Below are 113,749 nucleotides of genomic sequence, written 5' to 3'. Positions count from 1 at the left end.
CGCCTGCTCCTTCGGCTCGGAAGAACCGCTGCCGAGCAGCGGTACGAAGCTCAGCGCACGCTGATAGAAGGAGGGTTGCGAGGGTTCGGCTGAAGCCGTCTGGATCGGGGCGGGCGTCGCGGCGCCCGGCGTCGCCTTGGCGACCTGAGTCGCCGCCGCATCGCTCTTCGGCTTGGCGGCGGGCTGAGCAGCCGCAGGCTTGGCCGGCGCAGCGGCAACCACGGGCTTGGCTTCCTCCGCCTGCTGCGCGCTGCTGACCGCAGCGAGCACGGCCTCGTTGTCAGCCGATTCGGCGCGGACAGTCGCCTTGGTCCGCCCCTTGTCATCGAACACGACGACACGGGGGCCGATCAGCGAATCGACGCGACTGATGCCGACATCGCGCGAGCCCCAGGCGACCGACCTGTTCAGCGAATCGGCACCGGACTGGGCCAGCTGGCGCTTGAAGGAGGAATGCTGGTCGCCGTCATCATAGATCAGCTTGACCGCGGGCGTGCCCTTCGACACCAGCGCCGCGACCTGGATCTCGTCCTGCTGGCGCTTCTCGGAGAGCGCCTGCGTCAGCGACGGGTCGACCTGGGTGCCATCACGGTTGAAGGCATAGCGTCCGCCCGCCACGGAAACCGACGGTTCGTCCTTGGCCACCTCGAAGAAGTCCGAGCCTTCCTTCAGATTCTTCCAAAAGGCGATATTCGGGTCGAGCCGGTGCTTGGCGAGGTTCTCCGGCGTCATCCGGAACGGATAAGCCTGCATCTGCACGGCCCGCTGCCCACCATTCTGGGCCTCGCGCACCAGCGCGTAGATCTCGCCGATCTGGTCGTCCGTCATCGAATAGCAGCCGGCCGAGGAGCAGGCGCCGTGTACCATCAGATGCGCGCCGGTGCGGCCATGCGCGCGGTCATAAGCGTTCGGATAGCCCATGTTGAACGAGACGTAGAACGACGAATTCGGGTTCATCTGCGCCGGGGCGATAGCGTAGAAGCCCTCCGGCGCCATGCGGTCGCCCTCGCGGACCTTCGGGCCGAGTTGGCCCGACCAGCGGCACATCGGGAAGGTCTTGAGCAGCGCATACTTGCCGTCGGCGCGCTTCTTCCAGACCTCGAGCTCTGACTCCTTCTTGTAGGAGCGAATCACGATCGGCTGGCTCTTGCTCATGCCCTTCTCGGACATCAGCGTGTAGGTCGCAGACGGAATCGGAATGTTATGGCGCGCAGAGCCGCGATAACGCTCCTCTTCGCAGGCTGCCAAAGTGAGGCCAAGGAGCGCCGCCAGCGCGAAATGTCTCACAGCCACGTCGTCAATCCCATCTCGCGCGGACGCGTCAGACCCGACAATGCCTCATACAACGCGGCCAAATTATGCCCGTTGCTCGGTTGTAGGACCGTTAGCCTTGACCGTTCCTTACCACGGCGAGCGTGCAGATGGCCATATGGTGAAGCTGCGGTAAAGCCCCTACCAAGCCATCTGCGCGGTTCCGCACGGCCACTCCCGGCTATAGCGTCCGGCCGATCGCCAGATACTTCTGCGCCCGCCGGTCGACGATCTCGTCGGCGCTCAGTCCGGCGAGATCGGACAAGGCCGCCTCGATCGCCGCACCGGCCCGCTCGATCGCTGCCTGCGGGTCACGATGGGCGCCGCCGGTCGGCTCGGTGACGATCTTGTCGATCACGCCGAAGCGCAGCAGGTCCTGGGCCGTGATCTTCATGCCGGTTGCGGCGTCCTGGGCGCGGGCCGTGTCGCGCCAGAGGATCGAGGCCGCGCCTTCCGGCGAGATCACCGAATAGATCGCGTGCTCCAGCATCAGCACCTTGCTGGCGGCAGCGATGGCGATCGCCCCGCCGGAGCCACCCTCGCCGATCACCAGCGCGACGCTCGGCGTGCGCAGCGCAAGGCAGGTCTCGGTTGAGCGCGCGATCGCCTCGGCCTGGCCGCGCTCCTCGGCCTCGATGCCGGGATAGGCACCGGCGGTATCGATGAAGCTCAGCACCGGCAGGCCGAAACGGTCGGCCAGCTCCATCAGGCGCACCGCCTTGCGGTAGCCCTCCGGCTTCGGCATGCCGAAATTGTGCTTGATGCGGGTCTCGGTCGAGTTGCCCTTCTCCTGGCCCATGACGCAGACCGGCTCGCCACGAAAGCGGCCGAAGCCGCCGACGATCGCCTCGTCTTCGCCAAAGACGCGGTCGCCCGCGAGCGGCGTGAACTCGTCGATCAGCGCCGAGCAATAGTCGAGGAAATGCGGGCGCTGCGGATGGCGCGCCACCAGCGTCTTCTGCCAGGGCGTGAGGGTGCCGTAGAGGTCCTTCAGCGCCTGCGAGGCCTTGGCCTCGAGCTTGCCGATCTCCTCGGCGAGCGAGTAGCCGTCGCCCTTGCCGTCGAGTGTACGCAGTTCATCCGCCTTCGCCTCGAGCTCGGCGACCGGCTTTTCGAAATCGAGATAGCTTCGCATCGACATCCAGATCTGGTCCCGCTTCCCAGGGGAAAACACGCCGGCTTGAGGCCGCGGTGACGGAACGGTCAAAAAAGGCGGCGGACCTTGGCCGCGCCCCGGCGAAATTGTCAACCCGCAGACCCGCCCCCATCATCCTGCCGCGGCAGGTGCGAAGAGGAGCGAGCCTGCGGCAGCAGCACCGGCCGGAAGGCGATGCTGCGTCGCGTCGCGCGCAGGGGCGCGCGTCGGTAGAACTGCTTGGTCGCGTCGATGACGTAGACGCCGGCGAAGGGCAGCGACAGCCCGGCGCCGACCTTCTCCCAGGCCATCGCCGAGCGCATGAACAGGCGTCGGCGTAGCGGCGGCACATAAAGCGCCTCCACCCAGTGCTCGGGCGAGAACATCGCGCGGCGCATCAGCGCCTCGATCTGCGAACGGCTGAAAGGCCGGCCATGGCCGAACGGCGTCGTGTCCATCCGCGCCCACAGGCCGCGCCGGTTCGGGACGACGACGATCAAGCGCCCGCCTGGGCTCAGCACCCGCGAGATCTCTTCGAGCAGGTCCTCGGGGCTCTCTGTTTCCTCGAGCGCATGCACCATCAGCACGCGATCGATGGAGGCGGTCGGCAGCGGCAGCAGGGTCGGCTCGACCAGTGCCGAAGCAGAAAGTCCGGGCGAAGGCCAGTTCACCACGCCCTGCGCCGCCGGCATGAAGGCTATCACCCGCTCTGCCTCGCCGCCGAGAAGCGGCAGATAGGGCGTCGCGAACCCCAGGCCCAGCAGGCGCTGGCGCCGGCAATCGGGCCAGAGCTTCACCATGACCTTGCCGACGACCCTGCGCGCCACATGCCCGAGCGGGCTGGCATAGAAGGTGCGCAGGTCGACGACGTCCAAGGCCATGCCAACGGAGATGGCGCAGCGGCATCGGGAGCGCAAGGGCAGTGTTCGGCAACACACCCGTCTTGATACCGGCGCGCGCTTGCTTCAAGCAGGCGTCTCGACTGCCGATTGCCGGAGCTTCCCATGCCGCTCGACATCCATGTCTTCCGCACGCTCAGCGACAATGCCGGCGCGCTGTTGCGCGACCCCGGCACCGGCGCCTGCGCCACCGTCGACGTTCCCGATGCCGACGAGGTCCTCGCCGCGGCCAAGGCCAAGGGCTGGACGATCAGCCAGGTCCTGGTGACGCACGAGCATGCCGACCACGTCCAGGGCATCGCTGCGCTGAAGCAGGCGACCGGCGCCAAGGTGTTCGCACCCGAAGCCGCACGCGCCGGCGCGCCGGTCGATGTCGTGCTTGGCGAGGGCGACCGCGTCGCTGTCGGTGGCTACGACTTCGAGGCCTGGGCGACGCCCGGCCATGCCGAGGGCCATGTCAGCCTCGTCAGCCAGAAAGCCAAGCTCGCGCTGGTCGGCGATGTCGTCTTCGTCATGGGCTGCGGCCGCGTCATGCCTGGCCGGATGGAGGCGATGTGGACCTCGCTGTCGCGCATCATGGCGCTGCCGGACTCAACCACGCTGATCGGCGGCCACGATTACACCCTGTCGAATGCCCGCTTCGCCGCGGCCATGGACCCGAGTAACCCGGCCGTCGCTGCCCGCCTCGCCGAGGCCGAGGCTGCCAAGGCCGAAGGCCGCTTCTGGGCTGTGACCACCGTCGGCGAGGAGAAGGCGACCAACCCGTTCTTCCGCGCCGGTGAGCCGGCACTCGCCGCGACGCTCGGCATCGTCGGCAAGCCGGCCGGCGAGGTCTTTACGGCGCTGCGCGAGGCCAAGAACAGGTTCTGATCCGCGATGAGCACGTTGAACGGCCTCAGTTCCGCCGAGGTGATCCGCCTGCTCGAACTGACGCCCCATCCCGAGGGCGGGCATTATCGCGAGACCTTCCGCGATCCCGCCGGTCCGGAGGGGCGTGGCTTCTCGACCGCGATCTATTATCTGCTCGATGTCGGCGAGACCTCGGAATGGCATCGCGTCGACGCCGCCGAGATCTGGCACCATTATGCCGGCGCGCCGCTGGTGATCACGCTTTCGCCGAATGGCCACGACGCCTCGGCGCATCATCTTGGCAAGGATCTTTCTGCCGGGCAGCGGCCGCAGATCGTCGTGCCGGCCGGGCATTGGCAGAGCGCGACCTCGCTCGGCGCCTGGACACTGGTCGGCTGCACGGTCGCGCCGGGCTTTGCCTTCTCCGGCTTCGAGATGGCGCCGCCAGACTGGCGGCCGACGCCGCGTCCGGCGGGAGGCTAGCGATGGACAAGCCCGTCATCGACATGGCGCTGGCCAGCGCCTGCGAGACCCGTATCGTCAACGCCTGGCCGGCGCCGACCACGCTCATCGTCGACCAATGGGTCGTGCGCTTCGCCAATGGCTATTCCGGCCGCGCCAATTCGGCCTCCTCGTTGCGCGAAGGTGGCGACATGGACGAAGCGACTCTTGCCTTCGTCAAGGATCTCTATCGTCAGGCCGGCCTGCCGCCTCGCATCCGTTTCACGCCATTGGTGTCCGAAGGCGCCCGCCAACGCTTCGCCGAGCGCGGCTACCGGGTCGAGACCGCTTCCTTCGGCATGGTCGCCGAACTCGACCCCGGCCTGCATCCGCCCATTTCCGGCATGATCGCGACCGCCCAGGCGGACGACGCCTGGATCGATGGCGTCTGCGCTCACCAGACCGGCAACAAGCGCAACCGCGAGCATCTTGCTGCGATCGTCTGCGGTGTACGCGTCCCCGCCGCCTTCGCCACGCTGATGCATGAGGGGCGCCCGGCGGCCTACGCCATGAGCGTCACCGAGCGTGGCATGGCCGAGATCGGCGCCGTCATCGTCGACAAAGCCCTGCGCGGCAGGGGTCTCGGCAAACAGCTGATGCTGGGGCTGATGGGCTGGGCGGCGGCACAGGGCTGTGCCCAAGCCTATCTCCAGGTCGATCAGAGCAATGGCCTCGCGCTGGAAATGTACCGCCGGCTCGGCTTCCGCACGGTCTACGCCTACGAGACCCGTATTCTCGACATCTGAATCCTAGCCTCCGGCGGCCTTCGGCACAGCGGCTTTCGCCGCCGGTCCGAAGCTGGCTACCAGCGCGCCGACGACGATCAGTACGCAGGAAATCGCCAACAGCCAGCTCGCCGGCGCATAGCCGGCGATGACCAGGACCACGGTCGAGAGCACCGGCGCGGCATAGGAGGCGACGCCGAGGAAGGCGACGTCGCCCTTCTTCATGCCGACATCCCAGCAGATGAAGGCGAGCCCGATCGAGCCCAGGCCCAGACCGAGGATGCCACCCCACTCGACAAAGCTCGGCGCCCACAAGGTCGTCTCGAAGGCGAGATGGCAGGCGAAGGCGGGGACGGCGCAGCCGAGCATGGTGATGGCGAGGCTCTCCGACGGCACGCCGGCGAAGCGCCGCGACAGCACCGAATAGCTCGCCCAGACGAAGGCGCCGAGCGCCGCCAGGACATGGCCGAGCTGGATGCCTGCGCCGCCCGAGCCGAGGCTGCCTGAGATCAGCATCGCCGTGGCAACGAGCCCGATCAGCGCCCCGACTAGATGACGAGCTTTGAGCCCGCCGCCCGGGAGGAGCGCCGCGAACAGCACGATCAGCAGCGGCCAGAGATAATGGATCAGATTGGCCTCTGCCGCCGGCGCCGTTTTCACTGCGGCGTAATAGAGCGCCGTATCGCCGAACGGGCCATAGAGCCCGAGCAGGAAGGAGGCCGGCGTCGGCCGCGCCAGATGCAGGCGCCCCCGCGCCGCTGCGATCGCCAGCACGAGGACGCCGCCGATGACGAAGGTCATGCCGACGAGCTGGAAAGGCGGCACCCGGCCGGACATGGCGGTAAACAGTGCCAGCGTCGACCAGAGCAGGATGGCGACGAAGCCGGTCGCGGTGGCGGTGCGGGAGGTCATCGGGCGAACTTCGGAATGGCGACCCGAAACCCGTTAAGCGCTATGCCGTGTCATCGCCAGCCCATTCGCCGCTTGCCTTCGGCATACCGCCCGCGTCCCACACAAAAAACTGCCGGCACGCCGCCGCAACGGCCGTGCCGGCAGTCCGATCGGGATGCGCGGAGGCTGATGAGCTCAGCCTCCGCATCGCGTCAGCCCTTGATGAAGGCGAGCAGGTCGGCGTTGATCACGTCCGGATGGGTGGTGCACATGCCGTGCGGGAAGCCGGCATAGGTCTTCAGCGTGCCGTTCTTGAGCAGCTTGGCCGAGAGCGGGGCGGAGTCGGCATAGGGGACGATCTGGTCGTCGTCGCCATGCATCACCAGTACCGGCACCTCGATTGCCTTGAGATCCTCGGTGAAGTCGGTCTCCGAGAAGGCCTTGATGCAGTCATAGTGCGCCTTGGCGCCGCCCATCATGCCCTGCCGCCACCAATTGTCGATGATACCCTGCGAGACCTTCGCGCCCTCGCGGTTGAAGCCGTAGAACGGGCCGGCGGGGACATCGATGTAGAACTGCGCGCGGTTGGCGACGAGCGCTGCGCGGAAGCCGTCGAAGACCTCGATCGGCAGGCCACCCGGATTCTTGTCGGACTTGACCATGACCGGCGGCACCGCGCCGATCAGCACCGCCTTGGCGACGCGGCCAGGCTCGGCGCGAGCGACATAGTGAGCGACCTCGCCGCCGCCGGTGGAATGGCCGATATGGATGGCGTTCCGCAGATCGAGATGGGCGGCGAGTTCGGCGACATCGGCAGCGTAGGTGTCCATCTCGTTACCGGTCGCGGTCTGGCTGGAGCGACCATGACCGCGGCGGTCATGCGCGATCACCCGGAAGCCCTGATGCAGGAAGAACAGCATCTGGTTGTCCCAATCGTCGGCGCTAAGCGGCCAGCCATGATGGAAGACGATCGGCTGCGCGTCCTTCGAGCCCCAGTCCTTGTAGAAGATCTCGGTGCCGTCCCTGGTGGTGATCGTGCTCATCTGTCGCTTCCTTCGGCTTTTCGGGCGCAGGATCGTCGCCCTTCGATGTGGACGGTTATAGGCGCAGCGTTGCATGGTGCCGCTTGGCGGAACCGACATTCAGCGAGGCAAAACTGACAACATGACGACAGGGAAGCAGACGATCGCAGAAATCGGGCTTTTGCTCTACCCGGATGTGCAGCTCGCGGCCGTCTACGGCCTGACCGACCTGTTCCGGATCGCCGGCGAGATGAGCCGGGATCGCGGCGGACCGGAGGCGCCCGCGATCCGCGTCAGCCATTGGCGCCAGGGAGTGGACGGCGCGAGAGTGGACTGTGTGTTCGACAGCTATCCCGGCCCTGAGCACAATCCGAGCCATCTGATCGCGCCGCCGAGCCTGATCATGCCGGCGAAGATGCAGCCGATGAGCGGCTTCGCGACCTGGCTGGCCGAGCGCCATGGCGAAGGCACGACGCTGTGCTCGGTCTGCGCCGGCGCCTTCCTGCTCGGCGAAGCCGGGCTGCTCGAGGGCCGCGAAGCGACGACGCATTGGGCCTTCGCCGGGGAATTGGCGGCGCGCTTTCCGGCCGCGAGGGTCGATACCGACCGCATGGTGATCGATGATGGCGACATCATCACCGCCGGCGGCATCCTGGCCTGGACCGATCTCGGCCTGACGCTGGTCGAGCGCCTGCTCGGACCGAGCGTGATGCTGGAGACCGCGCGCTTCCTGCTGGTCGATCCGCCCGGACGCAGCCAGCAGCCCTACAGCCATTTCGTGCCGCGGCTCGACCATGGCGACGCGGCGATCCTGAAGGTGCAGCACTGGCTGCAGGCGAGCGGCGCCCGTGATCACGACGTGCCGGCACTGGCCAAGCGGGCAGGGCTGGAGGAACGCACCTTCCTGCGCCGCTTCCGCAAGGCGACGGGCCTGCGGCCGACCGAATACGCCCAGCAGATCCGCATCGCCAAGGCACGCGAGGCGCTGGAGCTGAGTCGCCGCCCGGTCGCACAGATCGCCCGGGATGTCGGCTACGAGGACGCCTCGGCCTTCCGCAAGCTGTTCCAGCGCATCACCGGGCTCGCTCCCGCCGATTATCGCCGCCGCTTCGGAGTTGCCCTCGCCTGACGAGCCTGCGGCTCGAGCGGCCGCGGCGTTCTGCCATGCTCGCGAATGCCTCCACTGTGCGCTGCATCACAGCTTCCACGCGATGGCGGCCATGCACGACGCGCTTCGCCAAGTGATTGACCACGCCCGCGCGCGCGGGCAAGCGTCGCGGCATGACCACGATCTCCATGCCCAGCGCCGCCCGCCCGCTGATGCCGGTCCTGGCGGCCCTCAGCGTCGCCCATCTCCTCAACGACCTGATCCAGTCGATGATCCCGGCGGTCTACCCGCTGCTCAAGGAGACCTATCAGCTCGACTTCGTGCAGATCGGCCTGATCACGCTTGCCTTCCAGGTGACGTCCTCGCTGCTGCAGCCGGTCCTGGGTTACCTGACCGACAAGAAGCCCTGGCCCTATGCGATGGTCGCCGGCATGGGCGCGACATTGGCCGGCCTGCTCTCGCTCGCCTTCGCCCACAGCTATCCGATGGTGCTGATCGCGGCGGCGCTGGTGGGCACCGGCTCGGCCGTCTTCCATCCCGAGGCGACCCGCATGGCCCGCCACGCCGCGGCTGGTAGGCAGGGGCTGGCCCAGGGCGTCTTCCAGGTCGGCGGCCATGCCGGCTATGCGATCGGCCCGCTGCTCGCTGCCGCCGTCGTCGTGCCGAACGGCCAGCAGAGCCTGTCCTGGTTCTCGGGCATCGTGCTCGTCGCTATGCTGCTGATGGCCTGGATCGGCTCGCGCTATTCCGCCTTCCGCCGCGAGCAGGTTGCATCGAAGGTCCACACAGACGATGTCGCCTCGCATGGCATGCCGCGCAGCCGCGTCCTGCTGGCCATGGCAGTGCTGATCGTCATCCTGTTCTCGAAGAACGCCTATACGGCCTCCTTCACCTCCTACTACACCTTCTACCTGATCGAGCGCTTCCAGGTGCCGCTGCAGCTCTCGCAGATCCTGCTCTTCCTCTACCTCGTCGTCGGCGCCGTCGGCGTGATCATCGGCGGCATGATCGGCGACCGGATCGGCCGCCACCGCGTGATCTGGCTGTCGATCCTGGGCTGCCTGCCCTTCGCGCTTGCCCTGCCCTATGCCGACCTGACCTGGACCGTGATCCTGAGCGTCGTGATCAGCTTCGTCATGGCGAGCGCCTTCTCGGCGATCCTGATTTACGCCATCGACCTGGTGCCGCATCGGGTCGGGCTTGTCGGCGGACTGTTCTATGGACTCGCCTTCGGCCTCGGCGGCGTGGCCGCAGCCGGTCTCGGCGCGCTCGCCGACAAGATCGGCATCGTCCAGGTCTTCGCGCTCTGCGCCTGGCTGCCGGCCTTCGGCCTCCTGACCTTCCTGTTGCCGCGCGCTGCGCGAAGCTGAGCGCCATCGGCTGCAATGAAAAAGGGCGGAGCCGATCGGCTCCGCCCTTTTCATATCGGCTGATGGTTGCTCAGGCCATGTACTGGCCGCCATTGACCGCAAAGGTCGCGCCGGTCGCGAAAGCGCCGTTGTCTGAAGCGAGGAAGACCACCGTCTGGGCGATCTCCTCCGGCTTGCCGAGGCGCCCGACCGGGATGCCGGCGACGACGCGCGCCAGTGCCTCCTCCGGCATGGCGGCGACCATGTCGGTGCCGATATAGCCGGGCGTGATCGCGTTCACAGTGATGCCCTTGTTGGCGTTCTCCTGGGCCAGCGCCTTGACGAAGCCGATATCGCCCGCCTTGGCCGCCGAGTAGTTGACCTGTCCCATCTGGCCCTTCTGGCCGTTGATCGAGGAGATCACGATGATGCGGCCGAAGCCGCGCCCCCGCATGCCCTCGATCACCGGCCGCGTCATGTTGAACAGCGAGTCGAGATTGGTGCGGATGACGGCCGACCACTGCTCCTTCGTCATCTTGTGGAAGAAACCGTCCTTGGTGATGCCCGCGTTATTGACGAGAATATCGACCGGCCCGATCTCGGCCTCGACCTTGGCGATGCCTGCGGCGCAGGCGTCGTAGTCGCCGACATCCCATTTATAGACCGGTATGCCGGTCTCGGCCTTGAACTTGGCCGCAGCCTCGTCATTGCCGGCATAGCTCGCGGCGACCTTGTAGCCCGCTTCATGCAGAGCCCTGCAGATCGCCGCGCCAATGCCGCGCGTCCCCCCCGTAACCAATGCAACCTTAGCCATAGTCGTCTTCTCCCTCTTAGACGCGGCTACGAGGCCGCGTTATTCTTTGCTGAGATCGAGACCGGGCTCGTAAGTCCGGTCGACGTCCTTGATGATCGCCTGGCCGCAGATCACCCGCCCCATCTTCTCGTCATAGGTCAGGGTCGGGTGCCCGTAGAGCACCCAGCCCTGGCTCAAGGCCGCCGAGACCCGATGACAGAACGAGGCGTCATCGGGACCGGTGAGATAGCGGTAGAGCGTGGTCTGCTTCGGCATAGCGAGGCGCTGCTAGCGCTCCACCGCCAGGGCGATGCCCATGCCGCCGCCGATGCAGAGCGTCGCGAGCCCCTTCTTGGCGTCGCGCTTGGCCATTTCGTGCAGCAGCGTCACCAGCACGCGCGCGCCGGAGGCGCCGATCGGATGGCCGATCGCGATCGCGCCGCCATTGACATTGACGATGTCGGGATCCCAGCCGAGATCCTTGTTCACCGCCAGCGCCTGCGCCGCGAAGGCCTCGTTGGCCTCGACGAGATCGAGATCGCCGACCTTCCAGCCGGCCTTCTCCAGAGCCTTGCGGGTCGCCGGGATCGGACCCGAGCCCATGATCGCCGGATCGACGCCAGCCGTCGCCCAGGATGCGATGCGGGCGAGCGGGGTGAGGCCGCGCTTGCTCGCTTCCTTCGCCGTCATCAGGACGAGCGCGGCGGCGCCGTCATTGATGCCCGAGGCGTTGCCGGCCGTCACGGTGCCGTCCTTCGAGAAGGCGGGCCTGAGCTTGGCCATCGCCTCGAGCGTCGCGCCATCGCGGATATACTCGTCGGCGTCGACGACGATGTCGCCCTTGCGGGTCGAAACCGTCACGGGCGCGATCTCGTCCTTGAACCGGCCGGCCTTCCTGGCGGCCTCGGCCTTGTTCTGCGAGCCGACGGCGAAACGATCCTGCTCCTCGCGGCTGATCTGCCATTTGGTCGCAACGTTCTCGGCCGTGGTGCCCATGTGATAGCCGTGGAAGATATCCCAGAGGCCGTCCTTGATCATGGTGTCGATGAACTTGACGTCGCCCATCTTGGTGCCGGCGCGCATATGGGCGGCATGGGCCGAGAGCGACATCGATTCCTGGCCGCCGGCGACGATGATGTTGGCGTCGCCATTGGCGATCTGCTGCATGCCGATCGCCACCGCGCGCAGGCCCGAACCGCAGACCTGATTGAGGCCCCAGGCGGTCGCACCCTGCGGCACGCCGGCATCGAAGGCCGCCTTGCGGGCCGGATTCTGGCCCTGCGCCGCCGTCAGCACCTGCCCGAGGATGACCTCGTCGACCTCGCCGGCCTCGACCTTGGCGCGCTTCAGCACGTCCTTGATCACCGCTGAGCCGAGATCATGAGCCGGCGTGTTGGCAAAGGCGCCGCTGAAAGAGCCCACGGCAGTGCGCGCCGCGCCGACGATCACGATGTCATTCTCAGCCATGGGGCTCATCCTCCGGTTTTCTCCCGCCGGCCATCCGGCCGTACGGCTTCTCCCCCTCACCTTCGAAGCGGCGGACGACGCCGTCAAGACGGCGAGACGGCTAAGCCCATCTTCGAGGCAAACTCGGCGCAGCCCCGCCCCGCGCTCAAAAAACTTGCAGCAGGCGGCCGAAGAGCTATCGTCGCATTCGGGACCGATTTCCGGCCTTGCCCGATCCCCGGGTTATGGCCGCAACAGCCGCGTGGGTGTCGATGGCCAGCGACAAAGAACCGACTGTCATCAAGAAATACGCCAATCGCCGGCTATACCACACGGGTACGAGCTCCTACGTCACATTGGAGGATCTGGCCGGCCTGGTGCGCAATGGTGAGGATTTCGTCGTCTACGACGCCAAGAGCGGCGACGACATCACCCGCTCGGTGCTGGCCCAGATCATCTTCGAGGAAGAGAGCAAGGACGGGCAGAACCTGCTGCCGATCGCCTTTCTGCGTCAGCTGATCCGTTTCTACGGCGACAGCATGCAGGCACTGGTGCCGCGCTATCTCGAATTCTCGATGGACAATCTGACCCAGGATCAGAACAAGATCCGCGAGCAGATGAGCAAGGCCTTCGGCACCGGCGCCATCGACGCGCTCCAGGCCCAGACCCGCGCCAACATGGCGATGTTCACCGAGGCGTTCAGGCTGTTCAATCCGTTCGCGGCGGCAGCCGCTGCTAAAAGCCGCGGCGAGGCGACCGCCAAGGGAGGCGAGAACGGCGAGCTCGGCGACCTGAAGCGTGAGCTCACCGAAATGCGTGAGCGGCTGGACCGGCTCGCCAAGGAGAAATGAGACACCTCTGGCCGTCACGTCCGCTCGGCTGAACCGCCGAGCGGAAAGAGGCTCAGCCCACAGCCTGCATTAGCGGCTTGTCGGGCGCGCCCTCCGAGAGCCAAAGCTCGGCCTTGCCGACCAGGTGGCCCTGCAGATAAGTGACGCCCCAATCGCACAGCATTGAGGCCTGCAGTTCGTCGTCGACCCATTCGGCGACCGTCTCGACGCCGAGGTGATGGGCGAGTTCGAGCAGGGTGCGTACGAAGAAGCGATCGTCGGTCGAGCGGCGCAGATTCTGCGTGAAGGCGCCGTCGAGCTTGAGGATGTCGATCGGAAAAGCACGCAGGTGCTTGAGCGAGGTGTGGCCCGCTCCGAAATCATCGATCGCGATGCGGGCGCCACACTGCTTGATCCGGCTGAGCAGCTTCGCCATCCGCGCCGGATCCTCGATCGTCGCGGTCTCGGTGACCTCGACGATCAGACGCTTCGCAGCGGCCGGGTTCGCCCCGACCCCAGCTTCGAAGCCCTCGATCCAATCCGGATCGGCAAGCGAACGCGGCGAGACGTTGATCGACAGCATCGCCTCCGGCCGCTCCACCAGAAGCGACATGGCAAGCTCGAACACACGATGGTCGAACAAGCCGACCAGCCCACGTCGCTCAAGCAGCGGCACCAGCTCGGCCGCGGCAAGGAAACCGCCGACCTGCGGGCGCTCGACCCGCAGCAGCGCCTCGCTGAAGGCGAGGGCACGGCCTTTGGCCGTCACCACCGGCTGGAGCGCCAGCCTCACCTTGCGTTCGTTGAGCGCCGCGACAGCCTCGAGGTCGAGGCGCGGTGCGGCGTCGCAGGCCTCGGCGGCGACCGGGCGCCGCGCGATCATGGCAGCGTCGCGGGCGCCCGCCTCGGCGCCGGCGAGCGCGTTCTCGGCGGCCTCGACCAGAACCGAGCCGTGGCGGGATAGATCGGGGGCAATCGCGGCCCCGACATGCAGCCGCGCCAACGCGATCCCGCGCGATGTCTCGACCGCCGAGCGCGCCACCGCCTTGATGAAGCGCTGCGCTGCTGCCTCGATCTGATTGGCCGGGCAAGCACCGAGAAGAATGGCGAAACGGTTGCCGGCATAGTGCATTAGCTGGTCGCGCCGGCGCATCACCGAATGCAGGCGCTGCCTGACCTCTTCGATGATCTCCTCGGTCCCCTCATGGCCGAAATCGTGATTGAGCTTCGCAAGATCGCCGATCGACGCGACCAGCACGACAACCGGGCGCTCGGCCGGGAGGTGCTCCGCCAGAGCCTCGTCGACACGTTCGACCAGGGCGTCGCGATCGCAGAGATCGCTGCCTGCCATGGCGAGTTCCTCAGGCCGCACCGCGCGCTCCAGCCTGAGCACGCCGCGCGCGCTTGCCGGGCGGCCATCGATGCCGGCGAACCAACGCCCGGCATCCTCGATCCACATCTTGCGGCCGGCGAGATCGGCGGCGTAGCGCGTGCGATAGATCGCCCCATCGCCGAGATCCTGTCCGCCCGAGGAGAAGATCGCGTCATAGCGGCTGCGGCCGCTGCCGGGCTCGACCAGCCCGGCGAAGGCCAGGCCGCGCCCCAGCACCGCCGCCGGCACCGGGCCAAGCACCTCCACCGCGTTCGGACCCCAAGTCAAGGTGTCACTGCCGATGTCCCAGCTGTAGGCGACTTCGCCGATCGAGGACAGCAGGCTGCGCGGCTCGACGATCCTCTCGTCGCGGGAACCGAACAGGGACGGCGCAGGCATGGTGCGGCTGCCTCGGGCGATAGGAAAGAAACCGCCCCGTTCTGGGTGTGGGAAGGTAGAGAACTGTGCCGAAACGATGCACGCACCTGCGTTAACGCAGGGTTAAGCTTGGCGCCCGGATTGCAAGGATTCGCTCCCGAACCCTCGAATGTTCCGGAGCGGTACAATGATCGAGGCAGAACGCCCCGAGGCAGCCTTCGTCTACGAAGAGGAGCGCACTCCGTGCGTCTCCGCCGTCTTCCTCGTCCAGCTTGCCGCCAGTCACGCCGGAATCGGCCCGTTCGCCCGTCGCGACCGCGAAACCCCATTCATTGGCGCCCGCCGCTATTATGAAGGGATCGCGAGCCGCGGCCTGCCCCGCAGGCTCCTTCGCTCAGCCTGAAGCCCAAACGAAAAAGGCCGGCCTCACGGCCGGCGCTCTTCGATCTTGCTGACAGGGACCCGGACGGGCCCCGTCGCATCAGGCCTCGGTCTTGGCCTTCAGCACCTGGCGGCCACGGTACATGCCGGACTTCAGGTCGATATGGTGCGGACGGCGCAGCTCGCCCGAGTTCTTGTCTTCGATATAGGTGGGCTGCTTCAGCGCGTCGGCCGAGCGGCGCATGCCGCGCTTCGACGGCGAGGTCTTTCTCTTCGGAACGGCCATCGGTACTCTCCATCATGCCTTCGCGCGAGGCGGGGCTTCTCACCCGCACCACTGTCGCGACGACGTCACATCCGTGATGAGGGCTGGCCTTTACACGCTCGCGCGCGGCCTGGCTAGACCATGCTGCGGAAAAAGTGGTGCCAACATGCGCCTCAGTCCGGGAGCGCACAATTGCCGAGCGGCCCGAGCTGGTTCATCCGCCGCTGCACCCGCCCGGCCGCCGCCTGCAGCGCGCGGCTGGGCCGCGACGGATTGCGCAGGATCGGGTTCGGCAGCGCCCCGGCGAGCTTCGCCGCCTCGGCGGGCGTCAATCGGGAGGCCGACTTGCCGAAATGGCGCTGCGCCGCGGCCTCCGCCCCGAAAAGGCCTGGCCCCCATTCGGCGATGTTGAGATAGACCTCGATCACCCGCCGCTTCGGCCAGGCGAGATCGATCGCCATGGCCATCGGCAATTCCAGCCCCTTGCGCAGATAGGACCGGCCCGGCCACAGGAACAGGTTCTTGGCCGTCTGCATGGTCAGCGTCGATGCGCCGCGACTCGGCCCGTCCTCGTCCTGGAGCACAGCGTTGAGCTCACCCCAGTCGACGCCGGCATGCGAGCAGAAGCGCTGATCCTCCGAGGCGATCACGGCACGGACCAGATGCGGCGAAATCTGCGCCAGCGGCACCCAGTCGCGCTCCACCGCACGGAAGGTCAGCCAGCGGCCGAGCATCAGGGTCGAAGGCGCCGGCACGAAGCGATAGAGCAGCAGCAAGGCGACGAAGACGATCACCAGCGCCATCACCAGCCGGACCAGGGCGCGGATGATCCGGCCCGCGAGGCTCCCGCGTCGCGGAGCCGGAGTGTCAGCCATGCGCGTCATTCCCCCACGCTTGACGATTGCGACCGCCTCCGGCAAGCCCCGCGCGCCAAACTCCGCCAGCCAACGCGAGAAGTGATCATGAGTTCCGTGGAACGGACCGCCCCCGCCGCGGCTTTGGCAAGCGCCCTGTCGGAAACGGCGGTGGCGATCGAGGCGCTGCTCGAAGCACTGCTGCAGGACAAGCCTGAGGCCGGCGAAATTCATCGCCCGGCCCGGCTGCTCGCGGCGATGCGCCATGGCGCGCTAGCCGGCGGCAAGCGCCTTCGGCCCTTTCTCGTCACCGAGACGGCGAAGCTGTTCGACGTGCCGGTCGAGCAGGCGCTGCGCGCTGGCGCCGCCGTCGAGCTCGCGCATTGCTATTCGCTGGTCCATGACGACCTGCCGGCCATGGACGACGACGACACCCGCCGCGGCCGCCCGACTGTGCATAAGGCCTTCGACGAGGCGACCGCGATCCTCGCCGGTGACGGCCTGCTGACGCTCGCCTTCGATGTCATCGCCGATGAAAGGACGCATCCGGACGGGGAGACGCGCGCCGCGATCATCCTGCAGCTCGCACGGTCACTCGGGCTCGGCGGCATGGTCGGCGGCCAGATGCTCGACCTCGCGGCCGAAGGGCGTTTCTCCGGCGACGGCGCTCCGGGCAAGCTCGACAAGGCCGAAATCCGGCGAATGCAGGCGATGAAGACCGGCGCTCTGCTCGCCGGCAGCGTCCTGATCGGCGCCCGCCTCGGCCAGGCCGATGCGACGCGAATGGCCGCGCTGGAGCGCTATGGCAAGGCGCTCGGCGCTGCCTTCCAGGTCGCCGATGACATTCTCGACATCGAGGCGAGCCCCGAGCAGATGGGCAAGGCGACCGCCAAGGATGACGCGAAGGGCAAGGCCACCCTCGTCGCGGCGCTCGGCCTCGACCACGCCAAGCGCGAGCGCGACCGGCTCAGCGAGGAGGCGATCGCAGCACTGTCCGAGTTCGGGCCGGAGGCGGCAATGCTGCGCGCGGCGGCGGAGTTCACCGCGCAGCGGAAGAGCTGAGCGTCAGACCGTCACCTGCGTGCCGACCTCGACAACCCGGCCGGTCGGGATCTGGAAGAAGTTGGTGGCGTCGGTCGCGCTCTTGGTCAGGCCGATATAGAGATTGTCCTGCCAGATCGGCATGCCCGATTGCGGCGAAGCCTTGATCGAGCGGCGCGACAGGAAGAACGAGGTCGACATGATGTCGAACTTGAAGCCCTGCTTGCGCAGGATGGCGAGCCCCTTCGGCACGTTCGGGCTCTCCATGTAGCCGTAGATCATCTCGACCCGCCAGAAATCGTCGGTGATGCGCGAGAGCCTGACACGCTCGCTCTCGGCGACCCGCGGGGTATCCGCCGAGCGCACGGTCAGGATCACGTTGCGCTCGTGCAGCACCTTGTTGTGCTTGAGATTGTGAAGCAGCGAGGCCGGCGCCGTCTCCGGATCGCTGGTCAGGAACACCGCCATGCCCTTGACCCGGTAGGGCGGGCTCTTGGTCAGCATGCCGACCAGCTCGAGCAGCGGCACGTCGGTCTTGCGGGTCTTGTCGAACAGGATCTTGGTGCCGCGCACCCAGGTCCACATCAGGAGGACGAGCGCCATGGCGAACAGCACCGGCACATAGCCGCCGCTGAGCAGCTTCAACAGGTTCGCCGAGAAGAAGGCGACGTCGATGATGAGGAAGGGCAGGATCACCGCCACGGCAGCCGTAAGCCCCCAGCGCCAGCCACGCCAGATCACGATGAAAGCGAGCAGCGAGTCGACCAGCATCGCGCCGAACACCGAGATGCCGTAGGCGTGCGAGAGGTTGGACGAGGTCTTGAAGGTCCAGACCAGCAGCAGCACCGTGAACAGCAGCAGCACGTTGATGCGCGGGATGTAGATCTGCCCGGAGGTGTGCTCGGAGGTGTGGCGGATCTCGAGGCGCGGCAGCAAGCCGAGCTGGATCGCCTGCCGAGTCAGCGAGTAGGCGCCGGTGATCACCGCCTGGCTCGCGATGATGGTCGCGAGCGTCGCCATGATCACCAGCGGCAGGATCAACGCTGGCGGCGCGAGCTTGTAGAACGGATTGTCGATCGCGCTCGGGTCGGACAGGATCAGCGCACCCTGGCCGAGATAGTTGAGCCAGAGCGCCGGGAAGACCAGGTAGATCCAGGCGCTGCGGATCGGCCCGCGGCCGAAATGGCCCATATCGGCATAGAGCGCCTCCGCTCCCGTAACCGCCAGACAGACGCTGCCGAGCACGGCCAGCGACAGGCCTGGATGGTCGATGAAGAAGCGCACGCCCCAATAGGGATTGATCGAGGCAAAGACACCGAGATCGTCCGAGATGTGATAGATGCCGAGGCCGGCCAGGGTCAAAAACCAGATCGTCATGACCGGGCCGAAGAAATTGGCGACCTTGCCGGTGCCGCGGCTCTGCACCAGGAACAGGGCGATCAGGATCACCGATGCGATGGTGATGACGTAGTCGTTCAGGACGGGCGTGACCAGCTTCAGGCCTTCGACCGCCGAGAGTACCGAGATCGCCGGCGTGATCACCGCGTCGCCATAGAACAGCGCCGCGCCGGCCATGCCGAGGAAGAGCACGATGCCGCCGCGGGTGCGCCCGAGCGCGCGTTGCGCCAGCGCCACCAGGGTCAGGGTGCCGCCCTCGCCATTATTGTCGGCCCGCAGCAGCAGCACGACATATTTCAGCGTCACCACGATGACCAGCGACCACAGGATCAGCGACAGCACGCCGATCACCACCTCGCGCGGCAAGGGGGCAGCCAGTGTAACCGCCGCGCCGCCGCCATGTCCGCCCGAGGCTGCGCCGGTCGCGGCCAGGAGCGTCTCGCGCAGCGCATAGAGCGGGCTGGTGCCGATATCGCCGTAGACAACGCCGAGCGCACCCAGGGCCAATGCGGCATAGCTCTGCGTGGAGTGGCCGTTGCCGGCCGGCTCGTCGAGCCCGAAGCGATCACCGTCCGGTTTGGAGGCCGGCGGGTGCTGCTGGTCATGACCCATCAGGGCACTCCGCGGGTGCTGCGATGCAGCGAAAAGGCCGGGGCCTCTAGCACGGCATGTCTCACAGGCAAAGACGCTAGAGCATATGCCGCAGTGGTGGGAGCCACTTTCGGTTAGCGATGACCTTGAATCGATTAGATTGCTGGAAGCGCCTATTCGGCCGCCGCAGCCCGAGTGCCGTAGCGCCGTTCGACGTAAGTCTCGACCATGGTCTTGAACTCGGCGGCGATGGCAGGCCCCCGCAAGGTCGCGACCTTCTTGCCGTCGACAAAGACCGGCGCGGTCGGCACCTCGCCCGTGCCCGGCAGCGATATCCCGATATCGGCATGCTTCGATTCACCGGGCCCGTTGACGATGCAGCCCATCACCGCGACGTTGAGCGCCTCGATGCCGGGATAGCGTGTCTTCCACTCCGGCATGGAGGTCGAGATCCAGCTCTGGATGTCCATTGCCAGCTCCTGGAACACCGTCGACGTGGTGCGCCCACAGCCCGGGCAGGCCGCGACCAGCGGCACGAAGGCGCGAAAACCCATGGTCTGCAGCAATTCCTGCGAGGCTTTCACCTCGAGCGTGCGGTCGCCGCCGGGTTCCGGCGTCAGCGAGAAACGGATGGTGTCGCCGATCCCGTCCTGCAGGAGCACGCCGAGTGCCGCCGAGGAGGCGACGAGGCCCTTCGAGCCCATACCGGCCTCGGTCAGGCCGAGATGGATGGCATAGTCGCCGCGCTGGGCGAGCATGCGGTAGACCGCGATCAGGTCCTGCACGCCCGAGACCTTGGCCGAGAGGATGATCTTGTCCTTAGCCAGTCCGATCTCCTCGGCGCGCTCGGCCGAGAACAGAGCCGACTGCACCATCGCCTCGCGCATCACCGCGCGCGCATCGAGCGGTTTGCGTGCGGCAGCGTTGATGTCCATCAGCGATGTCAGCAGTTCCTGGTCGAGCGAGCCCCAGTTCGCGCCGATCCGCACGCTCTTGCCGTGCCTGATGGCGAGCTCGACGATCTGGCCGAACTGCCGGTCCTTCTTGTCCTTGAAACCGACATTGCCGGGATTGATCCGGTATTTCGCCAAGGCCTGGGCGCAGGCCGGATGGTCGGTCAGCAGCTTGTGGCCGATATAGTGGAAATCGCCGATCAGCGGCACGTCGATGCCGAGGATGTCGAGCCGCTCTCGGATATGCGGCACGGCCGCTGCAGCCTCGTCGCGATCGACGGTGATGCGCACCAGTTCCGACCCTGCCCGCGCCAGCGCCGCGACCTGCCCGACCGTCGCCGGAATATCGGCGGTGTCGGTATTGGTCATCGATTGCACGACGATCGGCGCACCGCCACCGACCTGCACATGGCCGATCATGACCGGCACGGTACGCTTGCGCGGGGCCGGCGCGGCTTCAGGCCCCTCGGGCAAGCAGGTCAGAAATTGTTCGCTCATGAAATGATCCGGATTCTTGGCCGGGAACGCATCGCCGCTGAACTGCGCCCTTGCCGCAAGGGCGTCAAGCCACAGCAGCGTCGCGGCAGTGCTCGCAGCGCCCGACGATTTCGACCACCTGGTAGGAGGTCTGGAAGCGCCGGCCCTCGGCCATGCCTTTGATCGCGGCGCGCATCGCCGGCGAGGCATCCTCGTCGACGCCGCCGCAAACCTCGCAGATCAGGAAGGCGACCGTCTCGTTGGCGCCATGGCCATGCGGACAGGCAATGAAGGCATTGCGCGAGCTCAGGCGATGCACGAAGCCCTGCTCGACCAGGAAGTCGAGCGCCCGGTAGATCGAGATCGGCGCCAGCCTGCGCCCGCCCGGCGGCGAGATCCGGTCGGCGAGGTCGTAGGCTCCGACCGGCTTGTGGTCGCCATAGAGTGCCTCCAGCGCCTTGCGACGGATCGGCGTCAGTCGCAGGCCACGCTCGCGGCAGACCGCCTCGGCGCGCGCCAGGCCGGTGGCGGCGTGGCGCGAATGGTCGTGGGCGTGCTGGCATTGGCCATGCGCGTGGTCGTGATGGTCGCTTGCAGGCTGCATTTTCGTCATGTTGCGTTGCAATAGCTCATCGGGCACCGTCCTGGTGACCGACGCCCCCTCGCTGGCGCAATGCCAGCCTTCGCCGGTAAGTTAAGCGTTCTCAGGCCAAATGTCAGGAGCCGCCCCATGTTCCTCAAGGATCGTACCGCCCTCATCACCGGCTCCACCTCCGGCATCGGCCTCGCCTATGCCCGCGCACTCGCCGCCGAGGGTGCCAATGTCGTGATCAACGGCTTCGGCGACGCGGACGCGATCGAGAAGGAGCGCGCCGGCATCGAGGTCGATTTCAAGGTCAAGGCGCGCTACTCGGCCGCCAACATGATGAAGCCCGATGAGATCGCCGCCATGGTCGCCGAGGCCGAGAAGGAGTTCGGCGCCATCGACATCCTCGTCAACAATGCCGGCATCCAGCATGTCGCCCCGGTCGACGAGTTCCCGATCGAGAAATGGGACCAGATCATCGCGATCAACCTGTCCTCGGCCTTCCACACCACGCGCGCCGCTTTGCCGAAGATGAAGGCAAAGGGCTGGGGCCGGATCATCAATACCGCCTCCGCCCACGCTTTCGTCGCCTCGCCGTTCAAGAGCGCCTATGTCTCGGCCAAGCACGGCATCGCCGGCTTCACCAAGACGGTGGCGCTGGAAGTCGCGACCAATGGCATCACCGTCAACGCGATCGCGCCCGGCTATGTCTGGACGCCTCTGGTCGAGAAGCAGATCCCCGACACGATGAAGGCGCGCAACCTGACCAAGGAGCAGGTCATCAACGATGTGCTGCTGCTGGCCCAGCCGACCAAGGAGTTCGTCACCGTCGAGCAGGTCGCGGCGCTCGCCGTCTTCCTCTGCACCGATGCAGCGAAGTCGATCACCGGCACGACCCTGCCGATGGACGGCGGCTGGACCGCCGCGTGACCGGCCGCAGGAAGCGCAAGGTCCCGCAGGTCAAAGGCCTGGCGGGGCCGAAAGCCGAGAAGTCGGTCAACCTCGCGCTCCAGGGCGGGGGCGCGCACGGCGCCTTCACCTGGGGCGTGCTTGACGCGATCCTCTCCGATGGCCGCCTCGCGATAGAGGCGATGACCGGCGCCAGCGCCGGCGCGATGAACGCGGTGGTGCTGACCGAGGGCTGGCTCGACGGCGGCAGCGATGGCGCCCGCACCGCGCTGGAGAATTTCTGGCGCCGGATCAGCGTCGACGGCAAATATGGCGGCTCGGAGCGCTCGCTGCTCGACACCATGCTCGGCGCCTGGACGGATGGGCGCCCGCCGGGGCTGATTTGGTTCGAGCTTTTGTCGAAGGTGGCCAGCCCCTATGACGTCAACCCGCTCAACATCAATCCGCTGCGCGGTGTGATCGCCGACCTGATCGATTTCGACAAGGTCCAGGGCTGCGCCGACGTCAACCTGTTCATCTCGGCAACCAATGTCCGCACCGGCAAGATCAAGATCTTCACCCGACAGGAGCTGACCGCCGACCACCTGATGGCCTCCGCCTGCCTGCCGGCGCTGTTCCAGGCGGTCGAGATCGACGGGCAGGCCTATTGGGACGGCGGCTATATGGGAAATCCGCCGCTCTTCCCGCTGTTCTACGAGGCTGCTGGCGACGACATCATGCTCGTCCAGATCAACCCGCTCGAGCGTCGCGACCTGCCGACCAATGCCCGGGCGATCCAGGACCGCCTCAACGAGGTCACCTTCAACGCCTCGCTCTTGCGCGAACTGCGCGCCATCGACTTCGTCAACCGCCTGCTCGACGACGGCAAGCTCTCGACCGGCGACTACAAGCGCGTGCTGATGCACCGCATCGACGGCGGCCTGCCGCTGGCGCAGCTGACCTCCTCCTCGCGCCTTAATTCCGAATGGAGCTTTTTGCTCAGCCTGCGCGACATGGGCCGCACCGCGGCCAAGCGCTGGCTGAAGCGCAACTACGATGCGATCGGGGTGCAGGGGACCTTGGATCTGAAGGAAGCGATTTCGTAAGACGTGAAGCCGCTAGTACGGTAAAGGCCCGAGCTTGCAAGCCAACTTGCGTGACGGCAATCTCGGTCCAGCCGAGACGTTCAACGGATGCATGCCAGCGTAGTCTCTCGCCGGGCAGCAGGACATGGGAAGTCCAGGAACATGATCATCGACGATAGCAATGCCGATGCCCGCAAGATGCACGAGATCGCCCTGCTCGGGCGCCGGGCGGGCCTCATCGGCCGCCGCTCCTTCCTGGCCGGTTCGGCCGCCGGTCTCGGCGCGCTGGCGCTCGGCGGTTGCGCAACCTCCGACGGCATGAGCCTCGCCGAGGCGCAGAAGCTCTATGGACCGGTGCCGGAAGAGAAGTTCCCGATCCCGGCGATCGATGTCACCTATGTCGATCCGAAATATTTCCGCAAGACCGTTCGCTACGAGACCAAGGAAGCGCCCGGCACGATCATCGTCGATCCCGGCAATTACTATGTCTATCGCGTCGAGGACGGCGGAAACGCGACCCGCTATGGCGCCAATGTCGGCCGCGACGGCTTCCGCTGGACAGGCGACGCCTATGTCGGGCGCAAGTCCGAATGGGCGACCTGGACGCCGCCCAAGGAGATGATCAAGCGCCAGCCGGAAGCCGCCAAATATGCCCGCGGCATGCCGGGCGGCCTCGACAACCCCCTCGGCGCGCGCACGCTCCATCTCTATCAGAACGGCGCCTACACGCTCTACACGATCTATGCGTCCCTCGACGCGGAATCGATCGGAAACGGCATCACCAGCGGCTGCATCGGCCTGCTCACGCAGGACATGATCCATCTGTACACGAACACGCCGGTCAAGACGAAGGTGGTCGTACTGGCGGCCTGAGGCGACGGCGTTAGAACTGATCCCTGCGCTGCCGTGTCGGCAGCGCAGGCTCTTCTCTCGTCTCAATTCCGAGCCCGACGGTCGATGGCGCACTAGACCGAATAGTCACGATTACCGCCATCTTCGGGCTGCGTTTCGCTTTTGCGCAATCGCGCCTGGGCGTATTGTCGGCCAAGCAGCCCTTCGACCTGAAGGGGGCTGGATCTTCCAATCGGGAGGATGCCATGGGACGCAAATTCATCGACTGCCGCGAATTCCCGAGCGAGATGAACTGCTCAATCGCGATCGGCGCCGATACCGAGGGCGAACTGCTGGAGGCGGCCATCCAGCATGCCGTCAAGGTTCACGGGCATCAGGATACCCCCGAATTGCGGGATCAACTCAGGAGCGTCATCAAAGACGGCATTCCCCCGGAGAAAGCGCCGAGCCGGGTCACCTGAGCGGGAGCCTCCGCCGTCTAGCGCCTTTCGCCCGCCAGCCGCCACACCGAGCTCTTCTTGATCTCGGCATCCTCAAGCGCCCGCGTCACCGGCACCTGATAGGTCGCGACCTCGACGAGCCTGTCCTTGGGCAAGTAGCTGCGGCCGGGGTCGCCGATCAGCACGGTCGCGCCACGCTGCGACAGGCTAGAGAGCCAGTCGATCACCTGCGCCGCGAGCTCGCGCTCATAGCAGATGTCGCCGGCGAGGATGACGTCCCAGCCGTCATCGAGACCGACGAGATCGTCGAGACGAGCCTCGACGCTAACCCCGTTCGCTTCAGCGTTCAGTCCGATCGACGCGGCGGCGAAAGCGTCGATATCGGCCGCGATCACCTGGGTCGCCCCCGCCTTGGCCGCTGCGATGGCGACAAGGCCGGAGCCGCTGGCGAAATCGAGCACACGCCGGCCGCTGACAACCTCGGGGTGGTCGAGGATGTAGCGCGCCAGCGCCTGCCCGCCGGCCCAGGCGAAAGCCCAGAATGGCGGCGGCAATCCGATCGTCGCCAGCTCATCCTCGGTCTTTTGCCAGAGCTCGGTCGCCTCTTCAGCGACATGAAGCGAGATCTCCGGCGCATGCGGCACCGGCAGCAGCCTTGTATGGAGGCGGATGAAGGCGAGCCGGTCGCTTCCCGCGTCCACCTCGCTCACGCGACCAGATCCGCCTGGTGCTGCCCGAGCAGGGACCGGTAGAGCGCCTTCACCCCGTCCATCACGTCGCGCTCGGTATAGCCGGCGAGCAGACGCTCGCGCGCACTCGTCCCCATGCGCTCGACCTGGCCGGGCGAGGCGGCGAGCGTCATCAGCGCCTGCGCCAGCCCGGCAATGTCGTTCGCCGGCACGACGAAGCCGTCCTGGCCGCTGCGGACGAAAGAGCGGCAGCCGGGAACGTCGGTGGTCAGGAGCGCCCGCCCGCAGGCGGCGCCTTCCAGCAAGGTCCGCGGCAGGCCCTCGCCACCGCGCGAGGGCAGGCAGCAGACATGGTGCCCCCGCCAGACGCCCTCGATGTCGCGCGTCGGCCCGGCCCAGGTGATGCCTGGCCGCGCCGACCATTCCCGCAAGGTCGCCTCCGGCACCGCCTTGGGGTTGGAGGGATCGGGCGCACCGTGCAGCGTCAGCTCGACGCGCGCGCCCTGCTTGCGCGCCAGCGTCACCGCCTCGACCGCGAGGTCGACGCCCTTCGACCAAAGCATGCGGGCGACGAGCGCGACCTTGAGCGGCGGCTGTAGCGGCATCGGCTCGGGCATCAGGATCAGCGGATCGACTCCGGCGCCGCCGACGATGGCGACTTTGGATGCATCGGCCGGATCAAGCCCGAGCGTCAGCGGATCGTCGGGATTCTCGAACAGGAAGCGCACCTGCGGCCCGTCGATGGCCTCGCGCAGCCAAAACCGCGCCGCCAGCCGCGCCGCATCGGCAGCGGCACCCTCGCGCGCGCCGAGAAAGCCCAGCCCGGTCAGCGCGTAGACCCGCCGCTCGACCCCGGCGAGCCGGCCGGCAAGACCGGCGAGCGCGATCGGTTTCAGCGCGATGCAATGCAGGATGTCCGGGCGTTCCCGCTCGATCAGGCGCTTCAGCGCCATCACCTGCTTGACCAGCGCCACCGGCGAGAGCGAGCGCCGCTCCGCTTCGAGCGCGATCAGCCGCGCGCCGGTCGCCTCGATCGCGCGCCTGTGGTTGCGCTCCCTGGCGATCACGGCGACGTCGAGCCCCATCTCGCCGGCAGCCCGCGCCATCGGCAGGAAATGCGAGGCGAAGAACCAATCCTCGGTAGCGACGAAAAGCAGCTTCTGGCGGGCCATGCCGCGCATCAGGCCGATGCCGCGCCGAAAAGCAAGCGCATAAGAAAGCCGAGAGGCAGGGCCGCCATGCCCTGCGGTTGCTGGACGCAAGGCGCAGCGCTTGCGAGAAAGAGGCCGAGCATTCCCCTCCAGCGAGACGAGACATGGACAATCGCAACGACCTCTGGCGTCAGGTCGACGCCAGCAAGCAGCGCTTCATCGAACTCAGCGACCGGGTCTGGGCCATTCCCGAGGTCTGCTACACCGAGAAGCGTTCGGTCGCCGAGCATGTCGCCGAGCTGCAGCATCAGGGCTTCCGGATCACCGAGAACGTCGCGGATATCCCGACCGCGGTGATCGGCGAAGCCGGCGAAGGCGGTCCGGTCATCGCCTTCCTCGGCGAATATGACGCGCTGCCGGGTCTGAGCCAGGAATCCGGCGTCGCCCAGCACAGCGAGATCGAGACCGGCGGCCACGGCCATGGCTGCGGCCACAACCTGCTCGGCTCGGCCGCCCTCTTGGCCGCGACGGCGATGAAGAACTGGCTCGCCGAGAACAAGCTGCCGGGCCGCGTGCGCTATTACGGCTGCCCGGCCGAGGAAGGCGGCGCCGCCAAGGCCTTCATGGTCCGTGCCGGCGCCTTCAAGGATGCCGACATCGCCATCTCCTGGCACCCGAGCAGCTTCTGGGAGGTCACCCCGCCGCTCTCGCTCGCCAATACCCGCGCCGACTTCATCTTCACCGGCCGCGCTTCGCATGCCGCCGCCTCGCCCGAGCTCGGCCGCAGCGCGCTCGACGCCGTCGAGCTGATGAGCGTCGGCGTCAACTACATGCGCGAGCACATGCCGAGCGACGCGCGCGTCCATTACGCCCTGCTCGACACCGGCGGCATCGCCCCCAATGTCGTCCAGGCTCATGCGCGCGTGCGCTACTCGATCCGCGCCCGTGACCTGCCGGGCATGCTCGAGCTGGTCGGCCGCGTCAAAAAGATCGCCGAGGGCGCTGCGCTGATGACCGAGACGACGATGGAGATGAAGATCGTCAGCGCCGTTTCCAACGTCGTCGGCAACGGCCCGCTGGAGCAGGCCCTGCAGGACATCATGGAAGATCTCGGCCCGCCGCATTTCGACGAGGCCGACAAGGAATTCGCTCGCCAGATCCGCGCAACCCTGTCGCAGAAGGACATCGCCGCCGTCTGGCGCGCGATCGGCGTGCAGAAGACCGATGCCGAGCTCGCCGATTTCACCGTGCCGCTCGATGCGCCGCGCAACCCGGCGATCGGCTCGACCGATGTCGGCGACGTCAGCTGGGTCGTCCCGACCGTGCAGGCGCACGCGCCGACGGTTGCGATCGGCACCCCCTTCCATACCTGGCAGGTCGTCGCGCAGGGCAAGATGCCGGCCGCGCACAAGGCGATGGTCCAGGTCGCGAAGGCGATGGCGGCGACCGGCGCGGCGGTGCTGACCGATCCCCAGCTGATGGCGGCGGCCAAGGCCGACTTCCAGAAGCGCGTCGCCGCCGATGGCGGCTATACCTCGCCGGTCCCCGCCGAGGTGAAGCCGCCGCTGACCATGTCGACCGGCGGCTGATTCCGCGAGGAGCACGAAAAAGGCCCGCCGGGCGAACCGGCGGGCCAGGATGTCGGGCCGGGGAGGAAGGCCCTGAAAGCTCAGTAGTAGGTGCGGCAGACGCGGCGGGTGCCGACATATTCGCCGTAGTAGTTGACGCGGTCGACGAGCTGGCAGCGCCGGACCGGGGCGGGGCCGTAGGCATAGGCCGGGGCATAGCCGTCATCATAGTAGCCATAGGCCGGGCCGCTGGCAGCGCCGGCGACAAGGGCGCCGAGAGCGAGCGCGCCGACGATGCCGGCGCCGATCGCGGCGCCGCGATAGCGCGGGCGGGCCTCGGCGTCAGAGGTGGCGAAAACGGAAGCGCCCAGCGCCAAAGCGGCGACGGCGGCGGCGAAGCTCTTCTTGGTGCGGGTCATGTTCATTCTCCGAATGGATAGCCGGGTGGCGAACTGCTCGCCATGCTGCGGACTTGTCGGTCGCAGGGCCGGAATCGCGCGGTTCGCAGAAAAAAATCGCGGAAGACTGCTTGGCTCCGCTCGGTTGCCTGTGAGCAGCAGCTTGCCGACAGGCGCCGGATGTCGTCGGATCAGTTGCCTCTGAACGGAGAAACCGCACCATGATGATCGGACGGCTCGCTCTCGCCATCGGCTTCGCGACCTTGCTCGCGACGCCCCTTCGAGCGGAACAGTGGGCGAGCAGCTACACGACCCACGACTATACGAAATGCCGCAAGGACAAGGGCAATGGCGATCCAGTCGCGGTCCATCGCTGCCCCGGCAAGGCGGGCCTCACCGTGACCTGGACCGCCGGCGACGATTCATCCGCGGTCGAGTTCGGCGCCAAGGCGCTGCAGGAGACGATCTCGGACAAGGCTGCCTTCTTCGAGGTCGGCAAGACGATCGAGTGGCGCGGTCCGAAGGGTAAGCAGCCACAGGCGGCGATCGCGCGCTATGCGACCGGCCAGAATGTCGGCAAGCTCGATGGCAGCCGGCTCGTCATCTACCGGCTCGCGCCCGATGGTGCATCCTGCATCATCGGCAGCGTCGATGCCCGCAAGCCGGACGCGAATGCCGCGGCGCGCCGCCTCGTCGATGAGAAGGCGGCAAGCTTCCGCTGCGGGCAGGACGCCCGCAGCGAAGACTGAGAGCTCAGCCGTAGAGATATTTCGGCAGCCAGAGCGCGATCCCTGGGAAGACGTAGACCAGCACCATCGCCACCAGCACGATCCAGAGGAAGGGCATCACGCCCGAGAAGATCTGGTTGATGGTGACATGCGGCGGCGCGATGCCCTTCAGATAGAACGGCGCCATCGCCACCGGCGGCGACAGGAACGAGGTCTGGATGTTCAAGGCGATCAGGATGCCGAAGAACAGCGGGTCGATCTTGAAGAACTCCAGCAGCGGCAGGAAGATCGGCACGAAGATCACGATGATCTCGGTCCATTCCAGTGGCCAACCGAGCACGAAGATGATCACTTGCGCCACGATCAGGAACATGGTCGGCGACAGGTTGAGCGCCGTGACCAGGTTCTTGATCGGCTCGTGCCCGCCGAGGATGGCGAAGATGGACGAGAAGATGAAGGAGCCGACGAAGAGCCAGCAGACCATCGCCGAGGTCCGCGCAGTCAGGATCACCGACTCCTTGACCTTGGTGAAGGAGAGCGAGCGGTAGGCCGCCGCCAGGATCAGGCTGCCGAGTGAGCCGATCGCAGCTGCCTCGGTCGGTGTCGCCAGGCCAAAGAAGATCGCGCCCAGCACCGACATGATCAGGATGGTCAGCGGAAAGAAGCTGGTCAGCAGCGCCCAGATCACCGTCGTCCACGGTACGTCGGTCTGCTCCTTCGGCAGCTTCGGCGCCAGCGCAGGATTGAGCCAGCAGCGGATCAGCACGTAGAGCATGTAGAGCCCGGCGAGCAGCAGGCCCGGGAACAGCGCCCCGGCATAGAGCTTCGGCACCGAGACGCCGGCGGTCGCGCCGTAGAGGATCAGCATCACTGAGGGCGGGATCAGGATGCCGAGGCAGCCGCCGGCGCAGACCACACCCGCCGAGAGTCTGACGTCGTAGCCGGCGCGCAGCATCGCCGGGAAGGCGAGCAGCCCCATCAGCGTCACCACCGCGCCGACAATGCCGGTCGCGGTCGCAAAGATCGCGCAGGTCGCCAGTGTCGCGATGGCGAGCGAGCCCGGCACATTGCCCAGCGCAAGCTGGATCGAGTGGAACAGCTTGTCGAGGATGTTCGCCCGCTCGATGATGTAGCCCATGAAGATGAAGAGCGGAATCGAGACCAGGACGTCGTTGGCCATCACCGAATAGGTGCGCTGGACGACCAGGTTGAAGACGATGTCGCCCATCGCCCAGTAGCCGAAGCCCACGCCGAGAGCCATCAGCGTGAAGGCGATCGGGAAGCCGAGCATGATGAAGAAGATGAACAGGACGAGCATCAGCACGCCCAGTTCCGGATTGCCCATGCCCAGCATCAGATCGCTTTCCCGGCATCGGGCGCGCCCTGCGCGGCCGCGGCCTGTTCGAGAATGAGCTTCTCGGTTTCCTCGACATCGTGCAGCCGCGGCGGCCATTCGCCGGTGCGCAGGCAGATGATGCAGCGCGCCACCTCGGCCAGCCCCTGCAGCGTCATCAGCACGCCGGCGATCGGGATCAGCGACTTGAAATGGTAGAGCGGCGGCCCGTTCGGCGAGTTCGAGGAGTGCTCGCCGATCATCCAGGAGAAGGCCGCGAACTTGTAGCCGGCCCAGGCCAGCGCGATGATGCCGGGAAAGAAGAAGAGGACGTAGAGCGCCAGGTCGAGCCGCGCCTGTGTCCGCGGGCTCCAGGCGCGATAAAGGAAATCGCCGCGGACATGGGCGTTGCGGGCGAGCGCATAGGGTCCGGCCAGCATGAACAACGTGCCGTAGAGGATGTAGCTGACGTCGAAGGCCCATTCGGTCGGCGCGCGCAGCACATAGCGGGCGAAGACCTCGTAGCTGATCGCCAGCGTCAGGATCAGGATCGTCCAGCCGGCGAGCTTGCCGATGGCCGTGTTGAACTTGTCGATCGCCAGGATCAGTTTCATCCGCGTCCGTCGCCTGCTGTCCCGGATTGGCAAAGAGCGCCCGCCATCACGGAGATGGCGGACGCGGCTTTCGTCGAGGCAGCGGCCTTCAGGTCTTGAAGAAGTGGTTGAAGGCGAGGTCGCGCGAGGGTTCGTTGACGCGCTGGTAGGCGACGGTGCGCTTGACCCAGTCCTTCTGGCTGTCGACCACCTTCTTGAAGAAGGGGCTCTCGCCGCCGAGCTTCTCCAGCACCTTGTCCCAGGCGGCAAGCTGCGCCTTGAGGATCACTTCCGGCGTTGTGACGACGTTGACTCCCTTGCCCCGCAGCATTTCGAGATCCTTGGAATAGCGGTCGAGTGCCTTCCAGATCATGTCGGAGGAGGCCGATTCGGCCGAGTACTTGATGATCGCCTTCTGCTCGGGCGAGAGCGCGTCGAACTTGGTCTTGTTGAAGAGCAGCTCGAAGCTCTCCGCCGCCTGATGGTAGCTCTGCAGCATGTAGACCTTGGCGACATCCTGGAAGCCGAGCATCGAATCCGAGGACGGGTTGTTGAACTCGGCCCCGTCGATGACGCCGCGCTCCAGCGCCGGGACGATCTCGCCGCCGGCGAGGATGGTGACGGCCGCGCCCATCTCGCGCATCAGGTCGGCGGCAAGGCCGACGGTGCGGTATTTCAGGCCCTTGAAGTCATCGGCGGTCTTCAGTTCCTTCTTGAACCAGCCGAGTGGCTGGCACGGCATCGGCCCGGAGAAGAAGCCGACCAGATTGAGCTTGAGCTGCGTCTGGACCAGGTCGTTATAGAGGTCGTAGCCACCGCCATGGTTCATCCAGCCGAGGAAGTTGGTGGCATCCCAGCCCAGCGCCGGTGGCGTGCCGAACAGCGAGAACGCCTTGTTCTTGCCGTACCAATAGGCGGAGACGCCGTGGCCGCCGTCGAGGATGCCGGCCGCGACGGCGTCTTGCATCTGGAAGGCCGGCACGACGGCGCCGGCGGCGAGCACGTCGACTTTCAGCCGCCCGCCCGACATGTCGTTGATGCGCTTGGCGAAATCCCCCGCGAATTCGTGGAAGATGTCCTTGGTCGGCCAGGTCGACTGGAATTTCCAGGTCACGGTCTGCGCCCGGCTGACCTGCGGCATGGCGATTGCGCCTGCACCTGCGAGCCCGGCCACTTTCAGGAAATTGCGCCTATTGGCGCGCGTCTTCGTCGCTTCGGACGTCATGGTTCTCTCCCCAGAGAAATGGCGCCGTTGAAGCCGGCGTGCATTGTTTGCGGCTCTGATGGCCGTCAGCCTTCAGAGTTTCGGCCGCACGGGGAGATAGCAAGCGTGGAAGTCATTGCACTTTAGTTGCAGGCGAAAGGGATAATGTTCCCAAGGGAACGAGTGCTATTCCCCCGCGGAAAGAAACGGCATAGCGAACGCCTATGCGCCAAAGAAAACGGCGCCGCACAAAGTGCGGCGCCGTCATCAATCGGACGAACCTGATCGAGAATTCGTGTTCAGCGGCGCTTACCGGCGACCCGCATCTCCATGTACTGCACGGCCTCGAGCAGCACGCGGCGCGGCCGCTCGGCATCACGCTTGGCCTGCTCGGCCTTGCGCTGCACTTCGCGCTCGATCTCGGCCAGACGCTCGGCCTCCTCCTGGGCTGCGCGTTCCAGGGCGGCGAGGCGCTCGGCTTCCAGGCGCTCCGCTTCCTTCTTGGCATCGCGCTCGGCCCGCGCGACGGCGATCGCCTCGCGCTCGGCCCGACGCTGCACCATCACCGGATCGTCCGGCCCAGGGCGCTTCTTGAAGCGCTCGAGCAGGGCCTTCTTCGCATTGGCGGAGTTGGCCTGGCGGTCGGTGAAATGGCGGTCGTTCGGATTCTTCAAGGTTGGCCTTCAGGAGTTGCTCGGGCGAAAATGCCGCCCGCGCCCAGCAGATAATGCAGCGCGCGGGGTTTTTGTAGTGAAATCAGCGCGGGGCGGCTGCGCCGGCAGCGCGGGGCTTGAGCACCTTCGGCTTCGGCGCGGCGATCAGACCTTCGCGCTGAGCCTGCTTGCGGGCGAGCTTACGGGCGCGGCGGACGGCCTCGGCCTTCTCGCGGGCGCGCTGCTCGGACGGCTTCTCATACGAAGCGCGACGCTTCATCTCGCGGAACACGCCTTCGCGCTGCAATTTCTTCTTAAGAACGCGAATGGCCTGATCGACATTATTGTCGCGCACGAGAACCTGCATCCGTGTCTCCAGCTTTGCAGGATGGAAGGAAAAAGGGCCAGGCTGAGCCCGACCCTTGATGAATTGTGCGCCCCGGTAACAGAAATCAATGGCCAGCGCCACCCCTGTTGTATCTCGTTCTGCGCATGGCGAACCCGCATCGCCTTACGGCTCTTGGCATGACACGGCCCGCCATGCACCCTTGAGCCTCCCGTCGATCGCACCGGACACCATGGATCCACAGGCCGTCAACGAGCTCTTCCCCCATATCCGCATCGTCATCGGCATGGTGATCGGCCTCGCGATCACGCGGCTGCTCACCGGCCTCGCCAGGCTGATCCAGCACCCGAAGCGCTATCGCCTCTCGGCGATCCATCTGCTGTGGGTTTTTTCCCTGCTGGTCGAGCTCGCTTTGTTCTGGTGGTGGGAGTTCGCGCTGTCCCGGCTGCCGAGCCTGACCTTCAGCACCTTCATCTTCCTGATCGTCTACGCGCTGACACTCTTCCTGCTCTGCGCGCTGCTGTTCCCGGACGATCTCGACGAATATGCCGATTACGAGGACTATTTCCTTAACCGCAGGCGCTGGTTCTTCGGGCTCTTCGCGCTGACCTTCGTCCTCGACCTCGTCGATACCGCAATCAAGGGCTCCGAGCGCTGGAGCCATTACAGCGCCGATTATCTCGTGCAGGTCCCGTTCGGTCTCGGGCTCTGCCTGCTCGCCTCGCTCTTCGCCAACAAGCGCCTGCAGCTCGCAACGGCGTTGGTCCACATCGCCTACCAGGCCTACTGGATCGTCCGCGTGCTCGGCGCACCGGTCTGACGGGTCTCTACCACCCGGGGCGCAGCGGCAATGCGCGTGCGCTGCTTTACAATGCCGGCGATTTGGCCAAGGAACGGCGACAGGCACTGTCTTGCCCGCCTTGAAGCCCGGTCCCGCCGTGAACCTGCCTGTCCTCGACCAGTTCCGCCGCATCGTCGTCAAGGTCGGCTCGTCCCTGCTCGTTGATCGCGCACAGGGGCGTCTGCGCCATGCCTGGCTCGCCGCGCTCGCCGAGGACCTCGCCGAACTGCACGGCCGCGGCGCCGACGTTCTCGTCGTCTCCTCCGGCGCGATCGCGCTTGGCCGCACCGTGCTGAAGCTGCCGGCCGGCCCGCTCAAGCTCGAGGAAAGCCAGGCCTCCGCCGCGATCGGCCAGATCGCGCTCGCCCGCAACTGGTCGGAAGCGCTCGGCCATCACGGGCTCAATGCCGGCCAGATCCTGCTGACCCTCGCCGATACCGAGGAGCGTCGGCGCTATCTCAACGCCCGTGCGACGCTCGGCCGGCTGCTGGACCTGCGCGCCGTTCCCGTCATCAATGAGAACGACACCGTCGCCACCTCCGAGATCCGCTATGGCGACAATGATCGGCTCGCTGCCCGCGTCGCCACCATGGCCGGCGCCGACCTCCTGGTGCTGTTTTCCGACATTGACGGGCTCTATACCGCCCCGCCTCTGTCCAGCCCGGACGCCAGGCACATCCCGGTCATCCCGGCGATCACGCCTGCGATCGAGGCGATGGCCGGCGGCGCGGCTTCCGAACTCTCCCGTGGCGGCATGCGCACCAAGATCGAGGCCGGCAAGATCGCGACCGCCGGCGGCGCCCATATGCTGATCGCCGATGGCCGCGCCAAGAATCCACTGCGAGCCGTCGCCGAAGGCGCACGCTGCTCCTGGTTCCTCAGCGCCTCTACGCCCGCCACGGCGCGCAAGACCTGGATCGCCGGCTCGCTCGAACCGCGCGGCACGCTCCATGTCGACGACGGTGCCACCCGCGCCTTGCGCGGCGGCGCGAGCCTGCTGCCGGTCGGCGTGACCCGGATCGAAGGCGCCTTCAGTCGCGGCGACGCCGTGGTGATCCGTGCCGGCGACGGCAGCGAACTCGGCCGCGGTCTCGTCGCCTATGATGCGGACGAGGCGGCACGCGTGCTGGGCAAAGCCTCACGCGATATCGAGGCGGTGCTCGGCTATCCCGGCCGCGCCGAGATGATTCACCGGGACGACATGGCGCTGCGCCTCGGCTACGATCCGGGCGCGTGAGGAAACTTCAGGCCCATAATGACCAGCGAAAGCGCCCGGCGCATGCCCGCGCCTGACAACGAGAACGGCGATGTCGCCACGCTGATGGGCGCGCTCGGCCGGGGCGCCCGCGCCGCGGCGCGCCGGGTCGGCACCGCGCCGGCTGAGCAGCGTGATCGTGCGCTCGCGGCCATGGCCGTCGCCTTGCGCGAGCGCGCCCCGGCGATCCTCGCCGCCAATCGTCAGGATCTCGCTGATGGGCAGGCCGCCGGCCTCGCCGCCTCATTCATTGACCGGCTCGCCCTCGATGACGCCCGCCTGGAGGCGATCGCCCAGGCCGTCGCCGATATTGCCGCCTTGCCCGATCCCGTAGGGCGCGTGCTGGCGAGCTGGACGCAACCCAATGGCTTGTTCTTCGAGCGCGTCGCCACCCCGCTCGGCGTGGTCGCCGTGATCTTCGAGAGCCGCCCCAACGTCACCGCCGATGCCGGCGCGCTCTGCCTGAAAAGCGGCAATGTCGCAATCCTGCGCGCCGGTTCCGACAGTTTCCGGACCTCGAGCGAGATCGCCGCCGCGATGCAGGACGGGCTCGCTGCGGCCGGCCTGCCGCGCGAGGCGATCCAGCTCGTGCCGAGCCGCGACCGAGCCGCTGTCGGCGAGATTCTCAAGGGGCTCGACGGCACGATCGACGTGGTCGTGCCGCGCGGCGGCAAGAGCCTCGTCGCGCGGGTGCAGAAGGAGGCGCGCGTGCCGGTCTTCGCCCATCTCGACGGCAACTGCCATGTCTATGTCCATGCCGCCGCCGAACTCGACATGGCGCAGGAGATCCTGCTCAACGCCAAACTGCGCCGCACCGGCGTCTGCGGCGCCGCCGAGACGCTGCTAGTCGACGAAATCTGCGCCGCGACGCATCTGCAGCCGCTCGTCACCGCCCTGCTCGACGAGGGCTGCGCAGTACGCGGCGACGAGGCGACGCTGGCCGTCGATCCGCGCGTCACGCCGGCGAGCGAGGAAGACTGGCGCACAGAATATCTCGACCGCATCATCGCGGTGAAGGTGGTTGCTGGCCTCGACGCCGCGATCGCGCATATCGAGACCTATGGCTCGCACCATACCGATGCGATTGTGACGGCGGACGAGGCCGCCGCAGCCCGTTTCCTCGTCGAAGTCGATTCGGCGATCGTCCTGCACAATGCCTCGACCCAGTTCGCCGATGGCGGCGAGTTCGGCTTCGGCGCCGAGATCGGCATTGCCACCGGCCGCATGCATGCCCGCGGCCCCGTCGGCGTCGAGCAGCTCTGCTCCTTCAAATATCGGGTCCATGGCCGGGGCCAAGTCCGACCGTGAGCGCCGAGGAGCTGCGCCTGCCGCCGCACGCGCCCGGCCTGCGCATCGGGCTGTTCGGCGGCACCTTCAACCCGGCCCATGACGGCCATCGCATGGCGAGCCTCACCGCCTTGCGCCGGCTCCAGCTCGACCGGGTCTGGTGGCTGGTCACCCCCGGCAACCCCTTGAAAGACAACCATGCCTTGCCGCCGCTGACGCAGCGCATCGCGACGGCCCGGGCGCTCGCCAATCACAGTCACATCAATGTCACCGGCATCGAGGCGACGCTGCGCACCCGCTACACCGCCGACACGCTGCGCCAGTTGAAGCGCCGTTGCCCAGGTGTGCGCTTCGTCTGGATCATGGGTTCGGACAATCTGGCGAATTTCCATCGCTGGAACGAATGGCGCGCCATCGCCAGGATGATGCCGATCGCGGTGATCGACCGCCCGGGCTCGACCCTCCACTCGGTCGCCTCCCCCGCCGCCAACTGGATGGCGCGCTGGCGTTTGCCGGAGAATCAGGGCGCAGCCTTGCCGGTGCGCACGCCGCCAGCCTGGATTTTCCTGCACGGGCGGCGCTCCGAACTATCCTCGACCTATCTGCGCGAGCTCGCCGAAAACAATTGAATTTCAGCCCCCCGGCGCCTAAATTGGGGCGTCGCGCGGTGAGCGCGTCGTCACGTGAGGATACGACTCTGAACCGTCAATCGATCGGCGAAGCTGCCACCACGCCGCTTCCCCCGGCTGCCCTGACCGACAACCCGGCCGCGTCCAGCATTGCGCTCGCGCTCCAGGTCCTGGACGACATGAAGGCCGAGGACGCCACCGTGATCGATCTGGTCGGCAAGACCTCGCTGGCAGACGCCATGATCATTGCCTCCGGCCGGGTCAACCGCCATGTCGGCTCGATCGCCGACAGCCTCGTCGAAGCCTTCAAGAAGGCTGGCCACGAGACGCCGAAGGTCGAGGGCTTCCCTGCCTGCGACTGGGTGCTGATCGACACCGGCGACCTGATCATTCACATCTTCCGCCCGGAAGTGCGCCAGTTCTACAATCTCGAAAAGATGTGGGGTGCCGACCGGCCGCGTGAGCGCCTCGACGGCTGAGTTTCAGTTCTCGTGCGCCTGTCGGTCATCGCCGTCGGCCGCCTCAAGGACGGGCCGGAGCGCGACCTTTGCGCCCGTTATCAGGAACGCTCCCAGGGCCTTGCCCGCGGGCTCGGCCTGAGCGGGCCCGATGTCGTCGAGCTCGCCGAAAGCCGCGGCCGCCGCACCGAGGAGCGCCGCCGCGACGAAGCCAGGTTGATCGCAGAGCGCCTGCCCCCCTCCGGGCTCGTCATTGCCCTGGATGAGCGCGGCAGGAGCCTGGACAGCGACGCCTTCGCCAGCCGTCTCGCCACTGCGCGCGACGGCGGAATCCCAGCCGCGAGCCTGCTGATCGGCGGCGCCGACGGGCTCGATGCCGAGCTGCGCGAGCGCGCCACCTTGGTGCTCTCCTTTGGCGCGCTGACCATTCCGCACCAGATCGTCCGGGCGCTCGTGCTCGAACAGCTCTATCGGGCGATGACGATCATGGCCGGCCACCCCTATCATCGGGCATGACCCGCCCCTCCCGGCTGATTCGGATTTTGCGCGCACTCCGGCCCTGGCCGGCGCTGCTGTGCGCCTGCCTCGCCGCCGGCACCGCTCTGGCTCAGACGGCTGCCACCCCTGATTCGGAGCAGACCGCCCGCGAGACCGAGCAGAAGCGTGAGGAGAAGCGCGCCCGCGAAGCCGAGCTCAAGGCGATCGAGGAGCGGCTCGCCGGTAGCGCAGACGCGCGCGCCAAGCTCGAAGCCGAGATCGCGGGCATCCGCGCCGACCGGACCAAGCTCAACCAGGCCCTGCTCGACACCACCGCCCGCACGCAAGGAGCCGAAGGCCGCATCGCCGGGCTCGAGCAGCGTCTCTCCCTGCTGCAGACCAGCGAGACCGCGATCCGGCGCTCGCTGGAAAGCCGGCGCGGCCTGATCGGCGAGGTCCTCGCCGCACTCCAGCGCATCGGCCACCGACCGCCGCCGGCGGTGCTGGTCCGGCCGGAGGATATCTTGGAGGCGGTGCGTGCCTCGATGCTGCTCGGTGCGGTCGTGCCCGATCTGCGCCAGGAGATCACGATCCTCGGCACCGACCTCGCCGAGCTGGTGCGCCTGCGCGAACGCATCGCCGATGAGCGCAAGGCCATCGCTGCCGAGATGGAGGGATTGGCCGGCGAGCGCCAACGCCTGGCGTCGCTGATCGAGGCGCGGCGTGTACGCGAGACGAGCGCCGCGCAGGACATCGAGACGCAGCGCGCCACCGGCGGCGAACTCGCGGCGCAAGCCAGGACGCTGCGTGAGCTCGTCGAACGCATCGAGAAGGACATCTCCTCGGCCACCCGCGCCGCGGACGCCGCCCGCCGCGCAATCGAGGCCGAGACGCAGGAGCAGCGCCAGCGCATGGCGCAGCTCGCCTTCCGCGATCCTGCCCGGCTCGCCCCCAAGGCAGCCTTCCAGGAATTGCGCGGCATGCTGCCTTTGCCGGTCGCCGGTTCACAATTGCGTGGATTTGGGTCGAGCGATGAAGTTGGCGCCCCGACACGCGGAATTTCGCTTTCAACCCGGCCAAATGCCGTGGTTTCGTCACCTTCGGATGGCTGGGTGGTCTATGCGGGGCCGTTCCGCTCCTTTGGCCAACTCTTGATCCTCAATGCCGGCAATGGTTACTATGTTCTTCTGGCAGGCATGCAGCGCATCGACGTGTCGTTGAACCAGTTTGTGCTGGCGGGAGAGCCGGTCGCGGTAATGGGCGAGACCGCGGAAGCGGCCGCGACGAATGTGGGAGCGGGGACCGGCGAGCCGGTCCTCTATATCGAGTTCAGGAAAGACGGCGTCTCGATCGATCCGACGCCGTGGTGGACGAAATCGCAAAGCGAAAAGGTTCGCGGATGATGCGCAAGGTTTCTCTCGTTCTGGCTGGCGCCATCGCCGGCGCGGGCCTCACTGGTGTCGCGACGCAGACGAGGCTGTTCTCCTCGACCAGCGCGGTCGCGGCCTCGGCCGAGGTCTATCGCAGCCTCAACCTGTTCGGCGACATCTTCGAGAAGATCCGCACCGACTATGTCGAGAAGCCGGATGAGCAGAAGCTGATCGAGGCCGCGATCAACGGCATGGTCTCCTCGCTGGATCCGCACTCGGCCTATCTCGATGCCAAGAGCTTCCGCGACATGGACATCGACATGCGCGGCCAGTTCGGCGGGCTCGGCATCGAGGTGACGATGGAGGACGGCGTCCTCAAGGTCGCCAAGCCGATTCGCGACACGCCCGCCTCCAAGGCCGGCATCCTAGCCGGCGACATGATCCGCCAGATCGACGGTGACGAGGTCAAGGGCCTCAGCCTCAACCAGGCCGTCGAGAAGATGCGGGGCATCATCAACACGCAGGTGAAGCTCAAGATCGAGCGCCCCGGCAAGACCGAGCCGCTGGAATTCACCCTGACCCGGTCCAACATCGTCGTGCCGGCGGTCGAGGAACGCGTCGAGAACGATGTCGGCTATATCCGCATCGGCACCTTCAGCGAACAGACCTATGAGGGCCTGCGCAAGGCACTCGACAAGGTCAATGCCGAGATCGGCTTCGACAAGGTCAAGGGCTACGTCATCGACCTGCGCAACAACCGCGGCGGCCGGCTCGATCAGTCGGTGCTGGTCTCCGACGCCTTCCTCGAGCGCGGCAAGATCGTCTCCACCCGCGGCCGCAACGCCGAGGAGACCCAGGTCTTCAACGCCAAGTCGGGCGACCTGACCAAGGGCAAGCCGGTCGTGGTGCTGATCAACGGCTCCTCCGCCTCCGCCGCGGAGATCGTCGCCGGCGCCCTGCAGGACCACAAGCGCGCCACCGTCATGGGCTCGCGTTCCTTCGGCAAGGGCTCGGTGCAGACCGTGATCCGCCTCGGCGACAATGGTGGCCTGCGGCTGACCACGGCGCGCTACTACACCCCGTCCGGCAACTCGATCCAGGCCAAGGGCATCACGCCCGACATCGAGATCATCCAGGACGTGCCGGCCGAGCTGAAGGACAAGGCCGAGAACAAGGGCGAGGCTTCGCTCAAGGGCCATCTGCGCAATGGCGACGGCAAGGAGGAACAGGCCGGCTCGCCGTCCTACGTTCCGATCGATCCGGCCAAGGACACCCAGCTCGCCGCGGCGCTCAACCTGCTGCGCGGCAAGAAGGACGTGGCATTGCCTGCCACACCGGCTCCCACCCCTGCGCCCGCTCCGGAAGCCGGAAAGTCCAACTGAGCAAGTCGGACTGAGCCGCCGGGCTTTCCAGCCCGACAACTCGGCACTTGTGCAACGGCCGCAGGAGATTGTTTTCCCTGCGGCCGATTGGCGATTGATTCCAGCCCGAATCATCCGACTCTAGCGATGCGAACTGATTCGCATGCGTGATGACGTCGAAGAGGACGGCGCTTCTTGGTTGGATTGCCGCTCAGCGAACTCGACCAGCCGCTCGGGCAGGCGAAGCGCGCGCGCGCGCCGCAACCTTATGGGCGCTGGCTCTGGCGCGGACTGACGAGCGTCCTGGCCGTCACTTTCGCCGCTCTTGCCCTCTACGCAGCGCTGAAGCGCGATCCCACTGGCGGCGAACCGATCGCAACCTCCATGATCCGCGAGCGCTCCGCGGCTGCCGATATCGCCAAGGCCCCGCTTCAGCCCGCCGCTGAGGAAAGACGCGGCCCCGCCAGCGCCAGTCAACTCGAAACCGAATCCGGCGTCACCGTCGTCAGGCCGGGCGCCGATGCCCCCGGTGCGATCATCATCACCGTGCCCGATGACGGCGTAATCAAACTTGCGCCGGCACCCGACAAGCGGCTCGTCGAACGCACGCGCCATGGCCTGCTGCCCAAGATCGGCCCCGATGGCGCGACACCGATGCAGGTCTATGCCCGCCCGCTCGGCCCCACCCCCGCCACCAAGCCCGCCGGTCGGATCGCGATCCTCGTCGGCGGCCTCGGTATCAGCCAGAGCTCGACCAGCGAGGCGATCGCGCGCCTGCCGGGGGCCGTCTCGCTCGCCTTTGCCCCCTATGGCGCCGATCTGGAGAAAACCGTGCAGCGAGCGCGCAGCGAGGGCCACGAGGTTTTCCTGCAGGTGCCGATGGAGCCGTTCGACTATCCCGACAACGATCCGGGGCCGCATACCCTGCTTACCGGGCCGAAGGGCAGCGATAATCTCGACCGGCTGCAATGGGTACTCGGCCGCGTCACCGGCTATGTCGGCATCGTCAACTTCCTCGGCGGCCGCCTGACTGCCGACGATACCGCGCTGACACCGCTGCTGCGCGAGCTCGCCGGACGTGGCCTGATGGTCGTCGACGATGGCTCCTCGCCGCGCAGCCTGCTCGCATCGGCGGCGACAAGGGCCCAGATCCCGGCGCTCAAGGCCGAGCTTGCCCTCGACGCCGTCCCGCGCACCGAGGCGATCGACAGGGAATTGCAGCGCCTCGAGACGCTCGCTCGCGACCAGGGCGCTGTCGTCGGCACCGCCAGCGCCCTGCCGATCACGATCGAGCGGATCACCCGCTGGGCCCGCACGCTCGAGGCAAAGAACCTGGTCATCGTCCCGGTCAGCGCCGCCCGCAGCTTCCGCAACCCTTCGACCACCGGCTCGCTGCGATGACGAAACCTCCCGCCGGCTACCGTCCCTGCGTCGGCCTTGCCCTGTTCAACCCGGCCGGCCTCGTCTTCATCGGACGCCGCGCCAATCGCAGCCAGCGTGAGCATGTCGCGCCGGGCCATGAATGGCAGATGCCGCAAGGCGGGATCGATGCCGGCGAGCAGCCGATCGAGGCCGCCTATCGCGAATTGCGCGAGGAGACCAATGTCTCGTCGGTCTCATTGCTCGCTGAGGCGCCCGATTGGCTGAGCTACGATCTGCCGCGCGAGATCGGCAAGGAAGCCTGGCGCGGCCGCTATCGCGGCCAGTCGCAGAAATGGTTCGCCTTCCGCTTCGAGGGCGACGAGAGCGAGATCAACATCCTCGCGCCGGCTGGCGGCCACAAGGCGGAATTCGATGCCTGGCGCTGGGTTGAACTGGCGCAGACGCCGGAGCTGATCATCCCGTTCAAGCGCGATGTCTACCGCGAGGTCGCGCGCCAGTTCGCAGGGCTGACGCGGTGAGCGCCCGGCGCAGAAGGCGGGACCGTCACGAAACCCTTACATGGCGGCCCGATTCTGCTGCGATGACCGATTCGGTGCAGAAGCTCTACGCCGCCGTGCTCTCGGCCCGCGCCCATGATCCGGCCCGATCCCGAACCGCCAAGCTGATCCGCGAAGGCGTGCCGAAAATGGCCAAGAAGCTCGGCGAGGAAGCGGTCGAGGTCGGCATCGAGGCGGTGCAGAACAATCGCCCGGCCGTCGTCCGGGAAAGCGCCGACCTTCTCTACAATCTCGTCGTGCTGTGGAGCGAACTCGGCATCACGCCCGGCGAGATCTGGCGCGAAATGGACCGGCGCGAGGAGCTCTATGGCATCGCCGAGAAGCTGCCGAAGTCCCGGCATGGCGGCCAGGCGCCGGCCGGCGAGACGAGCAAGGACGTGACGCGGCACGAGGTTCCGCACCCGCTCCTGCTGCATGGCAAGCATCGCTGACGGCTTCCTGGCAGCCACCGGGTCCGGGCTCCGAGAGAAAGCGAACGAAGAGGGCAGAACGGGGCTTGCCAAGCGCAGCGCGAGCCTTTAAGTCGGCTTTCGTCAGCCCCGGCGGCCTTCCAAACCGCTCCGCTGTCACGCGCCCGTAGCTCAGCTGGATAGAGCATCAGACTACGAATCTGAGGGTCAGAGGTTCGAATCCTTTCGGGCGCGCCATTACCTAGCTCCTTTTGGAGCTCCGATTTTACAGCTTTCCTACAGTCGATTTCAGTGCTGATGCGGCTCGCTTGACCGGGCCTGCGTGTTTGGCTGCTCTGTCGATCAAAGCTCTATCGGCGCTGCCGGGTGATTGAGGTTGGCGGTGTAGACGTGCGGCTGATACAGCGCCGCTCGGAGGTGGCAGGGGGCTTTGGCCCTTCGCCGGATGAACACGCGAATCGTCGTCGGCAGACGTGTGGGCTTCCGGCCTGCTGCTCAAGTACGAGCGCTCGAAATGCGGCGCGCCAGCTTGCCAGCCCGGAGGGCGATGCGGAAGACTTCGATCCGGGCGTCCGATGCTATAGGGGTATCCTGCGTCTTCCGGCTTCTTCCGATGTCCGCGTGATGAACCGACGAACGGTTGGCGGGTCAATCGAAGGCCAATTCCCGGTATCCGGCATAATTTGATCGTCCTGATCTGCATCGATCCTTTCGCGGCCAGCACGATCTGTTTTTCCTAGAGCAGGATGCGAAAAAGTGGGAACCGGTTTTTCGCATCGATCCTGCTCTAACTCTTCGATGAGAGACGGATTCAGATTTCAGTTGGCATCGCCTTGCGATTCCAACTGAAATCATCCGGCTCTAGGGCGAAAACAAGCTGCTCAGGGGATGCGAACCAGGGACGGCTAGTCGCGCTCCCCTCGCCTTGGGGACGGGCGCCCCCCGGCCGCCGAGGATCACCAGCAGCTTCAGCCTTTTCGCGCCGTCAACACGAACATCGGCACGTCGCCGGGATAGGGCGAGGCCGGAAAGAGGTGTTGCCAGCTGCGCGCCGGGCCGAAGCCGGCCTCGCTCAGCATCGCCCGAGCCTCGTCTTCTGTCAGCCCGTCATGGCGCGGCAGGCTGGTGGCGAGGGTGTCAGGATAGGTCGAGCGATATTGCGCCGCGACTGACCAGAGCCCGTCCGAGACGAGCACCAGGCCGCCCGGGCGCAACACGAGGTGAGCCTTGCGCAGCGCCGCCATCGGCTCGGGAAGCGTCCAGAGGACATTGCGCAGCGTCACGATATCGGCGGATTCCGCCGCGAACGTCGCCGCCTCGATCAGAGCCTGTTCGAAGGTGACCTCGAGCCCCGACGCTTCGGCGGCTTGCCGGGCGACGGCGAGCATCCCCTCGGAGCCGTCGCAGGCGCGCACCCGGTGTCCCAGAGAGGCGGCGATCAGCGCACAGGCACCGGTCCCGGTACCAAGATCGACGACGTCCTTCGCATCTTGGATCTCGAAGGCGGTGGCGAGGACATCACGCCAGAGCGAGGCCTGCGCGACATGGGAGGCGACGCCATCGAAAGCCGGCGCGCGCCGGGTCCAGTAATCGGAAACCTGGGCCTGTGCTTCAGCTGCTTTCATGACTGCCTCCGCTCCGTTTCGATCAGGTACTCGATATGCCGGCGTCCCGACGCTCCCTCGCGGATCGAGACCGCGACGCCGAAGATGTGCTGGATCGCCTCGGCAGTCAGAACCTCGTCCGGCGGCCCGGCCGCTTGCAGCCGGCCTTCATGCAGCAGCGCGATCTCGTCGCAGAACATCGCCGCGAGGTTGAGATCGTGCAGCGCCATGATGCAGGTGATGCCAAGGCGGCGGACCAGCCCCAGGATCGAGAGCTGATGCTGGATGTCGAGATGGTTGGTCGGCTCGTCCAGGATGAGCTCGCTCGGTTCCTGTGCCAACGCCCGGGCGATGTGAACCCGCTGGCGCTCTCCTCCTGAGAGCGTGTGCCAGAACTGGTCGTGCCGGTCGGTGAGCCCGACCCGCGCCAGCGCCTCGTTCACCGCTGCCTCGTCGGCATCGTTCCATGATGCGAGTGCGGCGCGGTGCGGCGTGCGACCGAGCCGGACGACATCGCAGACCGAGAGCTGGATCTCCGTCGTCGCCTGCTGCTCGACGAAGGCGAGGCGGCGGGCAAGCTCGCGCCGCGGCACCACAGCAATGTCGCGTCCATCGAGCATGACAACGCCGCTCGCGACATTGCGCAGGCGGCAGAGCAGCCGCAGCAGGCTCGATTTGCCCGAGCCGTTCGGACCGATCAGGCCAAGCACCCGGCCGGGAGCCGCCTGCAGCGTCACCCCATCGACGATCATCCGGCCGCCCGCGGCCCAGCGCACCTCGCGGGTCGCGAGCGTCATGCCGGCTGCCTCATGCTGGTCTCCTGGCGCGATAGAGGATCAAGGCGAAGACCGGCGCACCGAACAGCGCGGTCACCACGCCGATCGGCAGGATCTGCTGCGGGATCAGGATACGGGACAGGATGTCGGCAAGGATCATGAAGATCGCGCCGATGACGAGACAGGCCGGCAGCAGACGGGCATGGCCGGAACCGACAAGGAAACGGGCGGCGTGCGGAATGATCAGCCCGACGAAACCGACCGTGCCAACGATCGAGACCATCACCGCGGTCATCACGGCAGTCGTCGCGAAGAGGATGACCTTCACCCTGGTAACCGCGACGCCGAGCGAGGCAGCGGCATCGACACCGAAGGCGAAGGCGTCGAGCACCTTGGCATGCAGCATGCAGATGAAAAAGCCGATGAAGGCGACCGGCGCCGCGATCCAGAGATCCGGCCAGCGCACGCCGCCGAAATTCCCCAGGAGCCAGAACATCACGCCGCGTGCCTGCTCGGCGCTGGCCAATGTCGTGACGATCGTCGCAGTCGCGGCGTTGAAGAGCTGCGAGGTGGCGACACCGGCGAGAATGACGCGATCGCTCGCCCCTCCCGCGCCCGTCGCCAGCAGCGCGACGACGGCGAGCGCGGCGCAGGAGCCGATGAAGGCGCCGGCGGAGACGCTCAGCGCTGTGCCGCCGATACCGACGCCGAGGATCAGCACCGCGACGGCGCCGGTCGAGGCGCCGGCCGAGATGCCGAGCACATAAGGCTCCGCCAGCGGATTGCGCAGCAGCGCCTGCAGGATCGCGCCCGAGAGCGCCAGAGCCCCGCCGCAGAGGCCAGCCATAAGCGCCCGGCTCAGGCGATAATCGAAGATCACGCCCTGCTGGATCGCGCTGACCGGAAAATCGAGATCGAACAGCCCGTTGCCGAGCGCCCGCAGCGCCGTGTCGAGCGGGATGCGCATCTCGCCGATCGTCACCGCCAGCGCCACCGAGAGGGTGAGCGCCAGCAGGGACGCCAGCGCGATGGCGATCCGCGCCGGCCAGTTGGGGCCGTGGACGGCGTGGCTCAAGGAGAAAGGCCGAAGCCAGCGATCGCCTTGGCGAGCGTCTCGATGCCGTCGACCGTGTCCAGACCGGCGCGGGTCGCGCCGACATCGATGATCACGACACGGCTGTTCCTGACCGAATCGAGCTTGCTGGCGACGGGATCGGTCTTGAGGAAGTCGAGCTTCTTCTCGATATCGTCGGCGGGGAAGCGGCGGCGATCCATCTTCACCGTGACGATCACCGCGGGATTGGCGGCGGCGATGCTCTCCCAGCCGACCAGCGGCCATTCCTCATTGGTCGTGATGACGTTGCGGGCGCCGAGCTTCGACAGGATATAGGCCGGCACGCCGTTCTTGCCGGCCATGAAGCCGTCGCCCTTGATGTCCTTGCTGGAGAACCAGACCACGACCGGCACGTCCTTGGCCTTGACGTTTGCCACCGCCTGGACCGCCTTGTCCTCGCGCGCCTTGAGCTCTGCGACGAGCTTTTCGGCTCGGTCGGACACATCGAAGATCTGCCCGAACTCGCGGATGTTGCGATAGACCAGCTCCATCGTGAACATCTGGGTGCGCACACCGTCGCCGGCGCCGGAATTGTCCTTGCCGACGCAATCGGTCGGCGAGACATAGGTCGGGACCTTGACCTTGGCGAACTGGTCGCGCTTGCCGACGATGCCGTTGGGCCCGACATGCCATTCGAACATCGCGGTGACGAGATCGGGCTCCTGGGCGAGCACCGCCTCGAAGCTCGGATCATTGTCGGCGAGGCGCTTCACCTTGGCGTTGACCGCCTCATAGGGCTTGGCGACCGGCGAGAACCAGACGGCCGTGCCGACGACACGGTCGCCGAGGCCGAGTGCGTAGAGGATCTCGGTCTGCGTCTGGCCGATCGCGACGACGCGCTTGGGCGGCGCGGCGAAGGTCACGCTCTCGCGACAGTTCTCCAACGTCAGCGGATACTGTGTCGGCGCAGCAGAGGCTGCACCCGCGAGCAAAGTTCCGAGAAGCGCCGCGGCGGGCCATTGCAGCAGGCGGGTGAATTGGCGCGCAGTCGGCACGGGGCGAACCTCAAATGTAACAATGTTGCATTTCTGATAGAGTGGACGGCACGCAGCCGTCAAGCTCTGCGCGGTAGCGCGCATGGCTGTCGTCATGAACATGGACTTCATCGCTCCCCGAGATGACGGATGGGAGCTTCGCAGGGGATGTGGACAGATGGCAGGCTCGGACGGCCGCCACCGATGCACACCTCCGGGACACCCCGCCCGAAAGACGTCTTCGACGATCGGGGCAGGTCTCCTGGCTCGCGGGTCGACGCCGGTTCCGCCCGGCCTTCCCAGCGCAAGGAGCGCCAGTGGACGATGGACGGAGAGCTCGCCGCTTACAGTTGCGGGGGCAGCCTCGGCTTTGGCGCAAGCGCGCCTCACCGAATTCCCTCTTAGCTCCGGAAGCAACCCGGAGAACCTCGATCGCGCCCACCCTATAAGGCGGCGCTACATCGTCAAGCGCCGTTCAGAGGCTAGGCGTGCTGTAGAGCCGCTTGCCCTGGACGGAGATTTCGACGTCCTGCAGGTAGCTCTGCAATGCGGTGGTCGCGACCTCGATGCCGAGGCCGGGCGCATCGGGCGCTGCGACTTGCCCCTGCGCATCACGCTCCAGATGATTGACGGAGATCGCCGTGGCGAGCGGCTTCGGCATCGCCGGATATTCGCAGATTTCGTGATCGGCGAGCCCGGCATAGGGTTGCAGCGAGGCCGAGAGGGCCAGATGCGAGGTGAAGGTGTGATTGACGAAGGTCACGCCCTTCGCCACCGCATAATCTGCCACCGCCTTGGACGGGCCGATGCCGCCGATCCGGCCGCAGTCGATCTGGACGTAGCCGATGCCGCCATAATCGATGAGCTGCTTGGCCATGGATTCATTGTGGGCGCCCTCGCCACCCGCGAGGCGCACCTTTGGGCTCCTCTTGGCGAGCGCGCCATAGGCTTCGAGAGCACTGGCGTGGAAGGGTTCCTCGAACCAGCGGACGTCCGCCTTTTCCATGGCCGGCAAGCGGGCGGCCGCGCGCTCGACGTCCTCGATGAAGATCTGGCCGGTATCGACGAGCAGGATTCCGTCCGCTCCCAAGCCCTCCCGCGCCGCGACGAAATGCTCGGCATCGGCCTCGACGCTGCCACGGCCGATCGGCCCCCAGCCGAACTTGGCGGCACGGAAACTCCGCTTCCTGGCATCGCGGGCGCGCTCCAGCGTCTCCTGCGGCGTGTCGCCGAACAGCACCGAGGCATAGGGCGTCTTGGGATGGCTCTGGCGATAGCCGAGCAGGCGCCACACCGGCTCGGAGCGCAATTTGCCGAGGATGTCCCACAGCGCCATCTCGACGCCGGAGAAGGTATGCGGCGCCTGCAGCAGGTCCATCGAGTTGTAGGCGACCGCGGCGGCGATACGGGCGATGTCCTCCGGGCCGTCCAGGCTCTGGCCGAGGACGGAATCGGCGACAGGCCGGCAGACCCCGTGCGACATTGGGCAGATGAAGGCGGCAATCGAGGGCAGTGGCGCCGCCTCGCATTCGCCCCAGCCGACATGGCCGCCGGCGGCGACCCGCACCAGCAGCGCGTCCTGGCTGCCATCGGCCTCGTCGGTGACGACGGGCATGGCGAGGTAGAAGAAGTCGACAGCCTCGATCCTGGGCATAGGCGCAGTCCTCACAGTTCGTAGATCGTCGCGCGGGGCGCGAAAGTGACGTTGTCGTCGAGTGGATAGACCGGACGGGCGCAGATGCGGTGGCCGAGGCTTTTCAGGTTCGCCGAGGTCGCACCGGGCGCGTCGACGTTGAAATTGCGCGCGCACCACTGATCGAACATGTGGAACTCGGTGTGGGGCGACTTCACCACGATCAGGTCGAAATCCTCGGGATCGAGCCCGTTGGCGTAGTACATCGCCCGGTCGAACAGGCTGACCGAGCGGCTCATCACCACGACGGTCACGTTGCCATAGGTCAGCACCGCGGTCGGGCCGGCCCGGAGCGGCGCCTTCATCGTCTCGAGCGCGGCTTCGCCGTCCGAGAGCAATTTGACCGTCGCCGTCACCGGCAGCGGCGGGAACCGGGCCGGATCGATCGAGCCGCCGAGCGTCAGCGAGAGGCTCGCGCCGACACCGACCGCATGCGCCGCAGCCGCAGCTGGAGCATCGACGATCTGGGCCAGCACCCGTTTGCCGTAGCTGGCTCCGCGAAGGCCGGCGAGGATCGCATTGCTGTCGCCCGAGGCGCCCGAGGAGGTCGCATCGGCGGCATCGGTGAAGATCACCGGCCCGTCGATGCTGCGCGCCTGGGCGATGGCGCGACCCAGCGCCACGAGCTTGCCCTGCATGCGGAAGCGCAACGGCCAGAACTCCTGCGCCAGCCTTGTCGCCTCCCGCTCGGCGGTCGCTGCGTCGCCATCGGTGAGGATCAGCACCTGCGAACAGAGCTCCGGCACGTCGGTGAAGGGGTTGCCGATCATGATGCCGGCGGCGAGCACGCTGCCCTCTTCCTCGAGCCGGCGGCATTCGGCGAGCAGTTCGCCATAGCAGCCGGTCTTGGTGATCAGCTCATCGCCACGGACCAGCGCCGGGATGACGACGCGCGCCGCGACCGGCCTGACGCCGCCAGCCATCAGCTTCAGCAGCAATTCGGCCGCGCGTCGGCCTGTGTCGGCGAAATCCACATGCGGATAGGTCCAGTAGATCGCAAAGCCGTCGACCTGGCGCAGCATGCGGTCGGTCAGGATGCCGTGCAGGTCGAGCGAGATGACGATCGGCATCTCCGGGCCGACGCGCTCGCGCAGCTTCTCCAGCAGATAGCCTTCCGGATCGAGCTCGCCATCGGCGCCCATCGCGCCATGCAACGAGACATAGATCCCGTCGATGCCGTCGAGGCGGGCGAAGATCGCCGCCAGCACCTCTTCGGAAAGTCTCTTCCAGCCCTCGGCCGAGAGCAGGCCGGCGCTGCCGGCACGCGCGCAGATCGTCGGCACGACCGCGATATCGGGCCTCGCCTCGAAGACTGCGAGCGCGCCGCCGAGCTCCTGGTTATTGCCGCGCTGCTCGTAGAGCTCCTCGCCATGGCGGATCAGGAAGTTGTCGTATTGCGACGGCAGCGGGTTGAAGGACGAGATCTCCTGCTTGCAGTCAGCGATCAGGATACGCTTCATCGGCGGGCTCCGGCGGGTCAGAATTTCAGGCGGGGGTCGAGCACGTCGCGCAGGCCATCGCCGAGCAGGTTGAGCCCGAGCACGCAGACGATGATGGCGAGGCCTGGAAACACCGTGATCCACGGCGCTTCGCGCATGAAGTCGCGGCCCTGGGCGATGATCGAGCCGAAGGAGGCGGCCGGCGGCGGCGGCCCTGCGCCGACGAAGGACAGCGCCGCCTCGGCCAGCACTGCGATGGCGAAGACATAGGTCAATCGCACGATCAGCGGCCCGGCGGCGTTGCGCAGCACGTGCTTGAACAGGATGGTCATCTCGCCGGCGCCGATCGAACGCGCGGCGGAGACATAGTCCAACTCCCGTTCCAGCAGCACGGAGGCGCGCACGATCCGGGCGGTGTGCGGCGTCGTGGCGATGGCGAGCGCGATCACGACATTGGTCAGCGACGCGCCGAGCACGGCCGAGACGACCATGGCGAGAACGATCGAGGGGAACGCCATCAGCGCGTCCATCACCCGCATGATCGGCTGGTCGAGGCGCGGGAAGAAGCCGGCGACCGCACCGCTCAACGTCCCGGCGATGCCCGCGAGGACAGCGGTCAAGGCGCCGATGGCGAGCGAGATTCGCGCTCCGATCATCACGCGCGAGAGGATGTCACGGCCGAAATGGTCGGTGCCGAACCAATGGGTGGCATCCGGCGCCACCAGTCGAGCGCGGACGTTGCTGCGCAGGGGATCGAAGGGCGAAAGCACGCCGGCGGCGAGCGCGACCAGGACCATGGCGAGCACCAGCACGCCCCCGATCACGAAGGAGCGGTGGCGCAGCAGGCGGCGCCAGGCGGCGCGGCCGACAAGCGGTTCGCCCGCGCTCATGCCAGTCTCACCCGCGGATCGACGACGGCGTAGAGGACATCGACCACGAGATTGATCGAGAGATAGACGACCGCGAGGAACAGAAGCCCGCCCTGCAGCACCGGAAAATCGCGCGCGGCAATGGCGCCGACGATCAGGCGGCCGATCCCCGGGATCGAGAAGACCTGCTCGACGATGACGGCGCCGCCGAGCAGCGCGCCGGAGACGATGCCGATCACGGTCAGGATCGGGATCAGCGCATTGGGCAAAGCGTGCCGCAGCACAACGCGCAGCTTCGCAAGGCCCTTGGCGTCGGCGGTCCGGACATAGTCCTGACCGAGCGTGTCGAGCATCGAAGCGCGCGCCATCCGGGCGATAAAGCCGACTTGGACCAGCCCCAGCGTCAGCGCCGGCAGGATCATGCAGCGCAGCCATTCGCCCGGCGATTGCGTGAAGGCGGTGAAGCCGCCGCTCGGCAGCCAGCCGAGCGAGACCGCGAAGACGAGAACCATGACCAGGCCGAGCCAGAAATCCGGAACCGACAAACCGAGCAGCGCCGCCGTCATCACCGCCTGGTCGGGCCAGCGGTTGTGGTTGACCGCGGCGACGAGGCCGGCGGTAACGCCGACTATCACCGCGAAGGCGAGCGCGAGCGCCGCCAGCGCCAGCGTCACCGGCAGGCGCTCGATCAGCGCGGCGCTCACCGAGCGGTTGAGCAGGATCGACTGGCCGAGATCGCCGCTCAGGATCCGCCCGTACCACCCGATCATCTGCTGCGGCAGCGACAGATCGAGCCCGAGCGCCCTGCGCAGCGTGGCGATCTGCTGCGGCGTCGCCGAGGCGTCGAGAAAGGCCGCCGCCGGATCGCCCGGCACCAGCCAGATCAGCGCGAAGGACATCAGCGACACCAGTGCGAGCACGACGAAGGCGCCCGCCAGACGGCGGATCAGGAAGCTTCCCATGCCACTCCTCAAGGACCGAGATGCGGCGGCCATTGCCGCCGGCGCGATCTGCGGGCCAGACCCGCAGATCGGGTTTCAACCGCTCGCGCTCACGGCTCGAGCCAGACGCCCCACATCCGGGGAATGCGATAAGGCTTGAAGTTCTTGAGCTTGGCGGTCGAGGCTTGGAAGATCCCGTAATTGCCGGCCTTCATGGCCACGGCGGCATCGTACATGTGCTTCTGGAAGGCATCGTAGAGCGCCTTGCGCTTGCCCTCGTCGAGCTCGGCATTGAAGGCTGCGGCGATCCGGTCGATCTCCGGGTCCTTGGCCTGCTGCGAGAGGCCGTTCACCCAGGGCGCCATCACCGAGCCCGGCCCCTCATAGGGCTCGATGCCGAAGCCATGCGTCCAGAAGGTCCAGTTCGTCGGCGTGAAGCCGATCTTGGAGACGGTCGGCCAATCGGAGACGGCGATCTCGACCTCGATGCCGATCTCCTTGAGCTTCTGCTGCACCACGGTTGCGGTGTCGACATTGGCGCGCAGGTTGTCGACGATGAAGGTGACCTTGCCGCCCTTGTAGGAGGACTTGCCGAGCAGCTCCTTGGCGAGCTTCAGATCAGCCTTGTTGTACTTGTCGCCGCCGACAGTCGAGTGGAAGGCGGCGCCGGGATAGAGCCAGCTCGGGTCCATCTGGTAGATGTCAGCATAGGAAATCGCCATGATCTCCTCCATGTCGAGCGCCGCCTGCACGGCGAGGCGAAAGTTGACATCATTGGCCGGCGGCTGCGCCTGGTTGAACTTGATCACCTGCAGGCCGAACGGCATCACCTTGTGGATGGTGAAACGCGCGTCGGTGCCGAGCCGCTTCGCCGTCGGCCCGTCGACGGTCTCGTTGAACTGGATCTGGCCTGCTTCGAGCGCCGCCGTACGGGCACCACCCTCAGGCATGAAGCGGAAGGTCACAGCGTCGAGGAAGGCTTCCTTCTTGCCGGCGAAGCCGTCGCGCCCCGTCCCCTTTGGGTTGGGCGCATATGCGTCATAGCGCGCGAGCTTCACATGGCTGTCCGGCTTGTACTCGACGAACTTGTAGGGACCGGTGCCGATGATCTCGATCTTGCCGGCTTCCTTGGCGGCCTCGCTCGCCGGATAGATCGCGATCGGCGCGCGCGGCGACGAGAGATTGTCGAGGAAGGTCGACTGGGCCTGCTTCAGCGTGACCGTGACCTCATGCTCGCCGCTCGCCTTGACCGCATCGATCGCGGCGACGAGCGCCGGCGACGCCCCGATCTTGCGATAGCGTTCGAGCGAGGCGACGACGTCGGCGGCGTCGAGCTTCTTGCCGTTGTGGAAGGTCACGTCCTTGCGGATCGGAAAGACATAGCTCTTGCCATCAGGCGAGACGGTGACGCCCTCCGCCAGGTCGGGCACCGGCTTGGCGTTTTCGTCGCGGGCGTAGAGCGTCTCGAAGATGTGCAGCGTGACATTGCGCGACGCCTGCGCCGAGGTGATCTGGGCATCGAGCGAGGGCGGCGCCTGGCTGATGCCGATCGTGACCTCGCCGCCCTTGCGCTGGGCCAACGCTCCTTGAGCCCCTCCCAGGGCGATGGCCGCGGCGATGGCGGTGCCAAGGATGATGTGCTTTGCCATGTTCTTCTCCCCTCCGGTTTGTTGGTCAGGCACGAAGACGGTCAGTCCGCGGCGCGCAGCGCGTCGTAATCCTCCATCAGCACGGCCACGGCATCGCCGCGCTGCACGCGGCCAGGCCCGGCCGACATCCACAGCACGCCGTCGCGGCGATAGCGCACCTCCAGCGGCGCGCGGTCGACGTCCTCGACGAAATGCAGGTAGCCGGCGAGCTCACCGGCGCGGCAGACATCGCCGACGACGTTGCGCGGCTCGAACAGTCCGCCCGCGGGAGCAAAAGAATAGCCGGCTGAATCCCGTACCATCATGTGGCGGGTGCCGGGAGAGCCATCGCGCTGGCGCGTCTCCGGCTCGCCCTCCATCAGTCCGAAATGCTTGAGAATGTTGGTCAGGGCCCGGTCGGCGATGCGCACGCCCTCGACATTGACCCGCCCCCAGCCGCCAAGCTCGGTGCCGAGCGAGAGAATGCCGCGGCGCTCGACCGAGGAGGTCAGCGTCGCGCCTTCGTCGACACCCCAGAACACGACATTGTAGGGCGCGCCGAAGGCTGCAGCCGCCGCCATGGTCCGGTCGCGCAGGGCGGCGTCGTCGACGTAGTGCATGTTGGTCGAGAGCGCGGAATCGCCCGAGTGGCCCGCCGTATGAAGGTCGACCGAGATATCGACCAGCGGCAGCAGCATCTCGTCGACGAAATGCGCCAGCATCTCCGAGAATGTGCCCTTCGGATTGCCTGGAAAGCAGCGGTTCATGTCGCGGTTGTCGACCGGCGAGAGCCGCGTGTCGTTCATCACCGCCGGGATGTTGAGCGCCGGGATCATGATGACGCGGCCCTGGATCGCAGCCGGGTCGAGGCTGCGGGCGAGCCGCGAGATCGCGATCGGGCCTTCATACTCGTCGCCATGCACGCCACCGGTGAACAGGATGGTCGGGCCGCTACCGTTCTTCACGCTGACGGCCGGAATCTCGACGACGCCCCAGCCGGAGGTGTTGCGGGAAAGTGGCGCGCGCAGATAGCCGGCCTGACGGCCGCTCGCTTCGAAATCGATCTCGCAGCGAACCCGGCTTGTGGACGACATCGCGAGCCCCTCCTTGTTCTTATTGTCGTATGATTGTATACGATCATACGACGTGTCAAGCGAGAGAGAGTTGCATGCCGGAGGCGGACGAACGCATGGGAGCGACCGAGATTGCGACACCGCATCGGATGGGGAGCCCAGCCCCGGATTGGCAGCCGCTCCAGCCGCAGACCCTCGTCGACCACACCATCGAAGCGATCATCGCCGGTGGGGCCGCCGGGCTGATCCTGCCGGGCGATCGCATCGTCGAGGTCGATCTCGCCCGCAAGCTGGGCGTGAGCCGCGTGCCCGTACGAGAGGCTTTGCGGCTGCTGGAAAGCCAGGGCGTCGTCGTCAGCGAACCCTATAAGGGCATCCGGCTGCGCCCGGTCACCAATGAGCGCGTCTCCGACCTGATCGAGGCCCGCATCGCGCTCGAGGCCAGCGCAACCGCCCGCGCCGTCGCCGCCGGGCGCAATCGCGGCAGCCATCTCGACGAACTGCGCAACGCCGTCGCCGAGATGGAGCTGATGGCGGCGCGTGGCAGCGCCTACGGCGTCGCGGTCGCCGATACGCGCTTTCATCGCGCGCTCTGCCGGCTCGGCGGCAACAGCGTCACGCTCGACCTGTGGGAGACGCTGGCGCCGCAATGCACGATCATTTTCGGCCTCGCCACCTTCGGCAAGCCGATGGCCGGCGTGGTCGAGGAGCATGTCGACCTGCTCGCCGTGTTCGAAGCCGGCGACATCGAGGCGATCGAACGCACGCTCGACGAGCACATCACCGTGATGAACCACGCGATGGACTACGAGGCCATCGTCGCCAAGCGCCGCAGGGAAAGGGACGCACAGTGAACGATCAGGCTCTTCCGCAGACCCGCGCGGCCAATCGGCCGGCAGCGCTGCCGCCCTTCAGGATCACCCGCATCGAGGCCGCCCCGCTCTTTGGCGAGAGTCCGAAAGGTGGCTGGTCGGCCGAGATCCGGCCCGAGGATTCGATCCATGCCCTGATAGCGGTTCACACCGACCAGGGCGTCACCGGCTATGGCAGCGTCTTCACTGACGGGCGCCTGGTCCAGGCCGGGCTCAAGGTGCTGGAGCCGCTCTTCCTCGGCGCAGATGCGCTCTCGCCCGATTTCGTCAGCGAGAAGCTGCACCAGAACACCTTCTGGATGGGCCGCGGCGGCACGCTGACGCACACGATCAGCGGCATCGACATCGCGCTCTGGGACATTCTCGGCCAGGCCACCGGCCTCAGCGTCGGCCGGCTGCTCGGCGGCCGCTATCGCGAGCGCGTCCAGCCCTATTGCTCGCTCCTGATGGAAGAGCCCGATGCGATGCGGGACGTCGTCGCGAGCTATCGCGACAAGGGCTTCACCGCCTTCAAGATCGGCTGGGGTCCGTTCGGCCGGGCACTCGACACCAAACTCGACGAGGCGATCGTGCGTGCCGCGCGCGAGGCCGCCGGCGAGCGCTCCAAACTCTTCGTCGACGCCGGCGCCAGCGATGCACTCTGGCCGCACGGGTTGAAATGGGCCAAGCGCACCGCCGAAATGCTGGCCGATTACGATGTCGGCTGGTTCGAGGAGCCGGTCCGGCCCGACGCGATCGACGATTACCGTGAGCTCCGCCGCTCCTCGCCGATTCCGATCGCCGGCTGCGAGGTCCTGACGAGACGCCAGAGCTTCATTCCCTGGCTGACCACTGGCGCCGTCGACATTGTCCAGCCCGATGTCACCAAGGTCGGCGGCATCTCCGAGCAGCGCCGCATCGCCTGGATGGCCTATGATCTCGGCATCAGATATGTCGGCCATGGCTGGAACACCGCACTGGGCCTCGCCGCCGACCTGCAGATGGCGACGGCCTTCCCGGATGCCGACCTCGTCGAGTTCATCGGCGGCAGCCCCTATGTCGACGGCATCCTCGCCAGGCCTTTCGACCTCGATGCGGAAGGTTGGCTAACGATCCCGGACCTGCCGGGCCTCGGCGTCACCATCGATCGCGACAAGCTCGCCAAGTACACGCCGAACCCGGGAGCGCTCTTCGCCTGACGCGCAAAGCCTGCGGCTAGAACCGCTTGGTCGAGAGCACGTCGAAGGTCCTGCCGATCGTCGCCACCGCCTTGTCGTAATCGGCCAGCGAGAGGCAGGCGATCAGGGCGTCGATGACGGCGAGCTGGGCGATGCGGCTCGTCATCGCCTCGGTGCGGAACTGGGTCTCGCGCGCCATGGTGTTCAAGACGATGTCAGCATAGGCGAGCAGCGGCGACTTGCCGAAATTGGTGATGCAGATCGTCGTCGCTCCCGCTTCCCGCGCCAGCCTGGTCGCGGTGACGGTCTCATGCGTCGAGCCCGAATGCGAGATCGTGATCGTCGCGACATCCGGGCCGGTCAGCGCGGCGCTGATCGCCTGGACGTGGGAATCGACCACGACCTTGGATTCGACGCCGATGCGCAGCAGCCGGTAATTGGCGTCCTCCGCGATCGGGGCGGCGCTGCCGATACCGTAGAGCTCGACGCGCCGCGCCCCACGGATCGCCGCAACCGCGCGCTCCATCGCCGCCCGGTCGAGCACCTTCATGGTGTCGTGCAGCGCCTGCAGATCGCTGCCGAAGATCTTCTCGATCACGGTGCCGGTGTCGTCGGTACGGGCGAGATCCTCGTGGATGAACTGCACCGGCTGCACGAGATCGCGGGCCAGCGCGATCTTGACCTGCTGGAAGCCGCGCGCGCCAAGCTGGCGGCAGAGCGAAATCACGCTGCCTTCGCTGGCTTCCGCCCGCTCGGCCACCTCCGTCACAGACATGTGCACGACCTCGGCCGCATGGGCGAGCAAGACATCGGCGATGCGGGCGGCCGTGGGAGGCAGCGTTGGACGCAGCGCCGTCAGCCGCTCGATCACGCCGTCGAAGCCGTCATGTCCGCCATTGCGCGCCCGTTCGGGATTGTCCGTCATGGCGTCGGTATCCGGCTTGCGTTGAGAGGTGGTCATGCCGGCAAGGCGAACACGCCTTCTTCCCTTGGACAAGCCGTCTCGACATCCACTTGTGGGAAAACTCCATCGGCGACGTCGACATAGCGCAGGCCGAAGCGGCGGGCGCCCTCACCATCGGTCCGGGGATTGTCGCCGAGCATCGCGACCGCCCGCTTCGGCAGGCCGAGCAAGGCGAACCCCGCGGCGAACAGGGTCGGTTCCGGCTTGCCGACGAGCCGATAGCTGACGGGGCCGGTGCAGGCGAGCAGCGCTGCCAGCAGCGCGCCGGTTTCCGGCACGACCGCGCCATCAGCGCCGGGATGGACGAGATCGGGATTGGCAACGACGAGTTCGGCGCCCGCCCGCACGGCATTGGCGGCCAGCGCCAGCCGCTTATGGCTGAAGCGCCGGTCACGGCCGAGAAAGACGATATCGGGCCGCGTCCGCACCGGCACGAGGCCGAGCTCGCGCGCATGACGCACCAGGGCGTCGCTCGCCAGCACGAGCACACGCGCTCCGGGCCGGCGCTTGGCGATCTCGTCGAGCGCGACGGCTCCTGCCAGCACGATACGGTCTGCCGGAACCTCGAGCCCGATCCGCCGCAGGCGGCTCGCCAGCTCCGCCGGCGTATGCTCGGCATCGTTCGAAACCACGACGAAACGGCCGGCGCAGGCGTCCAGAAAAACCCTCGCCCCCGGCATCGCCCGGCCACCGCAGACCAGGGTACCGTCGAGATCGATCAGCCAGCCACGAATATCGTCCGCTGCGTGCACCGCAAACTCCGCGTCGAAGTCGGGCATGCATGAACTGAGATTATCTCAGTGTCAAACATGATATCGAGTGAGCTATATTCATAAGCCTGTCATGGAAGGCTGCCAGAAGGCCCGGGTCTCGGCTGGTCCAACCGGCCGCGTGGCGACACCCGCAGCCCGTCCCAGAGGACGCCATGCTCGCATTCCTAGGCAGCCGTCTCCTGCGCATGTCGATCACGCTCTGGGCGATCGTCACCGCCGTCTTCCTGGCGACGCGGCTGACCGGCAATCCGATCGATTTCCTGATGCCGGAGGGTCTCGATGCCGTCTCGCGCGCCGAGATGATCGCCTATTGGGGCCTCGACCGCCCGATCGCCCAGCAATACCTGCTGTACTGGAAATCCCTGCTCTCAGGCGATTTCGGCCTCGGCCTGATGGAGCGGCGGCCGGTCGCCGTGATCTTCGGCGAGAGGCTCTGGCAGAGCGCTTCCCTGTTGCTTGCGACGCTCGCACTGACCGTCGCAGTCGGCGTCCCGCTTGGCATTCTCGCCGCGCTCTGGCGCGGACAGCCGCGCGGCCAGGGCGTGCTCTTCGTCGCCTTCCTCGGTTATGCGGTGCCGAACTTCGTCCTCGCCATTCTGCTGCTGCTCGTCTTCTCCTATACGCTGCACTGGCTGCCGAGCGCCGGCTCGGCCACGGCCCTGCACTATCTGATGCCGACCGTGGCGCTCGCTGCCTATTTCGTCGCGGCGCTCACCCGTTACACCCGCAATGCCATGCTCGACGTCCTCTCCGAGGACTATATGCGCACCGCCCGCGCCAAGGGCCTTTCCGAGAGCGCCATCATCCTGCGGCATGGGCTGCGCAATGCGCTGATCCCGGTGATCACCGTACTCGGCCTGCAGATCACCACGCTCGTTTCCGGCGCCGTCGTGGTCGAGACCGTCTTCGCCTGGAACGGGGTCGGCGACCTGCTCGTCGGCGCGACGCTGCGCCGCGACTACCCCGTGCTGCAATTCGGCGTCCTCGTCGTCGCCGGCGCCGTCATCCTCGTCAATTTCGCGATCGACCTCGCCTATGCCGCGTCCGATCCGCGCGTGCGCCTCGTCGGAGCCTGACCCGCCATGACCGAGATCGCTGACGTCAAGCTGATGCTCCCGCCGCGCCGGCTGCCGCGGCTCAGGCTTCCCTCCCTGGGTGGCGCAAACATGCTGGTCACGGCAGCGGCCCTGCTCGGATTGCTGCTGCTCGCGCTCGCCATTCTCGCGCCGCTGGTTTCGCCCTTCGAGCCCGATCAGCAGCGGCTCCTGGCGCGATTGAAACCTCCGATCGGCACCCATGGTGCCAACCCGCTCTATTGGCTCGGCACCGACCAGCTCGGCCGTGATCTGCTGTCGCGTTGTCTTCATGGCCTGCGCCTGACGCTGGCGCTCGCGCTCTTCGGCAGCCTGCTCGGCCTTGCCATCGGCGCAGCGCTTGGCCTCGCCGCCGGGCTGCTGCGCGGCTGGGCCGATGCGCTGATCATGGGCCTCGTCGACATCATGATGTCGTTGCCCTTCACGCTCGTCGCGCTCTTCGTCGTGGCGCTCGCCGGCACCGACGTGACCGTGCTGATCTGCGTGCTCGGTATCGCCTATTGGGCCCATTTCGCCCGGCTGATCCGAGCCCAGGTGCTGAGCCTGCGCGAGATGCCCTTCGTCGAGGCCGCCCGCGCCGCTGGAGCCGGCCCCTGGCGCATCGCCACCGTCCACATGATCCCGAACCTGATCTCGCCGGTCGTGGTCATGGCGAGCCTCAACTTCTCGAACCTGATCCTGCTGGAATCGGCGCTTTCCTTCCTCGGCCTCGGCGTCCAGCCGCCGACGGCGACGCTGGGCTCCATGGTCGGTCAGGGCCGGGACTACATGGCCTCCGCGCCCTGGATCGTCGCCATCCCCGCCCTCTTCATCGTGCTCGTCAGCCTCGTCGCCATGCTGCTCGGGGATGCGCTGCGCGACCGCCTCGACCCGCGCCTGCGCGGACGCTGACTGCCCATTCGCCGTTCATGCCGTTCACCCGAACAAGGGACAGACACTCATGCGCAAGACCTTTAAGACACTGACGCTCGCCGCGCTCTCGGCGACGGCTTTCCTCAGCCTCGCCCAGGCACAGGAACTGAAGGTCGGGGTTCAGAACATGGCGCCCTGGCTCGACCCTGGCCGCGATTTCTCGAATGTCGGCTCGCAATTCTACTTCAACGCCTTCGACCCGCTGATCGGCAAGGACGCCACCCGCGCCGAAAGCGTCTGGCAGCCGGGTATCGCCACGAGCTGGACACAGGTCTCGCCAACGGTGATCGAGCTCAAGATCCGCCAGGGCGTAAAATTCCACAATAGCGACCCGATGACGGTCGAGGATGTCGTCTTCTCCTTCGACCGCATCATCAACGCGACCTTCCCGCCCTATGGCATCCGCAAGCGCGACACGCTGCCGAACATGGCCAAGGTCGAGGCCGTCGATGCCGAGACCGTGCGCGTCACCGCGACCAGGCCCGAGCCGCTGTTCGAGACGCTGCTCAACGTCCAGCAGGGCATGATCGTGCCGAAGAAATACGTGATGGCCCTGACCGGCGATCCGAACGTCGCCGAAGCCTCCGATTTCGAGGCCTTCGCGCTGAAGCCGGTCGGCACCGGCCCCTACAAGATCGCCGAGTTCGTGCCGAACCAGCGCCTGGTCTATGAGCGCTTCGACGGCTTCTGGGGCGAGAAGGCCCCCTTCCAGAAGGTCACGGTGACACGCATTCCGGAGCTCTCGGGGCGCCTGACGGCGCTCAAGAACAGCGAGGTCGATCTCATCACCAACATTCCGCCGGATCAGCTCGCGCCGGTCGCGGCCGATCCGAAGCTCAAGGTCGAGGGCATGCAGACGCCGCTCTTCCACGTCGTCATCTTCAACACCCAAAACCCGAAGATGGCCAATCCCAAGCTGCGCCAGGCCCTGTCCTATGCCATCGACCGCAAGACGCTGAACGAGGCGCTCTGGTTCGGCAAAGCCAAGGTCCCGACCTCGCATTCATTCGCGCAGTTCGGCCCGCTCTACATGCCGGAGCTCGCCACCTTCGAATACGACCCGGCCAAGGCGAAGGCACTACTCAAGGAAGCCGGCTATGACGGCTCGCCGATCCGCTATGACATCCAGGCAGCCTACTACACCAACGGCCTCCTCGCGGCGCAGGCGATCCAGGAGATGTGGGGCGCCGTCGGCGTCAAGATGCAGCTCAACGTCACCGAGCAGTGGACCGGCTCCGACCCGACGATGATGGCGCGCGGCTGGTCGAATCCGATGTATTTCCCCGATCCGGCCGGTGCCTTCGGCATCATGTGGGCGCCGACCGGCAACTCGGCCTCGGAAGGCCGCTTCAAGGCCGACGACGCTTACATCGCCCTCTGGGACAAGTTCCGCTTCTCGACCGACCTCGCCGAGCGCAAGCAGGCCTATGCCGCGCTGATGCAGGCGATCAAGAACGATCCGCCAATGCTGCCGCTCTACCAGCCCTTTGAATCATACGGCATGAAGCGCTCGCTCGCTTGGCGGCCGCTGCAGGGGCACATCCCCTATGTGCTCGATTTCCGCGCCGGCCGCGTGACGCTCGCCGCGCGCTGACACGACCAAGGTCGTCATTTCGAGGAGGCATTAGCCGACGAAGCAATCCAGAGAGACATAGCGCTCTATGGCGCTGGATTGCTTCGCTACGCTCGCAATGACGGCCCTGCCCTTGCCCCTTCCGCTTCTCCTTCGAGCCCCGCCATGACCAAATCCCTCCGCCTCGCCTTCGTCGCCGACATCCATCACGGCGAGAACAGCTTCACCAAGGTCGGCAGCGCAGCCCTGCCGCTGATGGACGAATTCCGCCGCTTCGTCGCCGAGACCAGACCCGACGCCGTGATCGATCTCGGCGACCGCATCTCCGATGTCGACCACGCCACCGACCTCAGGCTGGAGCGCGAGGTCGCAGAGGCCTTCGCGCCGATCGCGACGCCGCGCTTCCATCTCTGCGGCAACCACGACCGCGACCATCTCAGCGTCGCCGAGAACGAGGAGATCCTTGGCCAGCCGCTCGGCCACCGCACCGTCGATCTCGGTGACTGGCGCCTCGTGCTCTGGGCCGCGGATTCGCGCATCCATCGGCCGGGCGGCTTCGTACTGCGCGAGGCCGACCTGATCTGGCTCGCCGCCACGGTCGAGGCCGCCGACCGGCCTCTCGTCGTGATGAGCCATGTTCCCGTCTCCGGCCATGGCCAGACCGGCAACTACTATTTCGAGCGCAATCCGGCCTCCTCGACCTATCCCGGCGCCGAGCGCGTCCGCGCTGTGCTGGCTCGGGCGAAAGTGCCGATGGTCTGCATCGCCGGCCATGTCCACTGGAACACGCTGACCACCGTCGACGCCATCCCGCATCTGACCCTGCAGTCACTCACCGAGAGCTTCACCACCCTGCCGGGGCCGGCCGGAGCCTTCGCCCTGCTCGAGCTCGGCGACACGATCGCCTGGACCGTGCACGGCCAGGACCCCTTCACTGCCCGCATCGACACCGCCGGGACGCTCCGGCGCTGGATGACGCCGCTTCAGCCCTTCGACGAGCATCCCGAATTGCGGCAAAGGCGGGTCGCTCAGGCTGCCCTGTTGGGCACTCCGACCTGACCGCCCAGCCCTAGCGCGGATCGATCGGCGTCTTCGGCAAGGCGAGCTCCCGCTCGATCCAGGCCGCCAGCCGGAACAGGTCGGCTTCGCGCCGGGCATGGGACAGGATCTGGATGCCGATCGGCAGGCCCTCGCGCGAGAAGCCGATCGGGATGGCGATGGCCGGCAGGCCGGTGAGCGACCAGATCGCGGTGATCGAGATCCAGTCGACATAGTCCTGCATCGGCCGCCCCTCGACGACCGTTGGGAACAGCGTCTCGACGGCAAAGGGCATCGCCTGCGTCGCCGGGCAGATCAGGAAATCATGCTCGTCGAGACAGTCGACCGCGCGGCGATAAAGTTCGCTGCGGTGGCGGTTGGCCGCGACGATGGCATGGCCAGGCTGATCGCGGCCGCGCAGCAGATCGGCCAGAACCGGCGCCGGAAACATGGCGCGATGCGTGTCGAGGAGCGGCTCGAAGGTCGCGTAGAAGGCTTCTCCCCGCAGCACGCGGAAGGCGTCCATCGCGCCCGCCACATCCGGCGCGCTGTGCGCCACCGCGACACCGGACTTCTCCAGCAGCGCAGCCAGCTCCGCGAGCGCTTGCCGAATCGGCTCCTCGATCGGCAGAAGGCCGAGGTCGGCCGATATGGCGATGCGCGCCGGTTTGCGCGGCGCCTGCGCGGCGTCGAGGAATGGCCGCTCGCCGCTCGGCGCCGTCAGCACGTCACCCGGATCATAACCGGTCATCGCGTCGAAGAAGAGCGCGAGATCCGCGACATCGCGTGCCATCGGCCCCTCGACGGCAATGGTGTCGAACGGATCGGCCAGCCGCTTGCGCGGCACCCGGCCCGGCGTCGGCCGCAGGCCCGTCACATTGCAGAACGCGGCCGGAATGCGCAGGCTGCCGCCATAATCGTTGCCATGGGCGAGCCAGGCCTCGCCGGTCGCCAGCGCCACCGCCGCGCCGCCCGACGAGCCACCACAGGTCAGGCGGCTGTCATAAGGGTTCCGCGTCGTGCCATGGACGCTGTTGGTGGTCTGCGCGCCGCCGAGCTCCGACAGGTTCGACTTGCCGAGCGTGATGGCGCCATTCGCCTCCATCAGCGCGACGGTCCGGTCCGATTCGGTTGAAATGCGATCTCGGAAGATCGACGTGCCGCCGGTGTTGCGCACCCCTGCGACGTCATTGTTGTCCTTGACGACGATCGGCAGCCCGCCGAGCAGGCTCGCTCGCCCGGTTCGCCGCGCCGCATCGGCCGCCCGCGCCTGTTCCATCGCCCGATCGAGGCAGAGCGTCGGCACGGCGTTCAGCTGCGGCTCGACGATGGCAAGCCGCGCCGCCGCGGCTTCGACGAGTTCCACCGAACTGACCTCACCGGCGATGAGGAGGTCGCGCGCGGCGAGTGCGCTGAGCTTGATGAGTTCATCCGACATGGGCAGGCAATCCGCTGGCAGGCGCGCCGCAGGAGCGGCGAATGACGAGGCGCGGCGCCATCACGGTGGTCGTTCCGGGGCCGGACAAGCTGCCGGCAAGGCGCCGGAGCAGGAGATCGAGCGCGGCCTCCCCCATGGCGCGGACCGGCTGGGCGACGGCGCTGAGCCTGGGCGAGACCGCCTCGGCCCAGGGCAGGTCGTCGATGCCGATGACGGAGATGTCCTGCGGGCAGGCGAGGCCGCGATCGGCCAGCGCCTTCACCACGCCGACCGTCATCAGATTGTTGGTGGCGAAGATCGCGCTCGGCGGCTGCGGCAAGGCCAGCAGCTCGGCCATCGCCTGCTCGGCCGGTTGTTGGCGAAAGCCCGCATCGCGGATGAGCTCGGGATCCAGGGACAGCCCCGCCGCCAGCAGCGCCTCGCGATAGCCCGCAAGACGCTCGGCGGCCGTGCGCAGCACCTCAGGCCCATTGACCAGGCCGATCCGCCTGTGACCGCAGCCGATCAGATGCTGCGTCGCCTCGAAGCCGGCGCGCCGATTATCGAGGACGACCGAATCGTAGCCCAGCCCCTCCATGGCGCGGTCGACCAGGACGATCGGCACCTCGAGCTGCGCAAGGAGCGAGGCCCGGTTCATCGAGACAGCGCCCGTCGGCGCCAGGATGAGCCCGTCGATGCGCTGTGTGCGCAGCATGCGCAGATGCGCCTCCTCGCGCTCGCTGCGCTCATTGGAGTTGCACAGCAGGACGAGGTGGCCGCTGGCGGCCGCGGCATCCTCGACGGCCTCAAACAGGTCGGAGAAGAACGGGTTGGTGATGTCGCCGACGACGAGGCCGATCAGCCCGCTCGAACGCTTGCGCAGCGAGCGCGCGCCGGCATGGGGCGTATAGCTCAGCTTCTCCATCGCGGCGCGGACGCGCGCCAAAAGCTCGGGGCTGACGCGATCGGCGCTGTTGAGCACGTTCGACACGGTCGCCACCGACACATCAGCCAGACGCGCAACATCCCGGATCGTCGCCATCCATCCTCCCAGTGAAACGGTTCAAACTTTGAAGGCAGCTTTGCGGATCGCATCACATCTCGCAAGCATCAATCGCGAACTGAAAGCCACTTGCAGCCCAGCTTGCTCTGTGAGAACCTGATTGAAACGTTACAAAATAGACCGGGGAGCGAGACGATGGGCGTGCAGGTTCCCGCCGCAAACTGTCCGGCGCGGCCATGACCTCCTATGTCCTGCGCCGGCTCGCCGCGACGATCCCGGTGCTGGCCTTCGTCGGCCTCTTCGTCTTCTTCCTGCTGCGGCTGACACCCGGCGACCCGGCCATCCTGATCGCGGGCGACCAGGCGACGACCGAGCAGATCGCCTCGGTCCGGACCCAGCTCGGCCTCGACAAGCCGCTGACGGAGCAGCTCCTCGCCTGGGCTGGCCAGCTCGCCCAGGGCAATCTCGGCCGCTCGGTCTTCTCCGACATGGAGGTGACGCGGCTGATCGGGATGCGGATCGAGCCGACGGCAATGCTGGCGCTGGTTGCGATCCTGATGGCGCTCGCCATCGCGCTTCCGCTCGGAACCCTGAGTGCGCTCAAGGCCGGCAGCCGGGTCGACCGGATGGTCATGGCCTTCGCCATGGTCGGTTTCTCCTCCCCGGTCTTCGTCGTCGCCTTCTTCCTGGTCTATGTCTTCGCGCTGACGCTCGGCTGGTTCCCGACACAGGGCTATGTGCCGCTCGCGCAGGGCCTGCTGCCCTGCCTGAACAGCCTCGTCCTGCCCGGGCTCGCCCTCGCCATGCTCTATGCGGCGCTGCTGGCGCGGGTCACGCGGGCGAGCCTGCTCGAAATCCTGGCGGAGGACTTTGTCCGTACCGCCCATGCCAAGGGCCTCAAGCCTCGCATGGTCGTGCTGCGCCATGCGCTGAAGAACGCCGCGATCCCGGTCGTAACCGTCGTCGGCGTCGGCATCGCCGCGCTGCTCGGCGGCGTGGTGGTGACCGAGACGGTCTTCAACATTCCCGGGCTCGGCCGGCTGACCACCGACGCGATCCTGCGCCGCGACTATCCGGTGGTGCAGGGGCTGATCCTCGTCTTCTCGCTCGTCTACGTCACCGTCAACCTGCTGGTCGACCTCAGCTATGTGCTGTTCGATCCGCGTATCCGCTATTGAGGGCGCCGTGACGATGACCGTGGCCGGCCCCGTCGCGAAGGCGCCCAACGCGTTGGATGCCATGCGCCGCTTCCTGCGCCTGAACCCGACGATTCTCGTCGGCCTTGCTGTCCTGGCCGCGTTCACGCTGGTCGCGCTGATCGCGCCCTACATCCTGCCCGACCCGGTGCGGGTGAATCCGATCCAGCGCCTGTTTGCGCCGGGAGCCGAATTCCTGTTCGGGACCGACCAGCTCGGCCGCTCGACACTGTCGCGAACCCTGAACGGCACCCGGATCTCGCTGACGATCGGCGCGCTCGTCACGCTCCTGACCGTCGGCTTCGGCCTGCTCATCGGCCTCGTCGCCGGCTATGTGCGCTGGCTCGACGGCACCGTGATGCGCGTCATGGACGGGCTCATGGCGATCCCCGGCATCCTGCTCGCGATCGCGCTGATGTCGTTGTTCGGGTCGAGCGTCCAGAACGTCGTCATCGCGATCGGTGTCGCCGAAATCCCGCGGATGGCCCGCGTCGTCCGTTCTTCGGTGCTGGTGCTGCGCGAGCAGACCTATGTCGAAGCCGCGATCACCAACGGCGCCGGCCTGCCGCGAATGCTGCTGCGACACATCCTGCCCAATGCAGCCGCGCCCGTGATCGTCCAGGCGACCTACGTCTTCGCCTCGGCGATGATCGTGGAATCGATCCTGTCGTTCTTGGGTGCCGGCACGCCGCCGACGATCCCGAGCTGGGGCAACATGCTGGCCGAGGCCCGCCCCTTCATGCAGCGCGCGCCCTGGATGATCGCCTTCCCGGGCGTGGCGCTGGCGCTGCTTGTGCTGACCGTCAACGTGCTCGGCGACGCGCTGCGCGATGCCATCGACCCGCGGCTCGCGCGCAAGCTCAGGATCTGACGCCAGCAGCCGAGAACAAGAACCAGAAAACCGTTCAGAGGGAGGGAAAAGATGACAAGCCTGAGGAGAAGACTGGCGCTGGCGGCGGGCCTCGTGCTGCCGCTGGTGGCGCTGCCGGCCGCAGCCCAGACCGTGCTGAAGGTCCGCCCCTTCGGCGACCTGCGCACGCTCGATCCGATGACGACCTCGGACTACATGGTCCGCAACCACGCCTACATGGTCTACGACACGCTGTTTGCGGTGGACGCCAAGGGCCTGATCAAGCCGCAGATGGCGGAGAGCTTCACCACCTCGCCCGACGGTCTGACCTGGACCTTCGTGCTGCGCGAGGGCCTGAAATTCCATGACAACACGCCGGTGACCAGCACTGACGTCGTCGCCTCGCTGAAGCGCTGGGGCGAGCGCGACGGCCTCGGCCAGCAGCTCCTGGCCCACACCGCCTCGCTGACAGCGACCGATCCCAAGACGATCACGCTCGTGCTCAAGGATCGCTGGGGCCTGGTGCTCGATGCGCTCGGCAAGCCGAGCTCGATGCTGCCCGCGATCATGCCGGCGCGCATCGCCGCCACGCCTTCGAACCAGAACATCACGGACGCGACCGGTTCGGGGCCATTCATGCTGGTCAAGGAGCAATGGTCGCCGGGCTCGAAGATCGTCTACGCCAAGGCGCCGACCTACCAGCCGCGCAAGGAGGCGCCCGATGGCCTCTCCGGCGGCAAGCTGGCGAATGTCGACCGCGTCGAATGGCTGATCATGCCGGACGCGCAGACAGCGCTGAACGCGCTGCAGGCCGGCGAGATCGACATCTTCGAGGAGATGCCGCCGGACATGATCTCGCTAGTGAAGGGGAACCAGCGCATCACCGTCTCGAAGCTCGCCGCGTTGCAGGGCGTCTTCCGGATGAACCAGTCGCAGCCGCCGTTCAACAATCCGAAGCTTCGGCAGGCGATGCTGCGGCTCGTCGATCAGGAGCAGGCCGTGCGCGCCTATGTCGACGACAAGGCGCTCTACACCATCTGCCCGTCCTTCTACATGTGCACCTCGCCCTATTTCACCGACGCGTCCTGGCCGAAAGCCGACCTGGCGGCAGCCAGGAAGCTGATCGCTGAAAGCGGCTACAAGGGCGAGAAGATCGTGGTGCTCGATGCCACCGAAACCGCGCTCAGCCCCCAGACTCTCGTCATCTCGCAGCTGATGCGCGATGCCGGCCTCAATGTCGACTACCAGGCGATGGATTGGGGCACCTTGTCGAGCCGGCGCACCAGCAAGAATCCGGTGACGCAAGGCGGCTGGTCCACCTTCGCCTCCGGGCCGGCCGCGCCTGATATGACCGAGCCGGTCGGCCATCTGGCGCTGCGCTCGAACTGCGAGAACGCGTGGTTCGGCTGGCCTTGCGACGAGGCGATCGAGAAGCTGCGGGCCGAGTTCACGATGGCTCCCGATCTCGATGCCCGCAAGGCGATCGCCCGCAAGATCCAGGAGCGCGCCATCGAGACCGTGCCCTATGTGCCCGTCGGGCAGTTCTGGCTGGTGCGCGGCCAGCAGGCCAGCCTCAACGGCCTGCTCTCCCCCGGCGTCCCGGTCTACTGGAATGTCGCGAAAGGCCGCTGAAGCGGGGCGTAACGGGAATGTGAGCCCGCAATTGGCGCGGCGCTGTTGGAAAGCGCGCTGCGGTGACTAGCTGATCCGCAGGGCGACTAAGTCAAACAGGAGATTTTCATGCTTTCACGCAGGACCATCGCCATCACAGCAGCGCTTCTGCTTTCGGGAGCGAGCTCCATGGCTTACGCCACCGAGCTTGGTGCCGAGAGCATCGTGCATGAGCAGGCCCAGAACCAGCGTGCTCTCGCCGAGCAAGCCCAGTACCTCGCCTACCACGACCACTTCAAAAACGTGGAGGCCCAGCCGGGCCGAGGTGCCGGCGTGTTGCCACACCACAACTGATCGCCGGGATAGTCCTCAGGAAGGGGCCGCCATAGCGGCCCCTTTTCGTTGCGCCTATCGGAAGCCGCCAGAATCTGGAAAGACTGGCCGCGGCGCGCCGCACGAATTGGGAGTCGGGCCGGAGCTGGCGCCGTTCGACAGGAACGCCTGAGACTCGGCCATGATCATCCGCCAGCTCATCTATCTCGACGCGCTCGCCCGCGAGAAACATTTCCGCAAGGCGGCCGAGGCTTGCCATGTCTCGCAGCCGACGCTCTCCGCCGCGATCGTCCAGCTCGAAGAAGAACTCGGCGTGCTGATCGTCGAGCGCGGCCGGCGCTTCCAGGGACTGACCAGAGAGGGTGAGGTCGTGCTCGCCCATGCCCGGCGCATGCTGGCCGAAGCCGATCAGATGAAGGACGCGATCGCCGAACTGCGCGAAGGCGTCAGCGGTAAGATCCGGCTCGGCGCCGTGCCGACGGCGCTGCCGATGATCGCGCATATCACTGCACCATTCTCGACGCGCTACCCCGGCGCCTCGCTCACCGTGCTGTCGCTGACCTCGACCGAGATTCAGAACGGGATCGACAATTTCGAACTCGATGTCGGCCTGACCTATCTCGACAACGAGCCCCTCGAACGCGTCGTCTCCAAACCGATCTACCAGGAAGCCTATGTGCTGCTGACGCGCGAGGACGGGCCGCTCGGCGAGCGCGAGACCATCACCTGGGCCGAAGCCGCCGAGCTCAAACTCTGCCTGCTCACTGCCGACATGCAGAACCGGCGCATCATCGACGGCATTTTCCGCTCTGTGGGGCATGCGCCGAAGCCGGCGATCGAGACCAACTCCATCTTCAATCTGTGCTCGCATGCCGGCATCCAGGGCGTTTCCAGCATCGTCTCGATCCAACTCCTGGAGTTCTTCGGCGTCCCCCTCGGCACCAAGGCGCTGCCGCTCACCGAGCCCGACGCCAAACGCACGATCGGCTTGATCATGGCCGACCGCCAACCCTCGGCACCGCTGGCTCGCAACCTGCTGATGATGTCCGAGACGGTGACCGAAGCAGCGCTGCCGCGGCGCCCGATCGTCAAATAGCCAACGACTATCGAAGAGGCTGAAACATCAGACAGCGAGCCCGGCCGGCTACGTGATAAGCTGAGGTTATCAGCATTTTTCTCGCTCACGGGGACTGTCGGCAGGCCGATCTCGCCGAGACTGATAGTCCAAACCTATCAATTAGTCAGAACAAACGATTTGAAATCATCCTAAACTTCCCCATCCTTTCTCGAAAGGCGCAGGCCGGGCGAACAGGCTGCGTGGAGGAGGGACGATGGTCCACTACCCAGCCTGGGATCAGGACGAGGCGCGCTCGATTGTGTCGGGCCTGTCCCACCTCGAAGGGGCGACCTTGCCGATCCTGCACGCGCTGCAGGAGGAGTTCGGCTATGTCGATCCGCAGGCCGTGCCGCTGATCGCCGAGGCGCTCAACCTGTCGCGGGCCGATGTGCACGGCACCATCTCCTTCTATCACGACTTCCACACCGCACCGCCGCCACGCCGCATCGTCAAGCTTTGCCGGGCCGAGGCCTGCCAGGCGCTGGGCTGTGACAGCGTTGTCGAGGACCTCGCGCGCGAGCACGGCATCGTCGTCGATAGTCACGGTGGCAGCCATGATGCGGTGGTCGAAACCGTCTATTGCCTGGGCAATTGCGCGCTTGGCCCCTCCGCTTTGGTCGAGGGCGAATTGCTCGGCCGCGTCGATGCCGACCGCGTCGCGGCGCTGTGCGGAGCGCGGCAATGACCGAGGCGGTCCGCATCTATGTCCCGATCGACGCTGCCGCTCTCTCGGTCGGCGCCGAGGCTGTCGCGAATGCCGTCGCGAAGGCCGCGCAGACGCGCGGCATCGCCGTCGAGATTGTGCGCAACGGCTCGCGCGGATTGCTCTGGCTGGAGCCGATGGTAGAGGTCGAGACATCAGAGGGGCGGATCGCTTACGGCCCGGTCGCGGCCAGGGATGTCGCTGTGCTGTTCGAGGCCGGCTTCCAGAATGGCGGTGCGCATGCGCTACGGCTCGGACCTGTCGACGAGCTCGACTGGCTGAAGCGCCAGCAGCGCCTGACCTTCGAACGCGTCGGCGTCACCGACCCGCTCTCGCTCGCCGATTATCGCGCTTATGACGGGCTGAAGGGCCTCGAGAAGGCACTCTCGCTCACCGGCGCGGAGATCGTCGAGGAAGTGAAGGCGTCCGGCCTGCGCGGCCGCGGCGGCGCCGGCTTCCCAACCGGGATCAAGTGGAAGACCGTCCACGACGCCAGTGCGACACAGAAATACATCGTCTGCAATGCCGACGAGGGCGACAGTGGCACCTTCGCCGATCGGATGCTGATGGAAGGCGACCCCTTCCTGCTGATCGAGGGCATGGCGATCGCTGCGATCGCCGTCGGCGCGACCAAAGGCTACATCTATCTGCGCTCGGAATATCCGCATGCCCACAAGGCGCTGCAGCGGGCGATCCTGAAGGCGCGCAATGCCGGCGTTCTCGGTGCGTCCGTGCTCGGCTCGGGCAAGGCCTTCGAGCTAGAAGTTCGGCTTGGAGCCGGCGCTTATATCTGCGGCGAGGAGACCTCGCTGTTGGAGAGCCTGGAAGGCAAGCGCGCCATCGTCCGGGCCAAGCCGCCGATCCCCGCTTTGCAGGGTCTGTTCGGCAAGCCGACCATCGTCAACAACGTGCTCTCCTTCGCCGCCGTCCCCTGGATCCTGACCCACGGCGCCAAGGCCTATGCCGATTACGGCATGGGCCGCTCGCGCGGCACGCTGCCGGTCCAGCTCGGCGGCAACATCAAGCGCGGCGGGCTGATCGAGCTCGCCTTCGGCATCTCGCTGCGCGAGATCATCGAGGACCTAGGCGGCGGCACGCTTTCGGGCCAGCCGATCCGCGCCGTGCAGGTCGGTGGGCCGCTCGGCGCCTATCTCACGGCACAGCAGCTCGACGTAGCCATGGACTACGAGGCGCTGGCCGGCATCAAGGCGATGCTTGGCCATGGCGGCATCGTCGTCTTCGACGACAGCGTCGACATGGCCAAGCAGGCCCGCTTCGCCTTCGAGTTCTGCGCCAAGGAGAGCTGCGGCAAGTGCACGCCCTGCCGCATCGGCGCGACGCGCGGCGTCGAGCTGGTCGACAAGATCGTCGCCGGTCACGAGCGGCCGAAGAATCTCGCCGTGCTGCGCGATCTCAACAAGCTGATGACCGACGCCTCGCTCTGCGCGATGGGCGGGCTCACCCCCATGCCGGTGATGAGCGCGCTCAACCATTTCTTCGAGGATTTCGACCGTCCGCCGGCCGAGCGCCTGCCGCTGGCGGCCGAGTGAGGAGACATCGATGAGCCTGATCAAGGAAATCGATTTCGGAACGCCGATCCGGGTCGCCGAGAAGACGGTCACGCTGACGATCGACGGCGAGAGCGTCACCGTCCCGGCCGGAACCTCGGTGATGGCGGCGGCGATGAGCCTCGGCACCAAGATACCCAAGCTCTGCGCCACCGACTCGCTCGAACCTTTCGGCTCCTGCCGGCTCTGCCTGGTCGAGATCGAGGGTCGGCGCGGAACGCCCGCTTCCTGCACCACGCCGGCCGAGGACGGCATGATCGTCCGCACGCAGTCGGAGAACCTGTCCGGCCTGCGCAAGGGTGTGATGGAGCTCTACATCTCCGACCATCCGCTCGACTGCCTGACCTGTTCGGCCAATGGCGATTGCGAACTGCAGGACATGGCCGGCAGCGTCGGCCTGCGCGAGGTGCGCTACGGCTATGAGGGCGAGAACCACGTCAAGCCGGCGAGCTCCGAGGGCTACGCCAACGAGAACTGGCTGCCCAAGGACACCTCGAACCCTTATTTCACCTACGATCCCAGCAAGTGCATCGTCTGCAATCGCTGCGTGCGCGCCTGCGCCGAGGTGCAGGGCACCTTCGCGCTGACGATTACCGGCCGCGGTTTCGATTCGCGCGTCGCTGCTGGCCCGACCGACTTCCTCGGCTCGGAATGCGTCTCCTGTGGCGCCTGCGTGCAGGCCTGCCCGACCGCGACGCTGATGGAGAACAAGGTGATCGAGCTCGGCCAGCCCGAGCATTCCAAGGTCACGACCTGCGCCTATTGCGGCGTCGGCTGCTCGTTCAAGGCGGAGATGCAGGGCGACCGCGTCGTGCGCATGGTGCCCTACAAGGACGGCAAGGCGAACGAAGGCCATTCCTGCGTCAAGGGCCGCTTTGCCTGGGGCTATGCGACCCATAAGGACCGCATGATCAAGCCGATGATCCGCGAGAAGATCACCGATCCCTGGCGTGAGGTCTCCTGGGAGTACGCGATCAACTACGCCGCCAGCGAGTTCAAGCGCATCCAGGCCAAATATGGCCGGGAATCGCTCGGCGCTATCACCTCCTCGCGCTGCACCAATGAAGAGGTCTACCTCGTCCAGAAATTGGTGCGCGCCGGCTTCCGCAACAACAATGTCGACACCTGCGCCCGCGTCTGCCACTCGCCGACCGGCTATGGCCTGAAAACCACGCTCGGCACCTCGGCCGGCACGCAGGACTTCAAATCGGTCGAGAAGGCCGACGTCATCCTGGTCATCGGCGCCAACCCGACCGACGGCCACCCGGTCTTCGCCTCCAGGATGAAGAAGCGCATCCGCCAGGGCGCCAGGGTCATCGTCGCCGACCCGCGCCGCATCGACATGGTGAAGTCGCCGCACGTCAAGGCCGAGTACCATCTCCAGCTCAGGCCCGGCACCAATGTCGCGCTGGTCAACGCGCTCGCCCATGTTATCGTCACCGAGGGGCTGATCGACGAGGATTATGTCCGCGAGCGCTGCGACCTCGCCGATTTCGAGGTCTGGGCCCGTTTCGTCGCCGAGGAGCGCAATTCGCCCGAGGCGAGCGAGCAATATACCGGCGTGCCGGCGGCTGACCTGCGCGCTGCGGCCCGGCTCTACGCCACCGGCGGCAATGGCGCGATCTTCTACGGCCTCGGCGTCACCGAGCACAGCCAGGGCTCGACCATGGTGATGGGCATGGCCAATATCGCCATGGCGACCGGCAATATCGGGCGCGAGGGCGTCGGCGTGAACCCGCTACGCGGCCAGAACAATGTCCAGGGCTCCTGCGACATGGGCTCGTTCCCGCACGAGTTCACCGGCTACCGCCATGTCTCCGACGATGCCACGCGCGACATGTTCGAGAAGCTCTGGGGCGTTGCGCTCGATTCCGAGCAGGGGCTGCGCATCCCCAATATGCTCGACGAGGCGGTCGGCGGCAGCTTCAAGGGGCTCTATGTCCAGGGCGAGGACATCGCCCAGTCCGACCCGAACACCCAGCACGTCACCGCCGGCCTCGCCGCGATGGAATGCGTCGTCATCCAGGACCTGTTCCTCAACGAGACGGCGAAATACGCCCATGTCTTCCTGCCGGGCTCCTCCTTCCTGGAGAAGGACGGCACCTTCACCAATGCCGAGCGCCGCATCAACCGCGTCCGGCAGGTGATGATGCCGCTCTCCGGCAAGGCCGAGTTCCAGGTTACGATCGACCTGGCGCGAGCGCTGGGTCTCGAGATGAGCTACGGCCATCCGAGCGAGATCATGGATGAGGTTGCCCTGCTGACCCCGACCTTCGCCGGCGTGAGCTACAAGAAGCTCGATGAGCTCGGCTCAGTGCAGTGGCCCTGCAACGACAAGGCTCCGGCCGGCACGCCGCTGATGCATGTCGACCGCTTCGTGCGCGGCAAGGGCAAGTTCATGATCACGGAATACGTGCCGACGCAGGAGCGCACCGGTCCGCGCTTCCCGCTGATCCTGACGACCGGGCGCATCCTCTCGCAGTACAATGTCGGCGCTCAGACCAGGCGCACCGAGAACCAGGCCTGGCACGACGAGGACGTGCTGGAGATCCATCCCTTCGACGCCGAAAGCCGCGGCATCAAGGGCGGCGACCTCGTCGCGCTCGCCAGCCGCTCGGGCGACATCTCGCTGCGCGCCGAGATCTCGGAGCGGATGCAGCCAGGCGTGGTCTACACCACCTTCCACCACGCAGAGACTGGCGCCAACGTCATCACCACCGACTATTCCGACTGGGCGACGAACTGTCCGGAATACAAGGTCACCGCGGTCGAGGTCCGCAGGACGAACTACTATTCCGAATGGCAGGAGCGCAATCGCGAGCAGGATGTCTCGCTGCGCCTGATCGCGGGACGCCTGCCCGATGCCGCGGAATAGCCCGCCCGCCCAGCCGCCGGCGAGCCATGCGGTCGCCGTCCGGACCATCAGCTTCGGCGCCGCAGAGCGCATTGTCGATGCCAGTGCCGAGGTCGCGGTCGAGGCTCCGATCAACATCGTCTACGGCAATCTGCCCTATGCGGTGATGATGGCGACGCCGTCGGATATCGAGGACTTCGTTGCCGGCTTCAGCTTGACCGAGGGCATCGTCCACAGCGTTGACGAGATCAGGTCGATCGCGACCGCCCCGCAGCAGGATGGCATCATCGTCACCGTCGAGCTGGCTCCTGGCCGCTTCCGCGAGCACCTGGCGCGCCGCCGCAACCTCTCGGGCCGCACCTCCTGCGGGCTCTGCGGCGTCGAGGCGCTCGCCGACCTGCCGACAGCCGAAGCACGCACGGCCCAGGCGAGGCCGATTACGCCCGCGGCGATCGCTGCCGCACTCGGAGCGCTCGAACGCCAGCAGCCATTGCATCGGCTGACCCGCTCGGTCCATGCCGCCGCCTGGTGCGGCCGCGACGGCGCGATCCTGGCGGTGCGCGAGGATGTCGGCCGACACAATGCCTTGGACAAGCTGATCGGCGCCCGCCTGCGCGCCGGCCATGATGCGAGCGATGGCTTCGTGCTGGTCACCAGCCGCGCCTCCTTCGAGATGGTCGAGAAGGCGGCGATCTTTGGAGCCGGCGCGCTCGTCTCGATCTCGGCGCCGACCTCGCTGGCGATCGAGCGGGCGAACGCGCTCGACCTGACCCTGGTCTGCATCGCCCGTGCAGACTCCGCGACCGTCTTCGCCGGGCGCCTGGCCGACACAGTGGAGAGCGAAGCCAGATGATCGAGGCGAAGAGCAGCGACGTGACGACCCGGGATCATGCAGGCGAGAATCTCGCCAAACTTGCCGCCATGGCCAACCAGATCGGCGACTTCTTCAAGTCCTACCCCGACGAGGAGGCGATCGCCGCGATCGCCGATCACATCAACCAGTTCTGGACGAAGCGCATGCGCGAGGATTTCCGCACCGGCTTCGAGACGGATATGTCGGTCCTGTCACCGCTCGTGCAGCAGGCGCGCGCCAAGGTAAGGCCCGCGCCAATCGGATAGACGGCCGCGGCGGCCGAAACCGCCGCTCTCATCCTCCCGCCGCGTAGCTCGCGCGATCGATCGCGTTGACGGCGCGGACTTCACCCGTCGGTGCGCCACTGGCGCCTTCGCGTTGCAGCAGGCGGACGCGCCGCAGCTCACCCGGCGCCAGGTGGAACCAGTTCCGCTCCGGCCGCCAGCCATGGTCGATGATCTCGACCGATTGCGCCAAGCGCTGGGTCGAGAGCATGAGCATCCAATCGTCACCCTCGCGCTTCAACTGCGCGACAAGCCCGCAGTGATGCCGCTCATGACCGCGCCCGAGCGGGAAATGGAAGGCCTCGGCCAGCACCACGCCGCTGGTGGCATCGCGCAGCACGGCCGAGGTCACGTCATGTCCGGGTGGGCCGAAGCGATAGGCATAGGCGATGTCGAAGAAGCGACCGATCAGCTCGAAGGCCGACAGCGTGATCGCAGAGCGCGGAGCGAGCGCGACGTCGCGCTTGGCCTTGATGACCGCGACCTCGCCAGCGCGCCAGCAGGTCAATTCGACCGTCGCGGCCAGCGGCTCGGGCCGTTCGTTGATGACATGCAGAGCAAGCCCGTTGACGCCCTCGTCGGTGAGCGCGAGCTGGACCGGCCGGAAGGCGCGGGCGAGCCCGTACCAGGCGGATTTCGGCTCGCCATCGCTGGCGATCACGCCCCAGCCGGCGCCGGGCTGGAGATCCTGCAGCAGCCAGACCAGTGCCCCGCGTGTCGGCGAGGCCGGCCGGCGCCATTCGGCGAAAGTCTCTTCCATCACCTCGGCAACGGTCGCGCGCGACAAGGCGAAATAGCGCTCGGGATCCTCGCGCCGCAGATGCGCCGGATCGAGCCCGTAGAGCCGCTCCAGATAGTGATCGCGCACATCCTCGAAATCCCAGGAGGCGCCGGCATCGCGCGGCACGGCGCGCTTCCAGTCGGGATGATGCGTGATCGCCGGCGGTTTGCCGCCGCGCAGCGAGACCTCCTCCGGCACATTGGCGAAGGCGAGGCTCTCGGCCGCGAAGCGCACATTGGCAAGGCGTGCATCGTCGAGCCCGCGCATATAGGCGCCGACGCCGTAGTAATGCGTCACGCCCTTGTCGGCGACGAAGGGCAGCGGCCCGCCCGAGGGCGAGTTCGGGACATAGGCGATGTCGGGCCGCAAGGCGGCGACCGCCTCCGGCAAGACCTCGTCGAAGACCGGACCGGACCAGGCCTCCGGCGGCGCGCCCAGCATCGCCGATTGCTGGAAGACCTCGCTGCCGCCGCAGAGCACGGCGAGGCTCGGCGAACCCTGCGTGCGGCCCAGCCGCGCTTCCGCCTCCCCCTTGATCGCCGCGCGGAAGCCGGCATCGCTCTGCGGATAGTCGAAATTGGCCAGCATCATCTCCTGCCAGACCATGATGCCGAGCTCGTCGCAAAGCGCGAAGAAGGCGTCGTCCTCATAGGTCATCACGCCGGGCAGGCGGATCATGTTCATCCCGGCCTCGCGCGCCAGCCTGAGCCAGGGCTCGTAGGCGGTGCGGCCGCCGGCCAACGTCGTGACGTCGGCATTGCTCCAGCAGGCGCCGCGGCAGAACACCGGTACGCCGTTGACGATCAGGCCGAAGCCTTCGCCATCGGCGCCACGATCGACGTCGAGCGAACGGAAGCCGACGCGGCCGAGATCAATCGTCTCGCCGTCGAACACCAGAGTGAGATCATGCAGCGCTGGCTCACCATGGGTATGCGGGAACCAGGGTGCGATACCGGGCAGAGACAATGTGCCGGCTAATTGACCACCGCCACCTGTATGCAGAACCGCTTCACCGCCGGCACAGCGCATGGTGGCACCACGTGGCAGCGGCGAGTTGGCGGCGAGCGTCAGGGCGAGCGCAACGGTCCCCGTCCGCCTGTCATAGCTCGTGCGCAGGTCAACGGCTTCGATCCTTGCCGCGTCCGCTGCGCTCTCGATCCGCAATACTGGACGATACGGCCCGGTCGGCAGGCCCGGCGGGCACCAGCCCGGCATCGAGCCGAGCGCGCTGGTGCGGAACCAGCGCAGAGCGTTGGGCTGGATCATCGCCGGCCGCCAGCGGGCGCGGCGCGGCGCGGCGGCGAGCTTCGGCGCCAGAGCGCGGAAGCACAGTGCGATCTCCGTCCCGGCCGGGCAATCGACGGCGAACTCGACAGGCGCAAACATGGAAACACTGTCGGCCTGTTTGGCACCCCCGACCCAGATCTCTGTGACGGTCGCCAACCCTTCGAAGCGAAGGCGTCCGCTGAAAGGCTTGGGCAGCCGTGTGCGATACCAGTGATCCTGCTGACCGATCGCGTTCGCGCTGGCGTCGTCGAGCCGACCGAGGGAGCGCAGCGTGCCGGCGACCGTGCCCGGCACAGCGGCATCCTGCCACTCGCCCTCAACCGGCAAGTCGGCCGGCGTCGCAGCGGCATCGGCCTGGGTCGCGAGCCAGGACCAGTCCGCGAGCGGCTCCACCCGTTCCCCGCTACGCGCGACGATGCGGGCCATCACTCAGCCGGGGAAGCGCTGGCCGAGCGCTTCGCTGACCTGATCGTATTCGCCGACGAGCCCGGCAAGCGTCGCATCGAGACGCTCGAAGCGCTTCTGCTTGATCGCCCTGGCGAGGTGGAACTGCGCGACCTTGGCGCCCTCGGCGATGCGCAAGGCGCCGTCGCGAGCCGCATCCAGCCCTTCGACGCTCTGGCCGAGCCAGGACAGATGGCTCGCGAGCAGTTCGAAATTGGCGCCGAGCTGGCGCAGCGTGTTGAAGGCATAGTGATGGAAGGCCGCGCCCGGCCGCTCGGCCAGCGCCTCGGCCTGCGCGGTGGCGACAGCGCGGAAGGCCGCGACCGGATTGTCCGTCGGCCGACGCCCGACATGGCGGGCGAGCAGCTTCAGCGCGGTCGCACGCAGGGCCGCTTCGTCCGGCCGGCGCTGCGGCAGCCGCACCATCTCGGCATAGGGGAAGAGCGTGTCCTCGCGCATCTGCCCCGGGAGCAGCCGGAACAAACCGTCGAAGTCCTCGCCTTCGGCGCGGTGCAAACCGTCATTGTGAAAATAGTCGAGCTCGCGGGCGGCGCGGTCGAGCCGGTTCACCGCGATCGTCGTCTTGCCGTGGCTGTCGCGATAGGAAACGCCGCGCGTGTCGGGCATGTAGAAGGAATCGAGTTCGAGCAGGACGAGGCGGCCCAGCGCGATCTGCTGCTCGATATGGCCGATCAGCTCGTCATAGAGCGCGAGCTCCGTCACCTTGAGGCCGTAGAGCGCTTCGAGATCGTCGAGCGGCGGCTTGAAGAAGGTGAACTGGTCGCCCTCGAAATCCTGGGTGACGGTGAAGCCGAAGGCCGCCGCGGGCTCCAGGCCGAGCGCATGCAAAATCTCGATCCAGAGATCGGCATAGCAATTGGTCTGCGGCCAGTGCCGCTCGCCGGCATGCATGGCATGCCTGATATAAGCGAGCGGATCGACCGGCAGGAGTCGGCCCGCCATGGCAGCGGGCTCGGCGATCTTCCGCTGGACGGTCATCGCACTCACGGCCAGAGCACGTTGCGGACCACAGCCGGCCAACGCGCGACGTCGTAGCCATGGTGCTTGAACAAAGCGAGCGCGACCCGTTCCATGCCGAAGCCGACGCAGGCGGTGTGCGCGGTCTCGCCGGCCGAGGTCTCGATGCCCCAGGTCGTGCCGAAATGGTCCTGATGGTAGTTGAAGGAGAGGCAGGCCGTCGGCTTCTCCGCGCTCTCGATCGGGATCAGCAGCTCGAACTTCAGGCGCTGGTCGCGCTGGTTGTTGGCGAGCATGCGCCCGGCCCGGCCGAAGAACGGGTCGTTGGCGACGTCGACATGCAAGGGCACGCCGAGCGAGGCCATCATCTCCTGGCCGCGCTCGAGCCAGAGTGCACGGAACTCCGTGACCTGCTCGGGCGTGCCGAAGCGGACATATTCGCGCATCCGGAAGAGCTGCATCCGGGCCGGGTCCTTCGAGGGCTCGTGCCGGAAGCAATAGGATTGCAGGTCGAACAGCGCGCCATCCGGCTTGAGCGGCCCGCGCTTGGCCACGACCGGATAGAGCACGTAGCAGGCGGCCGGCGTCAGTACGACATCGGTCGATTTCTGGCCGCCGGTCCAGTCATGGCCCTCGGCGACATTGTGCAGTAGCTCGGCGTGGGCGCGCTCGTCGCCGTCAAAGGAGTGCACCGTGCCGGCGAGCTGCGGGAAGCTCTTGAGATAGCCGCTCTTCTCGAAATGGCTGCGACTCATCGCCGGCGGGAAGCGCGCGACCTCGGCGCCGTCCTTTCCGCCATAGCGGGTGATCAGCGCGTCGAACTGGGCGACGACCTCCTCGAACAGGCCGCTGCGGCCATAGAGTCCGTCGACACCGGTGTCGATCAGCAGCCCGTTATCGATCAGCTCCGCAAGGAAACCCTGCGGCTGGGGGCAGTTCTGGCACATGCGATCACCGGGAAAGGCTGGGGTCGTGCTTGTACACGGCCAGCAGGTTGGAGGTGTTGCCGAGAATTCGGTCGTTGTTGATCATGATCGGCGCCGAGAGCGCATCGCGCATCAGGCGCGCCAGACTCGCCGGGCTGTCGTTGCGATAGCCCTGGATGCCGCAGATCAGGAAGGCCTGCATCACGATCTCGCCGACGCTCTGCGAGGCCACGACCTTGATGCTGTTCATCGCCACGACGAAGCCCATCGAGGAGAGCTCGTCGGTATCGCCGCGGGCGCGCTCATAGCGGTCGAGCCCGGCGACGACCAGCGCCTTGAACTGTTGGAGCCGGGCGAGCAATTCGGCGAGGCGTAGCGCGCTCGGCGGGGTCGAGCCCGGGCGCTTGCGCGCCTCGCTGCGCACGAAGCCCTCGGCGCGGGCCACCGCCTCCGCCGCGATGCCGTACCAGACCGAAGCCCAGAGCAGATGCGCGTTGGGGAGCATCGACTGCGCCGCGATCTCGGCGAAGGCCACCGGGATGATCTGCTCGGCCGGGGCCCGGCCGGCGAAGGTGAAGTTGTCGGAGCAGGTGCCGCGCATGCCCATCGTGTCCCAGGCCGCGCTGCGCTCGAGCCGGTACTGGTCGTTGGTCAGAACGGACATGACCTGGTCGGAGGGCGGAGCCTCGGGCGTGCGCCGCGAGGTGATCAGGATGGCATCGGCCTGCGCGCCATAGGAGATCAGGCAGCCTTCCTTGTCGAGCGTGAAGTCGTCGCCGTCGCGGACCACGCCGCAGATCGAAGAGCGCAGATCGCCACCGACGCCGCCGCCCTCGGTCGTGGCCGACGCGAGCAGGAGCTGCTCGCGAACGATGCGGCCCATGAAGGCGCTGTGCCAGGGATCGTCACCGCAATGCACCACCAGGCTCGACACCTTGATCTGGTGCATGGCGTAGATCATGGCGCTCGAGGCGCAGCCCTGGGCCAGCACGGCGCAGATCTCGGAAATCGTCGAAAGGCTCGCCTGCTCGCCGCCATGGACAGCCGGGATCATGATGCCGAGCAGGCGCTCGCGCTTCAGGGCCTCGAACACCTCATGCGGAAAACGCGACTTCGCATCGACATCCGCCGCGTGCTCGGCCGCAATCTTGGCGATCTTGCGCGCCGTTGCGACCATTGCCTTCTGCGCCTCGGCGCTGGCGCCGGGCATCTCGGAGGTGAGCTGGTAGCCGGCTTCGGCGAGGCGGGCGAGCGTCGTCATCAGACGTGCTCGCTCTGGATGGTGCGGATCGCGCTCTCGATCGCGGCGATCGAGGCGAAGTTGCGCCGGTTCATCATATTGTCCGGGAACTCGACCTCGAAGGCATCCTCGAGCGCCATCATCAGCTCGACCGTGCCGAAGGAGGTGAGGCCTGCATTATAGAGATCGGCCTCGTCGCCGAGCGTGGCAACGTCGACCGGCAGCTTGCCAGTGGTCTTGAGGATTTCGCGGATCCTGCTCTTCATCTCTCGTCCTGCCCTGTGACGACCGGACCTTGGCGCGTCGCAGCACACGCTGGCGCAGGGCGCTCGCGATAGCTGTCGAGGGGCTTCGGTCGGTTGGTTTGACGCCGTTCGTTCGTTGCGTCAGGCCTAACGCATAAAATTTAAAGTTACCTTGCGGCCGCCCTAGAAAGACTGCGGAATGTATTTCGCGGGCCGACGTCCGCAGATGTGGTAAACAGCCGATTGCCGCGAATACTCGGTTTTCCGAGCATTCAGCCTGTCGCAGCGGCTGAGTAGTTCGGCGCCGAACGGCGCTGGCTGGCCGGCTTGGGCTCGGTGCCCGCATCGGCATCGCTCGATCCGGTCATGAACCAGAGCAAGGCAGCGGTCTTGATCGAATAGACGGAGTCGCTGACGATCATCAGCAGGCAGATATAGGTCGCGACGCAGACCTTGAACCGCCAGGCCCGGGGCGATCGCTCCGGCGCGAAGATGAACAGGCTCCAGAAGCCGATCACCCCGAGCAGCCCGATCTGGTTGAGCGAATAGGCGTAGCCGGAATCGGACAGGAAGGGCTTGTCCGGCGACAGGCCCCAGACGGCGGACGGCGACAGCGAGGTGATGAGGCGCGCCGTCCAGAGCATGCGGCCCATGAAATTGTTCTGCCAGTTCACTTCGGCGCTGATGAAGCCGTAGATCGCAAGCCCGATCAGCGCGACGAAGGGCGCCACCAGCCAGATGAAGCGCGGCGTGCGCGGCGCCAACAGATAGGCGACCGTGGCGACGATGCAGACATTGGCGCCGAAGCGCGAGTCGCTGAGAACGATCGCCGTCAGCCCCGTGGCCATGGTCAGCCAGCGCTTTGCCATCCCCGGCCGGTTGAGCGTCCAGATATAGAGGATCGCGCCGAAATTGCCGGTCGAGATCGGTTCGAGGAAGACCGATGAGGCCCGGTGCGGCCCGAGGAACGGCAAGAGCGTGCGCGAGTCGGGTCGCAGGCCACTGGCGAAGAGCGCGCCGGTCTGGCTGCTGACGTCGCTCGGCGCCACCGTGCCGCGCGCCACATAGTATTTGATGATGTTGAAATAGGAGACGTAGACGTCGAGCGCCAGGAACTCGAACAGGCCGAAGGCCACGACGATGAGCCCACAGACAAGGGCGGCGCGATCGGCCAGCCGTATATCGTTGCAGCTCTTGCCGAGCAGGTAGAAGGCGATCGGGATCAGGAAATCGCGCACCGCCTTGGGGTCGATCAGCGGCCGCATCGCCATCAGCAGGACGGCGTAGGACAGGAAGATCGCCAGCAGCAGATAGGGCGCGGCATTGCGACCGAGACCGAGATAGAGCGCGGACGCGACCAGCACCACCTCGCAGCCCATCACCATGGTATCGTTGATACCCATGACGTTGGTGTTGATGAAGCACAGCGCCATGTTGAAGGTGAGCGCGCCGATCAGCAGCGCGATCGGCAGGGTCGGGAGAGGCCGGCCCGGCTCGAAGCCGTCAGCCATGGCCGAGGGCCTGCTCACGCGGCCGCCTGCGCCGGACGCCGCAGCCAGCGCGCCGCCACGCTGGACACGCCGGCGCCCGCGCTCTCGGGAACGACGAGCGCCACGATGTGTTCACCGGCGGGGTCTACCGCCGCAGCCTGATCGACGAGGCTGCGTGTGGTCTCGCCGGCAAGCGAGGCCGTCAGGACAATCGCGTCCGGTCGCGCGCTCGCCTTGCCGTCGGTCGGCGACGTCTGCCGCATGATGATGAAGTTGCGCCGCCGTCCCGGCCGAACCGATGCGGTCGTGGCGGGTTCGATCCGGCGGATGTTCATGTCGCGGCCGGTGCCATCCTGGCAGAGCAGCACGCTCTCGCCATGCGCCGCCAGGCTGTTGGCAAGATGCTCGGCAAGCGCCGCCTGCGTGGCATCGTCGGCCGAGCCGGCGATCATCACGGATGCCGGCAGATGCGGGCCAAGCGTCTTCTGCAGCAGCCGCGTGATCGGAATAAGCGCATCTTCCCGGCTGGCAGCCCTGGCAGGCAGCGATATCACGGTGCCGACACCGATCGCCCGGCCGGCCGCTTCCGGCGTGAGCGGCTTCGCCATCTGGGGCAGCAGCCGCGACGTCGGCAGCCATTCGATGAGATAGGCTGCCCCGAGCCCGGCGCAGCTGCCGAAGAGCAGCGCGGCTGCCATCACCAGCAGGGCCGGCGGCTGGCTGGCGACCGCCGGTGCGACAGCCTCGGACAGCATGCGCGAATTGTTGGTCTCGATCCGCTTCTGCTGCTCGAGTTCCTTGGCGCGCTGCAGCGAGGCGCTGTAGACGACCCGCACTGCTTCGGCTTCGCTTTCGAGCTGGCGCAGCTTGATCTGGGCGGCGCCGCTGACCTCCTGCGACTTGGTCAGTTCCGTCGCCCGCTTCCTGAGATTGGCGAGATTGGCCTCGGCCTGGCGATAACCTTCCTGCACCGTGGCACGCAGGCGGGTTAGCTCCCCGGCGAGAAGCCGGCGCGTCTCGGCAAGCTCGGCCCGGATCTCGATCAGGCGCGGGTGCTGCGGCGCGAGCGTCTGGGCAAGGCTCGCCGCCTCGCGCGCGCTCTGGGCATATTGCCCCCTGAGCGAAGTCACCACCGATGACGTAAGCGCCTCCGGCAATGTGTCGGAAAGCGGATCGCGGTTTTGATAGCGGGCGAGTTGATCGCGCCGCGCCTGCTGGCGTGCGAACTCGGCCTCGGCCTGGCTGATCTGGCCGTAGAGATCGCGCAATTGCTGCGAGATGATGAGCCCGCCCTCACCGGTGCTGACGAGGCCGTGCTGGCTGCGGAAGCCCTGGACAGCGCGCTCCGCCGTGTCGAGCTGCGTGCGCAAGCCGGAGATCTGGTCGATCAGCGTCACGTTGGCGCGCTCGACCACGGAGCGGCGTCCGTCATTGCCCTGACGGAAATAGACCAGGGCCAGCCCATTGGCGATATCGGCTGCCTTCTGCGCCTGCGGATGCGAGACGATGATGCGAAAGACCAGCGAGTTCTCGACGCGTTGGATCACGATCGACTTCTTGAGCGCGTCGACCATCTGCGCCATGCGCTGGTCGGGCGTCGGCTGCACGAGTCGGCCGAGCAGCCGCGAGATGAGGCCGGGCGGACGGCTGAAGGCGGGATCGTTTTCGAGGTCGAGATCCTCGATGACCTGGCGCAGCACGCCGGTCGAGGTCATCACCAGCGCCTGGCTGTCGACATTGGCGAAGTCGATCGAGGCCGAAGTGTCGGTACGAACGATGTCCTTGCCGACGACCTGCAGCGCCTGCGGATCGACAAGGAGCTCCGCCGTGGCCCGGTAGATCGGGGTCTGGACCGAAAGATAGGCCAGCGCCAGCAGCAGGCAGAGGGCAGCGCTCGCGATCACCAGCCAGCGGCGACGGCGCAGCAGCTGGAGCAGTTCGGGCAGGCTGAAGGCAGCAGAGAGCCGGCCCGGCGCGGGCGCGTCGTCTCTTCCACCTGCCTCGAGCGCAGCCGGCACCGCAAATCTCCTCGAACCGTCCCGATACCGCGCGCATCCGCGCCCGGATGCGCCGACCGGATCGGCTGGAATTCCACCGCGCATCCTGTCGAGCTGTGGTTAATATTTCGGTAACAAACTAATTACAATTTTAGCCAAATATTATAAGTCACGAATATTTGAAAATTAACTAAATAACCAACGCATGCAAAAGGAATATTTCGCTTTGCTGTGGTCGATGATAGTTCAATATTTACGAAAGTTGGCGGTATCGGAAGCCTTTTTCGATTGCGCAGCCGCGATCCGCGCGATCCCGTTCACGCCCCGTTTACAACAGGGAGAAATCCCCCGGCCACGCCAACGTTTGCTTAGCTCGTGCCGGGTATCCCTACCAAAGGGAAAGGCCGGCCCAGCAAACGCGCCGTGACGAGGACAGGTCCAGACCGCATGCGTATCCTGATGGCCTGTGCAGCTTTCCCGCCTTTCATCGACGGTGGCGGGCCGATCTCGGCGATGATTGTCGCCAAGCTGCTGCGTGCCGCCGGCCATGACCTGACCGTGGTGAACGTCTCGGGCGAGGATCGGCACGAGATCTATGACGGCGTGCCGGTGCATCGCCTGCGCTCGCTCAATGTCGACTGGAATTACCGGTTGCCGCGCCCGGCCTGGAAGAAGGCGATCTGGCACGCTTTGGAGAACTTCAATCCGCGCGCCTTCCTGGTCATGCGCCGTGAGATCAGGCGCCTGCGCCCGGACATCGTGCTGACCGACTCGATCGAGAACATCAATGTCGCGACCTGGGCGGCAGCCAAGAGCTGCGGCGTGCCGGTCGCGCACATCCTGCGCAGCACCTTCCTGCTCTGCTGGAAGGGCAGCATGTGGCGCGGTGGCGACAATTGCGGCCGTGCCTGCTCCTCATGTCAGGCGACCTCCTACGGCAAGAAGCTCTCCTCGCGCTTCGTCGATGCCGTCATCGGCGAGACCGATTTCATCATCGGCCGCCATACCGAGCACGGCTATTTCCCGAACGCGACCACGCATCCGATCCCCGGCGCGATCGCGCCCGTGCCCGGCGCCCTGCCTCGCACCGCACCACCGGCTGATCGCCCGCTGCGAGTCGGTTTCATCGGTGTCCACGATCCGATCAAGGGCCTCGACACCCTGGCGGCGGCCGCTCACCGGCTCGCAGGCGAGCCGGTCGAGTTCCTGATTGCCGGTAGCGGCCAGAGCGATTACGCCGAGGCGCTACCCGGGCGCTTCCCTTCGCAGAACACCCGCTTCCCCGGCTGGACCAAGCCGGAGGAATTCCTGCCACAGGTCGATGTCCTGGCTGCCCCCTCGCTGTTCCGCGAGCCCTTCGGCCGGGTGGTGATCGAGGCTTTCGCCCATGGCGTTCCGGTAATCGGCGCGAGGTCCGGCGGCATCCCCGAAACGATCCAGCCCGGCATCAATGGCGCCCTGTTCGAGCCCGGCGACGATACTGCGCTGGCGGAGCGAATCATGGCCTTTGTCCGCGATCGCACGCTCGTCACGACGCAATCGGCCGGCGCGCTTGCCGCAGCGGCCCGCTATACGCCGGACCGCATTGCCGCCGCCTATGGCGCCGTCTTCGACAGCCTCGTCGGCAAGCCGGCCGAAGGCACCCTCCTGCAACCGCGGGAGGCGCGGACGTGAAGGCGCTGCTGGAGCTGGCATGGACCGGAGCGGGCCGCTTCCTGCCGGCCTTCTCGTCGCGCTTCAGCAGCACACTGCTGAGCTTCTTCGTGCTTCTGGCCGCGAGCCATTTCCTGCCGACGCAGGAATACGGGCTCTATGTCTTCCTGTTCTCGATCGGCAGCGCGCTTGGGCTGATCGCCGTGCTCGGCCAGCAGATCCTCGTCGTGAAGCATTATCGCCGGACCGAGGCGAGCGGCCACCCGCTCAACCAGGCGCTTCTTGGCGTCAACGCCCGCTGGCTCGCGCTCGGCTGTTTCGTACTGCTGGCTGCGGCCCTGCCGCTCTGGCTCTTCGCCGAGGAGCTGCCCCCGACCTACCATTATCTCTGGCTCGCCTTCGTTTTCGCCGCGATCTTCGCGCTCAGCGAATACCTGCAGAACTATTTTCGCATCCATGGCCGCATCAACATGTCGCTGGTCCCGCGCGAGATCGTCTGGCGCGGCAGCTCGATCTTGTGCATCGCCGGTACTGGCTTCGCCGGCATGCTGGTCGGTGGCGCGGGCGCGATGGCGATCATCACCGGCCTGCTCGCGGCGACCACGCTCTACCAGAGCGCGATCTTCCTCCGTGACGAGGGGCTGGGCTGGCTCGGCGCGCGTAAGCAAATCCCGCCACAGACACATGCGGACTGGCGCCGCGAAAGCGGTTATTTCATCGCCAACAACGTCCTGAACTCCGCCTCCGCCTATCTCGAGACCATCCTGATCGGCGCATTGCTCGGCCTGAACGAAGCCGGCTTCTATTTCGTCGCGCTGCGCATCGCCATGCTGCTGATGCTGCCGCTTGCGGCGATCGACACCGTCGGCATTCCGATGATCGCCGCCCGCTTCCAGAAATCCGATACGGCCGGCGCGCAGCTGCTGATCGGCCGGCTCTCCTTTGCGAGCTTCTGCATCTCGTTGCTGGGCGCGCTGGCACTGGTCGTCGTCGCGCCCTTCATCCTGCATGTGTTCAATCCGGAATTCGTCCGGCATGCCGATGTGCTGACCGCGCTCTGCGTGCTCTCGGTCTCGCTGTCCTTCTTCGGCCCCGGCTCCTGGCTGCTGATGATCGGCGGCGGCGAGCGCTTCTTCCTGATCGCGCGGGCGATCATGTTCGTCATCTATCTCGGCCTGCTCTACGGGCTGGCGCGGGTTGGCGGACTGATGGGCATCGCCATCGCCGGGTTGATCTTCAGCACCGCCTCGAGCCTCGCCGCCTGGTACTGGATCAAGGAGAAATGGCGGATCGACAACATGGCCACCGCCTTCATCCGGCCCTTCCTTTTCGGTGGCGCGCCGGCGGACAAGGCAGCCCCGCTGCCGACGGACCGCGCCACTGAGGGAGTCGGCCGATGACGATGGCCGCAGCCTACCGTATCGATCCGGCGAGCGAGTTGTCGGCGACGACACCCTCGCCCTTCGGCACGCCGGTGACCTTCGGCCGGAGCATGGGCGTCTTCCATCCCGGCCATGCTCCAGTCGCGGTGCTGATGCTCGGCGCCGTCGGCTATGAGGAGCTCTGCCTGCGCGCGACCTGGCGCAGTCTCGCGCAAGCGATCTCCGACAAGGGCATCGCCTGCCTGCGCTTCGACTATCCAGGCCAGGGCGACGCGCAGGAAGCCGCCGATCCGCAAGACCTGGACGACTGGTTCGAGACGGTCCACGCCGCGGCCGAACTGCTGCGCCGTTCCAGCGGCTGCGAGCGCCTCGTCCTGCTCGGCCAAGGGCTCGGCGGAACGCTGGCGCTCAAGCTCACCGAAGATCTCGCGCCGATCGCGGCAACCGTCCTCATGGCTCCGGTCGGCAACGGCAAGCGCTATCTGCGCGAACTTTCGGCCTGGACGCGCATCGTCTCGGACCGGATCGGCATCGGCACGGACCCAGACGACGACACGCGCTGCGCCGTGGCCGGCCTGCGCATCGCGCCGGGCCGCCTGCCGGCTATCGCTACGCTCGGAACAGGCACGCTCCAGCGGGCGCCGTCCGAACAGGTCCTGCTGCTGTCCCGCCCCGGCCATGGCGGCGACGCGGCACTGGCCGAGGCGCTCACGGGCCTCGGCACCGCCGTGACGCAGCGCGTCTATGAAGGCTACGAGACGCTGACCACCGATCCGACCGCGGCTCGCCCGCCCAAGGCGACGATCACTGGTATCGTCGACTGGATCGCGGAACGAGCCGAGGCGACGCCCCCGGTTCCCGCCGGCATCGGGACGCCCCGGTTGCCCGGCCCGGCGGAAGGCGTGCTCGGCGACGGCTTCGTCGAGCGCCCGATCCGCTTCGGCCCGGACGGCCGCCTCTTCGGCGTGCTTTGCGAGCCGCTTGGACCCGCGGCGCGCGAGCCCATCATCTTCGTCAATGCCGGCCGCGACTATCATATCGGCTGGGCCCGGGTCAGCGTGAACCAAGCCCGGGCCTTCGCGGCGCGCGGCATCGCCTCGCTGCGCTTCGACGCCAGCAGCGTCGGCGACAGTGGCGTAGCGGCCGACGGACCGGAAGAAGTCCTCTATTCGCAGGCGCAAATCGACGATGTCCGCCTCGCCATCGACGCCATTGAGGCGCGCGGTTTCGACGCCCCGGTCCTGATCGGGCGCTGCAGCGGCGCTTATGCCGCCTTCCATGCCGCCGTGATCGACGAACGCATCCGCCGCCTGGTGATCGTCAACAATGAGCGCTTCGTCTGGGATCCCGACGAAAGCGTCGAGGACGCGATCCGCTATGCCCATCGCAGCGCCGGCGACCTCGGTGCGACGCTGGCCCGCAAGGACGGTTTGCGCCGCCTGCTCACCGGCAAGCTCCGCGTCGGGCCGGCCGGGCGCTATCTCATCTACCGCTATCGCAAGCGGCTTTCGGTCAAGCTCGCACCGGTGCTCGGGCGGCTGACCAAGCATGGCCGGCTCCATCACCAATGCCATCGCCATTTCGCCGCCCTCGCCGAGCGCAAGGTCGAACTGTCGCTGCTCTATGCCGATGGCGATGTCGGCATGGCCGAGCTCCAGACCTATTTCGGCGAGGCAGGCAGAGGGCTTGCCGCCTATCCCAACGCCTCGCTGACGATGATCCCGGACGCCGACCACAACTTCACGCATCTCGCGGCCGGGCGCCGCCTGCTCGATGCCTTGCTCAGGATCGTCGCGCCGTGAGATCACTCATTCTCGCCTTGGCGCTGGTCGCCGCCATGCCAGCGGGAGCGGAGACGTGCCTGCGCGGCGTCAACCTGTCGGGCGCCGAGTTCGGCGATCTGCCGGGCAAGGTCGACACCGACTACACCTATCCAAGCGAACAGGCGATCCAGCGGCTCGGCAAGCTCGGCATGAGCGCCGTCCGCCTGCCCTTCCGCTGGGAGCGCCTCCAGCCTCAGCTCAACGGCTCGCTGGAGATCATGGAACTCGCCTATCTCGACCAGACGGTCCGCCGGATCGAGGAGGCCGGGCTCGTCGCCATCATCGACCTGCACAATTACGGCTACTACGCCAAGAAGCAGCTCGGCTCGGCAGAACTCCCGGCCGCAGCGCTCGCCGATGTCTGGGGCAAGCTCGCGCAGCATTACCGCGACCGTCCCAAGCTCGTTTTCTCGCTGATGAACGAGCCCTACGACATCAACAGCGCGGATTGGGCGAAGATCCAGAACACCGCCATCGCCGCGATCCGCAAGGCGGGTGCCAAGCAACTCCTCCTGGTCACCGGCACGGCCTTTGGCGGCGCCCATAGCTGGACCTCCGATCTTCCCGTCGGCAACAATGGCCGCGATCTGCTTGGAGTCGTCGACCCGCTCGACCGCTACGCCTATGACTTCCATCAATATCTCGACGCCGACTATTCCGGCCGCGCTCCGGAATGCTCCGCCGCCGCCGGTGCGCTGAAGGGAATCGACGACGTCACCGCCTGGCTCAAGACGCATGGGCGCCGCGGCTTTCTCGGCGAGTTCGCCGCCTCGAACCGACCCGAATGCCTTACTGCACTCCGGCAGATGGTGACGAAGCTTGACGCCAGCCCGCAGCAATGGCTGGGCTGGGCGGCCTGGGGCGCCGGGGCCTGGTGGCCGGCGGACTATGTCTTCAACCTGGACCCGACCCCGGCCGGCGAGCGCCCGCAGATGAAGGTGCTGCTCGAACGCTTCAAGGCGAAGCGGCCAACTGCCGTTTGCGGCCGGGAGGCCAAACCGTGACCGCTCCCTTTTCCCACCGCCCGACGCCGGCAGTACCGGCGGGAACCCGCATCGTCCATGTCGTGCGCCAGTTCCTGCCCAATCGCGGCGGGCTCGAGGACGTCGTCGCCAATCTCTGCCGAGCCCAGCTGGCGCTTGGCCTCAAGCCCTCCGTCGTGACGCTCGATCGCCTGTTCTCGCGGCCTGAGCTCGTCCTGCCGGCGAGCGAGGTCATCGACGGCATTCCCGTCAGCCGCATCCCCTTCCGCGGCTCGACGCGCTATCCGCTTGCACCTGAGGTCTTTTCCCATCTGCGCGAAGCTGATCTCGTCCATGTCCATGCGATCGACTTCTTCTTCGACGCGCTCGCCCTCGGCTGGTTGCTGCATCGCAAGCCGCTCGTCGCCACCACCCATGGCGGCTTCTTCCATACCGGCGATTTCGCCAGCCTGAAGAAGCTCTGGTTCAACGGCCCGACCCGGCTCTCCGCACAGGCCTATCGCGCCATCGCCGGCTGCAGCACGAACGATGCCCGCATGTTCGAGCGGCTTGCGCCCGGCAAGGTCAGGGTGATCGAGAACGGCGTCGACCTCGACAAGTTCGCTGGCGCCTCCAGCCCTGACCCGCAGCGCCGCTTGGTCAGCATCGGCCGCTTCTCCAAGAACAAGCGCCCGGACCGGCTGATCGCGATGATGGCGGTGCTGGCGCAGCGTGAACCCAGCTGGCATCTCGACATGCTCGGCGTCGCCTCCGACTGGACAGAAGAGGCCCTGCGGACGGCGATCGCCAGCGCCGGCATGGAGCGGAACGTGACGCTGCATCTTGGCCTCGACGATGCCGCTGCAAGGCAGGTGATGAGCCGCGCCTCACTCTTCGTCTCGGCCTCCGAGTTCGAGGGCTTCGGCCTCGCTCTCGTCGAGGCGATGAGCGCCGGTCTCGTACCGGTCGTTCAGCCCAATGCCGCCTTCGCTAGCCTGGCTGGCAAGTTTCCGGTCGTCCGGACCGTCGACTTCGCCGATGCGGAAGAGGCTGCCACGGCCGTCGAGCAGGCGCATGCCGATCTCGCCCATTTCCCCGGCAACACGCGCCCGCGCCTCTCGGACCTCGCATCCTATTCCTGGAACGAGGTCACCCGCCGCTATCTCGAATTCTACGCCGCGGCGCTCTAGCCCTTCGACGCAATCATTCTCCGCCAACGCAAGGAAGCCCTTGCGCACGGTCGATTTCTGGCTTTGTAATAGTGGATACACTCATACAGAGCTGCTGACCGGGTACCAGCGGCGTGCAGGGGAACGGAATGAGCTTCGCCTCCAAGGGTATGGCCGCGACGGCGCAGGACGAGGCCTATCGCGCCATCCTCCAGGACATCCGCAGCGGCCGATACCAGCCCGGCGAGCGGCTGATTCCGGAGACGATCGCGCGCGAGCTCGCCATGAGCCGTATGCCGGTGCGCGAGGCTTTCCAGCGCCTCGCCAATGAGGGGCTCGTCCTCATCCGTCCCAATCGCGGCTGCGTCGTCTCCGGCCTGACCATCGAGGAGATCTACGAGCTCTTCGAGATCCGTTCCGTGCTCGAAGGTCTGGCGGTCCGTCTCGCCATGCCGCGCTTCGACGCCGCGGCACTGGCCGAACTCGACGACCATCTTGCCCGCATGCGCCGCGCCGGCGCGGCCGGCGGCGCCGACTGGCTCGGCAAACACCAGGAATTCCACGCCTATATCTGTGGCCTGAGCAGACGGCCCAAGCTCATCGCCCAGATCGCGGCTCTGCACATCGCCGTCGAGCCCTATATGCGCGTCTGGCTCCATCACGTCGCCCAGCCGGCCCATGCCACCGAACGCCAGGACGAGGTCGTAGAGGCGATCAGGACCGGCGATGCCGAGCATGCCGAGGCGGTGATGCGCGACCACGTCCTGCGCACCGCGCCGCGCCTCGCCGAGTTCCTGCGCAGCCGCGGCCAAGCAGCAGGCGCTCCAGCGACTCTGCCGGCCAGCGCGCAGATCTGAACCAAACGACGCAGCGGCTCGTCAGAAGCCCGCGCTCCCGAGGACGCCCGAGGGTCAGCCAAAACAACGAGGGGAATCACAATGGATCGACGACAGTTCCTGAAAGCCTCGGCCGCGACGGCCTTTTTGCCGGCAGCGCCGCATCTCGCCGCGGCGCAGGATGCCAAGACGCTGCGCTTCGTGCCCTATTCCGACGTCGCGATCATCGATCCGATCTGGACCAACGGCTATTCGACCCGCACCCATGCGCTGCTCGTCTGGGACACGCTCTACGGGCTCGACGACCAGTTCCAGCCCCAGCCGCAAATGGTCGAGGGCCATGTCGTCGAGGATGACGGCAAGCGCTGGACGCTGACGCTGCGGCCCGGCCTCGTCTTCCACGACGGTAGCAAGGTGCTGGCCCGCGATGCCGTCGCCTCGATCAGGCGCTGGGGCGTGCGCGACACCTTCGGCCAGGCGCTGATGGCGGCGACCGACGAGCTCTCGGCGCCCGACGACCGAACCATCGTCTTCCGGTTGAAGGCGCCCTTCCCGCATCTGCCGGCCGCGCTCGCCCGCCCGAGCGCACTCGTCGCCGCGATCATGCCGGAGCGCCTCGCGCAGACCGACCCGTTCAAGCAAATCCCCGAAGCGATCGGCAGCGGCCCCTATCGCTATCTCACCGCCGATCGCATCGCCGGCGCCCGCCATGTCTATGCACGGCATGAAGGTTACGTCCCGCGTCAGGGCACGCCGAGCTTCACTGCCGGTCCGCGCACGCCCTACCTCGACCGCATCGAATTCACCGTCATGCCCGATGCCGCGACCGCGGTCTCGGCGCTGCAGACCGGCGCGGTCGACTGGGTCGAGCAGCCGATCATCGATCTCCTGCCGCTGCTGCGGAAGGACCCGAACATCGTGGTCGAGGTCAAGGACCGGACCGGCATGGCCGGGCAGCTCCGGCTCAACCATCTGCAGCCACCCTTCAACAACCCGGCGATCCGCCGCGTCATCCTCAAGGCGATCGACCAGGAGGATTGCATGAACGCGGTCTGCGGCGGCGATCCGCAGGTTGAGCGCAGCAGCATCGGCTTCTTCCCGAACAACTCGCCGATGGCGTCGGATGTCGCCGCCCCGGCTCTGAAGGGACCGAAGGATTTCGGCAAGCTCAAGCAGGAGCTCGCTGCCGCCGGCTACAAGGGCGAGCGCGCCGTGTTCCTCGCAGCGCAGGATGTGCCGCGCATCGCCCTGGTCTGCGATGTCGCGGCCGATGCGCTGAAAAAGATCGGCGTCAATGTCGACTTCGTCGCAGCCGACTGGGGCACGGTGCTGCAGCGCATCGGCAATCGCAGCCCGGTCGAGCAGGGCGGCTGGAGCTGCTACGTCACCTATTGGGCCGGGCTCGATCTCGGCTCGCCGGCGACAAGCTCCCCCTTGCGCGGCAACGGCGCCAAGGGCAGCCCCGGCTGGCCCGACAGCCCGCAGATCGAGGCGCTGCGCGCCCGCTTCCTGACCGCTGGCGACCCCGCCGAGCAGAAGGCGATCGCCCGCGAGATCGAGCTGCAGGCGATGCAGGACGTGCCCTACGTCCCGGCCGGCCAGTATCTGCAGCCGGTCGCCTACCGCAAGAACCTGACCGGCATGCTGAACGGCGTCCCGGTCTTCACCAATCTGCGCAAGGGCTGAACACCCTTCGCTTCCTTCCTCGATGGCCGGCGACCGACGCCGGCCAGGTTTCCACGAAAGCCTTTCCATGCGTGATCTCGAGCTCCCCGGGCGTTCCCTCGCCATCAGCCGCAATGCGATGGCCGCGACCTCGCATCCCGCCTCGACGCTCGCCGCGCTCGACATCATGAAGGCCGGCGGCACTGCGATCGACGCCGCCATCGCGGCCTGCGCCGTGCAATGCGTCGTCGAGGCCGGCTCGACCGGGATCGGCGGCGACTGCTTCGTGCTCTATGCGCGCGGCGGCTCGACCGACGTCATCGCCTATAACGGCTCGGGCCGCACGCCCGCCGCCGCGACGCTCGACTGGTATGCAAAGGCCGGCATCACCACGCTGGAACGGCATTCGCCGCATGTCGTCACCGTGCCCGGCGCGATCGATGCCTGGACGCGGCTCAACAGGGATCACGGCCGCCTGCCCCTTGCCGAAATCTTCGCGCCAGCCATCGCCTATGCCCGCGACGGCTACGCGCTGACGCCGCGCGTCGCCTACGACCTCGCCGCCCAGCGCGATGTGCTGATCCAGGACGCCAACGCCGCTGCGACCTTCCTGATCGACGGGCTGGCTCCGCCGGCCGGCACGGTGCAGCGCCAGCCCGCGCTTGCTGAAACCCTCGAAGCCATCGGTCGCGAGGGCCGCGACGCCTTCTATCGCGGCGAGATCGCCAGGGAGATGGTCGACTACCTCAAGGCCGCCGGTGGCCTGCATACACTCGACGACTTCGCCGCGGCCGAGGGCGAATATGTCACCCCGATCAGCGCTACTTTCCGCGGCCGCACCGTCTATGAGTGCCCACCCAACGGCCAGGGCGTGATCGCGCTGTTGATCATGAAGATCCTCGAGCGCTTCCAGCCCAAGGGGGGGCCGCTCGCCGTCGAGAATCTCCACATCGAACTGGAGGCGACCCGCCTCGCCTATGCCGCCCGTGACCGCTTCCTCGCCGATCCCGCCAAGGCCGAAGTGCCGGTCGAGCATCTGCTGTCCGACACGCTCGCCGACGAACTCGCCGGGATGATCGATCCCAACCGCGCGCTCAATCCGCTGCCGGTCATCCCCGGCGGCGCGGAGCACAAGGACACGGTCTATATCAGCGTCGTCGACAAGGACCGTAACGCCGTCTCCTTCATCAACTCGATCTTCTCGCCCTATGGTAGCGGGCTGATGACAGCCAAGTCCGGCGTACTTTTCCACAATCGCGGCCAGAGCTTCGTGCTTAAGCAGGGTCATCCGAATGCGATCGCGCCGCGCAAGCGCCCGATGCACACCATCATCCCCGGCATGCTCGCCGAGAATGGCCGCGTCGTCATGCCCTTCGGTGTGATGGGCGGGCATTACCAGGCGATGGGTCACGCCCATTTCCTGGCGAAGCTGTTCGACCACGGCCTCGACCTGCAGGAGGCGATCGATCTGCCACGCCTGTTCCCGCTGCCGGGCACGAACACGGTCGAGACCGAAAGCCGCCTGCGCGAGAGTGTCGGCGCGGCACTCAAGGCGCGCGGCTTCGACGTGCAGCCACCGAAAACGCCGATGGGCGGCGCCCAGGCGATCTGGATCGATTGGGAGAACGGTACGCTGACCGGCGGCTCCGACCCGCGCAAGGACGGCTGCGCGTTGGGGTATTGAGGGCAGCGTGAAGCGCGCGAGAACCCCTCCCCCTTGTGAGGAGGGGCAGGGGTGGGGGTCGCAGAGCCGAAACGATCGGTCGAAGCTGATGGCGCTGTCGCTACTGCCGGCCCGCTTCCTGGCTCCGATCACCAAGCGGCACCACCCCCATCCCCATACCCTTCCCACCAAGGGGGAAGGGTGGAGCACGTCCATGCCCAGTCACCGCCAACTTGAAGACTGAACTCAGCGCGAGGCCGCCCTGCATAAGGCGGCCTCGACAGCGCCGGCGATCCCGGCAAGCTTCTCCTCAGAACAAGTCGAGGGAGAAGCGGGCATGGCGGGCGAGGAACCGAAGGGGCGCGGCATTGCCGGCGGGCTGACCAACTATGGCGACCCGGACTTCGCCGCTTATCTGCGCCGCTCCTTCGCCCGCTCGATGGGCTATTCCGACGAGGCGCTGGCGCGGCCGATCGTCGGCATCGCCAACACCTATAGCGGCTTCAACAACTGCCACCGGCACTTTCCGGAGCTGCTGGAGGCGGTGAAGCGCGGCGTGCTGATGGCCGGCGGCCTGCCGGTCGAGTTCCCGACCACCTCGCTCGGCGAGGTCTTCCTCAACCCGACCAGCCTGAAATTCCGCAACCTGATGGCAATGGGCACCGAGGAGATGATCCGGGCCCAGCCGATCGACGCGGTCGTGCTGATGGGCGGCTGCGACAAGACCGTGCCGGCGCAGCTGATGGCGGCGCTCTCGGCCAATGTCCCGGCCGTCGAGCTCGTCGGCGGGCCGATGTCGACCGGACGCCACAAGGGCGAGCGCCTCGGCGCCTGCACCGATTGTCGCCGCTTCTGGGCCCGTTTCCGCGCCGGCGAGATCGACCAGGCCGAGATCGACGTGGTCGAGGGCCGGCTCGCCACCACCGCCGGCACCTGCGCCGTGATGGGCACAGCCTCGACCATGGCCTGCATCGCCGAGACGCTGGGGCTCGCTTTGCCGCGCTCCGCCGCGATCCCCGCCGTGCACGCCGACCGCCTGCGCTGCGCCGAGGCGAGCGGCAAGCGCGCCGTCGAACTGATCGGTACGAAAGAGCTGCTGCCGCGCCAGATCGTCACCGAACAGGCGATCGAGAATGCCTGGCGCGTGTTGCTGGCGATCTCCGGCTCGACCAACGCCGTGGTGCATCTCACCGCCATCGCCCGCCGCGCTGGCATCAAGGTCGATCTCAACCGTCTCAACCAGCTCTCCGACGAGACACCGGTTCTGGTGAACCTGAAGCCGGTCGGCGACAACTACATGGAGGACTTCTTCGCCGGCGGCGGCGTTCCGGCCGTGTTGTGGGAGCTGCGCGACCTGCTCCATCTCGACTGCATGACCGTGACTGGCAAGACGCTGGGCGAATTGATCGATGAACCCCTGCTCGACCAGCTCGACCGCACGATCATCCGCTCGCGTGAAGACCCGGTCGATCCCGATGGCGGGCTCGTCGCGGTGTTCGGCTCGCTCGCTCCGCGCGGCGCCATCGTCAAGCGCGCCGCGGCCGAGAAGCGCCTGCTCGAGCATGAGGGCCGCGCCGTCGTCTTCTCGTCACTGGAGGACCTCGCCGCCCGCATCGACGATCCCGATCTCGACGTCACGGCCGACGACATTCTCGTTCTGCAGAATGCCGGTCCCAAGAGCGCCGCCGCCATGCCGGAAGCCGGCTATCTGCCGATCCCGCGCAAGCTCGCAGCCAAGGGCGTCAAGGACATGGTCCGCATCTCGGACGCCCGCATGTCCGGCACCGCCTATGGCGCGATCGTGCTGCATGTCGCGCCGGAAGCGGCAGTCGGCGGCCCGCTGGCGCTGGTCCGCAATGGCGACCGCATCCGGCTCAGCGTCGCCGAGCGGCGGCTCGACTTGCTGGTCGACGCAGCTGAGCTCAAAGCACGCCGGACCGCCCTGCCGCAGCCACCCGCGAAGGCGCGCCGCGGCTATGACCGGCTCTATGACGCGCATGTGCTCCAGGCTGATGAGGGCGTCGATTTCGACTTCTGTTGAGCACAACGCCGTCTTTCCGGGGCGCCGCGTAGCGGCGAGCCCGGAACCCAGAACCGATGCCGGTCTGTCACGAGTGCTCTACCGTCGGCCTTTGTCGGATAACACATCGGTTCTGGGTTCCGGGCTCAGGCCTGCGGCCTGCCCCGGAAAGACGGCGTGGTTCAGTGCTGACGAACCTCAAGCGAGGTGACAGGCGATTTCGAGTGCGCCTTCGCGACGCAGCGCCGGCGCCTCGACGCGACAACGCTCGACCGCCTGCGAGCAGCGCGGATGGAAGGCGCAGCCAGGCGGCGGCGCGATCGGGCTCGGCACCTCGCCCGACATTGGCCGACGCTCGCGGTTCGGCTTCTCGACATCGGGAATCGTGTCGAGGAGGAGCCGTGTATAGGGGTGGCGCGGCCGCCCGAAGACCTCTTCCGCCGGCCCGCTCTCGACGAAGCGGCCGAGATACATGATAGCGAGTTGGTCCGACATGTGCCGGACCACCGAGAGGTTATGGCTGATGAAGAGGTAGGTCAGCCCGAACTCCTTCTGCAGGCGGACCATCAGGTTGAGGATCTGCGCCTGCACGGAGACGTCGAGGGCCGAGGTCGGCTCGTCGCAGACCAGGAAGTCGGCCTCGGTCGCCAGCGCCCGGGCGATCGAGATGCGCTGGCGCTGGCCGCCGGAGAATTCGTGCGGGAAGCGGCTCGCATCGGCCCGCGACAGGCCGACGATCTCGAGGAGGTCGCCGACGCGGGTGGTCGTCTCGCTTTCGTCCTTGCGCAGCTTCAGTTCGCGGATCGGCTCGGCGACGATGTCGCCGACGCGCCAGCGCGGATTGAGCGAGGCATAGGGGTCCTGGAAGATCATCTGCACGCGCGGCGGCCCGACAGAGCCATCGGCGCGCTTGATATCCTTGAAATCGAGCATGCCCTGCGTCGGCCGCTGCAGGCCGACGACCATGCGCGCCAATGTCGACTTCCCGCAGCCGGATTCGCCGACGATGCTGAAGGTCGTGCCGCGCTGAACGCTGAACGAGACGTTCTCGACCGCGCGCAGCACGCGGCGCGGCTCATGCGAGAACAGCCGCGACAGCGCCGGAGCAGAAACGTCGAAGCGGCAAGACGCCGACGTGACCTCGAGGATGGTGTTCGCCTCAGCCATGGGCCATCTCCCGCAGCGGGAAATGGCAGGCGGCGGCATGGCCGGAGACCGGCAGGCCGGGCTTGGTCTCGCGGCAGAAATCGGTAGCGAAGCCGCAGCGCGGGTTGAAGGCGCAGCCGGCGGGAATCGCGTTCAACCGCGGCATCGAGCCGTCGATCTGGTTGAGCTCGGCATTGCGGCGATGGACGCTCGGGATCGAGGCCATCAAACCGGCGGTGTAGGGATGGCGCGGCCGGCGCGTCACCTCCTCGACCGGGCCGATCTCGACGATGCGCCCGGCATACATCACCGCGACGCGGTCAGCCGTCTCGGCGATCACGCCCATATCGTGCGTCACCAGCATGATCGCAGTGCCGTGCTCGCGGCAGAGCCGCTTGAGCAAGGTGGTGATCTGCGCCTGGATGGATACGTCGAGCGCCGTCGTCGGCTCGTCGGCGATGATCAGCATCGGCTCGGCGCAAAGTGCGAGCGCGATGACGACGCGCTGGCGCATGCCGCCGGAGAACTGGTGCGGATAATGATCGATGCGCGTCTCGGCCGCCGGGATGCCGACCTCCTTCAAGAGGTCGAGCGCCCGCTTGCGCGCTTCGGCCTTGCTGACCGGCAGATGGGTGGTGATGGTCTCGATCAATTGCTCGCCGACGGTCAGCAGCGGGTGCAGCGAGGTCAGCGGATCCTGGAAGATCGCGCCGATCCGGCGGCCGCGCAGCTTGCGCATCGCCTCGGCCGGCAGATTGTCGATGCGCTGGCCGGACAGCTTGATCTCGCCACCGGCCAATCGTCCCGGCGGATCGAGCAGCCCGATCACCGCCGTGCCGGTCAGGGATTTGCCGGCGCCGGACTCGCCGACGACGCCAAGGATTTCTCCCGGCGCAATCTCGAAGGAGACGCCGTCGAGCGCCGTCAGCGGGCCGCGCCGCCCGTCGAAGACGATGCGCAGATCCTGCACCGAAAGCAGCGCTGTTTGGGCGTTCACGCCGCGTCCTCCTTGCGTTCGACCACGTAGCTCGACGAGAAGATCTCGCTCATCGGCGGATGCCCGTGAGTGCGCTGCGGATAGCGCGCCATCACGCCCTCGAACTGCGTCTGGGCGCGGGCATTGTCGGCGGCCTCATCGATGCCGGGGATGACGCGGTCCTCCATGACAAAACGCCCGTCGATGATCACTGTCGAGACGTCGCGGCCATGGCCGGTGAGCAGCATGGTCTGGATCGGGTCGATCACCTGGCCGCTATGCGGCCGGTCGAGTGCGAAGACGGTGATGTCGGCGCGCGCGCCGGGCTGGAGACGGCCGAGATCGGGCCGGCCGAGTGCATCCGCGCCGCCGATGGTGGCGGCGTCGTAATAGTCCTCCGAGCGGACAGCGGTCGCGCTGCCGGCCATGGTTCGGGCGAGGATCATGCCGACCTGCAGGTTCATGATCATGTCCGGCGGGCTGGTGTCGGTGCCCATGCCGATCTTGAGGCCCATGGCGCGGTAGCGGCCGAAATGGTCGACGGCATTGCCGTGCCGGCCGGAGACCAGCGGGCAGTGCACGATCGCAGCGCCGGCATCGCGGATGATCTCGAGGTCGCGGCCGGGGCGCTCGACAAGGCGGCTGCCGGAGACGACCGTGCCATGCGGCAAGAGGCAGCGTTCGTTGAGGAAACCGAGACTCTCCAGCCATTCGGGCGGGCTCATGCCGTGCTGGGTGAGGACGAGATCGTATTCGATCTTCGACTGGCAGCAATGCAGCCGAACGGGGATGTCGAGCTCGCGCGCAGCGGCGGCGGTGCGGCGCAGCAGCTCGGCCGTCGAGGTCTCGATCCGATCAGGCGCGAACATCGCCCGGATCAGCCCGCCGGCCGCGCCTTCATGACGCCGGGCGAAGTCGATGGCGGCGTCGAGCTCGGCGAGGCCGCGGGGCTCGTCATAATGGGTGACGATGCGCCCGTCGGCCTCGACCAGCTGGTTGCCGGTGCGATAGCCCGGCCCGAGATAGGCACGCAAGCCGAGATCGGCGGCGGCTTCCGCTGCGTCCTCGAACTCCTGCGCTGTCTCGCCCCAGGCCCGGTAGAACAGCGAGGCGATCGGCAGCGCCGTGGTGATGCCGTTGCGGATCAGCGTGGCGAAGGCATGCTTCTTCTGGAAGGCCAGCTCCTCGCGCGAATACATCTCATAGGGGCCGGCTTCGAGATAGCTGCGTGGCCAGACACGGCCCTTCTTCCAGGCCGGCTGGTTGTCATAGGCGAGGATGGTGGTGTCGAGATCGGAGAGCGCATCGAGATCGACAAAGCCCGGCCCGATCACGGCGTTGCCATAGTCGATCCGCCTGACGACCTCTCCGGGAAAGTGATGGCCGGTAGAGACGACTTCGCCATCCTCGAAGACGATCTCGCCATTCTCGTAGAGGCGATGCCGCCCGTCGCGGTGGCCGACGAGCCAGCGCGCGGTCAGGAGGATGCGGCCTTCCGGCCGTTTGGCGGCTTGCAGGGTCACGGCGCGGTCCTGATCGAGACGCCGTCGCGGGCGACGACCTTGCCGCGCTTGATTACACGGCGGTTCATCGGGCGGTTCGCGACGGCTTCGGCGATCGACTCGGTCGGCAGCAGGACGAGATCGGCGACACAGCCGACATCGAGCCCGTAGCCCTCGATCTCCATCACCTTGGCGCCTTCCCTCGTGCAGACGTCGAGCGCCAGCCTGACCTCGTCGTCGCGGCGGAAATTGTTGCGCAGGCCGACGAACATCGCCCGCTCCAGCATATCGCCATTGCCATAGGGGCTCCAGGTGTCGCGGATGCCGTCGGAGCCGGAGCAGACGCGCACGCCGGCCTGAAGCAGCTTCTTCACCGGCGGGGCCGGCCGGCTCGCCGGTGCCGTCGTCATGATCGCGATGTCGAGTTCGGCGAGCTGATCGATCAACGGGTCGATCAAAGCGGGGTCGGGCGTGCCGAGGCAGAAGGCATGGCTGACCGTGACCTTGCCGGTCATCCCGAGCGCGCGGGTGCGCTCGATGATCAGGTCGAGCGAGAAGGCACCAACCTCGCCCGGCTCGTGCAGGTGGATGTCGAGCGGCTTGCCATGGCGCTGGCAGAGCTTGAAGACGGCGTCGAGATGGCCCTTCGGATCGCGGTCGATCGTGCAGGGGTCGAGCCCGCCGACGATCTCGCAGCCGGCCTTCATCGCCTGGTCCATCAATTCGAGCGTCCCCGGGCGGCGCAGCAGCCCCGATTGCGGGAAGGCGACGAGCTCGATGTCGACGATGTCGCGATAGGCGTCGCGGGTCTTCATCACGCCCTCGACGCCCCACATCCCATGCTCGGTATCGACATCGACATGGCTGCGGATATGGGTCGTGCCCTTGAGCGAGGAGAGGATGCTCTGGCGGGCGGACTGGCGCGCGGGATCGATATCGAGCCGCTTCTTGTTCATCCGCTCATTGTCGATCTTGTCGAGCAGCTTGGGGCCGACCTCGTTGGTGTACCAGGGCAGGCCGAGCAGGCTCTTGTCGAGATGGGTATGGGCCTCGACCAGGCCGGGGATGACGATCTCGCCTTTGCCGTCCTCGACCGTGACTCCGGCCGGCGCGGCAAGGTTCGCACCGACCTGCGTGATCTTGCCGTTCTCGATCAGGAGGTCGACGGGGTTCCCCGCATAGGGGCGGACATTGCGGAGCAGCAGGGAGGCGGTCATCGCAGGCGTATCCTCTCATTTTCGGTCGTCATGGTCGGCGCGCGGCCTGCCCCCTCTCCCCTTGCGGGAGAGGGTCGGGGTGAGGGGTCGCGCGACGCCGATCGCTGGCGTCCCTCTTCAGTTGGGAACGTCGCACGACCCCTCATCCGGCCCTTCGGGCCACCTTCTCCCGCAAGGGGAGAAGGGAAGATCGGTGCGCTGCCTCTCCCTCCCATCCTCGTCACCGCAGCTTCGGGTTCAGCGCGTCGCGCAGCCAGTCGCCGAGCAGGTTCACCGAGAGCACGATCAGGCCGAGCTGGAGCGAGGGGAAGACGACGAGCCACCAGGAGCCGGAGAACAGATACTGGTTGCCGATCCGGATCAGCGTGCCGAGCGAAGGCTGCGTGATCGGCATGCCGACGCCGAGGAAGGACAGGGTCGCTTCCGACAGGATGGCAAGGCCGAGATTGAGGGTGGCCGCGACCATCACCGGGGTCAGCGTGTTCGGCAGGATGTGCCGGCGCATGATCCGCCCCGCCGGCACCTTGATGATCCGCGCCGCCAGCACGTATTCCTTGCGCCGCTCGACCATGGTCGAGGCGCGCACCGTGCGGGCGTACTGCACCCAGCTGGTCAGCGCGATCGAGACGACCAGCACCGCCGCGGCGAAGGGATCGCGTAGTGCTGGTGGCAGCAATTCGCGGAAGATCGCCGAGACCAGGATCGCCATCAGCAGCGTCGGGATCGACAGAACGGTGTCGCCGAGCCGCATCAGGAGATTATCGATCCGCCCGCCATAAAAGCCGGAGACCAGGCCGAGCGAGACGCCGATCACCATCGAGACCATAACGGCCGAAAAGCCGATGATCAGCGACACCCGCGTGCCGTAGAGGATGGCGGAGAATACGTCGCGCCCTTGCGGGTCGGTGCCGAGCAGGAAGGGCCACTCGCCGTCCGCCGACCAGATCGGCGGAATCTCGGCCTTGTCGATGAAGATCTGGGCAAGGTCGTGCGGGTTCTGCGGCGCGATCAGCGGGCAGAACAGCGCCGTCAGGATCAGGATCGCCAATACCAGCGCCGAGAGCCAGGCTGCGGGCGTGCGCCGGAAGTTCCAGCCGATGTCGCTGTCGAGGAAGCGGCGCAGGCGCCCGGTCTTGGCGGCGGCATCAGCGGGCATTGGCGCCTCCCGAAAGCGCGTCTTCGCGCAGTCGCGGGTCGACCCAGGCATAGGTCAGGTCGACCAGCGTGTTGAGCGAGACGAAGATGAAGGAGACGACGATCAGATAGGCCGCCATCACCGGGATATCGACGAAAGTGACGGCCTGGACGAAGAGCATGCCCATGCCCGGCCACTGGAACACCGTCTCGGTCACCAGCGCGAAGGCGATCAGGTTGCCGATCTGCAGGCCGGTCACCGTGATCACCGGCATCAGGCAATTGCGCAACGCGTGACGGAAATGCACGGCCCGCGAGGGCAGACCGCGTGCCCTGGCGAAGCGGATGAAGTCGGTCCGCATCGTCTCCAGCATCTCGGCGCGAACCAGCCGCATCACCAGCGTGATCTGGAACAGCGACAGCGTGATGCCGGGCAGGATCAGTGCCTTGCGGCCCGACGCCGTTAGGAAGCCGGTGCTCCACCAGCCGAGCTGCACGACCTCGCCGCGGCCGAAGGCCGGCAGCCATTGCAGCGTCACCGAGAACACCAGGATGAACAGGATGCCGAGCGCAAAGCTCGGCAGCGAGACGCCGAGCACCGAGATGAACTGCAGCGCCTTGGCGAGCAGGCTGTCTCGCCTGATCGCGGTGTAGACCCCGAGCGGAATGCCTACCGCCAATGACAGGAAGGTCGCGACCAGCACCAGCTCGAAGGTCGCCGGGAAACGCTCGGCGATCAGCGTGAACACTTCCTGCTGGTTGCGATAGGAGATGCCGAAATCACCGCGCACGGCATTGCCGACGAAGGTCGCGAATTGCAGGACGAAGCCCTTGTCGAGCCCGAGCCGGACGCGCAATTCGTCGCGCTGCGCCTGGCTCGCCTGCTCGTTCAGCATCAGCTCGACGGGATCGCCGACGAAGCGGAAGGTCAGGAAGGCGAGGAATGCCACCGCCAACATGACGCCGGCGGCGTTGACGAAGCGCTTGAAGAGGAAGGCCGGCATGGAATGACTACTCCAGCTCTCGGATGAACCCCGCCGTCATGCTCGGGCTTGACCCGAGCATCTCAGGACCAGGGGGCGGCATTGCCTTCTCGTCACGAGATTCTCGGGTCTGCGCTTCGCTTCGCCCGAGAATGACGGCTCACTTCACTTCATCGTGGTCAGCCACAGGCGCGGCTTGTTGTCCGAGGCCTGGACCGTCGAGGCCATGGTGTTGCGCATCGCCCAGGCCATCGGCTGCTGGTGCAGCGGGATGAAGAGGTGCTCGGCCTTGGCGATCTTCAGCGCCTCTTTCATCATCTCGATGCGCTTGGGCGTATCGAGCTCGACACCGGCCTTGTCGGTCAGCGCATCGATGCGCGGATCGCCCCAATTGCCCCAGTTGAACACGCCACCCGTGCCGCTCTTCGAGCGCAGCACCTGCACCAGCAACGAATAGGCGTCGATCATCGGCTCATTAGCCCAGCCGAAGGAGATCAGGTCGAAATCGCCCTTGACCCGCTTCGGCGCCTGCTGGCTGCGCGGGGCGAGGCTGAGGTTCGGCTTCAGGCCGGCGCGCGACCACATCGCCGCCACCGCCTGGCAGAATTCCTCCTCGTTGACGAGCGAGTCGCTCTGGCAGTTCATCACGAAGGAGAAGCCGTTCGGATAGCCGGCATCGGCAAGCAGCTTCTTGGCACCGTTGAGGTCGAAGGGCAGGCGCTGGTCCTGCGACGGCTCGTAGCCGGGGATCGCCGGCGCGACGAGCGCGCCAGTATTGCGCGACAGGCCGCGCATCGCCCGCTTCTGCACCGCGTCGATGTCGATGGCGCGATAGAGCGCCTCGCGCACGCGGATGTCCTTGAAGGGGTTTTTGTCCTTGACGTCGCTCTCGACCAGCTTGTCGGTCAGGTTGAAGGCGAAGAAGACCGAGCGCAGTTCGTTGGTCTGCAGCACCTTGACCTCGGTCGAGGCCGTGAGGCGCGGCAGGTCCTGCAGCGGCGCGACATTGGTGAAGTCGATCTCGCCGGATAGCATCGCCGCGACGCGGGTCGAGGACGAGGTGATTGGGATGAACTCGATCACGTCGATATTGTGCTGCGGCTTGTCCCACCAGCTCGGGTTCTTGGCGAAGATGGTCTTGGAGTCGGCGCGCCGGCTCTCGACCTTGAACGGGCCGGTGCCGTTGGCGTTGTCGGTGGCATAGCCCTTCACACCCTTGCCGGAATCGGTGGGGAGCAGCGAGTTGTTCGCCTCCATCCACTCCTTGTCGAAGATGAAGATGTTGGTGAGGTCGTTGAGCAGCAGCGGATAGGGGCCGTTGACCTCGATCTCGACGGTGAAGTCGTCGATCTTCTTCGAGCTCTTATAGGCCGGCAGGTTGCCCTTGAGCGGCGAGGTGTCGTGAGTGACGCGCTGGAGCGAGGCGATCACGTCATCGGCGGTGAACGGGTTGCCGTTGTGGAATTTGACGCCCTGGCGCAACTTGAAGCGCCAGATGGTCGGGCTCACCGTCTCCCAGGATTCCGCCAAGGCCGGCTCGATCTTGAGATCGCCGGTATAGCGCACCAACCCCTCATAGACATGGTTCAGGACCGAGAGCGTGAAGGTCTCGCCGAAGGAATAGGGATCGAGCGAGGCGATCTCCCGCGCCGAGCCCCATTTCAACGTCTTGGCTTCGACCGCGCCGTTCAATGCGAAAGCGGCGACAGCCGCCAGCAACCAGGCCTTCTTCATCGAACTCTCCCCTTTTTTGCTTGCCGCCGGCCCGCTTCGCGCACCGGGGAATGCCGTTCAGTTGCCACCTCTGTGATCATCGTGGCACTTTCTGCGCCATCTCGTGTGCGATCATTGAGCAAACTTGCATACGATACAAGAACCGTATTGTATGCGATTATTGAAGACAAGCGGAAACTCAGCCGATGCCGCGCCCGACCCGTCCATCCCGAGCGAAGACGCCGATGACCAATGGCAAGGTGACCGAGACACGCGGGCCGGTGCCGCGCGCGCAGGCAGTTTACAAGGCGCTGCGGCGCGCCATCATCGAGCAGGCGCTGAAGCCGGGCATGAAGCTCCCGGAGGATTCGATCGGCGAGCAACTCGGCGTCAGCCGGACCCTGGTGCGCGAGGCCTTCGGGCGGCTCGCCGTCGAGGGGCTGGTCGAGCTCAAGCCCAATCGCGGCGCCAATGTCGCCTATCCGACGCTCGAGGAGGCGCGCGACGTCTTCGATGTTCGCCGCGGGCTGGAGCGGCTCGTCGCCGAGAACCTCGCGGGTCGACTGACCGCGGCGCAGGCGGCCGAGCTCGAGGCCCATGTCCGGCTCGAGGAGAAGGCGCACGGGCAGGACGGACCTGAATCGATCCGTCTTTCCGGCGAATTCCACATCAAGCTCGCCGAGATGACCGGCAACGCGCTGCTGTTGCGCTATGTCCAGGAAGCCTCGTCACGCTGCTCGCTGATCCTCGCCATCTATGGCCGGCCGCACTCCTCCGAATGCGCCGTCTCGGAGCATCGCCAGTTGATTGAGGCACTGCGCGCTGGTGACGCCGCCCGGGCCGCGCAGCTGATGGACCATCATCTGCAGTCCGTCGTCACACGCGCTCTGCTGGCGCCCCGCGCCGAGCGCGACATCCGCGACGTGCTCGCGCCCTATGCCTTGAGTGAAGGATTGACCCCATCGTGACCCAGACGCTGACGCAGGACCGGCCGGCCACCACCGAGGTCGTCACCTTCGACTTCGCTGCGTTGACCCCGCGCGAGCGCTACAAGCTCCTGATCGGCGCGGTGGTGCCGCGCCCGATCGCGCTGGTGACGACGATCGACGCCAATGGCGTCGTCAACGCTGCGCCGTTCTCGTTCTTCAATTGCCTCTCGGCCGACCCGGCGATCCTGGCGCTCGGCGTCGAGTACCGCCAGACCGGCGGGCAGAAGGACACCGGCCGCAATGTCCGCGAGAGCCTCGCCTTCACCGTCAACATCGTCTCCGACGCGCTGCTCGACGGCATGAACGCCTGCGCCGTGCCGTTCGAGCCGGGCACGGACGAGCTCGCCGAGGCCGGCCTCACCGCCATGCCCGGCGTCAAGGTGCCATGCCCCTGGATCGGCCAGGCGCCGGCCGCCTTCGAATGCCGCCACCACACCACGCTCGGCATCGGCAATTCACGAGAGATCATCCTGGGCGAGGTCGTCTACGCCCATTTCCGCGCCGACACGATCGACAGGGTGAAGCACTATGTCGACCCGGTCGCGCTCGATGCGATCGGCCGCATGGGCGGGCATGGCTATGCCACGACGCGCGACTATTTCGACCTGCCGACCATGTCCGTCGCCGATTGGCGCGGCGATCGTTCCAGGGCGCGGCGCACCCGGCCGGGCCAGCGCTGAGGGCCGCTTCTGGTCACTATCCGGATAGTCCCCGTCATTCCGGCCGCAGCGAAGCGGAGCGCCGGAATCCATCGCAGAGTTCAGCGCCCTTCGATGGATTCCGGAACTGCGCGGCTAAAGCCGCTTGTCCGGAATGACAGTAGAGTAGGTGCCCAATGCCACTGCAGCGGTTGACCCGCGGCGGATTTCCGCCAGCAATGCGGCCTCGCAAATCAGCCCGACGAGGCCCTTCATGAACAAGCACGTCTCCGGCATCGATGCCAACAAGCTCGATCGGCTGGCCGAGGTCGCCATCAAGATCGGCCTCAATCTCCAGCCGGGGCAGGACCTGTTCCTGACCGCCCCCGTCGCGGCGCTGCCGCTGGTCCGGCGCATCGCCGAGCATGCCTACAAGGCCGGCGCCGGCCTCGTCACGCCGATCCTTTCGGATGAGACGGTGACGCTGGCGCGCTATCGCTTCGGCCAGGATGCGGGCTTCGATCGCGCCCCGTCATGGCTCTACGAGGGCGTCGCCAAGGCCTTCTCGGCCAATACCGCGCGCCTCGCCATCGTCGGCGACAATCCGATGCTGCTCGCCGAGCAGGATCCGGCCAAGGTCGCCCGCGCCAACAAGGCGAACTCGATCGCCTACCAGCCGGCACTGGAGAAGATCGCCAATTTCGACATCAACTGGAACATCGTCGCCTATCCCGGCGCGGCCTGGGCGCAGCAGGTTTTCCCGGGTGACGCCGAAGAGGTCGCGGTCGCCCGTCTCGCCGAAGCGATCTTCGCGGCCTCGCGCGTCGACCGCGACGACCCGATCGCCGCTTGGGCGCAGCACAACGCCGCTTTGGCACTGCGGACCAAATGGCTGAACGGCCAGCGCTTTTCCGCGCTGCATTTCACCGGGCCAGGCACGAACCTCACCATCGGCCTCGCCGACGGGCATGACTGGCAGGGCGGCGCTTCCACCGCCAAGAACGGCGTCACCTGCAACGCCAACATCCCGACCGAGGAGGTCTTCACCACCCCGCATGCCCGCCGCGTCGATGGCCATGTCGCCTCGACCAAGCCGCTCTCCTATCAGGGCACGCTGATCGACAACATCCAGGTCCGCTTCGAGGAAGGCCGCATCGTCGAGGCCAAGGCGAGCCGGGGCGAGGAGGTGCTGAACAAGGTGCTCGACACCGACGAGGGCTCGCGCCGGCTCGGCGAGGTCGCGCTGGTGCCGCACTCCTCGCCGATCTCGCAGAGCGGCATCCTGTTCTACAACACGCTCTTCGACGAGAACGCTTCCTGCCACATTGCGCTCGGCCAGTGCTATTCGAAATGCTTCGTCGACGGCACCAAGCTGACGCCGACGCAGATCGCAGCGCAGGGCGGCAATCGCAGCCTGATCCATATCGACTGGATGATCGGCTCCGGCGAGGTCGACATCGACGGCGTCAAGCCCGACGGCAGCCGGGTGGTGGTCTTCCGCAAGGGCGAATGGGCCTGAACTAGTCGATCCGCCCCAGCGCCTGCTCGATCGCGGCGAAGATTTCCTCGATCTCCGCGGGTGCGATCACCAGCGGCGGCGACAGCACCAGCGTGTCGCCGGCATTGCGGATCAGCGCGCCGGCGTCGAGGCAGAGCGTGTTCGCCTCCCCGCCCCGGGCCCCATCCGAACCCGGGCGCGGCGCAAGATCGATCGCACACAGCAGGCCGGCGGTACGGATATCGACGACATGGGCGGAGCCCTTCAGCCGGTGCGCCCGCTCCTCCCAGAGCGGCAGCACCTTGCCGAGTTGCCCAAGGATATCCTGCTCGGCGAAGACGTCGAGCGTCGCGAGACCGGCGGCGCAGGCGAGCGGATGGGCCGAATAGGTGTAGCCGTGCAGGAGCTCGATTGCCTCGGGCGGGCCGGCCATGAAGGCGTCGTAGACGTGGCCGGCGACGAGGACGCCGCCCATCGGGACCGCGCCATTGGTCATGCCCTTGGCGCAGCTCATCAGGTCCGGCCTGACACCATAGGCCTGCGCCGCGAACGGACTGCCGAGCCTGCCGAAGCCGGTGATGACCTCGTCGAAGATCAGGAGGATACCATGCTTGTCGCAGATCGCGCGCAGGCGTTCGAGATAGCCCTTCGGTGGCGGATAGACACCGCCCGAGCCGGTCACCGGCTCGACGATCACGGCTGCAACCGTCGCCGGATCATGAATTTGCAGCAGGGTCTCCAGCGCCTCGGCCGCGGCGAGCCCGCCTTCCGGCTGGCCGCGCGAGAACGCCATGCTGGTGCGGTCATAGGGCAGTGGCAGATGGGCAACATCGGGCAGGAGCGGCCCGAAGGCGGCCTTGTGCCGGCCGAGGCCGGAGACCGAGAGCCCGCCCCAGCCCATGCCGTGATAGCCCTTGGCCCGGCCGATCAGCTTGGTGCGCCCGGCATGGCCACGAGCCTGATGATAGGCGCGCGCGATCTTCAGCGCGGTATCGACCGCCTCCGAGCCGGAATTGACGAAGAAGACATGGTCGATGCCCTCCGGCGCGAAGTCGCAGAGCCGCGCCGCATAGCTCTGCGCGCCCGGATGGCTCATCTTGAAGGAGGAGACGAAGTCGAGCCGACCGGCGGCTTCGCGGATCGCGTCGATGATCCTGGCCTGGCCATGCCCGGCATTGACGCACCAGAGCCCGGCCATGCCGTCGAGCACGCGCCGCCCATCCGGCGTGATGTAGTGCATGCCTTCCGCCCGCTCGAACAGCAGCGGCGCCTGGCGGAAGGCCCGCATCGGCGTGAACGGCATCCAGAACGCGTCGGGCGCGTTATCGCGGCGGCTTTCGGGGGCAAGTGCGTGCGCGGTCATCGGCGAATCCTCGCTGTCGATTACCGCATGATGTCTTTTTTAAATCTAAAAGACAATAACCTGGACCACTCAACTCTCGCCGTCATTCCGGCCGGAGCGAAGCGGAGCGCCGGAATCCATCGTAGGACTCTGAGCTCTACGATGGATTCCGGAGCTGCGCCGCTCTGCGGCTTGTCCGGAATGACGAAGAACCAAATTGCAAACGGCCCCGATTGGAAGCCGGCGATTGTCAGTCCAGCCCGTCCGGCCGGCGCAATTGCATCGCGCGCTGGAGATGGCTGCGCATCAGGGCGCTGGCGAGCTGGCGGTCGCCGGCCTCCAGCGTCGCCAGCATCTGCAGATGCTCGCGGCTGTTCACCACCACGCGCTCATAGCCATAGGTCCAGTCGTAATTGGACAGCCTGCGCATCTGGTTCTGCCGGCGCACGGCGGAATGCATGAAGCGATTGCCCGAGGCCGCCGCCAGCCCCTCATGGAAATCGGCATTCATCTCGTAGAAGCCGATCGCCGAGCTTTCCTTCCAGGGCCGGGACAGGGTCAATTCGTGCCGGGCCCGCATCTCATCAATCCAGCCCTGCTCGAGCGCAAAGCCTGGCTCAAGGAAGACCATCGGCTCGATCAGCAGGCGGAAGCGG

General features: G+C 66.8%; 105 protein-coding genes, 1 tRNA gene and 1 riboswitch (2 of these 107 only partly in view). Of the genes, 54 read left to right on the top strand and 52 right to left on the bottom strand.

Annotation, left to right across the window (positions count from 1 at the left end; genetic code table 11):
* From B6S44_RS13880 to B6S44_RS13870, 3 genes are all read right to left on the bottom strand, one after another.
* On the bottom strand, positions 1-1,293 hold the 5' portion of the coding sequence (locus B6S44_RS13880; RefSeq protein WP_129157468.1) for a L,D-transpeptidase family protein. 132 nt of this gene lie to the left of the window's left edge; the window shows 1,293 of its 1,425 coding nt (coding positions 1-1,293); its start codon is at positions 1,291-1,293; its stop codon lies beyond the left edge, outside the window.
* A gap of 199 nt (positions 1,294-1,492) precedes the next feature.
* Positions 1,493-2,446: an acetyl-CoA carboxylase carboxyltransferase subunit alpha gene (locus B6S44_RS13875; RefSeq protein ID WP_206735165.1), complete on the bottom strand. Its 954-nt coding sequence runs from the start codon at positions 2,444-2,446 to the stop codon at positions 1,493-1,495.
* Positions 2,447-2,556: 110 nt separating this feature from the next.
* Positions 2,557-3,327 (bottom strand): class I SAM-dependent methyltransferase, encoded by a 771-nt coding sequence (locus tag B6S44_RS13870; RefSeq protein WP_129157466.1) that lies wholly within the window; start codon positions 3,325-3,327, stop codon positions 2,557-2,559.
* 123 nt (positions 3,328-3,450) lie between these two features.
* Here B6S44_RS13870 and gloB point away from each other — a divergent pair, with 123 nt between their 5' ends.
* From gloB to B6S44_RS13855, 3 genes are read left to right on the top strand one after another with little or no spacing between them, the layout of a single operon-like run.
* Positions 3,451-4,215 carry a hydroxyacylglutathione hydrolase gene (gloB, locus tag B6S44_RS13865; RefSeq protein WP_129157465.1) on the top strand — a complete coding sequence of 255 codons (765 nt, stop codon included), beginning with the start codon at positions 3,451-3,453 and terminating at the stop codon, positions 4,213-4,215.
* Between the two features lie 6 nt (positions 4,216-4,221).
* Positions 4,222-4,677, top strand: coding sequence for a cupin domain-containing protein (locus tag B6S44_RS13860; RefSeq protein ID WP_129157464.1), 456 nt, complete (start codon positions 4,222-4,224; stop codon positions 4,675-4,677).
* Positions 4,678-4,679: 2 nt separating this feature from the next.
* A complete protein-coding gene (locus B6S44_RS13855; protein ID WP_129157463.1) occupies positions 4,680-5,441 on the top strand; it encodes a GNAT family N-acetyltransferase in 762 nt (253 codons plus the stop codon).
* A gap of 3 nt (positions 5,442-5,444) precedes the next feature.
* Here B6S44_RS13855 and yddG read toward each other — a convergent pair whose 3' ends face one another.
* Both yddG and B6S44_RS13845 read right to left on the bottom strand, forming a co-directional pair.
* The gene (gene yddG / locus B6S44_RS13850) at positions 5,445-6,332 is read right to left on the bottom strand and encodes an aromatic amino acid exporter YddG (protein WP_129157462.1); all 888 of its coding nucleotides are present in this window, start codon (positions 6,330-6,332) and stop codon (positions 5,445-5,447) included.
* Positions 6,333-6,523: 191 nt separating this feature from the next.
* Positions 6,524-7,354: an alpha/beta fold hydrolase gene (locus B6S44_RS13845; protein WP_164985819.1), complete on the bottom strand. Its 831-nt coding sequence runs from the start codon at positions 7,352-7,354 to the stop codon at positions 6,524-6,526.
* Between the two features lie 121 nt (positions 7,355-7,475).
* Here B6S44_RS13845 and B6S44_RS13840 point away from each other — a divergent pair, with 121 nt between their 5' ends.
* Together B6S44_RS13840 and B6S44_RS13835 are read left to right on the top strand one after the other, a co-directional pair.
* Positions 7,476-8,462: a GlxA family transcriptional regulator gene (locus tag B6S44_RS13840; protein WP_206735155.1), complete on the top strand. Its 987-nt coding sequence runs from the start codon at positions 7,476-7,478 to the stop codon at positions 8,460-8,462.
* A gap of 152 nt (positions 8,463-8,614) precedes the next feature.
* Positions 8,615-9,811, top strand: a complete 1,197-nt coding sequence (locus B6S44_RS13835; RefSeq protein WP_129157459.1) for an MFS transporter — start codon at positions 8,615-8,617, stop codon at positions 9,809-9,811.
* Between the two features lie 70 nt (positions 9,812-9,881).
* Here B6S44_RS13835 and phbB read toward each other — a convergent pair whose 3' ends face one another.
* Genes phbB through B6S44_RS13820 form a run of 3 tightly spaced genes read right to left on the bottom strand, consistent with a single transcriptional unit; the run spans position 9,882 to position 12,050 of the window.
* Positions 9,882-10,604 (bottom strand): acetoacetyl-CoA reductase, encoded by a 723-nt coding sequence (gene phbB / locus B6S44_RS13830; RefSeq protein ID WP_129157458.1) that lies wholly within the window; start codon positions 10,602-10,604, stop codon positions 9,882-9,884.
* 39 nt (positions 10,605-10,643) lie between these two features.
* Complete coding sequence (locus B6S44_RS13825; protein ID WP_129157457.1) at positions 10,644-10,859, bottom strand: DUF1737 domain-containing protein; 216 nt, start codon at positions 10,857-10,859, stop codon at positions 10,644-10,646.
* Positions 10,860-10,871: 12 nt separating this feature from the next.
* The gene (locus B6S44_RS13820; protein WP_129157456.1) at positions 10,872-12,050 is read right to left on the bottom strand and encodes an acetyl-CoA C-acetyltransferase; all 1,179 of its coding nucleotides are present in this window, start codon (positions 12,048-12,050) and stop codon (positions 10,872-10,874) included.
* Positions 12,051-12,301: 251 nt separating this feature from the next.
* Between B6S44_RS13820 and phaR the strand changes: the two genes are divergently transcribed.
* Positions 12,302-12,880, top strand: a complete 579-nt coding sequence (phaR, locus tag B6S44_RS13815) for a polyhydroxyalkanoate synthesis repressor PhaR (RefSeq protein WP_129157455.1) — start codon at positions 12,302-12,304, stop codon at positions 12,878-12,880.
* 52 nt (positions 12,881-12,932) lie between these two features.
* On the opposite strand, the gene B6S44_RS13810 is transcribed toward phaR, so the two are convergent.
* Positions 12,933-14,630: an EAL domain-containing protein gene (locus tag B6S44_RS13810; RefSeq protein ID WP_129157454.1), complete on the bottom strand. Its 1,698-nt coding sequence runs from the start codon at positions 14,628-14,630 to the stop codon at positions 12,933-12,935.
* 166 nt (positions 14,631-14,796) lie between these two features.
* On the opposite strand from B6S44_RS13810, the gene B6S44_RS13805 reads away from it, so the two are divergent.
* A complete protein-coding gene (locus tag B6S44_RS13805) occupies positions 14,797-15,012 on the top strand; it encodes a hypothetical protein (RefSeq protein WP_129157453.1) in 216 nt (71 codons plus the stop codon).
* 78 nt (positions 15,013-15,090) lie between these two features.
* Here B6S44_RS13805 and rpmF read toward each other — a convergent pair whose 3' ends face one another.
* Both rpmF and mtgA read right to left on the bottom strand, forming a co-directional pair.
* Positions 15,091-15,276 carry a 50S ribosomal protein L32 gene (gene rpmF / locus B6S44_RS13800; RefSeq protein ID WP_057189713.1) on the bottom strand — a complete coding sequence of 62 codons (186 nt, stop codon included), beginning with the start codon at positions 15,274-15,276 and terminating at the stop codon, positions 15,091-15,093.
* Positions 15,277-15,428: 152 nt separating this feature from the next.
* The gene (gene mtgA, locus B6S44_RS13795) at positions 15,429-16,139 is read right to left on the bottom strand and encodes a monofunctional biosynthetic peptidoglycan transglycosylase (protein WP_129157452.1); all 711 of its coding nucleotides are present in this window, start codon (positions 16,137-16,139) and stop codon (positions 15,429-15,431) included.
* A 78-nt stretch (positions 16,140-16,217) separates the two neighbouring features.
* Here mtgA and B6S44_RS13790 point away from each other — a divergent pair, with 78 nt between their 5' ends.
* Positions 16,218-17,171, top strand: a complete 954-nt coding sequence (locus tag B6S44_RS13790) for a polyprenyl synthetase family protein (RefSeq protein ID WP_129157451.1) — start codon at positions 16,218-16,220, stop codon at positions 17,169-17,171.
* Positions 17,172-17,174: 3 nt separating this feature from the next.
* Here B6S44_RS13790 and B6S44_RS13785 read toward each other — a convergent pair whose 3' ends face one another.
* The 3 genes from B6S44_RS13785 to B6S44_RS13775 all read right to left on the bottom strand — a co-directional run bounded on the left by B6S44_RS13785 (position 17,175) and on the right by B6S44_RS13775 (position 21,182).
* Complete coding sequence (locus B6S44_RS13785) at positions 17,175-19,160, bottom strand: potassium transporter Kup (RefSeq protein WP_129157450.1); 1,986 nt, start codon at positions 19,158-19,160, stop codon at positions 17,175-17,177.
* 152 nt (positions 19,161-19,312) lie between these two features.
* Positions 19,313-20,590 (bottom strand): flavodoxin-dependent (E)-4-hydroxy-3-methylbut-2-enyl-diphosphate synthase, encoded by a 1,278-nt coding sequence (gene ispG, locus B6S44_RS13780; protein WP_129157449.1) that lies wholly within the window; start codon positions 20,588-20,590, stop codon positions 19,313-19,315.
* A gap of 64 nt (positions 20,591-20,654) precedes the next feature.
* The gene (locus B6S44_RS13775; protein ID WP_129157448.1) at positions 20,655-21,182 is read right to left on the bottom strand and encodes a transcriptional repressor; all 528 of its coding nucleotides are present in this window, start codon (positions 21,180-21,182) and stop codon (positions 20,655-20,657) included.
* A gap of 117 nt (positions 21,183-21,299) precedes the next feature.
* Here B6S44_RS13775 and B6S44_RS13770 point away from each other — a divergent pair, with 117 nt between their 5' ends.
* From B6S44_RS13770 to B6S44_RS13755, 4 genes are all read left to right on the top strand, one after another.
* Positions 21,300-22,085, top strand: a complete 786-nt coding sequence (locus B6S44_RS13770; RefSeq protein WP_129157447.1) for a 3-hydroxybutyrate dehydrogenase — start codon at positions 21,300-21,302, stop codon at positions 22,083-22,085.
* Complete coding sequence (locus B6S44_RS13765; RefSeq protein ID WP_206438561.1) at positions 22,082-23,149, top strand: patatin-like phospholipase family protein; 1,068 nt, start codon at positions 22,082-22,084, stop codon at positions 23,147-23,149. Before B6S44_RS13770 ends, B6S44_RS13765 begins: the two co-directional genes overlap by 4 nt.
* 141 nt (positions 23,150-23,290) lie before the next feature.
* A complete protein-coding gene (locus tag B6S44_RS13760; protein ID WP_129157446.1) occupies positions 23,291-24,001 on the top strand; it encodes a L,D-transpeptidase in 711 nt (236 codons plus the stop codon).
* 224 nt (positions 24,002-24,225) lie between these two features.
* Positions 24,226-24,441 (top strand): DUF1059 domain-containing protein, encoded by a 216-nt coding sequence (locus B6S44_RS13755; protein WP_129157445.1) that lies wholly within the window; start codon positions 24,226-24,228, stop codon positions 24,439-24,441.
* A gap of 17 nt (positions 24,442-24,458) precedes the next feature.
* Here the strand turns inward: B6S44_RS13755 and B6S44_RS13750 are convergent, their stop codons facing one another.
* Entirely contained in the window at positions 24,459-25,121 is a 663-nt protein-coding gene (locus B6S44_RS13750) for a class I SAM-dependent methyltransferase (RefSeq protein ID WP_129157692.1), read from the bottom strand.
* 5 nt (positions 25,122-25,126) lie between these two features.
* Entirely contained in the window at positions 25,127-26,281 is a 1,155-nt protein-coding gene (locus B6S44_RS13745; protein WP_248309589.1) for a glycosyltransferase family 4 protein, read from the bottom strand.
* Between the two features lie 143 nt (positions 26,282-26,424).
* Here B6S44_RS13745 and B6S44_RS13740 point away from each other — a divergent pair, with 143 nt between their 5' ends.
* Positions 26,425-27,849: a M20 family metallopeptidase gene (locus B6S44_RS13740; protein ID WP_129157443.1), complete on the top strand. Its 1,425-nt coding sequence runs from the start codon at positions 26,425-26,427 to the stop codon at positions 27,847-27,849.
* Positions 27,850-27,929: 80 nt separating this feature from the next.
* On the opposite strand, the gene B6S44_RS13735 is transcribed toward B6S44_RS13740, so the two are convergent.
* Positions 27,930-28,247 (bottom strand): hypothetical protein, encoded by a 318-nt coding sequence (locus B6S44_RS13735; RefSeq protein WP_206735154.1) that lies wholly within the window; start codon positions 28,245-28,247, stop codon positions 27,930-27,932.
* A gap of 200 nt (positions 28,248-28,447) precedes the next feature.
* On the opposite strand from B6S44_RS13735, the gene B6S44_RS13730 reads away from it, so the two are divergent.
* Positions 28,448-28,975, top strand: a complete 528-nt coding sequence (locus B6S44_RS13730; protein ID WP_129157442.1) for a hypothetical protein — start codon at positions 28,448-28,450, stop codon at positions 28,973-28,975.
* A gap of 4 nt (positions 28,976-28,979) precedes the next feature.
* Here the strand turns inward: B6S44_RS13730 and B6S44_RS13725 are convergent, their stop codons facing one another.
* The 5 genes from B6S44_RS13725 to rpsU form a co-directional block, all read right to left on the bottom strand.
* Positions 28,980-30,299 (bottom strand): TRAP transporter large permease, encoded by a 1,320-nt coding sequence (locus tag B6S44_RS13725; RefSeq protein ID WP_206735164.1) that lies wholly within the window; start codon positions 30,297-30,299, stop codon positions 28,980-28,982.
* An 8-nt stretch (positions 30,300-30,307) separates the two neighbouring features.
* Entirely contained in the window at positions 30,308-30,901 is a 594-nt protein-coding gene (locus B6S44_RS13720; RefSeq protein WP_129157441.1) for a TRAP transporter small permease subunit, read from the bottom strand.
* Between the two features lie 88 nt (positions 30,902-30,989).
* On the bottom strand, positions 30,990-32,105 hold the full coding sequence (locus tag B6S44_RS13715) for a TRAP transporter substrate-binding protein (RefSeq protein ID WP_129157440.1): 1,116 nt from the start codon (positions 32,103-32,105) through the stop codon (positions 30,990-30,992).
* 278 nt (positions 32,106-32,383) lie between these two features.
* Positions 32,384-32,758, bottom strand: a complete 375-nt coding sequence (locus tag B6S44_RS13710; RefSeq protein ID WP_126115031.1) for a DUF6481 family protein — start codon at positions 32,756-32,758, stop codon at positions 32,384-32,386.
* A gap of 82 nt (positions 32,759-32,840) precedes the next feature.
* Positions 32,841-33,104: a 30S ribosomal protein S21 gene (rpsU, locus tag B6S44_RS13705; RefSeq protein WP_110489825.1), complete on the bottom strand. Its 264-nt coding sequence runs from the start codon at positions 33,102-33,104 to the stop codon at positions 32,841-32,843.
* 211 nt (positions 33,105-33,315) lie between these two features.
* Here rpsU and B6S44_RS13700 point away from each other — a divergent pair, with 211 nt between their 5' ends.
* From B6S44_RS13700 to B6S44_RS13645, 12 genes are all read left to right on the top strand, one after another.
* Positions 33,316-33,903 carry a hypothetical protein gene (locus B6S44_RS13700; protein WP_129157439.1) on the top strand — a complete coding sequence of 196 codons (588 nt, stop codon included), beginning with the start codon at positions 33,316-33,318 and terminating at the stop codon, positions 33,901-33,903.
* Between the two features lie 118 nt (positions 33,904-34,021).
* Entirely contained in the window at positions 34,022-35,161 is a 1,140-nt protein-coding gene (gene proB / locus B6S44_RS13695; RefSeq protein ID WP_206735153.1) for a glutamate 5-kinase, read from the top strand.
* A 42-nt stretch (positions 35,162-35,203) separates the two neighbouring features.
* Positions 35,204-36,487 carry a glutamate-5-semialdehyde dehydrogenase gene (locus B6S44_RS13690; protein ID WP_129157438.1) on the top strand — a complete coding sequence of 428 codons (1,284 nt, stop codon included), beginning with the start codon at positions 35,204-35,206 and terminating at the stop codon, positions 36,485-36,487.
* On the top strand, positions 36,484-37,095 hold the full coding sequence (locus B6S44_RS13685; RefSeq protein WP_248309588.1) for a nicotinate-nucleotide adenylyltransferase: 612 nt from the start codon (positions 36,484-36,486) through the stop codon (positions 37,093-37,095). Before B6S44_RS13690 ends, B6S44_RS13685 begins: the two co-directional genes overlap by 4 nt.
* Before the next feature lie 122 nt (positions 37,096-37,217).
* Positions 37,218-37,574 (top strand): ribosome silencing factor, encoded by a 357-nt coding sequence (gene rsfS, locus B6S44_RS13680; RefSeq protein WP_248309606.1) that lies wholly within the window; start codon positions 37,218-37,220, stop codon positions 37,572-37,574.
* Positions 37,575-37,586: 12 nt separating this feature from the next.
* Positions 37,587-38,069, top strand: a complete 483-nt coding sequence (rlmH, locus tag B6S44_RS13675; protein WP_129157437.1) for a 23S rRNA (pseudouridine(1915)-N(3))-methyltransferase RlmH — start codon at positions 37,587-37,589, stop codon at positions 38,067-38,069.
* Positions 38,066-39,433 carry a murein hydrolase activator EnvC family protein gene (locus B6S44_RS13670; protein ID WP_129157436.1) on the top strand — a complete coding sequence of 456 codons (1,368 nt, stop codon included), beginning with the start codon at positions 38,066-38,068 and terminating at the stop codon, positions 39,431-39,433. Before rlmH ends, B6S44_RS13670 begins: the two co-directional genes overlap by 4 nt.
* Positions 39,433-40,782 carry a S41 family peptidase gene (locus B6S44_RS13665; RefSeq protein WP_129157435.1) on the top strand — a complete coding sequence of 450 codons (1,350 nt, stop codon included), beginning with the start codon at positions 39,433-39,435 and terminating at the stop codon, positions 40,780-40,782. Before B6S44_RS13670 ends, B6S44_RS13665 begins: the two co-directional genes overlap by 1 nt.
* Positions 40,783-40,956: 174 nt before the next feature.
* Entirely contained in the window at positions 40,957-42,162 is a 1,206-nt protein-coding gene (locus B6S44_RS13660) for a divergent polysaccharide deacetylase family protein (protein ID WP_248309587.1), read from the top strand.
* Entirely contained in the window at positions 42,159-42,662 is a 504-nt protein-coding gene (locus tag B6S44_RS13655; RefSeq protein ID WP_129157434.1) for an RNA pyrophosphohydrolase, read from the top strand. The genes B6S44_RS13660 and B6S44_RS13655 overlap by 4 nt, the downstream gene beginning before the upstream one ends.
* A gap of 62 nt (positions 42,663-42,724) precedes the next feature.
* Positions 42,725-43,132: a phosphoribosyl-ATP diphosphatase gene (gene hisE / locus B6S44_RS13650; protein WP_129157433.1), complete on the top strand. Its 408-nt coding sequence runs from the start codon at positions 42,725-42,727 to the stop codon at positions 43,130-43,132.
* Between the two features lie 139 nt (positions 43,133-43,271).
* Positions 43,272-43,348: transfer RNA gene (locus B6S44_RS13645), tRNA-Arg, on the top strand.
* Positions 43,349-44,079: 731 nt separating this feature from the next.
* Here B6S44_RS13645 and B6S44_RS13640 read toward each other — a convergent pair.
* The 10 genes from B6S44_RS13640 to B6S44_RS13595 all read right to left on the bottom strand — a co-directional run bounded on the left by B6S44_RS13640 (position 44,080) and on the right by B6S44_RS13595 (position 55,243).
* Positions 44,080-44,736 carry a class I SAM-dependent methyltransferase gene (locus tag B6S44_RS13640; protein WP_129157432.1) on the bottom strand — a complete coding sequence of 219 codons (657 nt, stop codon included), beginning with the start codon at positions 44,734-44,736 and terminating at the stop codon, positions 44,080-44,082.
* A complete protein-coding gene (locus B6S44_RS13635) occupies positions 44,733-45,512 on the bottom strand; it encodes an ABC transporter ATP-binding protein (RefSeq protein ID WP_129157431.1) in 780 nt (259 codons plus the stop codon). Before B6S44_RS13635 ends, B6S44_RS13640 begins: the two co-directional genes overlap by 4 nt.
* A gap of 10 nt (positions 45,513-45,522) precedes the next feature.
* A complete protein-coding gene (locus B6S44_RS13630; RefSeq protein ID WP_129157430.1) occupies positions 45,523-46,566 on the bottom strand; it encodes a FecCD family ABC transporter permease in 1,044 nt (347 codons plus the stop codon).
* Entirely contained in the window at positions 46,563-47,573 is a 1,011-nt protein-coding gene (locus tag B6S44_RS13625) for an ABC transporter substrate-binding protein (RefSeq protein ID WP_248309605.1), read from the bottom strand. The genes B6S44_RS13630 and B6S44_RS13625 overlap by 4 nt, the downstream gene beginning before the upstream one ends.
* Positions 47,574-47,814: 241 nt before the next feature.
* Positions 47,815-48,025: riboswitch (cobalamin riboswitch) on the bottom strand.
* Positions 48,026-48,054: 29 nt separating this feature from the next.
* Complete coding sequence (locus B6S44_RS13620) at positions 48,055-49,233, bottom strand: mandelate racemase/muconate lactonizing enzyme family protein (RefSeq protein WP_129157429.1); 1,179 nt, start codon at positions 49,231-49,233, stop codon at positions 48,055-48,057.
* Between the two features lie 11 nt (positions 49,234-49,244).
* Positions 49,245-50,732, bottom strand: coding sequence for a M81 family metallopeptidase (locus tag B6S44_RS13615; protein ID WP_129157428.1), 1,488 nt, complete (start codon positions 50,730-50,732; stop codon positions 49,245-49,247).
* Positions 50,733-50,749: 17 nt separating this feature from the next.
* Complete coding sequence (locus B6S44_RS13610) at positions 50,750-51,601, bottom strand: ABC transporter permease (RefSeq protein ID WP_129157427.1); 852 nt, start codon at positions 51,599-51,601, stop codon at positions 50,750-50,752.
* Positions 51,598-52,542, bottom strand: coding sequence for an ABC transporter permease (locus tag B6S44_RS13605; RefSeq protein ID WP_129157426.1), 945 nt, complete (start codon positions 52,540-52,542; stop codon positions 51,598-51,600). The genes B6S44_RS13610 and B6S44_RS13605 overlap by 4 nt, the downstream gene beginning before the upstream one ends.
* Positions 52,543-52,631: 89 nt before the next feature.
* A complete protein-coding gene (locus B6S44_RS13600) occupies positions 52,632-54,170 on the bottom strand; it encodes an ABC transporter substrate-binding protein (RefSeq protein ID WP_129157425.1) in 1,539 nt (512 codons plus the stop codon).
* Positions 54,171-54,211: 41 nt separating this feature from the next.
* The gene (locus B6S44_RS13595; protein ID WP_129157424.1) at positions 54,212-55,243 is read right to left on the bottom strand and encodes a succinylglutamate desuccinylase/aspartoacylase family protein; all 1,032 of its coding nucleotides are present in this window, start codon (positions 55,241-55,243) and stop codon (positions 54,212-54,214) included.
* A gap of 74 nt (positions 55,244-55,317) precedes the next feature.
* Between B6S44_RS13595 and B6S44_RS13590 the strand changes: the two genes are divergently transcribed.
* Together B6S44_RS13590 and B6S44_RS13585 are read left to right on the top strand one after the other, a co-directional pair.
* The gene (locus B6S44_RS13590) at positions 55,318-56,076 is read left to right on the top strand and encodes a GntR family transcriptional regulator (protein WP_248309586.1); all 759 of its coding nucleotides are present in this window, start codon (positions 55,318-55,320) and stop codon (positions 56,074-56,076) included.
* Positions 56,073-57,272, top strand: coding sequence for a mandelate racemase/muconate lactonizing enzyme family protein (locus B6S44_RS13585; RefSeq protein WP_248309585.1), 1,200 nt, complete (start codon positions 56,073-56,075; stop codon positions 57,270-57,272). The genes B6S44_RS13590 and B6S44_RS13585 overlap by 4 nt, the downstream gene beginning before the upstream one ends.
* A gap of 16 nt (positions 57,273-57,288) precedes the next feature.
* Here the strand turns inward: B6S44_RS13585 and B6S44_RS13580 are convergent, their stop codons facing one another.
* Both B6S44_RS13580 and B6S44_RS13575 read right to left on the bottom strand, forming a co-directional pair.
* Complete coding sequence (locus tag B6S44_RS13580) at positions 57,289-58,176, bottom strand: MurR/RpiR family transcriptional regulator (protein WP_129157423.1); 888 nt, start codon at positions 58,174-58,176, stop codon at positions 57,289-57,291.
* Between the two features lie 32 nt (positions 58,177-58,208).
* A complete protein-coding gene (locus B6S44_RS13575) occupies positions 58,209-58,994 on the bottom strand; it encodes an HAD-IIA family hydrolase (RefSeq protein ID WP_129157422.1) in 786 nt (261 codons plus the stop codon).
* Between the two features lie 146 nt (positions 58,995-59,140).
* Here B6S44_RS13575 and B6S44_RS13570 point away from each other — a divergent pair, with 146 nt between their 5' ends.
* The 4 genes from B6S44_RS13570 to B6S44_RS13555 all read left to right on the top strand — a co-directional run bounded on the left by B6S44_RS13570 (position 59,141) and on the right by B6S44_RS13555 (position 63,626).
* A complete protein-coding gene (locus tag B6S44_RS13570; protein WP_129157421.1) occupies positions 59,141-60,064 on the top strand; it encodes an ABC transporter permease in 924 nt (307 codons plus the stop codon).
* 6 nt (positions 60,065-60,070) lie between these two features.
* Positions 60,071-60,973: an ABC transporter permease gene (locus B6S44_RS13565; protein WP_129157420.1), complete on the top strand. Its 903-nt coding sequence runs from the start codon at positions 60,071-60,073 to the stop codon at positions 60,971-60,973.
* A gap of 49 nt (positions 60,974-61,022) precedes the next feature.
* Complete coding sequence (locus tag B6S44_RS13560; protein WP_129157419.1) at positions 61,023-62,588, top strand: ABC transporter substrate-binding protein; 1,566 nt, start codon at positions 61,023-61,025, stop codon at positions 62,586-62,588.
* 144 nt (positions 62,589-62,732) lie between these two features.
* Positions 62,733-63,626 carry a metallophosphoesterase family protein gene (locus B6S44_RS13555; RefSeq protein ID WP_129157418.1) on the top strand — a complete coding sequence of 298 codons (894 nt, stop codon included), beginning with the start codon at positions 62,733-62,735 and terminating at the stop codon, positions 63,624-63,626.
* A gap of 10 nt (positions 63,627-63,636) precedes the next feature.
* On the opposite strand, the gene B6S44_RS13550 is transcribed toward B6S44_RS13555, so the two are convergent.
* Both B6S44_RS13550 and B6S44_RS13545 read right to left on the bottom strand, forming a co-directional pair.
* On the bottom strand, positions 63,637-65,043 hold the full coding sequence (locus tag B6S44_RS13550; protein ID WP_129157417.1) for an amidase: 1,407 nt from the start codon (positions 65,041-65,043) through the stop codon (positions 63,637-63,639).
* Positions 65,033-66,064 carry a LacI family DNA-binding transcriptional regulator gene (locus tag B6S44_RS13545; RefSeq protein ID WP_129157416.1) on the bottom strand — a complete coding sequence of 344 codons (1,032 nt, stop codon included), beginning with the start codon at positions 66,062-66,064 and terminating at the stop codon, positions 65,033-65,035. The genes B6S44_RS13550 and B6S44_RS13545 overlap by 11 nt, the downstream gene beginning before the upstream one ends.
* Before the next feature lie 197 nt (positions 66,065-66,261).
* Here B6S44_RS13545 and B6S44_RS13540 point away from each other — a divergent pair, with 197 nt between their 5' ends.
* From B6S44_RS13540 to B6S44_RS13500, 10 genes are all read left to right on the top strand, one after another.
* Positions 66,262-67,203: an ABC transporter permease gene (locus tag B6S44_RS13540; protein ID WP_129157415.1), complete on the top strand. Its 942-nt coding sequence runs from the start codon at positions 66,262-66,264 to the stop codon at positions 67,201-67,203.
* A gap of 13 nt (positions 67,204-67,216) precedes the next feature.
* Complete coding sequence (locus tag B6S44_RS13535; protein ID WP_248309604.1) at positions 67,217-68,092, top strand: ABC transporter permease; 876 nt, start codon at positions 67,217-67,219, stop codon at positions 68,090-68,092.
* Between the two features lie 51 nt (positions 68,093-68,143).
* A complete protein-coding gene (locus B6S44_RS13530; RefSeq protein ID WP_248309584.1) occupies positions 68,144-69,703 on the top strand; it encodes an ABC transporter substrate-binding protein in 1,560 nt (519 codons plus the stop codon).
* A 168-nt stretch (positions 69,704-69,871) separates the two neighbouring features.
* Complete coding sequence (locus tag B6S44_RS29360) at positions 69,872-70,036, top strand: hypothetical protein (protein ID WP_164985818.1); 165 nt, start codon at positions 69,872-69,874, stop codon at positions 70,034-70,036.
* A gap of 160 nt (positions 70,037-70,196) precedes the next feature.
* Entirely contained in the window at positions 70,197-71,111 is a 915-nt protein-coding gene (locus tag B6S44_RS13525) for a LysR family transcriptional regulator (RefSeq protein WP_129157413.1), read from the top strand.
* Positions 71,112-71,346: 235 nt separating this feature from the next.
* Positions 71,347-71,817 carry an NAD(P)H-dependent oxidoreductase subunit E gene (locus B6S44_RS13520; RefSeq protein WP_129157412.1) on the top strand — a complete coding sequence of 157 codons (471 nt, stop codon included), beginning with the start codon at positions 71,347-71,349 and terminating at the stop codon, positions 71,815-71,817.
* Positions 71,814-73,385 (top strand): formate dehydrogenase beta subunit, encoded by a 1,572-nt coding sequence (locus B6S44_RS13515; RefSeq protein ID WP_129157411.1) that lies wholly within the window; start codon positions 71,814-71,816, stop codon positions 73,383-73,385. Before B6S44_RS13520 ends, B6S44_RS13515 begins: the two co-directional genes overlap by 4 nt.
* A 10-nt stretch (positions 73,386-73,395) precedes the next feature.
* On the top strand, positions 73,396-76,278 hold the full coding sequence (gene fdhF, locus B6S44_RS13510) for a formate dehydrogenase subunit alpha (RefSeq protein WP_129157410.1): 2,883 nt from the start codon (positions 73,396-73,398) through the stop codon (positions 76,276-76,278).
* A complete protein-coding gene (gene fdhD / locus B6S44_RS13505; RefSeq protein WP_129157409.1) occupies positions 76,265-77,110 on the top strand; it encodes a formate dehydrogenase accessory sulfurtransferase FdhD in 846 nt (281 codons plus the stop codon). Before fdhF ends, fdhD begins: the two co-directional genes overlap by 14 nt.
* Positions 77,107-77,376, top strand: coding sequence for a formate dehydrogenase subunit delta (locus B6S44_RS13500; protein WP_129157408.1), 270 nt, complete (start codon positions 77,107-77,109; stop codon positions 77,374-77,376). Before fdhD ends, B6S44_RS13500 begins: the two co-directional genes overlap by 4 nt.
* Before the next feature lie 28 nt (positions 77,377-77,404).
* Here B6S44_RS13500 and B6S44_RS13495 read toward each other — a convergent pair whose 3' ends face one another.
* The 7 genes from B6S44_RS13495 to B6S44_RS13465 all read right to left on the bottom strand — a co-directional run bounded on the left by B6S44_RS13495 (position 77,405) and on the right by B6S44_RS13465 (position 86,803).
* A complete protein-coding gene (locus tag B6S44_RS13495; protein WP_129157407.1) occupies positions 77,405-79,888 on the bottom strand; it encodes a glycosyl hydrolase 2 galactose-binding domain-containing protein in 2,484 nt (827 codons plus the stop codon).
* 3 nt (positions 79,889-79,891) lie between these two features.
* Positions 79,892-80,905: a DUF1839 family protein gene (locus B6S44_RS13490; protein ID WP_248309583.1), complete on the bottom strand. Its 1,014-nt coding sequence runs from the start codon at positions 80,903-80,905 to the stop codon at positions 79,892-79,894.
* Between the two features lie 5 nt (positions 80,906-80,910).
* Positions 80,911-81,831, bottom strand: a complete 921-nt coding sequence (locus B6S44_RS13485; protein WP_129157406.1) for an amino acid--[acyl-carrier-protein] ligase — start codon at positions 81,829-81,831, stop codon at positions 80,911-80,913.
* 4 nt (positions 81,832-81,835) lie between these two features.
* Complete coding sequence (locus B6S44_RS13480; protein WP_129157681.1) at positions 81,836-83,020, bottom strand: acyl-CoA dehydrogenase family protein; 1,185 nt, start codon at positions 83,018-83,020, stop codon at positions 81,836-81,838.
* Between the two features lie 50 nt (positions 83,021-83,070).
* Positions 83,071-83,316: an acyl carrier protein gene (locus B6S44_RS13475; RefSeq protein ID WP_129157405.1), complete on the bottom strand. Its 246-nt coding sequence runs from the start codon at positions 83,314-83,316 to the stop codon at positions 83,071-83,073.
* 251 nt (positions 83,317-83,567) lie between these two features.
* Positions 83,568-84,806: a UDP-phosphate alpha N-acetylglucosaminyltransferase gene (locus B6S44_RS13470; RefSeq protein WP_164985817.1), complete on the bottom strand. Its 1,239-nt coding sequence runs from the start codon at positions 84,804-84,806 to the stop codon at positions 83,568-83,570.
* A 14-nt stretch (positions 84,807-84,820) separates the two neighbouring features.
* A complete protein-coding gene (locus tag B6S44_RS13465) occupies positions 84,821-86,803 on the bottom strand; it encodes a GumC family protein (RefSeq protein WP_164985816.1) in 1,983 nt (660 codons plus the stop codon).
* 426 nt (positions 86,804-87,229) lie between these two features.
* Here B6S44_RS13465 and B6S44_RS13460 point away from each other — a divergent pair, with 426 nt between their 5' ends.
* From B6S44_RS13460 to B6S44_RS13420, 9 genes are all read left to right on the top strand, one after another.
* Positions 87,230-88,456 carry a glycosyltransferase family 4 protein gene (locus B6S44_RS13460; RefSeq protein WP_129157402.1) on the top strand — a complete coding sequence of 409 codons (1,227 nt, stop codon included), beginning with the start codon at positions 87,230-87,232 and terminating at the stop codon, positions 88,454-88,456.
* Positions 88,453-89,835, top strand: coding sequence for a lipopolysaccharide biosynthesis protein (locus tag B6S44_RS13455; protein WP_129157401.1), 1,383 nt, complete (start codon positions 88,453-88,455; stop codon positions 89,833-89,835). The genes B6S44_RS13460 and B6S44_RS13455 overlap by 4 nt, the downstream gene beginning before the upstream one ends.
* The gene (locus B6S44_RS13450) at positions 89,832-91,619 is read left to right on the top strand and encodes a serine aminopeptidase domain-containing protein (protein WP_129157400.1); all 1,788 of its coding nucleotides are present in this window, start codon (positions 89,832-89,834) and stop codon (positions 91,617-91,619) included. Before B6S44_RS13455 ends, B6S44_RS13450 begins: the two co-directional genes overlap by 4 nt.
* On the top strand, positions 91,616-92,644 hold the full coding sequence (locus B6S44_RS29860; RefSeq protein ID WP_164985815.1) for a glycoside hydrolase family 5 protein: 1,029 nt from the start codon (positions 91,616-91,618) through the stop codon (positions 92,642-92,644). Before B6S44_RS13450 ends, B6S44_RS29860 begins: the two co-directional genes overlap by 4 nt.
* A complete protein-coding gene (locus tag B6S44_RS13440) occupies positions 92,641-93,792 on the top strand; it encodes a glycosyltransferase family 4 protein (RefSeq protein WP_248309582.1) in 1,152 nt (383 codons plus the stop codon). Before B6S44_RS29860 ends, B6S44_RS13440 begins: the two co-directional genes overlap by 4 nt.
* Positions 93,793-93,920: 128 nt before the next feature.
* Positions 93,921-94,628: a GntR family transcriptional regulator gene (locus B6S44_RS13435; RefSeq protein WP_129157397.1), complete on the top strand. Its 708-nt coding sequence runs from the start codon at positions 93,921-93,923 to the stop codon at positions 94,626-94,628.
* 81 nt (positions 94,629-94,709) lie between these two features.
* A complete protein-coding gene (locus B6S44_RS13430) occupies positions 94,710-96,293 on the top strand; it encodes an ABC transporter substrate-binding protein (protein ID WP_129157396.1) in 1,584 nt (527 codons plus the stop codon).
* 67 nt (positions 96,294-96,360) lie between these two features.
* A complete protein-coding gene (ggt, locus tag B6S44_RS13425) occupies positions 96,361-97,956 on the top strand; it encodes a gamma-glutamyltransferase (protein ID WP_129157395.1) in 1,596 nt (531 codons plus the stop codon).
* 316 nt (positions 97,957-98,272) lie between these two features.
* Complete coding sequence (locus tag B6S44_RS13420) at positions 98,273-99,976, top strand: IlvD/Edd family dehydratase (RefSeq protein WP_129157394.1); 1,704 nt, start codon at positions 98,273-98,275, stop codon at positions 99,974-99,976.
* A gap of 177 nt (positions 99,977-100,153) precedes the next feature.
* Here the strand turns inward: B6S44_RS13420 and B6S44_RS13415 are convergent, their stop codons facing one another.
* From B6S44_RS13415 to B6S44_RS13385, 7 genes are all read right to left on the bottom strand, one after another.
* Complete coding sequence (locus tag B6S44_RS13415; RefSeq protein ID WP_129157393.1) at positions 100,154-101,122, bottom strand: ABC transporter ATP-binding protein; 969 nt, start codon at positions 101,120-101,122, stop codon at positions 100,154-100,156.
* A complete protein-coding gene (locus tag B6S44_RS13410; RefSeq protein WP_129157392.1) occupies positions 101,115-102,098 on the bottom strand; it encodes an ABC transporter ATP-binding protein in 984 nt (327 codons plus the stop codon). The genes B6S44_RS13415 and B6S44_RS13410 overlap by 8 nt, the downstream gene beginning before the upstream one ends.
* Positions 102,095-103,600, bottom strand: coding sequence for an amidohydrolase family protein (locus B6S44_RS13405; protein ID WP_206735152.1), 1,506 nt, complete (start codon positions 103,598-103,600; stop codon positions 102,095-102,097). The genes B6S44_RS13410 and B6S44_RS13405 overlap by 4 nt, the downstream gene beginning before the upstream one ends.
* Positions 103,597-104,796, bottom strand: a complete 1,200-nt coding sequence (locus B6S44_RS13400) for an amidohydrolase family protein (RefSeq protein WP_129157391.1) — start codon at positions 104,794-104,796, stop codon at positions 103,597-103,599. The genes B6S44_RS13405 and B6S44_RS13400 overlap by 4 nt, the downstream gene beginning before the upstream one ends.
* Positions 104,797-105,016: 220 nt before the next feature.
* Entirely contained in the window at positions 105,017-105,952 is a 936-nt protein-coding gene (locus B6S44_RS13395; protein ID WP_129157390.1) for an ABC transporter permease, read from the bottom strand.
* Positions 105,942-106,934: an ABC transporter permease gene (locus B6S44_RS13390; protein WP_129157389.1), complete on the bottom strand. Its 993-nt coding sequence runs from the start codon at positions 106,932-106,934 to the stop codon at positions 105,942-105,944. Before B6S44_RS13390 ends, B6S44_RS13395 begins: the two co-directional genes overlap by 11 nt.
* A 144-nt stretch (positions 106,935-107,078) precedes the next feature.
* Positions 107,079-108,647, bottom strand: a complete 1,569-nt coding sequence (locus B6S44_RS13385; protein ID WP_129157388.1) for an ABC transporter substrate-binding protein — start codon at positions 108,645-108,647, stop codon at positions 107,079-107,081.
* Positions 108,648-108,871: 224 nt separating this feature from the next.
* Between B6S44_RS13385 and B6S44_RS13380 the strand changes: the two genes are divergently transcribed.
* The 3 genes from B6S44_RS13380 (at position 108,872) to B6S44_RS13370 (ending at position 111,772) form a co-directional block, all read left to right on the top strand.
* Complete coding sequence (locus B6S44_RS13380; protein ID WP_129157387.1) at positions 108,872-109,594, top strand: GntR family transcriptional regulator; 723 nt, start codon at positions 108,872-108,874, stop codon at positions 109,592-109,594.
* Positions 109,591-110,295 carry a flavin reductase family protein gene (locus B6S44_RS13375; protein WP_248309581.1) on the top strand — a complete coding sequence of 235 codons (705 nt, stop codon included), beginning with the start codon at positions 109,591-109,593 and terminating at the stop codon, positions 110,293-110,295. The genes B6S44_RS13380 and B6S44_RS13375 overlap by 4 nt, the downstream gene beginning before the upstream one ends.
* A gap of 232 nt (positions 110,296-110,527) precedes the next feature.
* Entirely contained in the window at positions 110,528-111,772 is a 1,245-nt protein-coding gene (locus B6S44_RS13370; protein ID WP_129157386.1) for an aminopeptidase, read from the top strand.
* A gap of 1 nt (position 111,773) precedes the next feature.
* On the opposite strand, the gene aptA is transcribed toward B6S44_RS13370, so the two are convergent.
* On the bottom strand, positions 111,774-113,114 hold the full coding sequence (gene aptA / locus B6S44_RS13365) for an omega-aminotransferase AptA (RefSeq protein WP_129157385.1): 1,341 nt from the start codon (positions 113,112-113,114) through the stop codon (positions 111,774-111,776).
* A gap of 229 nt (positions 113,115-113,343) precedes the next feature.
* Positions 113,344-113,749, bottom strand: partial view of a GntR family transcriptional regulator gene (locus tag B6S44_RS13360; protein WP_129157384.1) — the 3' portion only. 476 nt of this gene lie beyond the right edge of the window; only the last 406 of its 882 coding nucleotides appear in the window; its start codon lies off the right edge, out of view; its stop codon occupies positions 113,344-113,346.

This window comes from Allobosea sp. Tri-44, from assembly GCF_004123845.1.
GTDB lineage: Bacteria > Pseudomonadota > Alphaproteobacteria > Rhizobiales > Beijerinckiaceae > Allobosea.
The sequence above is the reverse complement of the archived record's forward strand: the minus strand, read 5'-3'. Positions and strand labels throughout refer to the sequence as shown.

Bases quoted from the DNA above. Each gene is read 5' to 3' on its own strand.
- B6S44_RS13875 (WP_206735165.1), bottom strand. From the start codon at position 2,446: ATGCGAAGCTATCTCGATTTCGAAAAGCCGGTCGCCGAGCTCGAGGCG.
- B6S44_RS13870 (WP_129157466.1), bottom strand. From the start codon at position 3,327: ATGGCCTTGGACGTCGTCGACCTGCGCACCTTCTATGCCAGCCCGCTC.
- gloB (WP_129157465.1), top strand. From the start codon at position 3,451: ATGCCGCTCGACATCCATGTCTTCCGCACGCTCAGCGACAATGCCGGC.
- B6S44_RS13860 (WP_129157464.1), top strand. From the start codon at position 4,222: ATGAGCACGTTGAACGGCCTCAGTTCCGCCGAGGTGATCCGCCTGCTC.
- B6S44_RS13855 (WP_129157463.1), top strand. From the start codon at position 4,680: ATGGACAAGCCCGTCATCGACATGGCGCTGGCCAGCGCCTGCGAGACC.
- yddG (WP_129157462.1), bottom strand. From the start codon at position 6,332: ATGACCTCCCGCACCGCCACCGCGACCGGCTTCGTCGCCATCCTGCTC.
- B6S44_RS13845 (WP_164985819.1), bottom strand. From the start codon at position 7,354: ATGAGCACGATCACCACCAGGGACGGCACCGAGATCTTCTACAAGGAC.
- B6S44_RS13840 (WP_206735155.1), top strand. From the start codon at position 7,476: ATGACGACAGGGAAGCAGACGATCGCAGAAATCGGGCTTTTGCTCTAC.
- B6S44_RS13835 (WP_129157459.1), top strand. From the start codon at position 8,615: ATGACCACGATCTCCATGCCCAGCGCCGCCCGCCCGCTGATGCCGGTC.
- phbB (WP_129157458.1), bottom strand. From the start codon at position 10,604: ATGGCTAAGGTTGCATTGGTTACGGGGGGGACGCGCGGCATTGGCGCG.
- B6S44_RS13825 (WP_129157457.1), bottom strand. From the start codon at position 10,859: ATGCCGAAGCAGACCACGCTCTACCGCTATCTCACCGGTCCCGATGAC.
- B6S44_RS13820 (WP_129157456.1), bottom strand. From the start codon at position 12,050: ATGGCTGAGAATGACATCGTGATCGTCGGCGCGGCGCGCACTGCCGTG.
- phaR (WP_129157455.1), top strand. From the start codon at position 12,302: ATGGCCAGCGACAAAGAACCGACTGTCATCAAGAAATACGCCAATCGC.
- B6S44_RS13810 (WP_129157454.1), bottom strand. From the start codon at position 14,630: ATGCCTGCGCCGTCCCTGTTCGGTTCCCGCGACGAGAGGATCGTCGAG.
- B6S44_RS13805 (WP_129157453.1), top strand. From the start codon at position 14,797: ATGATCGAGGCAGAACGCCCCGAGGCAGCCTTCGTCTACGAAGAGGAG.
- rpmF (WP_057189713.1), bottom strand. From the start codon at position 15,276: ATGGCCGTTCCGAAGAGAAAGACCTCGCCGTCGAAGCGCGGCATGCGC.
- mtgA (WP_129157452.1), bottom strand. From the start codon at position 16,139: ATGACGCGCATGGCTGACACTCCGGCTCCGCGACGCGGGAGCCTCGCG.
- B6S44_RS13790 (WP_129157451.1), top strand. From the start codon at position 16,218: ATGAGTTCCGTGGAACGGACCGCCCCCGCCGCGGCTTTGGCAAGCGCC.
- B6S44_RS13785 (WP_129157450.1), bottom strand. From the start codon at position 19,160: ATGGGTCATGACCAGCAGCACCCGCCGGCCTCCAAACCGGACGGTGAT.
- ispG (WP_129157449.1), bottom strand. From the start codon at position 20,590: ATGAGCGAACAATTTCTGACCTGCTTGCCCGAGGGGCCTGAAGCCGCG.
- B6S44_RS13775 (WP_129157448.1), bottom strand. From the start codon at position 21,182: ATGACGAAAATGCAGCCTGCAAGCGACCATCACGACCACGCGCATGGC.
- B6S44_RS13770 (WP_129157447.1), top strand. From the start codon at position 21,300: ATGTTCCTCAAGGATCGTACCGCCCTCATCACCGGCTCCACCTCCGGC.
- B6S44_RS13760 (WP_129157446.1), top strand. From the start codon at position 23,291: ATGATCATCGACGATAGCAATGCCGATGCCCGCAAGATGCACGAGATC.
- B6S44_RS13755 (WP_129157445.1), top strand. From the start codon at position 24,226: ATGGGACGCAAATTCATCGACTGCCGCGAATTCCCGAGCGAGATGAAC.
- B6S44_RS13745 (WP_248309589.1), bottom strand. From the start codon at position 26,281: ATGGCCCGCCAGAAGCTGCTTTTCGTCGCTACCGAGGATTGGTTCTTC.
- B6S44_RS13740 (WP_129157443.1), top strand. From the start codon at position 26,425: ATGGACAATCGCAACGACCTCTGGCGTCAGGTCGACGCCAGCAAGCAG.
- B6S44_RS13735 (WP_206735154.1), bottom strand. From the start codon at position 28,247: ATGACCCGCACCAAGAAGAGCTTCGCCGCCGCCGTCGCCGCTTTGGCG.
- B6S44_RS13730 (WP_129157442.1), top strand. From the start codon at position 28,448: ATGATGATCGGACGGCTCGCTCTCGCCATCGGCTTCGCGACCTTGCTC.
- B6S44_RS13725 (WP_206735164.1), bottom strand. From the start codon at position 30,299: ATGGGCAATCCGGAACTGGGCGTGCTGATGCTCGTCCTGTTCATCTTC.
- B6S44_RS13720 (WP_129157441.1), bottom strand. From the start codon at position 30,901: ATGAAACTGATCCTGGCGATCGACAAGTTCAACACGGCCATCGGCAAG.
- B6S44_RS13715 (WP_129157440.1), bottom strand. From the start codon at position 32,105: ATGACGTCCGAAGCGACGAAGACGCGCGCCAATAGGCGCAATTTCCTG.
- rpsU (WP_110489825.1), bottom strand. From the start codon at position 33,104: ATGCAGGTTCTCGTGCGCGACAATAATGTCGATCAGGCCATTCGCGTT.
- B6S44_RS13700 (WP_129157439.1), top strand. From the start codon at position 33,316: ATGGATCCACAGGCCGTCAACGAGCTCTTCCCCCATATCCGCATCGTC.
- B6S44_RS13690 (WP_129157438.1), top strand. From the start codon at position 35,204: ATGCCCGCGCCTGACAACGAGAACGGCGATGTCGCCACGCTGATGGGC.
- B6S44_RS13670 (WP_129157436.1), top strand. From the start codon at position 38,066: ATGACCCGCCCCTCCCGGCTGATTCGGATTTTGCGCGCACTCCGGCCC.
- B6S44_RS13665 (WP_129157435.1), top strand. From the start codon at position 39,433: ATGCGCAAGGTTTCTCTCGTTCTGGCTGGCGCCATCGCCGGCGCGGGC.
- B6S44_RS13655 (WP_129157434.1), top strand. From the start codon at position 42,159: ATGACGAAACCTCCCGCCGGCTACCGTCCCTGCGTCGGCCTTGCCCTG.
- hisE (WP_129157433.1), top strand. From the start codon at position 42,725: ATGACCGATTCGGTGCAGAAGCTCTACGCCGCCGTGCTCTCGGCCCGC.
- B6S44_RS13640 (WP_129157432.1), bottom strand. From the start codon at position 44,736: ATGAAAGCAGCTGAAGCACAGGCCCAGGTTTCCGATTACTGGACCCGG.
- B6S44_RS13635 (WP_129157431.1), bottom strand. From the start codon at position 45,512: ATGACGCTCGCGACCCGCGAGGTGCGCTGGGCCGCGGGCGGCCGGATG.
- B6S44_RS13620 (WP_129157429.1), bottom strand. From the start codon at position 49,233: ATGCCCAGGATCGAGGCTGTCGACTTCTTCTACCTCGCCATGCCCGTC.
- B6S44_RS13615 (WP_129157428.1), bottom strand. From the start codon at position 50,732: ATGAAGCGTATCCTGATCGCTGACTGCAAGCAGGAGATCTCGTCCTTC.
- B6S44_RS13610 (WP_129157427.1), bottom strand. From the start codon at position 51,601: ATGAGCGCGGGCGAACCGCTTGTCGGCCGCGCCGCCTGGCGCCGCCTG.
- B6S44_RS13605 (WP_129157426.1), bottom strand. From the start codon at position 52,542: ATGGGAAGCTTCCTGATCCGCCGTCTGGCGGGCGCCTTCGTCGTGCTC.
- B6S44_RS13600 (WP_129157425.1), bottom strand. From the start codon at position 54,170: ATGGCAAAGCACATCATCCTTGGCACCGCCATCGCCGCGGCCATCGCC.
- B6S44_RS13595 (WP_129157424.1), bottom strand. From the start codon at position 55,243: ATGTCGTCCACAAGCCGGGTTCGCTGCGAGATCGATTTCGAAGCGAGC.
- B6S44_RS13590 (WP_248309586.1), top strand. From the start codon at position 55,318: ATGCCGGAGGCGGACGAACGCATGGGAGCGACCGAGATTGCGACACCG.
- B6S44_RS13580 (WP_129157423.1), bottom strand. From the start codon at position 58,176: ATGACGGACAATCCCGAACGGGCGCGCAATGGCGGACATGACGGCTTC.
- B6S44_RS13575 (WP_129157422.1), bottom strand. From the start codon at position 58,994: ATGCCCGACTTCGACGCGGAGTTTGCGGTGCACGCAGCGGACGATATT.
- B6S44_RS13570 (WP_129157421.1), top strand. From the start codon at position 59,141: ATGCTCGCATTCCTAGGCAGCCGTCTCCTGCGCATGTCGATCACGCTC.
- B6S44_RS13565 (WP_129157420.1), top strand. From the start codon at position 60,071: ATGACCGAGATCGCTGACGTCAAGCTGATGCTCCCGCCGCGCCGGCTG.
- B6S44_RS13560 (WP_129157419.1), top strand. From the start codon at position 61,023: ATGCGCAAGACCTTTAAGACACTGACGCTCGCCGCGCTCTCGGCGACG.
- B6S44_RS13555 (WP_129157418.1), top strand. From the start codon at position 62,733: ATGACCAAATCCCTCCGCCTCGCCTTCGTCGCCGACATCCATCACGGC.
- B6S44_RS13550 (WP_129157417.1), bottom strand. From the start codon at position 65,043: ATGTCGGATGAACTCATCAAGCTCAGCGCACTCGCCGCGCGCGACCTC.
- B6S44_RS13545 (WP_129157416.1), bottom strand. From the start codon at position 66,064: ATGGCGACGATCCGGGATGTTGCGCGTCTGGCTGATGTGTCGGTGGCG.
- B6S44_RS13540 (WP_129157415.1), top strand. From the start codon at position 66,262: ATGACCTCCTATGTCCTGCGCCGGCTCGCCGCGACGATCCCGGTGCTG.
- B6S44_RS13535 (WP_248309604.1), top strand. From the start codon at position 67,217: ATGACCGTGGCCGGCCCCGTCGCGAAGGCGCCCAACGCGTTGGATGCC.
- B6S44_RS13530 (WP_248309584.1), top strand. From the start codon at position 68,144: ATGACAAGCCTGAGGAGAAGACTGGCGCTGGCGGCGGGCCTCGTGCTG.
- B6S44_RS29360 (WP_164985818.1), top strand. From the start codon at position 69,872: ATGGCTTACGCCACCGAGCTTGGTGCCGAGAGCATCGTGCATGAGCAG.
- B6S44_RS13525 (WP_129157413.1), top strand. From the start codon at position 70,197: ATGATCATCCGCCAGCTCATCTATCTCGACGCGCTCGCCCGCGAGAAA.
- B6S44_RS13520 (WP_129157412.1), top strand. From the start codon at position 71,347: ATGGTCCACTACCCAGCCTGGGATCAGGACGAGGCGCGCTCGATTGTG.
- B6S44_RS13515 (WP_129157411.1), top strand. From the start codon at position 71,814: ATGACCGAGGCGGTCCGCATCTATGTCCCGATCGACGCTGCCGCTCTC.
- fdhF (WP_129157410.1), top strand. From the start codon at position 73,396: ATGAGCCTGATCAAGGAAATCGATTTCGGAACGCCGATCCGGGTCGCC.
- fdhD (WP_129157409.1), top strand. From the start codon at position 76,265: ATGCCGCGGAATAGCCCGCCCGCCCAGCCGCCGGCGAGCCATGCGGTC.
- B6S44_RS13500 (WP_129157408.1), top strand. From the start codon at position 77,107: ATGATCGAGGCGAAGAGCAGCGACGTGACGACCCGGGATCATGCAGGC.
- B6S44_RS13495 (WP_129157407.1), bottom strand. From the start codon at position 79,888: ATGGCCCGCATCGTCGCGCGTAGCGGGGAACGGGTGGAGCCGCTCGCG.
- B6S44_RS13490 (WP_248309583.1), bottom strand. From the start codon at position 80,905: ATGACCGTCCAGCGGAAGATCGCCGAGCCCGCTGCCATGGCGGGCCGA.
- B6S44_RS13485 (WP_129157406.1), bottom strand. From the start codon at position 81,831: ATGTGCCAGAACTGCCCCCAGCCGCAGGGTTTCCTTGCGGAGCTGATC.
- B6S44_RS13480 (WP_129157681.1), bottom strand. From the start codon at position 83,020: ATGCCCGGCGCCAGCGCCGAGGCGCAGAAGGCAATGGTCGCAACGGCG.
- B6S44_RS13475 (WP_129157405.1), bottom strand. From the start codon at position 83,316: ATGAAGAGCAGGATCCGCGAAATCCTCAAGACCACTGGCAAGCTGCCG.
- B6S44_RS13470 (WP_164985817.1), bottom strand. From the start codon at position 84,806: ATGGCTGACGGCTTCGAGCCGGGCCGGCCTCTCCCGACCCTGCCGATC.
- B6S44_RS13460 (WP_129157402.1), top strand. From the start codon at position 87,230: ATGCGTATCCTGATGGCCTGTGCAGCTTTCCCGCCTTTCATCGACGGT.
- B6S44_RS13450 (WP_129157400.1), top strand. From the start codon at position 89,832: ATGACGATGGCCGCAGCCTACCGTATCGATCCGGCGAGCGAGTTGTCG.
- B6S44_RS13435 (WP_129157397.1), top strand. From the start codon at position 93,921: ATGAGCTTCGCCTCCAAGGGTATGGCCGCGACGGCGCAGGACGAGGCC.
- B6S44_RS13430 (WP_129157396.1), top strand. From the start codon at position 94,710: ATGGATCGACGACAGTTCCTGAAAGCCTCGGCCGCGACGGCCTTTTTG.
- ggt (WP_129157395.1), top strand. From the start codon at position 96,361: ATGCGTGATCTCGAGCTCCCCGGGCGTTCCCTCGCCATCAGCCGCAAT.
- B6S44_RS13420 (WP_129157394.1), top strand. From the start codon at position 98,273: ATGGCGGGCGAGGAACCGAAGGGGCGCGGCATTGCCGGCGGGCTGACC.
- B6S44_RS13415 (WP_129157393.1), bottom strand. From the start codon at position 101,122: ATGGCTGAGGCGAACACCATCCTCGAGGTCACGTCGGCGTCTTGCCGC.
- B6S44_RS13400 (WP_129157391.1), bottom strand. From the start codon at position 104,796: ATGACCGCCTCCCTGCTGCTCCGCAATGTCCGCCCCTATGCGGGGAAC.
- B6S44_RS13395 (WP_129157390.1), bottom strand. From the start codon at position 105,952: ATGCCCGCTGATGCCGCCGCCAAGACCGGGCGCCTGCGCCGCTTCCTC.
- B6S44_RS13390 (WP_129157389.1), bottom strand. From the start codon at position 106,934: ATGCCGGCCTTCCTCTTCAAGCGCTTCGTCAACGCCGCCGGCGTCATG.
- B6S44_RS13385 (WP_129157388.1), bottom strand. From the start codon at position 108,647: ATGAAGAAGGCCTGGTTGCTGGCGGCTGTCGCCGCTTTCGCATTGAAC.
- B6S44_RS13380 (WP_129157387.1), top strand. From the start codon at position 108,872: ATGACCAATGGCAAGGTGACCGAGACACGCGGGCCGGTGCCGCGCGCG.
- B6S44_RS13370 (WP_129157386.1), top strand. From the start codon at position 110,528: ATGAACAAGCACGTCTCCGGCATCGATGCCAACAAGCTCGATCGGCTG.
- aptA (WP_129157385.1), bottom strand. From the start codon at position 113,114: ATGACCGCGCACGCACTTGCCCCCGAAAGCCGCCGCGATAACGCGCCC.